We start from the raw sequence: 111,183 nt of genomic DNA, 5'->3' as shown, positions 1-111,183 counted from the left end.
CCCGACCTTCGGGCTGGACCAGAACGTCTCGATGATCCGCATCCAGGCGCAGGACGGCGAGGAAGCCGTGAGCCCCGAGGTGATCGAAGCGGTCGAGGCGGCACTGGCGGGCGTGGTGCCGGACATCCAGTTCGTCAGCGTGGAATCGGTGGGGCCCAAGGTCTCGGGCGAGCTGATCCAGACGGCAGTGATCGCGGTGCTTTTGGCCATCGGCGCGGTGCTGGTCTATATCTGGCTGCGCTTTGAATGGCAGTTCGCGCTGGGCGCGGTGGCCGCGCTGGTGCATGACGTTCTGCTGACCATCGGGATATTCAGCGAGCTGCAGATCCGGTTCGACCTCGCGATCATCGCGGCGCTTCTGACCATCGTGGGGTATTCGCTGAACGATACCGTGGTCGTTTTCGACCGCGTGCGGGAGAACCTGCGCAAATACAAGCAGATGCCGCTGAAAGAGGTGCTCAACATCTCGATCAACGAAACGCTGAGCCGGACGATGATGACCTCGGTCACCACGCTTCTGGCGCTGATCGCGCTGTTCGTGCTGGGCGGCGACGTGATCCGCGGCTTTGTCTTCGCGATGATCTGGGGCGTGATCGTGGGCACCTATTCGTCGATCTTCGTGGCCAGCGCGATCCTGCTGTGGCTGGGCGTGAAGCGCGACTGGTCGAAGCCGGATGCCAACGCGGGCACGCAATATGCCAACATAGATGCCTGAGATCGTCGCGGGCGCGCTGGCGCTTGCGGGCGTCTGGTGGCTTTTCGCGGCGGCCTTCGTGGCCGGGATCGTGCGGGGGTTTGCCGGCTTCGGCACGGCGATGATTTTCCTGCCGGTGGCGGCCCAGGTGGTCGAGCCGGTGTGGAGCATCATCATCCTGCTGGTGATGGATGTGATCGGGCCGCTGCCGATCATCCCGCGTGCGATCCGCGAGGGGCACCCGAAGGACCTGGCACGGCTGGTGGCGGGGATGCTCGTGGCGCTGCCCGTGGGGCTGGCGGTTCTGTTCTGGGTCGATCCGTCGGTGTTCAAGCTTGCCGTGTCGCTGCTGAGCCTGGTGCTGCTGGTCTTGCTGGTGGCGGGTGTGCGCTATCACGGGCCGATGCGGCCGCCGCTGATCTATGCCACGGGGGGGCTGGGCGGGTTCCTGGGGGGCGCGGTGGGCCTGCCGGGGCCGCCGGTGATCCTGCTTTACATGGCGAGCCCGCATCCCGCGACGGTGATCCGCGCCAACAACACCACCTTTCTCTATTTCTTCGATGTGGCGATGCTGGTGGTCTTTGCCGCGCTGGGGCGGCTCCTGGGGATGCCGCTGGTGCTGGGGCTGATGGCGGCGTTGCCCTACCTGGCGGGCAACGCGGTGGGCTGGTGGATTTTCCGGCCCGGCTATGAAAGGCTCTATCGCTGGGTGGCCTATGCCATCATCGCGGCCTCGGCGCTGTCGGGGCTGGCGGGCGTGCTGAACGGAGGCTGACGATGAAACTGACCGAAACGCAGTTCGGAGACGTGACCCCGATCGACGGCTATGGCCCGGGGTTTTTCCGCATCGGGGGCGAGGTCTGCGAGGGGCCGGTGCTGCTGACCCTGACCGGCGTACGCAGCTGGGGCGGCTACGAGGACCGCGAGGCGGTGCTGGCGCTGGCGGGCGAGATCGACGTGATCTTTTTCGGCACCGGCGCCGAGATCGCGCATATCGCGCCCGATCTGCGCGATGCGATCGAGGCGGCGGGCATGGGCGCGGAGGTGATGAACACGCCGGCCGCCTGCCGCACCTGGAACGTGCTGGCCGCCGAGGGTCGGCGCGTGGCAATGGCGGCCTACCCGGTGTGAATGGGGCAAGGGCCGCCGCCCCGGCGCGCCCACCCGCCCACCCCGCGCCTCGGCGGCGGCCCTGCGCCTGTACGGCAGGCGTGGGGCCTGCGGCCCGCGGCGGGCAGGCGAGTATTTAGTGCCAAGAAAGAGCAGGGTTTTTTCCCTTCGCGGCATGGGGTAAGGCAAGGCCATGGAATTGCGTGTGACCGATCTGGCCGTCGCCCGTGGCGGCATTCCCGTGCTGGAGGGGCTGAACTTTGCGGTGAAGCCCGGCCGCTCGCTGATTTTGCGCGGACCGAACGGGATCGGCAAGACGACGCTGTTGCGCACGGTGGCCGGGCTGCAGCCACCGCTGGCGGGCGAAATCGGGCTGGACCGCGAGGCGATGGCCTATGCCGCCCATGCCGACGGGTTGAAGGCGACGCTGAGCGTGGAGGAGAACCTGACCTTCTGGGCGGCGGTTTTCGGCACCGGGACGATCGAACCGGCGCTGGAGGGGTTTGCCCTGCGCGAGCTGCGTGACCGGCCCGCGGGCGCGCTCTCGGCGGGGCAGAAGCGGCGGCTGGGGCTGGCGCGGCTGCTGGTGACGGGGCGGCCTGTGTGGGTGCTGGACGAGCCGACGGTTTCGCTCGACGTGGACGCGGTGGCGATGTTCGGCGCGGCGATCCGCGCGCACCTGGCCGGGGGCGGCATGGCACTGATCGCGACGCATATCGACCTGGGTCTGGACGAGGCGGAGGTGCTGGATGTGGGGCCCTTCAAGGCGCGCGCGCCGAAGGACGAGCATTTCGACGAGGTGTTCCTGTGATCGCGCTGTTGATCCGCGATCTGCGGCTTGCGATGCGGGCGGGCGGGGGCTTTGGCCTGGGGCTTGCCTTTTTCCTGATCGTGGTGACGCTGGTGCCCTTTGGCGTTGGGCCTCAGACCGGGCTCTTGTCGAAGATCGCGCCGGGCATCCTGTGGCTGGGGGCGCTTCTGGCCTGCCTGTTGTCGCTGGACCGGATTTTCGCGCTGGACTGGGAGGATGGCAGTCTCGACCTGCTGGCGACATCGCCCCTGCCGCTGGAAGGGATCGTGACGATGAAGGCGCTGGCGCACTGGATCACCACCGGCCTGCCGCTGGTGATCGCGAGCCCGCTTTTCGGCGTGCTGATGAGCCTGCCGCAGGCGGGCTATGGTCCGCTGGTCCTGTCGCTGCTGCTGGGCACGCCGGCGCTGTCGGTGGTGGGCACCTTCGGCGCGGCGCTCACCGTGGGGTTGAAGCGCGGCGGGTTGCTGATGAGCCTTCTGGTGTTGCCGCTTTACGTGCCGACGCTGATTTTCGGCGCCGAGGTGGCGCGGCGCGGGGCGGAAGGGGCCGAGATCGCGACGCCGCTTCTGATGCTGGCGGGGATCAGCGCGGGGGTGATCGCGCTGTTGCCCTTTGCCAGCGCGGCGGTGTTGCGCGTGAACCTGCGCTGAGACGCGGGTGCACTGGCGGGAGCGAGGGGCGCTGCCCCTCGCGCTCCCCGAGATATTTTCGGTCAGATGAAGCAGGGGATCGGTCTGGAATTGCGGGCGCGCGCGCTTATCTTCTGGTCATGGGCAAATTGGCGCGATACTGGCACATGGCCGAGGATGGGCGGATCGTCTGCGATCTGTGCCCGCGGCTCTGTGCGCTGCGCGATGGTCAGCGCGGTATGTGCTTCGTGCGCATGCGCGAGGGCGACCATCTGGTGCTGGACACCTATGGTCGGTCGTCGGGGTTCTGCATCGATCCGATCGAGAAGAAACCGCTCAACCATTTTCTGCCGGGCACGCCGGTGCTGAGTTTCGGCACGGCAGGCTGCAACCTGGCCTGCAAGTTCTGCCAGAACCACGAGATGTCAAAGAGCCGTGACACGGATCTCCTGGCGCAGGAGGCGAGCCCGGAGACGATTGCGCGGGCGGCGCGGAACGCCGGCTGCCGGTCGGTCGCCTATACCTACAACGATCCGGTGATTTTCCTGGAATATGCCGTGGATATCGCGGAGGCCTGCCGCGCGCGGGGCGTGAAGAACGTGGGCGTGACCGCCGCCTATGTGACCGAAGAGGCGCGCGCGGAGTTCTTTGGCGCGATGGACGCGGTGAATATCGACCTCAAGGGCTTTACCGACCGGTTCTATCGCAGGCTGACGGGCGCGGAACTGGGCCCGGTGCTGGACAATATCGCCTATGCGGTGAACGAGGCGGGCTGCTGGGTGGAGCTGACCGTGCTGCTGATTCCGGGCGAGAACGATGCGGTGGGTGAGATCGAGGAGATGAGCCGCTGGATCGTGGAGACCTGCGGGCAGGACGTGCCGGTGCATTTCACCGCGTTCCGCCCCGATCACCGGATGATGGACCGCGATGCCACTCCGGTGGAGACGCTGTTGCGCGCGCGGGCGGTGGCGAAAGAGGCGGGTATTCGCCACGTCTATATCGGCAACGTCAATCACGACGAGGCGCAGTCGAGCTATTGCGCGGGCTGCGGGGCGCGCGTGATCGAGCGCGACTGGCACCTGATTTCGGACTGGAAGCTGGACGGGCAGGGGCGGTGCCTGGACTGCGGCACGCAGATGCCCGGTGTTTTCGACGGCCCGCCCGGCACATGGGGACGCAAACGCCAGCCGGTGCACCTGATCGGGGCATGATGCGGCAAAGGTGATGATTTTGTGAACCTTTCAGGCTGGAAATGCGCCGCGATTTAAGGCAGATCAAGGCGGGCCTGTCCGCGCCGCGGCATGAGGCGGGTCAAACAGGACGAAGGACCGTCACATCATGAACCTGAACGCGCTGTGGGAATATGCCAACCCGCTGAAATTCATGCGCACGACCGAGCGACTTCTGCCGTTCTTCGCGGTTGCGACGCTGATCTTTTTCGTGGGGGGGCTGATCTGGGGGTTCTTCTTCACGCCCAATGATTACCGCCAGGGTTCGACCGTGAAGATCATGTTCATCCACGTGCCCAGCGCGATGATGGCGATCAATATCTGGGTGATGATGCTGGTGACCTCGCTGGTGTGGATCGTGCGGCGCCACCATGTGAGCGCTCTGGCCGCGCGGGCGGCGGCGCCGATCGGCGCGGTGATGACGGTGATCGCGCTGGCCACCGGGGCGATCTGGGGCCAGCCGATGTGGGGCACCTGGTGGGCCTGGGATCCGCGGCTGACCTCGTTCCTGATCCTGTTCCTTTTTTACCTGGGCTACATGGCGCTGTGGGCGGCGATCGAGAACGATGACACGGCGGCCGACCTGACCAGCGTGCTGTGCCTTGTGGGTTCGGTGTTTGCGGTTCTGAGCCGCTATGCGGTGAAATTCTGGAACCAGGGGCTGCACCAGGATTCGACGATCATGAAGGTGGGTGAGAAAGATCCGCTGGACCCGTCCTATTACCTGCCGCTGGTGGTTTGTATCGCGGGGTTCGTCCTGTTCTTCGTGGTGCTGGTGATCATTCGCACCAATACCGAAATCCGCGCCCGCCGGATGCGGGCGCTTTTGGCACGGGAGCGCCTGGGATGAACTTGGAACTGGGAAAATATGCGGAAGCCGTGCTGTCGTCTTACGCGGTCTCTCTGGTGCTGATCTTCTCGCTGGTGTGGTTGAGCCTGCGGCGGTCGCGCAAGGTGAAGGCGCAGCTTGACGAGGTGGAAGTGCGGAGGAAGCAGAATGGCTAAGCTCAGCCCGATGATGGTGGCGCCGCCGCTGGTCTTTGCGGCGCTGGCGGCGTTGTTCTATTTCGGAATGAAGCGGGACAATCCCGACGAGTTGCCGTCGCAGTTGGTGGGCAAACAGGCGCCGCCGGTGGAACTGGCGCAACTGGGGGAAACGCCGCTTCTGACCGACGAGGTTCTGGCGCAGCCGACCGTGAAGCTGGTGAATTTCTGGGGCACTTGGTGCGTGGCCTGCCGGGCCGAGCATCCGACGCTGTTGTGGATGCGCGACAACCTGGATGTGCCGCTGCACGGGATCAATTTCGACGACACCACGGCGCGGGCGCTGGCCTATCTGGAAGAGGACGGCAATCCGTTTTCCCACCTGGGCGAGGCGAAGACCGCGCGCACCAAGATCGACTGGGGTGTCTATGGCGCGCCGGAGACCTTTATCATCGACGCCAACGGGCGGGTGGTGATGCGCTTTGCCGGTCCGATCACGCAGCGGGTGCTGAACGAGACGATCCTGCCGGCGATCGAGAAGGCCAAGGTCGGCGAAATGCCGTCGAGCTGACGCGGCTCATCGCATCAGGTTGGGACGGATACGCAGGCCGCGGCGCGATTCCTGTGGCAGGTGGCGATTGAGGTGGCGGTTGATCAGGCCGAACAGCCCGATGATCAAAAGCGAGAACAGGATGAAATAGCCCGCCAGGATCGGGTAGGGGATGAATGGGTTGAAGGTCTTGTCGGCGAAATAGCTGGCGTAGTAGAGCGCATCACCGCGCTGGCCCAGCGTCGGGAAGGCCGAGAAAAAGACCAGCGTGGTGGCGTGGAAGAGAAAGATCGCCTCGTTCGTGTAGGCGGGCCAGCCGAGCCGCATCATTGTCGGCCAGAGGATGCGGCGGAAACGCGGCCAGCCGGAGATGCCATAGGCATCTGCGGCCTCGACATCGCCGCGCGGGACCGCGCGTAGCGCGCCATAGAAGATTTCACCAGAGTAGGCGGCGGTATTGAGGATCAGAACCACCAGCGCGCCGGCCTGCGCCGAGGTCAGCCAGGGCATGTAGCCTGCCTTCTTGATCGACAGGAAGATGAAATAGGCAAAGAAGAACTGGATGAACAGGGGCGAGCCGCGGAAGATGAAGATGAACCATTCGCAGGGTTTGCGGATCCAGGCGGGGCCGGCATTCTTGCCCACCGCCACGGCCGAGGCGATGAAGAAGCCAATGAGCAGCGCCAGCACGGCGAAATAGATATTCCAGATCATCCCCGAGCCGATCAGGGTAAACTGCTGGCAGAGGGTGAAGTCACTCCTCGGCAGGAGGCGTTCGCCGATGCCGATCGACCGCAGGGCATAGTCCTGGATGGTTTGCAAGCAGCTCATGCCGTTGCCTTTCGCTGCGCATCGCCGCCAAGCGTGGCCTGCCCGTGGGACAGCCGCCGGGTGAGCCGGGCGATAAATTTTTCCGAGACCCAGGTGAAGGCGAGATAGAAGACCAGCAGCGCCAGGAAGTACCAGATACGCCAGTCGCCATGCGGGTAGTCGGTGAAGCGGGCGTGTTTGGTTTCGCCCAGGTCCTTGGCCCAGTAGACGATATCCTCGACCCCGAGAAGGAAGAGAAGGGGGGTGGCCTTGATCAGGATCATCCAGAGGTTGCCCAGGCCGGGGATCGCATAGACCCACATCTGCGGCACCAGCACGCGCCAGAAGGCCTGACGGCGCGACATGCCATAGGCCTCGGCGGTTTCCATCTGGGCGCGGGGCACGGCGCGCATGGCGCCGTAGAGCACGTTGGCGGTGAAGGCGCCGAAAACGATGGCGAAAGTCAGTACTGCGAGGAAGAAGCCGTAGGTTTCATGCACCCATTGCGGCGAGTTGCCCAGTGGCAGCTTGGCCTGGGTGCAGACGATGAAATCGTTGCCCTGGCGCACGGGCTCGGTCCAGTCGGGGCATTTGATCTTGTGCCGGGCATATTCGAACATCTGGTCCAGCGCGATCACGAAGAACATGAAGAAGGCGATGTCGGGCACGCCACGGGTGATGGCGATATAGCCCTTGCCGAGCCAGGACAGAGGCAGGATGCGCGAGCGCGCCGCCCGGGCACCGAAAAAGCCGAAGAGCAGCGCCGCGGGGGCGGTGATGGCCAGCAATACCAGCACGGTCAGAACCGACCAGTACATGCCCATATGCTTGCCCGTGGTCAGGTAGCAGGCAAACCACTGGAATGTGCCCAGCGTGTCGGGATCGGTGCAGAAATCGAACATGGATGTCCCGGAGAAAAGGGCCCCCGCGCGGTAACGCGGGGGCCGTCAGGGGCTTACCAGGTGGAAGCCACTTCCCATTTGACGATGAGCTCGTTGAGCGAGCCGTCATCCTTCATCGACTGGATGGCCGCGTTGAGCTTTTCCTTCAGCTCGGTGTCGCTTTCGCGCAGGCCGAGGCCGACGCCGCCACCGATCATCTCGGTGCGTTCGAGGACCACGAGGCCGTCCTGCCCTTCGAAGGGTTTGAGATAGGCTTCGTCAGCCAGAACCGCGTCGGCTTCGCCGTTGCGCACAGCGGCGACGGTTTCCTCGGCAGTGGCGAACTCGATGAGTTGCCATCCCTTTTCTGCAATGAAGGCGGCCTGAATCGTGGTGGATTGAGCTGCGATCACGGCTTTTTCGACATCGAGACCCTCGTCCAAGGAGATATAGATCGAAGGATCCGGCGGGGTGTAGGCCTGGGTGAAGTCGATCACCTCTTCGCGTTCGTCAGTGATCGACATGCCCGCGATGATCACGTCATAGTTGCCAGACACGAGGTTGGGAATGATCGAATCCCATTCATTGGTGACCCATTCGCAGGTCAGCTCGGCGCGCTTGCAGAGCTCGTCGCCCAGTTCGCGCTCGAAGCCGTCGACCTCGCCCTTGTCGTTGATGAAGTTCCAGGGCGCATAGGCCCCTTCGGTGCCAAGGCGCACGGTCTGGCCGTGGCTTCCGGCGAGCGCCATGCCGGCGGAAAGCGCCAGCGCGGCCGTGGTCAGGATCAGTTTTTTCATGGTTTGCTCCCTTAGTGGTTTGTCGAGTACTTTCAAAGATTTCCCGCATTCTTCTCAGGCATGAACGGTTGAGGAAAGAAAGCCCTTGAGCCGTTCGGATTGCGGATTTCCGAACATCTGATCGGGCGGGCCTTCTTCTTCGATTCGTCCGTCATGCAGAAAGATCACGTGGTCTGAGACGTCTTGCGCCAGTTTCATGTCGTGAGTGACGATCATCATCGTACGGCCTTCTGCGGCAAGGTCCTTGATGACTCTCACAACCTCTTGTTCCAGTTCGGGATCGAGCGCCGAGGTGGGTTCGTCGAATAGCAGCGCCTCGGGCTCCATTGCCAGGGCGCGGGCGATGGCGGCGCGCTGTTGCTGGCCACCCGACAGCTGTGCAGGCCAGGCATCTGCCTTTTCGCCGATGCCGACCTTTTCAAGATAGCGGCGGGCGGAGTCCTCGGCCTCGTGACGAGGGCGGCCCAGCACGGTGACGGGGGCCTCCATGACATTTTGCGCAACGGTCAGGTGCGACCAGAGATTGAACTGCTGGAACACCATGCTGAGGTTGGTGCGGATGCGCACCACCTGCTTGGGATCGGCCGGGTGGCGGTGGTGGCCCTCGCCCCTCCATTTCACGGGTTCGCCCTGGAACAGGATTTCGCCCTGCTGGCTGTTTTCAAGCAGGTTGATGCAGCGCAGGATGGTGGATTTGCCCGAGCCTGATGAGCCGATGAGCGTAATAACGTCGCCCTTGTGCGCGGTGATGCTGACGCCCTTGATCACTTCGAGCGAGCCGAAGGCCTTGAACAGGTTGCGGACTTCGATAACCGGGGGCGTGGTATCCTGGGCAGCGTCTTGGGGCACGGTTGTCCGTTCGTTAATTCGATGAGCGGTTTCAACGAGAGAGTAGGGCCCAAAAACGGGGCGGATGCAATGAGCAATGCCAAGGCTCGGCCCGGGAAAGCGGAATTGCCGCAGATTTGGGCGGCGTCAGGGGCGCGGCGGGGGCGGGTTCGGCACGTCGAGATAGGCGCGGGCCGGAATGGCGATGAGATCTCTGATATGCAGGAGGGGGCGATCCGCGTCGGAAAGATCGGCGATGGCCTGGCGCGTGGCGGCAAAGAGCGGCGCGGGATCGCGGGTTTTCGCAGTGATCAGCGGCAGGCCGGGCGTCGGCCGGGTGCGAGTGATTTCACGCAAGTTTGCGGCAAAGCTGTCATGCGCCTGGATCAGCGTCCATGTCACCGCGTCGAGCGCGGCGAAATCGGCCCGGCCCTCGGCCACGGCGCGCGCCGAGGCGCGGTGTGCGCCGGTCTTGATGAGCGGACCCGGTGCGAGGCCAAGCCCGGCCATGTGGGTGGCGGGCGCCGCCCAGCCGGATTGGGACAGCGCTTCGTTGTAGGCGAACCGGCGCCCGGAAAAGGCGTCAAGCGTGTCGACGGGATCATCAGCGCGGGCGACGAAGACGGAACAATAGTGGCCCGGCGGGCAGCCGGGCAGGCCATAATCGGGTGTACCGACCAGTGTGACCGCGCCGTGCAGGCGCGCGCGGTAGGGATAACCGCAGGTTTGCGCCAGTAACAGGTCGGGGTTTTGCCAGATGTCCCAGACATCCATGTCGCGGGTCAGGGCCTGGGGACCATGGCCCAGATGGGCGCGGATCGCCTGCCACAGCCGGTCATTCGCGGCGGCGGTTTCCGGCCTGTCATACATCGGCAGGGCGGCGATCATCCCCCGGCCCTTTGGCGGGCGACGGCGCTGTCGCGGTCGCTGATGCCCAGGAGGTTGGCCACCACGCGCAACAGCGTGTCCTCGTGCATGTCGCGGCTGCCATCGGCCAGCACCACCTGCCACAGCGCGGTGAGCACGGCTAGGCGGTCCTCGTGCGGCACTGCGTCCTTGATCGCGCGGGTAAAGCGCACAGTGTCGGGGGCCTCGGCCTCGAGCGTTTCGGCCTCTTGCCGGAGCGCGGCGGCCTCGAACGGCGAAAGGTCGTAGCGGGTGGAGAGGATGCGGTCGATGCGGTCGATCTCGACCTGGGCATAGTCGTGATCGGAACGGGCCACGCGGACGAGAAGCGCGGCCAGCGCAAGCCGGGCGTCTTCATCGCCAAGTTGGCCGGGTTGGGGTGCGGTGAGCCTGCGCAGGAAGTCGGCGAACATCGGTGTCAGCCTTCCTCGGCGGCGGCGCGGGCGGCGGCGTTGTCTTCGGGGCTGAGACCGAGCGCTTCGCGCACGGTGTCGATCACGCCGATCTCCTCGGGGCGCTCCAGCCCGTCGGCCAGCGTGACCTGCCAGAGCGCGCGCAGCTTCTCCAGCCGGCCCTCATGCGCAACGGTTTCGCGGATCAGCGCGGCGAAGCGTTCGGTTTCGGGCGCCTGCTTTTCGAGCTTTTCGCAGGTGGCGCGCATCTTGGCGGCCTCGACCGCATTCAGATCGTTCGCGGCCGCGAGGATGCGGTCGATCCGGGCGATTTCCTCGACCCGGTAGGTGGCGTCGGACTTGGCCACGCGGACAAGAAGCGCGCCCAGGGCGAGCCGCGCATCGGGCTCGGGCAGCGGCGCGGGCGCGTGGTGCGAGAAAACCGACAGGATGCGTTGAACGATGGGCATTTGATCAGCCGTCGTAGCCTTCGATGATGATGATGTCGCCGGTCGAGACCGGATCGCGCAGGGCCTTGGCGGCCTGGTAGCTTTCGGAGCTGTAGCAGTCGAGCGCGGCCTGGTAGGAGGGAAACTCGATCACGACATTGCGCGAGCGCGCGGTGCCTTCGGGGTTTTCGAACTGCCCGCCGCGCACCAGGAAGCGCGCACCGTATTCACCAAAGGGTTTTGCATTGGCTTCGACGTATTTCATGTAGGCGTCGATATCATCGACATCGACGCGCCCGATCCAGTAGCCCTTTGGCATGTTGCGTTCCTTCTGTTGCGTGTTGCCGGATGCTGCGATGCGCCCGGGGCAGGGTCAAGGGGTCAACCTGTCAAACGCGGGTCATCGAAGGCCAGATTGTCGATGGCGATGCCCTGGGGATCGGAGTTCAGGATGAGGATGCCGGCGATGTCGGGCTGGGCCGCGTTGCGCAGGAAGCCGTAACTTTCCTCAGCCAAGGGGCCAATGGAGAGCCGGGCGATCTCGCTGCCGTCGCGGCGCAGGAAGATGACCGTCGCGTGGCCCTGTTCGCCGCCCCGAAGATCGAAGGCCAGTGCGCCGTGGTCATGTTCGAACTCGATCGCGATCATGCCTTCGCCGGCGGCGGCGTCGCGGGGAAAGCCGCGCTGGCCCAGCCCGTGCAGCACCACGGTGCCGGGCAGGCGCATCGCACCGAGGCTTTGCCCCGGCGCGCCGGGCAGGGCGGTCAGTGGTGGACGGGCCAGACCTTCGACGCGGTCGTAATCGCCCTCGACCAGGAGCGCCTGGCCAGCAAATCGTTCGCCGAACCGCGCCCCCGGCCGGGCGAGCAGCGCGTCGATCGCGGTGCCGATGCCCATGGAATTGGGAATGTCCTCGAAATCGATCAGGTGGCTGAGGGCGAGGCTGTCGCGCGACACGAGACAGACTGGCGCATCGCAGGCGGCGTCGGCGCGGGCAAGCGGGGCAAGGGCTGTCATGGCGAGGGCCAGGAAAGGTGCAATGAGGCGAACCATGGCGTAGTATAATCCGGCACCGGGCCGATAGGACATAAAATCTGCGTCAGCCCAACGGCGGCAGGCGGGCATAAAGGATATCGTCGATGGCGATGCCGCCGGGATCGGTGTTGGTGATCAGCATCCCGGCAATGCCGGGCCCTGCAGCGGTTTGCGCATAGCCCAGTGCCGAGCGGCCGCGCGGCAGGGTGTGATCATGGATGGCGAGAAGCCGCCCGTCGCGGGTATAGAAGCGGACGCGGACGCCACCGCGCGGGCCACTGTCGGTGCCCAAGGGGGCGGGATAATCGGTATGCAGAACGAACCCCGTGGCCTGCTGATCATGGTCGAACAGGATCGCGATGGCGCCTTCGCCGCGCGCCTGAAGTGCGGGGAAACCCGCGGGACCCAGTGGAAAGAGCGCGTTAGAACCCAGGCCGCGGTGATAGGCGACCGAGAGGTTGCTGCCGGGTGGGCCGGGACGCGCGCGCAGCGGAGCCTGCGGTGGCCGGGCGCCTGCCGTGTCGAATCGCCCGCCACGCCGGTCGGTGAGGATCGCCGGGGCCATGCCTGCAAAATGCTGCGCAATGTTAACGCGGCCTTCGCGCAGCGGGGCATCGAGGTTGAAGCCCGGCTCGGCCCTCTGCGGCAGGATTTCAAAGCCCACGCGGCCATCCAGCTGTTTTTCCAGCTGGAAATAATCGACGCGCCCGATGGCCTGCGCGACAGCCGGAGACGAGAGTAAGGTTAATGCCATCCACACGTTGCAGGCGAGATTCCGTAGTGCTGTCACAATTGCTCCCAAGTTTGGGCCAGTTGAACCGGCAGATTGGCGCCAGTTTCAAGCTTACCTAGGGAACCCGAAAATGGCAGCCTTTGCCGATATTGACTGGAATGAGGCCGGCGAAGACGAGCAGCTGCGCGCGGTGCGCAAGGCCACGACCGCGCAGTTGAACCAGCTTTTGCGCAGCTATGACTGGTCGCTGTTCCACGAGAGTGTTCTGGGGTGGGCCATGGCGCAGAAGGGCCTGGATATGAGCGCGGCGCTGAGCGCGTTTTTCAACGGCGATCCGATGCGCTTCAACTATGTGCCGAATTCCGATGTGCCGGCCAGCCATCGCGGCATCTGCCGATTGCTCGATTCCATCGCGCAGCGGGTCAACGCGGGGTTCTACCTGCCCGGGACCATCGAGATGCGCCAGGACGGGCTGAGCAAGCTGCACGCCTGGATCTATTATCAGCAGGAAGACGTGGCCGACCGCCGCCGCGGCCGGTGGGTGTTCGACGAAGAAACGCTGGAGCCGATCCTGCACCCGCATCGTTCCGAACCGTCCGAGCCGCTTGAAGCCGAGCCAGAAGCGCGGTTTTCGCTTGGACAGATGGTCAGGCCGCTGCTCAACCCCTGATCAGACCAGTCGCGAGCTTTCGACCGCGGCGCGCACGAAATCCGCGAAGAGCGGGTGCGGCGCGAAGGGTTTCGACTTGAGCTCGGGGTGGAACTGCACGCCGATGAACCACGGGTGATCGGACCATTCGACGATTTCCGGCAGCCGTCCGTCGGGCGACATGCCCGAGAAGCTGAGCCCGCATTTTTCAAGCTTGTCGCGATACTTGATATCGACCTCGTAGCGGTGGCGGTGGCGTTCCTCGATCGCGGTGGTGCCATAGACCTGCGCCACTTTCGAGCCTTCGGCCAGTGTGGCATCATAGGCGCCGAGCCGCATGGTGCCACCCTTGTCGTCACTGGCCGAGCGCTTCACGGTGTAGTTGCCCTGCACCCATTCCTTGAGGTGATAGACGACAGGGGTGAAACGTTTCTTGCCGGCTTCGTGGTCGAATTCCTCGGAGCCGGCATCCTTGATGCCGGCGGCGTTGCGGGCGGCCTCGATCACCGCCATCTGCATGCCGAGACAAATGCCGAGATATGGCACCTTGCGTTCGCGGGCGAATTGCGCGGCCTTGATCTTGCCTTCGGTGCCGCGTTCGCCAAAGCCGCCTGGCACGAGGATGGCGTGATACCCTTCGAGGTAGGGCGCGGCGTCTTCCTTGTCGAAGACCTCGGCATCGACCCAGTTGACGTTGACCTTGACCCGGTTGGCCATACCGCCATGGGTCAGCGCCTCCTTGATGGATTTGTAGGCGTCTTCCAGCTGCGTATACTTGCCGACGATGGCGATGTTCACCTCGCCGTCGACGTGGTGGATGCGGTCATAGACATCTTCCCAGATCGACAGGTCGGGTTTCGGCGCCGGCGAGATCTGGAACGCATCCAGCACCGCCTGGTCGAGGCCGACGCGGTGATAGGCGAGCGGTGCCTCGTAGATCGAGCTGAGATCGTAGGCGGGGATCACCGCCTCGGGGCGGACGTTGCAGAAAAGCGCGATCTTGGCGCGTTCCTTTTCCGGGATCGGCTGCTCCGAGCGGCAGACCAGCACGTCAGGTTGCAGGCCGATTGAGCGCAGTTCCTTCACGCTGTGCTGGGTGGGCTTGGTTTTCAGCTCACCGCTGGCGGCAAGGTAGGGCAGCAGTGTGAGATGCATGAAAATGCACTGGCCGCGGGGCTTTTCCTGTGCGAACTGGCGGATCGCCTCGAAGAAGGGCAGGCCTTCGATATCGCCCACTGTGCCGCCGATTTCGCAGAGCATGAAATCGACCTCGTCATCGCCAATTTCGATGAAATCCTTGATCTCGTTGGTGACGTGGGGGATCACCTGGATGGTTTTGCCCAGGTAATCGCCGCGACGCTCTTTTTCCAGAACATTGGTGTAGATCCGGCCCGATGAGACGGAATCGGTTTTACGGGCGGGCACGCCGGTGAAGCGCTCGTAGTGGCCGAGGTCGAGATCGGTTTCGGCGCCGTCATCGGTGACGAACACTTCGCCATGCTCAAACGGCGACATGGTGCCGGGATCGACGTTGAGATAGGGATCGAGCTTGCGCAGGCGGACCGAGAAGCCGCGTGCCTGAAGCAGCGCGCCAAGTGCCGCAGAGGCGAGGCCCTTACCCAAGGACGACACAACCCCGCCGGTGATGAATACGTAACGCGCCATGTGGCCGATGACCCCCGTGAATGCGGCTGATGAAGCCTAGAAAATCCTGTCCCAGCGGCCGCGAAAGGCCGCCGCATCACGGGATTTGAGAGTTAGCAGATTCGCCCGGTATTGGCAACCTGACCGCAACATAATGTTGCGGTTATTTCACGCGCCTCAAGGGCTTGTGCGTCAATCTGCCCGAGGCACGAGCGGCGCGGTATCACCCTGGCTGGGCGGCAGCAGGCTGTCGCTGTCGAGCGTGGGCGCCTCAGGCGTGGTTTCCTCGGCCACCGGCGCGTTGCCGACCCGGTCGAGCACGGAACTCGACGAGGATTTCTCGGCCGCGATGATGGTGAGGGTGATTGAGGTGATGATGAAGCCGATCGCCAGCAGCCAGGTCACCTTGCCCAGGGCCGTGGCCGCCGCGCGTTGCGAAATCGCCCCGCCGCCCGATCCCATTCCGAGCCCGCCACCTTCGGAGCGCTGCAGAAGCACCACGCCAATGAGCGCGAGCGCGAGAAGAAGGTGGATGATGAGAACGACGTTTTCCATATACCGGGCTGCCCTGCGTTCGTGTCTGCGGCGCTATGTAGGGGAAAGGGGCAATGGGTGCAAGCGGTGGGTTACTCGTCGACGTCATCCATGTCGGCCTGGCCCGAGAGCTTGCGCCGGACATGGCTCCAGGAAAGCCCGATGCCCAGCACGACGGAGAGGGCGACAAGACCGATCCATGTATTCTGGGTGGTGTCTTCCAGCGTCAGCCAGCCCCAGTCGTACAGCACCCAGAGAAGCGCGGCGACCACCGCGATGACGAGGATCATGCCGAAGGTCCCGATCGAGCGCAGCGTGGCGCGCAGGTAGATGATGTAGCCCACCAGCAGGAGCAGGCCGAGGAGCACCGCCAGCGGCAGCTGATCGGAGAAATTGGCCTGGGCCCATTTCACGTAGTTCCATTCGGTCGGGTTGAAGGTGGCCGACAGCAGCAGGAAGGCAAAGAGCCAGCGGAGAAGGAAACCCATCTGAGACCTCGTACGGTTTGCAGGAGGCATTGATGCGCAGGTGGTGTGCGCTTGTCCAGACGCTGCGGCGAATTTGCGGTTTCGCGCGGGCGCGCGGGGCGATATACGGGCGCGGGTTTGATCCGGATAAAGAGGACCGTCATGGCCAATGTCGTCGTTGTCGGCGCCCAGTGGGGCGACGAGGGAAAAGGCAAGATCGTGGACTGGATGAGCGAGCGGGCGGATGTGATCTGCCGCTTCCAGGGCGGGCATAATGCCGGCCACACGCTGGTCATCGACGGCAAGGTCTACAAGCTGCACGCGCTGCCCAGCGGCGTGGTGCGGGGCGGCAAGCTGAGCGTGATCGGCAACGGCGTGGTGCTGGACCCCTGGAGCCTGCTTGCCGAGATCGAAACCGTGACGGCGCAGGGCGTGGATATATCGCCCGAGACCCTGATGATTGCTGAGAATACCTCGCTGATCCTGCCTTTTCACGGCGAGCTGGACCGGGCGCGCGAAGAGGCAGCGAGCAAGGGCACCAAGATTGGCACGACCGGCCGCGGGATCGGGCCGTGCTACGAGGACAAGGTGGGCCGCCGGGCGATCCGGGTGGCCGACCTGGCCGACGATGCCACGCTCGAGGCAAGGGTCGACCGCGCCTTGCAGCACCATGATCCGCTGCGCAAGGGGCTGGGGGTTGAGCCGATCGACCGCGACGCGCTGATCGCGCAGCTGAAAGAGATCGCGCCGAAGATCCTGAAATTCGCAGGCCCGGTTTGGAAAGCGCTGAACGAGAAGCGCAAGACCGGCAAGCGCATCCTTTTCGAGGGCGCGCAGGGCGCGCTGCTGGACGTGGATTTCGGCACCTATCCGTTCGTGACTTCGTCGAACGTGATCGCGGGGCAGGCGGCGACAGGCGTGGGGGTCGGGCCCGGCGCGATCGACTATGTGCTGGGCATCGTCAAGGCCTATACCACGCGCGTGGGCGAGGGGCCGTTCCCGACCGAGCTGTTTGACGGGGATGGCCAGAGGCTGGGCGAGCGCGGGCACGAGTTCGGCACCACCACGGGCCGCAAGCGGCGCTGCGGCTGGTTCGATGCGTGCCTCTTGCGCCAGACTTGTGCCACCAGCGGAGTGAACGGCATTGCCCTGACCAAGCTCGATGTGCTGGACGGGTTCGAGACGCTGAAGATCTGTGTCGGCTACGAGCTGGACGGCAAGCGGCTGGACTATCTGCCGACGGCGGCCGACGAACAGGCGCGCTGCACGCCGATCTACGAGGAACTGCCCGGCTGGAGCGAGTCCACGGAAGGCGCGCGAAGCTGGGCCGACCTGCCGGCCAACGCGATCAAATACGTCAAGCGCGTTGAGGAGCTGATCGAATGCCCGGTGGCGCTGCTATCAACGAGCCCGGAGCGCGACGACACTATCCTGGTTACCGATCCGTTCGCGGACTGACGCGCATGTGGGACCGGCTGTCATACAAGGCCCGCAAGCGGCTTTCGATCCTCGTGTTGATCGTCGGCATGCCACTTTATGTCGTGGTGGCGGTGACGCTGGTGAACCGGCTGGAACGTCCCTCGATCCTGGTGGAGCTGGCGATTTACGTGGGGCTTGGGATCATCTGGATCCTGCCTTTCAAGGGATTGTTCCGCGGTGTGGGCCAGCCCGACCCGGAAGATCGCGACGAGGGCTGACGCCGCCTCACGCCTGCGTGACACATACCTTCGGCGATTGCATGCGGCGGCGCTTGCCCCTAACCGTTCGTGCAACGCAATCGGAAAGGGGTGGGCATGAAACACGAAGCGGTTCAGGATTACTATGGCAAGGTCCTGCAGGGCAGCGACGACCTGCAGACCAATGCCTGCTGCACACCGGGAGACATGCCGGGCCACGTGAAGGCAGCGCTGTCGAATATCCATGACGAGGTTCTGACCCGCTATTACGGGTGCGGGCTGGTGATGCCCGAAGCGTTGGAGGGCGCGGTTGTTCTTGATCTGGGCTGCGGGGCGGGGCGCGATGTCTATGCGCTGGCGCAGATGGTCGGGGCCAAGGGCCGCGTGATCGGCGTGGACATGACACCCGAGCAACTGGCCGTGGCCGAGGCGCACAGGGCCTGGCATGCCGAGCGTTTCGGCTTTGACAATGTCGCGTTCCACGAGGGTTTCATCGAGTCGCTGGAAGAGCTGCCCATCGCGCCTGGCAGCGTGGACGTGATCGTGTCGAACTGCGTGATCAACCTGGCCACGGACAAGGCCGCCGTGTTGCGCGGGGCGCATCGGCTGCTGAAGGTCGGGGGCGAGATGTATTTCTCGGACGTCTACGCCGACCGTCGCATCCCGGCCGCCCTGGCCGCGGACGAGGTGCTGTACGGTGAATGCCTGTCCGGGGCGCTCTACTGGAACGATTTCCTGACGATCGCGCGCCAGACCGGGTTCGATGATCCGCGTCTGGTCGAGCATCGCCCGCTGACGATCGAGAACGCGGAACTGGAGGCGCGGGTTGCGCCGATCCGTTTCACTTCGGCCACTTATCGGCTGTTCAAGCTGGCCGGGCTGGAGAGCGCCTGCGAGGATTACGGGCAGGCGGTGATCTACAAGGGCACGATCGCGCATGCGCCGCATGCCTTCGCGCTGGACGATCACCACGTGATCGAGGCAGGTAAGGTGTTTCCGGTCTGCGGTAACACCTGGAAGATGCTGCATGACACGCGCTTGCGCCCGCATTTCGACTTTGTCGGCAATTTCGACACGCATTACGGCATTTTCGCGGGATGCGGTGGCGAAAGCCCGTTCGAACGCGACACGGCCGGGCCGGCCGCCGCCGGCGGATCGTGTTGCTGAGACTTGCGGGCGCAGGGGGCGGCTGATAAGGCTCTCGGGAAACCCGATGGTTTTCATCGGATTAGGACGAGGCGCCGCGTGACCAAACCGATCCCGAGGCTGGAGATTCGAAATCTGCGGCGCGTCTTTGACGGGCGCGCGGTTGTCGATGACGTGTCGCTGCGCGTGATGCCCGGACAGGTGACCTGCCTGCTGGGGCCGTCGGGCTGCGGCAAGTCGACGACGCTGCGGATGATCGCGGGCGTCGAGATGCAGGACACGGGCGAGATCTATGTCGATGGTAAGCTGATCTGCGACACGGTGTTCCGGGTGCCGCCCGAGCGGCGGCATATCGGGCTGATGTTCCAGGATTTCGCGCTGTTCCCGCATCTGAGCGTCGCCGAGAACGTGGCCTTCGGCCTGAAGGGTGGCAAGGACGAGAAGCGCGCGCGCGTCGAGGAACTGCTGGCCGAGGTGGGACTGAAACGGTTCATCGATTCCTACCCGCACGAATTGTCGGGCGGCGAACAGCAGCGGGTGGCGCTGGCGCGGGCCTTGGCGCCGCGGCCGCGGATCATGCTGATGGACGAGCCGTTTTCCGGCCTCGACAACCGGCTGCGCGACGACATCCGCGACCTGACACTGGACGTCCTGAAACAGGAGGATGCGGCCGTTCTGCTGGTCACGCACGAGCCGGAAGAGGCGATGCGCATGGCCGACGAGATCGCGCTGATGCGTTCGGGCCGGATCGTGCAGCAGGGCGCGCCCTATAACATCTACAACGCGCCGGTGGACAAGGCGGCGGTGGCGTTTTTCAGCGATATCAACGTGATCCGCGGCAAGGTCGAAGGCGCGCTGACCGACACGCCGTTTGGCCAGTTCCTGGCCCCGGGCGTGCCTGACGGGCAGGCGGTGGAGATCGTCATTCGCCCGCAGCACATCAAGATCGATTTCGACCGGGGCGGGCGAGGCCCGGACCCGACGCCGCAGGACGGGGTGCCGGCGCGCGGTGTGGTCGAACGGGCGCGCTTCATGGGTAGCGAAAGCCTGGTCGAGTTCCGGATGGACCATGACGGATCGATCCTGAAGGCGACGGTGCCGAACGTGTTCCTGCCGAGCCCGGGCAAGGCACTGTGGCTGACGATCCGCCGCGACCGGTGTTTCGTGTTCCCGGTTTCGGGATGATCAGCGGGCGCAGGCGTGGGGGCCAGCCCCCACACCCCCGGGATATTTGCAGCAAGATGAAGCGGGGGATTGTTTTGCCGGGGCCCGGCTCTGTAGGGTTCGGCCATGAGTGAAACGCGGGACTTGCGGCGCGGCTGGACGACGGGCGCCTGTGCCACGGCGGCCACCAAGGCGGCGGTGATGGCGCTGTGGGGCGAGGGGTTTCCCGCGCGCGTGCGGATCACCCTGCCGAGGGGCGAGCGGCCGGAATTCGCGATTGAATACAGCGACATGGGCGATGGCTGGGCCGAGGCGGGCGTGGTCAAGGATGCCGGCGATGACCCGGATGTGACCCATGGCGCCGAGATCCGGGTGCGCGTGGAACCCTCGGATGGGGGGGTGGTGTTTGCCGCGGGTGACGGCGTGGGCAAGGTGACCAAGCCGGGCCTGCCCATCGGTGTGGGAGAGCCGGCGATCAACCCGGTGCCACGCGAGATGATGCGCGGCGTGGTGGAGGAGATGGCCGCCCGGCTGGGACGGCGCCCGGATGTGAAGATCACGATATCGGTGCCCGGTGGGGCGGAGATCGCGGAAAAGACATGGAACCCGCGCCTTGGCATCAAGGGCGGGATTTCGATCCTGGGCACGACGGGTATCGTGCGGCCGTTTTCCTGCGCTGCCTGGATCGCTTCGATCCATCGCGGCATCGATGTGGCCCGCGCCGAGGGGTTGACCCATGTGGCGGGCTGCACCGGCGCCACGAGCGAGCGCGCGGTGCAGGCGCTTTACGGGCTGCCCGATGGCGCGATGCTGGACATGGGCGATTTCGTGGGCGGTATGCTCAAGTACCTTGCCACGCATCCCGTGCCCCGCGTGACCATCGGTGGCGGTATCGGAAAGATCACCAAACTGGCCCAGGGGGCGTGGGATCTGCACTCGAAACGCAGCCAGGTCGATTTCGCGGCCCTGGCGCAGAGTGTGGGCGACAGCCGTATCGAAACGGTTAACACCGCGCTCGAAGCCTATGAAATCGTCGGCGCGCCGCTGGCGGAGTGGGTGGCGCAGGCGGCTCTGGCCCGGGTCGACGAGCGGTTCGGGGGCGAGATGGCCTTCGATATCGTCGTGATCGACCGGGGTGGCGGGATCATCGCGAGGGTGGGAGCATGACCCTTTTGCTGCTGGCGGGCACGGGCGAGGCGCGGGCGATCGCCGCGGCGCTGGCGGAGATGCCGGGGCTGGCGGCGGTGGCTTCGCTTGCCGGGGCGACGCAGGCGCCCGAGTCGCTGGCTTTGCCCACGCGGGTGGGCGGCTTTGGCGGGGAGGCGGGGTTTCGCGCCTACCTGGCCGAAAACTGGATCGGCGCGGTGCTGGATGCGACGCACCCGTTTGCCCATCGGATCAGCCTGCGCACGGCGCGGATCTGCGCAGAACTGGGCCTGCCCTATTGTCAGTATCTGCGCCCGGGCTGGATGCCGGAGGCGGGCGATGACTGGACCTGGCTGGCCGATGAGGCGGAGGCGGCGCGGCATGTGCCCGAGGGCGCGGTTGTGTTCCTGGCGACGGGGCGATCGACGCTGGAGCGGTTTGCAAACCTGCAGGGTCGGCGGCTGATCTGTCGGCAGATCGACCCACCGAGTGAGCCGTTTCCCTTTGCCGATGGCGAATTCCTCGTGGGTCGGCCGCCTTTTACGGTGGCCGAGGAAGAGGCGCTTTTTCAACGGCTTGGAGTGGATTGGCTGATCGTGAAGAACGCGGGCGGCGCGGCATCGCGCAGCAAGTTGATCGCGGCGCGGAACCTTGGGATCCGCGTGGGCATGATCAAGCGGCCCGAGCAGCCGGAGGGCTGCCGGGTGGAGAGCGTGGCGGCGGCGCTGGACTGGGTGCGGGGGCTGGCATGAGCGTAGGGCGGATCATCTGCGGGCCGGATTGCGTGGCGGAGGGGGCGGCTTGGCTGGCGGCGAACGATGCGGGCATGGCGCGTGCGGTGGCGGCCGTGGGCGAGGTGCCGCTGCGTCTGCGCGCGGACGGGTTTGCCCAGCTTCTGAGCGCGATCGTCAGCCAGCAGGTGAGCGTGGCCAGTGCCAGCGCGATCTGGGGACGGATGGAAGCGGCGGGGCTGACTGTGCCCGACGCGGTGTCCCGCGCCAGTGACGACGCGCTGCGAGCGGTCGGGCTGAGCCGTCAGAAGATGCGCTATGCCAAGGCCCTGGCCGAAGCGAGTATCGATTATGACGCGCTGCGGGAGATGCCGGATGCAGAGGTGGTGCGTGAGCTGACAGCGGTGCCGGGGATCGGGGTGTGGACGGCCGAGATCTATGCGATGTTTTCGCTGGGCCGGGCCGATGTCTTTGCGCCGGGGGACCTGGCATTGCAGGAGGCGGCACGGATCCTGTACGGGCTGGAGGACCGGCCGAAGGAGCGCGCGCTGCGCGAGATGGCCGACGCGCGCTGGCGGCCCTGGCGGGCGGTTGCGGCGCGGGTGCTGTGGGCCTATTACCGGGTGGCCAAGGAGAGGGAAGGGATCAGATGACACGGGTATTGAATGCTGGCCGCAAGGGCCCGAAAACAGGGGATAAACCGCGCTCGGTGGTGGTGTTCCTGCATGGCTACGGGGCCAATGGGGCGGACCTGCTGGGGCTGGCGGATCCGCTGGGCGAGCATTTGCCGGATACGCTCTTTGTGGCGCCGGATGCGCCTGAGAACTGCGCCGGCGCACCGTTCGGATACCAGTGGTTCCCGATCCCGTGGATTGACGGCTCGTCCGAGGAAGAGGCCGAGCGGGGGATGCAGGCGGCGGTGGATGACCTGAATGCGTTTCTCGATGCGCTGCTGGTGGACGAGGACATGCTGCCCGAGCAGATGGTGCTGTTCGGGTTCAGCCAGGGCACCATGATGAGCCTGCATGTCGCCCCGCGGAGAGAGGATGAAGTGGCTGGTATCGTTGCCTTTTCCGGGCGTCTGCTGAGCCCGGATCTGCTGACGGACGAGGCGGTGAGCAAACCGCCGGTGCTGCTGGTGCATGGCGACATGGACGACGTGGTGCCGCCGCAATCGCTGCCGCAGGCGGCGGAGGCGTTGCAGGAGGCGGGGTTTACCGAGGTTTATGCCCATATCATGAAGGGCACGGGCCACGGGATCGCGCCGGACGGGCTCTCGGTGGCGCTGGCGTTCATGCGCGACAAGCTCGGGCTTTGAACGCCTCCGCACGGCAGGGTTAACGACGATTTTTCGGCGAAAAATCGGGGGTGATCTGCGTACACGGCCCGGCTGACATCCGGCTGCCGGGAAAATCTTTACCCAAGCTTAACGAAGGTGGTTAACGCGGCGGGCGCGGCGCCGGAATTAGGATTTTGTTAATTATACCGTACGGTTAGCCACCCCGGCGATTTGACCGGGCGCACGGTCTGCGCTAGGGATTCCGGCATGATGGAGGAGTTGGGCAAGCGGCCCCGGGAGCGATCCCGGCGGCCGTTTTTTCATGCGCTGACAGAGGGGCAGAGACAGACCGACAACCCACATGAGGCAGAACAGCAGACATGTCATCGGATGAAACCGAACGGAACAGCCGCCGCCTGACACGGGCGGTGGACGTTGTCGAAACCCAGTTGCGCGCGATGAAGGGCGACCTGGAACGCCTGCACCGGCAGATCAAGGCCGGGCAGGTGGACAGGATCACCGATTCCGCGCGCGCAACGCAAGAGATCCGCCAGTGGCTGCGGATCGCCATGGAACTGGAGGTGCAGCTTGCAAAAGAAAAGAGCCGACATGACGGGCGGGACGCCCCCCGCGCCATCAACCTTGACGACGCCCGATCTGAGATCGGGTGCCGCCTGGATCGCCTCAGAAGGACGTGCCGTGCAGGACGCGTTTCTGAATGAGTTGAGCGAAGCGGAGCTTCTGGCGCTGCCCTTCCTGTTCGAGTTCTGGGCGCTGGAGCACCAGTTACCGCCCGAAGGCGACTGGCGCACATGGGTGATCATGGGCGGGCGCGGCGCGGGCAAGACGCGCGCGGGCGCCGAATGGGTGCGCGCGCAGGTCGAAGGGCCAGGGCCGCGCGATCATGGCCGGTGCCGCCGGATCGCGCTGGTGGGCGAAACGATCGACCAGGTGCGCGAGGTGATGGTGTTCGGCGAAAGCGGCATCCTGGCCTGTTCGCCGCCCGACCGCCGGCCCGAGTGGCAGGCGGGGCGCAAGCGGCTCATCTGGCCCAACGGGGCGGTGGCGCAGGTGTTTTCCGCGCATGACCCCGAAGCGCTGCGCGGGCCGCAATTCGACGGGGCCTGGGTGGATGAGATGGGCTGTGGCGCGATCGACAAGGGCACCAACCAGCCCAACAAGTTTCTCGATCCCAAATCCTCGGAATCGGCGATTCCGTATTTCTCGGACGGGCGGCGGGATGAGTTCGTCCAGATGCAGTACCTGCGCGCGATGACCCGCTTCTGGTCGGATCCGGCCAACAACCCGGTCAGCCCCGAATATGGCGGGCCGATGGTCGACATGTCGCGGGCCCATGTCTGGGCGTGGGATGCGCGGCCTTATCCGTTCTTTCCCGGTAATGCCGATCTGTGGACCGATGCGGGCAACTATGCCCGCGGGCACTGGATCACCGGTCGGGCCTCGGCGCGGTCGCTCGCCTCGGTCGTGGCCGAGATCTGTGCACGGGCCGGCGTGACGCATTACGATGTCTCGGCGCTCTATGGCGTGGTGCGCGGCTATACCGTGGCCGAGGTGGGCGATGCCCGCAGCGCCCTGCAACCGCTGATGCTGCGCTATGGGTTCGACGCGGTCGAACGCGACGGCGTGTTGCGGTTTTCCATGCGCGACGGCATCGAGGACGGGTCACAGGCCGCGGACATGCTGGCCGAGAGTGGCGAGATCGACGGCACGGTCGAGCGCGTGCGCGCAGCCGAGGCCGAACTGGTCGGGCGTGTCCGGCTGCGTTTTGTCGAGGCGGACGGCAATTTCGAGATACTGTCCGAGGAAGCGGTGCTGCCCGATGAGGCCACCCATGCCGTGGCCAGCAGCGAATTCCCGCTGGCCATGACCCGCGGCGAGGGGCGGCAGGTGGTCGAGCGCTGGCTGTCGGAATCCCGTGTCGCCCGCGACACGCTGCGTTTTGCCCTGCCGCCGTCGCGGCTTGATGTGGGGCCGGGCGATGTGCTGCGACTGGATACCGGGGCAGGCACAGAGCTCGTGCGGATCGACCGGGTGGACCTGGGCGCGTCGCAACTGGTCGAGGCGGTCCGGATCGAGCCCGAAGCCTATGCGCCAGCCGAGATCGCGGATGACCGGACCAGGCTGGGCGAGTTCGTGGCGCCGGTCCCGGTGTCGCCCTTGTTTCTGGATCTGCCGCTGATGACGGGCGAGGAGGTGCCGCACGCACCGCACCTGGCGGTCACCGCCGATCCCTGGCCGGGTACGGTGGCGGTCTATGCCTCGGCCAGCGACGCAGATTACACGCTCAACCGCCTTGTCGGTGCGCGGGCCACGATGGGGATCACGCAGACGGTGCTGGGCGCAGCGCCGGCCGGCCTGATCGACCGGGGTGAGGGGCTGATCGTGGAACTGGCCGCAGGCGCGCTGTCCTCGGTCGATGACATGGCACTTCTGAACGGCGCCAACCTTGCCGCGATCGGCGATGGCACCTCGGCCAACTGGGAACTGTTCCAGTTCCGCGATGCCGAGTTGGTGGGCGAAAACCGCTATCTTCTGCGCCACCGGCTGCGCGGCCAGCTGGGAAGCGATGCCCGCCAGCCCGCGGCCTGGCCAGCCGGGTCGTACTTTGTGCGGCTGGATGGTGTGCCCGGGCAGATCGAGATGAACGCGGCGCAACGCAACCTAGCGCGGCATTACCGGATCGGTCCGGCGCAGCGGTCGCTTGACGATCCGACCTATCAGCACCTTGTTGAGGCGTTCGCGGGCATCGGGCTCAAACCGCTGAGCCCCTGTCATCTGCGCGTCGATACAGCGCCGGGCGGCGACCTGGTGTTCACCTGGATCCGACGTACGCGGATCGGCGTGGACAGCTGGGAGGGCCTTGACGTGCCCCTGGGCGAAGAGAGCGAGGCCTACCTGGTGCAGGTTTCGCAGGACGGTGCCGTGCTGCGCGAAGCGCAGGTCACGACGCCGGGCTGGACCTATCCGGCCGGCGCGCAGGCCTCCGATGGCGCCAGCGGTGCGATCGAACTGCGCGTGGCGCAGATCTCGGCCAGTTTCGGCGCGGGAGAGGCGGCGGTTCTACCTCTCACGCTTTAACCTGTGGCGCAGGAAATGCAGCGCGTGGCGGCGGGATCGAGCTCCAGCCGCCCGCGAGCGATTTCCTCGCCGCAATCCTCGCAATAGCCGTATTCACCCTCGTCCATGCGGGCGAGCGCCGCAGTCAGGCGCCTGGCCTCGGCATCGCGGCGGGCCTGCGTGGCCTTGGCCATCGCCTGGTTCTGCAGCGCGTCCATCCGGCTCAGCCGGCCCACCGACTGCTGGTCGAGCTGCACCACGCCCTGGCCGTCGCGGCCCAGGGCGTTTTCCTCGTCCAGTGCGGCAAGGCGCGCTTCGATCAGGCTTCGGAAGCGGTGCAGCTCGGACTCGTCCATGATCAATTTTCCCCGTTCACGGCTTTGCGTTTGGCCAAGCCCGCCTATCTGGTATAGGGTCACCCAATCAGAGGATGGATGCACATGGCTGAAACGCGCAGAAAACTCGCCGAGCTTGACCCGGTCTGGGCCCAGATCGTGAAAGAGGCCGAACAGGCCGTCAAGAACGAGCCGCTCCTCGGGGGGCATATTCACTCCAGCGTGCTGTATCACGGCTCGCTCGAACGGGCGCTTGCCTATCGTATCTCGCTCAAGCTCGAATCGGGCGAGATGTCGGCCCAGATCCTGCGCGAGATCTGCGACGAGGCCTATGAAAGCGATCCGTCGCTGGCCACCGATGCCCGTGCCGACATTGCTGCAGTCTATGATCGTGACCCGGCCTGCCACAGGTTCCTGCAGCCGCTTCTGTTCTTCAAGGGGTTCCTGGCGGTGCAGGCCTATCGCGTGGCCCATTGGCTGTGGAACGAAGGGCGCAAGGATCTTGCGCTGTTCTTCCAGATGCGCGTGTCCGAGGTGTTCTCGATCGACATTCACCCCGCCGCCCGGATCGGTAAGGGGATCATGATCGACCACGGCCATTCCATCGTCATCGGCGAAACCGCCGTGGTGGGCGACAATGTCTCGCTCCTGCATTCGGTCACGCTGGGCGGCACCGGCAAGGAAGACCAGGATCGTCACCCCAAGATCGGCAATGGCGTGCTGATCGGCGCAGGCGCCAAGGTGCTCGGCAATATCAAGGTGGGCGATTGCGCCCGGGTCGCAGCTGGCTCGGTGGTGCTGACCGAGGTTCCCCCGCGCAAGACCGTGGCCGGCGTGCCGGCCCGTGTCGTGGGCGAGGCAGGTTGCTCGCAGCCGGCGATCACCATGGACCAGATCCTCAAGAGTGGCGCATAAAGCACCGATTTTTCGCAGAAAAATCGCATTTCACCTCGGGCGTCTCAGGCCTTAAGGCCTGAGCCGGCCGTGCCCGGCCGCGGGTTCGCCGGCGTCACGCTGCCTTTCACGCGATCAGCGCCGCCAGCACCCGTGCCCAGGACCGCATGCCCTTGTGGAAACTCTCCATGTCGTATTTCTCGTTCGGCGAATGGATCTGGTCATCATCCTTGCCAAAGCCGATCAGCATCGAATCCATGCCGGTGATCGTCTTGAAATAGCCCGCGATCGGGATCGAGCCGCCACAGCCGATATAGGCCGCGGTGTCGGGCCATTCGTCGCTCAGCGCCTGGCGGGCCTTCTCAAAGGCAGGGTCCTCGATTGACATCTGCGACGCGGGCGCGCCCTTGTCGGTGCGGTATTCCACGGTAAAGCCCGGTGGCAGGTTGTCCTCGAGATAGGCGCGAAACGCCTTGCGGATCGCGTCGGGGTCCTGCGTGCCGACCAGGCGGAAACTGATCTTGGCACTGGCCTTGCTGGGCAGCACCGTCTTGAACCCCGCGCCGGTATAGCCGCCCCAGATCCCGTTCACGTCGCAAGTCGGCCGCGACCATATCATTTCCAGCGGCATACGGTCCTGTTCGCCGGCCGGCTCCTTCAGCCCCACGTCGCCCAGGAATTTCTCGTGATCGAAGCCCAGCCCCTGCCACTGGCTCAGGATCTCGTCGCTCATCTCGGGCACGCCATCGTAAAAGCCGGGCAGGGTGATGCGGCCGGTTTCGTCATGCAGGCCGGTGATGATCTTCGACAGCACCCGGATCGGGTTCATCGCAATGCCGCCGTACATGCCGGAATGCAGGTCGCGGCTGGGTCCGGTGATGGTGAAATCCTCGCCCAGCAGGCCGCGCAGCATGGTGGTGATCGCGGGCACCCGGCTCTCGAAAAGGCCGGTGTCGCAGATCAGCGCGATATCCGCTTTCAGTTCGTCGGCATTTGCCTTCATGAACGGCACCAGCGAGGGCGAGCCCGATTCCTCTTCCCCTTCCAGGAAGAAGGTGATCTTGCAGGGCAGGGAGCCGTGAACCGCCTTCCAGGCGCGGCAGGCCTCGATAAAGGTCATCAGCTGGCCCTTGTCGTCACTGGCGCCGCGGCCGCGGATCACCTGGCCCGCCTCCGTGTCCTCGATTGCCGGGTCGAACGGATCGCGATCCCAAAGCTCAATCGGATCAACGGGTTGCACATCGTAATGCCCATAGAAAAGAAGATGCGGGCCCGGCCCGTCGACATGGCCCACGACCATCGGATGGCCCGGCGTGGGGCGTTTCTCGGCCGAGACACCGATGCTTTCCAGGTCGGCCACCAGCCAGTCTGCGGCCCTGTCGCATTCCGCCTTGTAGGCCGGATCGGTCGAAACCGACTGGATTCGCAAAAGCGCCATCAACCGGTCGGTCGCGGCGGGCAGGTCGGAATCGAGTTTTTCCAGAACGGCATCAAGTGACATGTCTCAGGCTCCCCGAATTGGTGTCGGGCGAACTCTAACACCGCGATGGGCACTGTCCAGCAGGTCGCCGTGGCGGATCGGGTGTCGAAAAACTGCCCCCGCTTGATTAAGGTCAAGTTTTCCGGGGGCGGCAATTTGTAACCTGTTTCGAAAATACACCTCCCGCTATATAAACGGGACTGATGCGAACAGGGCCGCGGCCCGCACCGGCGAAAGACCTGCCGGAAAGACAGTAAAAGGGGATGTCGCGTGGACTATAATGCGCAGCTGGATCGGGCCTTGGGCCGTCTGCACGAAGAGGGCCGTTACCGGGTTTTCATCGATATCGAGCGTGAGAAGGGCAACTTCCCGCATGCCATCTGGTCAAAGCCCGATGGCACCACGCAGCCCGTGACCATCTGGTGCGGCAACGATTACCTCGGGATGGGCCAGCACCCGGCCGTCCTGGCCGCGATGCACGAGGCGCTGGATGCCACCGGCGCGGGCTCGGGCGGAACGCGCAACATTTCCGGCACCACCGTCTATCACAAGCGGCTCGAAGCCGAGCTGGCCGACCTGCATGGTAAGGAAGCGGCGCTGCTCTTCACATCGGCCTACATCGCCAACGATGCCACGCTGTCCACGCTGCCCAAGCTGTTCCCGGGCCTGATCATCTATTCCGATGAGCTCAACCACGCCAGCATGATCGAAGGCGTGCGCCGCAACGGCGGCGCCAAGCGCATCTTCCGCCACAACGATCTTGACCACCTGCGCGAACTGCTGGCCGCCGACGATCCGGACACGCCCAAGCTCATCGCCTTTGAATCCGTCTACTCGATGGATGGTGATTTCGGTCCGATCGAGGCGATCTGCGACCTGGCCGACGAATTCGGCGCGCTGACCTATATCGACGAAGTGCATGCCGTGGGCATGTACGGTCCGCGCGGGGCCGGCGTGTGCGAACGTGACCGCCTGATGCACCGCATCGACATCATCAACGGCACGCTGGCCAAGGCTTATGGCGTGATGGGCGGCTATATCGCCACCTCGGCCAAGATGGTCGATGCCATCCGCTCCTACGCGCCGGGCTTCATCTTCACCACCTCGCTGTCGCCGGCCATCGCCGCAGGCGCCGCCGCCTCGGTCGCTTTCCTTAAAACCGCCGAGGGTCAGAAGCTGCGTGACAAGCACCAGGAGCAGGCGAAAGTCCTGAAAACCCGGCTCAAGGCGCTGGGCCTGCCGCTGATCGACCATGGCAGCCATATCATTCCGGTGATCGTCGGCGATCCGGTCCATACCAAGCAGCTGTCGGACATGCTGCTCGATCAGTTCGGTATCTACGTGCAGCCGATCAACTTCCCGACCGTGCCCCGCGGCACCGAGCGTCTGCGCTTCACGCCCTCGCCGGTGCACGGCCCCGACGAGATGGACAAGCTGATCCATGCGCTCGATGAGCTCTGGGCGCATTGTGCGCTGAATCGTGCCGAACTCTCTGCCTGAACGCGTGCTGCGTGTGCAAAGCGCCTTGCGCTATGCTATGAATATGCCATGAAAACACGCGAGTCGCCGGGGCAGGTGACTCGATTCGGGTACCAGTTTGCTGTTGTAACGCTGTCAGGGGCAGGGACGTGATCGGGCGCAAATCCAGGCGAAACGCGCAGGACGATACCGCCGAACCTAAATGGTTCGACGACTACGATCTGCGTCTGGGTGACGTCATGCGCGGCGAACGGGCCACCATGGGCAAGTCGCTTCTCGACGTGCAGCGCGATTTGCGGATCAAGGCCTCCTACATCGCCGCCATTGAAAACAGCGACCCCACGGCTTTCGACACGCCCGGCTTCATTGCCGGTTACGTGCGCTCCTACGCCCGTTACCTGAACATGGATCCCGACAAGGCCTATGCCGCCTTCTGCGCCGAAAGCGGGTTCACCACCGCGCATGGCATGTCGGCCGCGGCCTCGACCATCCGCAAATCCGATGAGCCGGGCCGTGGCCCGGGCCTCCGCCACAGCAAGCTCGGGCGCAGCGATGCCGATCCGCTTCTGGGGTCGCGCGTGGCGCTCGCCCCGGTGGGTGACAGCGCGTTCTCGCGGATCGAACCGCGCGCCGTGGGCTCGATGCTGGTGCTGGTGGCGCTGATCGGTGCGCTGGGCTTTGGCGGTTGGACCGTCCTGAACGAGGTGCAGCGCGTGCAGGTCGCCCCGGTCGAACATACCCCCAACGTACTGGCCGATCTGGACCCGCTCGAAGGGGCGGCCCCGGTGGCGCCCGCCGCGGCCGATGATGTCGTCGCCTCCGCCGGCGCGGGCGTGTTCACCCCGCCGGCCGATGCGCTCGATCGTCTCTACCGCCCGCAGGCGCTGGACGTTCCGGTGATGGTGGCGCGCGATGCGCCGATCTCCACCCTCGATCCCGCAACCATCGGCACCTTCGCAGGCCGCGAAGTGGCCCAGTCCGCCACCCCCGGCGCGCCTGGCGCCGCGGCCCTTCCGGTCAGCAGCCCGCAGGTGATCGAGGAACCGGCGCAGGGTGTCATGATCTTTGCCGTGCGCCCGGCCTGGGTGCGGGTGCGCGCGGGCGATGGCTCGATCATCTTCGAAAAGATCCTCGAGGCCGGCGAAGAATACCAGCTGCCCCCGGATCTCGAGGCGCCGACGCTGCAGGCCGGCATGTCCGGTTCGCTCTATTTCGAAATCGATGGCGAATTGTTCGGCCCGGCCGGGCAGGGCACGGCCACTGTGCGCCAGTTGCCCATCGCTCGCGATGCGCTTCTGGCCTCGTATGAGCCCGCCGACCTTTCCCGCGATCCCGAACTGGCCAAGATCATCGCACTCGCCGATGCCCAGACTGTCCAGCAACCGCAGGAATAACGCGGACCCCGCATTGCAGCCCTGCGGCTGGCGGATTATCTAACCCCTGACACAACACCACCGGGAAGACCCATGTCACTCAACCACGTGCGCCCGTGGCGGAACATCTATCGCCGCAAAAGCCGCCAGATCCATGTGGGCAACGTGCCCATCGGCGGCGATGCCCCGATTGCCGTGCAGACGATGACGAACACGCCCACCACCGACGTTAAGGCGACGGTGGCGCAGGTGCAGGCCGCGGCCGAGGCCGGGGCCGATATCGTGCGCGTGTCGGTGCCCGACGAGGCCTCGTCGAAAGCGCTGAAAGAGATCGTCGCGGAAAGCCCGGTGCCGATCGTCGCCGACATCCATTTCCACTATCGCCGCGGGATCGAGTCGGCCGAGGCCGGTGCCGCCTGCCTGCGCATCAATCCGGGCAATATCGGCGATGAAAAACGCGTGCAGGAGGTGATTTCCGCCGCGCGCGATCATGGCTGCTCGATCCGCATTGGGGTGAACGCGGGCAGCCTTGAAAAGCACCTGCTGGAAAAATACGGCGAACCCTGCCCGGACGCGATGGTCGAATCCGCGCTCGAACATATCCGCATTCTCGAAGATCACGATTTCCGCGAATACAAGATCAGCGTGAAGGCGTCTGACGTGTTCATGTCGGTCGCGGCCTACCAGCAACTGGCCGAGGCCACGGACGCGCCGCTGCATCTCGGCATCACCGAGGCGGGCGGCTTCGTTTCCGGCACGATCAAGAGCGCGATCGGCCTTGGCAATCTCCTGTGGATGGGTATTGGCGATACGCTGCGCGTGTCGCTTTCGGCCGATCCGGTCGAAGAGGTGCGCGTGGGCTTCGAGATTCTCAAATCGCTCGGCCTGCGCCACCGCGGCGTCAATATCATTTCCTGCCCGTCCTGCGCGCGGCAGGGCTTTGACGTGATCAAGACGGTGGAAGAGCTCGAGAATCGGCTTGCGCATATCCACACCCCGATGAGCCTGTCGATCATCGGCTGCGTGGTGAACGGTCCGGGCGAGGCGCTGATGACCGATGTCGGGTTCACCGGCGGCGGGGCCGGGGCGGGCATGGTCTATTTGGCGGGCAAGCAGGATCACAAGATCGGCAATGACCAGATGATCGACCATATCGTCGAGTTGGTCGAGAAACGCGCCGCCGAAATCGAGGCCGCCGCCGGGGAGTGAGCGGCGCTTGCGCCCTGCGTGCGAGCACGGGCAGGGAGCCACCGCGCGCCGCGTTAATCAATTTTGTCTTAGCGAATGCCGCGTTGCGGCGGTGTACGCATGTCAGCCGGATGTCAGCCGGGGATCACCCCCGGGGTATTCCGGCATGCGGCGCTGTTAACCTTGCGGGACGGTGGGTCACTGGCGCGTCACTGACCTGTGCCATTTTCCAGGTAGCGGGTCAGGATGGGCGCGGGCATGTGCCCGCGCAGCATCATTTTCGGCATCACGTAGAACGGTACCTGGTCGACCTGAAGCGCCTCGGCCAGATCGGCGTTTTTGTCGATATTCAAAAGGGTTACGCGCAAATCATGATGTCCGGCAAGCATGCGCAACTCGGTCTCGGCGCGGCGGCAGTCCGGGCAATCGGCCTTGACCAACAACGCCAGTTTCGCGCGCGCTTCCTGCGGGCCGAAGCCCGGTGCCGACGGATCGAACAGCCGGTCTGCGAAGCGCTCGATAAGTGCATGATCTTTATCGATTTCTTCGGCGTATACGTCCCACGGCTCCGGCATGGGCCGGCTGCCGCGCGCCGGCGCGGCGATTTCCGGTGAGGCCTGAAGAACCGCTCGGATTTCCGCCCTTAGAATGGCGCGCTCCGCATCGCTCAAGGCGCGGAAATCAGTCTGCGTCCGCGCGGTTGCAGGGCTTGAAAGAAGTCCCGCAACTATCAGGTAAAAAAGGGATTTCATCGGCCTCACTGGGCGCGGATGTCGTCCACCAGCGCCAGCATGTTGGCCAGCGGTACATAGCCCCGCAGCATCTGGTCGCCCAGCACGAAAGTGGGCGTCCCATTGATCCGCAACCGCTGCGCCAGCGCGTGGTTGGCCTCGATCACCGCCGTGACCTCGTCACTGTCCATCTTCGCCAGGATCGCCCCCGCATCCAGCCCCATCGACTCCGCCAACCGCCGCAGCACCGCCTCTTCCGGGCTCGCCTTCAGTTTGATCAGCGCCTCGCTGACGGCTTTGTAGGCATCGTCGCCGGCCACTTGCAGCGTGGCGATAGCGAAGCGCGAAGAGGTCAGGGAATCTTCGCCAAGTATCGGGAATTCCTTGACAATCATGCGGATGTTTCCGTCGGTCTCCAGCAGTTGCTGCACCTCGTCATGTGCCTTGCGGCAATAGCCGCAGCGGTAATCGACGAACTCGACCATGATCACGTCGCCATCCAGGTTTCCACCCACCCACGAGGCCGGATCATCAAAGAGCGCCTCGGCGTTGACCTTGACCAGGTCCTTGTCGTTCTGCGCCTGCTGTTCGGCTTCGCGCTGCTCCAGAACGGCGACCGCCTCCATGATGACCTGCGGATTTTCAAGCAGATAGTTGCGGATTTCCGCGCGGAATGCCTCGCGCTCAGCGTCGCTCATGCTGGTGAGGTCGAACGCCGCGGCGGGGCCGGTAACGGCAAGCCCGGCAACAAGCGCAAGGGGAAGGTGGCGTTTCATCAATCTCTATCTCCGTTTCTTTTCCGCAGCTTCGGCCGCAGAAAGCACATCCTGTGCGCGTTGCCAACCTGCCGAGCCGCGCGGCAAAAGGTCCGTCGCACGCTTGGCGTTGATACCTGCATCCTTCATCCGGCCTTGCAGCGCATAGCGTTCCGCTGTGACCATGGCGGCCAGGCCGGTACGCCCCGTTTTCGCATAAGCTTGGGCCAAGTCCCGCATCACTCTTGTGTTATTGCGGTCGCGCGCCAGCGACCGTTCCAGCGCTGTCATCGCGCCGCCCATATCGCCCGTCAGCATCAGCGCCCGCCCGTAACCACCCTGTATCAGCGCGTCACGCGGGGCCAGGTTGACTGCGTTGCGATAGGCTTTGACGGCCGCGCCATAGCGTCGGCTTTCCAGCAGGATCTGGCCGAATAGCTCATGATAAAAAGGATCGCGCGGGCGGGCGGCGAGGAGTTGCTGCATCGTTGCCACGGCCTTCGGGGCGTTGGAGTCCCGGTGGTAAGCCACGGCAACGCGCATCAGGCGAATGTCCTCGGCGGCGCTGTCGCCCGCGCGGCTGCGGGTCCATTTCGGGGCCCGCAGAAAAGCTGTGAGCTTGCCCTTGGCGCGCGAGAACCAGTACTCGGTCGTGGGATCGGGTTTGGTCTTGCCTGCATAGGCCTCGGCCAGCGCCTTGGTGTGGCGCAAACGGTCACGCGACATCGGGTGCGACCTGGCATAGGGATCCTGGCGCGCGGCGGACACAAGCTCTTGTCCCGCGAAAAGCTCCATAAGAGTCACGAGGCCACCAGGGTCGGCACCGGCGCGCGCCATGTATCGCACGGCCGATTGATCGGCCGAGGATTCCTCGGCGCGGGTATGGCCCATGAAAACACGGTTTGCGGAACTCGAGATGCCAAGTCCGAGGACGGTCGAGGCCTGGTTGTTGCCGCTCGCTGCGGCTGCTGCGGCCAATGCCAGGCCGAGTCCTGCAATGTTTTTCGCCGTGCGCGCGTTCACCGTCCTTCGCGCGATGTGTCCGTTTGCAATATGCGCCGCTTCATGCGCGATGACAGCCTGCAATTCGGCGGCCGATTGCAGGCGCATGATCATTCCCGAGTGGATGAAGATATGCTGATTGTCGATCACGAAGGCGTTCAGGTTGCGGTCCTGCACGACCAGGATGCGGACCCGCGACGGCGCGAGCCCCGCGGCAGAAAGGACCGGCCGGGCGAGTTGATTGAGCGCGTGTTCGATATCCGGATCGCGCAACAACGTAACCGCAGCTGCGGGCAGGGACGTAACCAGATACACGCCAGCTGCCAGGACAAGACCGAGAATTCGCTGCATTGACGCTGCCCCCCGTTCCCTGTGAAAACCACTTGGCACAGTAAGGAAGATTCCATGCGAAACTCAAGACGCGGGCAGGTCGATCCCTTTATCGTGATGGACGTGATGGAAGCGGCCAGACGGGCCGAGGAGGCCGGACGGCATATCATTCACATGGAGGTAGGCCAGCCCGGCACACCTGCCCCTGCCGGGGCGCGCGATGCATTGGTGCACGCAATGCGGGAACAGCCGTTGGGCTATTCCGTGGCCCTCGGCCTGCCGGCTTTGCGCGCGCGGATCGCGCAGCTTTATGGCACGTGGTACGATGTCGATCTCGACCCGGGGCGGGTGATCGTCACCGCCGGTTCGTCCGGAGCTTTCATACTGGCATTTACCGCGCTTTTCGATGTGGGCGATCGTGTCGGAATAGGCGAGCCGGGCTATCCGTCCTACCGGCAGATCTTAAGGTCGCTCGATATCGAACCGGTTGGGATCGCGGCCAGCGCCGAGAACCGCCTGCAGCCGGTGCCGGACGATCTCGACGACCTGGATTTGCAGGGCCTAATGGTTGCTTCGCCGGCCAACCCGTCGGGCACCATGTTGTCCCGAGACGCGATGCAGGCCCTGATCGCGACATGCCAGGAGCGCGATATTTCCTTTATCAGCGACGAGATCTACCACGGGATCGAATACGAGGCGAAAGCCGTGACCGCGCTGGAACTGACAGACGACGCTTATGTGATCAATTCGTTTTCGAAGTACTTTTCGATGACGGGTTGGCGCGTCGGATGGATGGTGGTGCCCGAGCCGCATGTGCGGATCATCGAACGTTTGGCGCAGAACATGTTCATCTGCCCGTCGCACGCAGGGCAGGTGGCCGCACTGGCCGCTATGGATTGTGACGCCGAGCTGCAGGAAAACCTCGCGGTTTACCGCCTGAATCGCGCGCTCATGCTTCAGGGCCTGCCTGCGGCGGGATTCGACCGGATTGCACCGCCGGATGGTGCGTTCTATGTCTATGCGGACGTGTCGCACCTGACCGATGACAGTCGGGCCTTTGCGGCGGAAATCCTTGAAAAGGCCGGTGTGGCGGTCACGCCGGGGCTGGATTTCGATCCGCATCGCGGGGGCGGAACGCTGCGGTTTTCCTATGCACGCTCGACCGAGGATATTCGCGAAGGGCTGGAACGTCTGAAAACCTTCATGCAGTCGCGCCGATGATTTCCAATCTTCTTTTCGTCGGCTAGACTGCGCCCAAGAATCCCGGGAAGTTCAGGGGCGATGAGCAGGCTATTTGCATTTCTGGCCGGGCTGGCACTGTCGGTCGCTGCAATGTGCGTTGCAGCGCAGGACTACAGTGGTCTGGCGCGCGTTCTGCCCGATGACAGCACGCTGAGCGATCACCGGGGCGGAATAAAGATCGACCTGTCGCTGAGCCAGGGTGTTCCATATCGCCTGTTCACGCTGGAGGCGCCGGACCGGCTGGTACTGGATTTCAAGGAGGTCGACTGGACGGGGCTGAACGCGCTTGCCTTTGACCGGGCCGACGGTGCGAGTGCGGTGCGGTTTGGCGGGTTCAGGCCGGGCTGGTCGCGGATGGTGGTCGATCTTGCCGCACCGATGATCGTGGACGTGACCGACATGAGCGTGAACGAGACGACCGGGCAGGCGCGTCTGCAGGTGCTGCTGTCGCCAGCCACCCGGGCGCAGTTCGCGGCACTGTCGGTCGTGCCTGCGGATCCCGATTGGGGGGTGCCGCCCGATCCCGAACCGGCAAAACCGTCGCAGGATCGCATCGTGGTTGTGATCGACCCGGGCCATGGCGGCATCGATCCCGGGGCCGAGCGGGGGGGCGAGGTGGAGAAGGACCTGATGCTCAGTTTCGCGCTTGAAATCCGCGAGGCGCTGTTGCGCGTTGACGGAATGGACGTGGTGCTGACGCGGGATGAGGATGTGTTCGTGTCGCTGGAACGACGGGTTGCGATTGCCCATCAGGCCGGCGCGCATGTGTTCATATCTCTGCATGCCGACGCCCTTGCCGAGGGTCATGCGCGCGGGGCCACAGTGCATACGCTCTCGGAGAAGGCGAGCGATGCAGCCAGTGCGCTTCTGGCCGAGCGGCACAACCGGGCCGACATGCTGGCCGGGGTGGATCTGACAGGTTCGGACGACGTGATCGCCGACGTGCTTATGGATCTGGCGCGCACGGAAACCCGGCCAAGAACCCGACAACTTGCCAAGGCGCTGATCGACGCGTTGCGGCAGGCGGGTGCGCCTCTGAACCGGCGTGCGCACAGATCTGCCGCGTTTTCCGTTCTCAAAGCGCCCGATATCCCGTCGGTTCTCCTCGAAATCGGCTTCCTTTCCAGCGATCGCGACCGCAAGAACATCGCAAACCCCGGCTGGCGCCGCCAAATGGCCGAGGCGCTGCGCGACGGACTTCAGGCTTGGATCATTTCGGATGCCGCGCTGCGCGAACTGGTGCGACAATGAGCATAGGGATTCCGGCAAGAACCAGCGCATGTTTTGCCCGATTGTGTTTTGACCCTGAACAGGTCGCTGCCTATATAAGCGGGGCGAGCATCAGGGGGCCCATGTGCTGAGATTTTTCCTGTCTGCCCTTGGGGGGCTGTTCAGCCTTGTCACTTTGGGGCTGATGATGATGGCGCTGTCGGTGGGCGCCGTCTTCTGGATCTATGGGCGCGACCTGCCCAGCCATGAAAGCCTGGCGCAATACACGCCGCCGACGATCAGCCGCATCTACTCGGGGCAGGGCCGCATCATCGACGAGTTCTCGCATGAGCGGCGCCTGTTCGTGCCTGCGGAGGATATCCCCGATCTGGTCAAGCAGGCGTTCATCAGCGCGGAAGACAAGAATTTCTATACCCACAAGGGTTACGACATGCGCGGTATTGCGAGCGCCGCGTTAGACGCCGTGCGCTCAGGCGGGCGCAACGTCCGTGGTGCGTCGACGATTACCCAGCAGGTGATGAAGAACTTCCTGCTGTCCGGTGATCGCAGGGCCGAGCGGAAGATCAAGGAAATCATCCTTGCAACGCGGCTGGAAGAGACGCTTAGCAAGGATGAAATCCTCGAGCTCTATCTGAACGAGATATTCCTGGGCCAGAATTCATATGGCGTGGCGGCCGCGGCGCAGACCTATTTCAACAAGTCGCTGGACGAATTGGCGCCACACGAAGCAGCATTCCTGGCGTCGTTGCCCAAGGCCCCCAGCGATTATCACCCGGTGCGCCAGAAGGATCGTTTGATTGCGCGGCGGAATTTCGTGCTCGAAGAGATGCAGGAGAACGGTTACCTGACGCAGGCTGTCTTCGAGCAGGAGGTGGCACAGCCGCTGCGTTCGGTTCAGAACGGCGATTTCGAGAGCTACAAAGTGGCCTTGCCGCCGCGGGACTATTTCACCGATGAAATCCGCCGCCAGCTGTCGCAGGATTTCGGCGAAGACGAATTCTTTTCGGGTGGGATGACAGTGCGTGCGACCGTCGATCCGGAAATGCAGACCATCGCGGCCCACGCGCTTCAGTTGCAGCTGGAGCAGTATGACAGGGGCATTGGCCGTTGGCGCGGTACCGGAGAACGGATTCCCGAAGACCAACTGGAGAACTGGCAGGAAGCGCTGGCCAACGTCAACGTGCCGCGCGACATCACACTGGAATCGCCGTGGTTCCCGGCCGTCGTTCTGGGTGTTGAGGATCAGCAATTGCGCCTTGGCATCGAAGGCTGGAAGGTGGGAGACCCCGAGCCTGTGGTGCCGCGCAAGGACATTTCCTGGATCCGCGGCAATTTCCAGGATAATTTCAAACCGGGCGATGTCGTGCTTGTGCGCCGCATGACGTCTGGCAGCAATGGCGAGGGCGATTTCGTCCGCTGGACCTTGCGCCAGGTGCCGCAGGTGCAGGGCGGGTTCATGGCGATGGACGTGAATACCGGCCGGGTAATCGCGATGCAGGGCGGGTTTTCCTATCAGCATTCGGTTTTCAACCGGGCGACACAGGCGCGGCGGCAGCCGGGTTCGTCCTTCAAGCCTTTCGTCTATGCCTCGGCGCTTGATAGCGGGTACACGCCCGCCACCATCGTGGTTGACGCACCCATTGAAATCAACACACCGCAAGGCGTCTGGCGGCCTAAGAATGCGTCGAATCAATTCTACGGGCCAACCCCGCTGCGTACCGGCATCGAGCGTTCCCGGAACCTGATGACAATTCGTCTGGCGCAAGAGGTGGGGATGGACGTGGTCGCCGACTATGCCGAACGTTTCGGTGTCTACGACCGCATGGGGCAGTTTCTGGCGAACGCGCTCGGCTCGGAAGAGACGACGCTGTTCAAGATGGTCGCGGCATATGCGATGTTCGCGAATGGCGGCCAGCGCGTGGAACCCACGCTGGTTGACCGGGTCCAGGACCGGTATGGCAACACCGTCTATCGGCATGACACGCGCGAGTGCACGGAATGCGCCAACCCGGCGATCCCACGTGACCAAAGCCCTGAGATCATGTCGAATCGCCAGCGTGTCATGAATGCTGTCACGGCTTATCAGCTGACCTCGATGATGCGCGGTGTGGTCGAGCGCGGGACGGCGTCAGGTGCGGTGAAGCTGCCGGTGCCGGTTGCCGGCAAGACAGGCACGACCAATGATGCCAAGGATGTCTGGTTCATCGGGTTCACCTCGAACATCGTGGCAGGCTGTTACATCGGCTATGATAACCCGCGCAGCCTGGGGCGGGGAGCTTCGGGCGGCGGTATGTGCGGCCCCGTGTTCCAGCGCTTCATGAGCGAGGCGATCAAGAAATACGGCGGCGGCGCGTTCCGCGTGCCCGATGAATGCACCTTCATCAACATCGACCGCTTTACCGGGGCGCGCCTCGGCAGTGACGCATCAGGTGATCACGTTGTCGCCGAATGTTTCCGCCAAGGCGAAGAGCCGCTCTTTGGTGTGACCTTCGACGGCGGTTTCGCCATGGGGGAAAACCTGCCGCTGTTCGACGAAGTGCAGAGGGCCGGCGCCAAGCAGGTGACGACGTCGACGGGCAAGAAAGCTGTCGTGGGGCCCAAGGCCAGCTTCGGAACATTGAGTTCCGGAGGCCTTTACTGAGTGCGCTTGCCGCGGCGGGCAGGCTCGTCTATCACCCGTCTCTGAGCAAGCCTACGGAAAGACAATATGCGCGCCGAAACGCAAAACACTGTTGAAGAGATCAAGAAGTCGCTGAACCTTTTGCGGCAACGCATGGATTGGGACACGGCGCAGCACCGGCTTGAGGAATTCAATGCGCGCGTCGAAGATCCGAACCTCTGGGATGATACCGAAAAGGCGCAGAAACTCATGCGCGAGCGTCAGAGCCTTGTTGACGCGATGGAGACCTATGCGTCGATTGAGCGTGATCTGAATGACAATGTCGAACTGATTGAGTTGGGCGAGATGGAAGACGATGCCGAGGTGGTCAAGGACGCCGAGGCCGCACTGGAGGCTCTTGCCCGCAAAGCCGCCGAGAAAGAGCTGGAAGCGCTGCTGAACGGTGAGGCGGATGCCAATGACGCCTTTCTTGAAATCCACGCTGGCGCCGGCGGCACCGAAAGTTGTGACTGGGCTTCGATGCTGGCGCGGATGTATGTGCGCTGGGCCGAGAAGAAGGGCTATAAGGTTGAACTGCAGTCCGAAACGCCGGGCGATGAGGCGGGAATCAAATCGGCGACCTACAAGATTTCGGGCCACAATGCCTATGGCTGGCTGAAATCCGAAAGCGGTGTGCACCGCCTGGTCCGGATCTCGCCCTATGACAGCGCGGCCAAGCGGCATACGTCTTTTTCATCGGTCTGGGTGTACCCGGTCGTCGACGACAATATCGAGATTGAAGTTAACCCGGCCGATATCCGCATCGACACCTACCGCAGCTCTGGTGCGGGCGGACAGCACGTGAACACGACCGACTCGGCCGTGCGGATCACGCACAACCCGACGGGTATCGTGGTGACCAGCTCCGAGAAATCGCAGCACCAGAACCGGGATATCGCCATGAAGGCGCTCAAATCGCGCCTCTACCAGTTGGAACTGGACCGTCGGAACCAGGCCATCAACGAGGCGCACGAGGCCAAAGGCGAGGCGGGGTGGGGCAACCAGATCCGATCCTACGTTTTGCAGCCCTACCAGATGGTCAAGGACCTGCGCACAAATTTCGAGACCTCGGATACCAAGGGCGTGCTGGATGGCGATCTGGATGGCCTGATGGCGGCGACGCTGGCGCAGGACGTCAGCGGCAAGAGCAGGGCCGAGGCCCAGGGCGAGGCCTGAGAAACGCATTTTCGGCGTTGCAATAAGCCGCGCAGGTTCTAACCTGCCTCCTGCATAAACGGGGAGGCATGCGGTGAGCGATTTTCTTGATCAGGATGCTGTAGCGATCTCGGCATCAATAGAGGCCGGGGAAATCACCTGCGAAGAGTTCATGGCGGCCACGCTGGAGCGCATTTTGCAGGTGAATGGCGACGTGAACGCGATCGTATCTCTGCGTGATCCTGACGAGATCATGGAAGAAGCGCGCGCAGCGGACCGGTCTGAACGGCGCGGATGGATGCATGGTCTTCCGCTTGCGGTAAAGGACCTGGCGAACGCGAAAGGGCTGCCTACGACGATGGGATCGCCCATCTTCGAGGGGCAGATCGCCGAAAAGGACGATATCATGATCGCCCGGATGCGGGCAGCCGGTGCAATCATTATCGGCAAGACAAACACGCCGGAATTCGGCCTTGGCTCTCACACGTTCAACCCGGTCTTCGGCGCGACGCACAACCCCTATGATCTTTCCCGATCGGCGGGCGGTTCCTCGGGCGGGGCGGCGGCGGCACTGGCTTGCCGGATGCTGCCGGTGGCCGATGGATCGGACATGATGGGGAGCCTGCGCAATCCTGCGGCCTGGAACAACGTATACGGCTTCCGCCCCAGCTGGGGGCGGGTGCCGACCGAGCCGGTTGGCGATACGTTCCTGCACCAGTTGGCCACCAAGGGGCCGATGGGTCGCAGCCCGCGGGACATCGCGGCACTTCTGGATGTGCAATCAGGGCCAGACCGGCGCCAGCCGCATGGATGCCCGGCAGAGCCCACGCTGCCGTCGATCGAGGCCGACGTAAAGGGCCGCCGGATCGGTTGGTTGCGTGACTGGGGTGGGGCCTATCCTTTCGAGTCGGGCATTCTTGAGCTGTGTGAAACGGCCATTGGCAAGTTTGACGACCTGGGATGCAGGGTGGAAGAGGTTGCACCGCCGTTCGAGTCAGAGGAGATCTGGAAAAGCTGGACAACGCTGCGATCCTGGGCAGTCGCGGGCGGAAGTGCCGCGCTTTACGAAAACGCGGAAACCCGCGCCAAGCTGAAACCCGAGGCGATCTGGGAGATCGAGCGGGGGATGGGATTCTCGGCCCTCGAAGTGCACCGGGCGAGTGTTGTGCGATCGAACTGGTTCAAGCGTGCGGCTAAACTGTTCGAGGAGTATGACGCGCTTCTGTTACCTTCGGCGCAGGTCTGGCCATTCCCGGTTGAGTGGCGGCATCCGGAAGAAATTTCCGGGACGAAAATGGACACGTATCACCGCTGGATGGAGGTTGTCATCCCGATCGGGCTTCTGGGGCTGCCCTGCCTGAATATCCCGGCTGGGTTCTCGTCCGGCGGGTTGCCGATGGGGCTGCAGATGTTCGGGGCACGCGGTTCGGACGCGGCACTTTTGCAATTGGGTCATGCGTGGCACGCGGCAACGCAGCACACAGCGAGCCTGCCGGGGGTAATTGCAGCTTCTTGATTTGCGTCGAAAAAAACGGTCTGCTGACCATGACGCGCGGAAAATCGGGGAGGAGCCATGACTGACACGGCGGAAATGGGCGTGCCAGAGCTGCGCGATGTCGAAATTTCGATGCTGTTCACGGCGCTGAAGCGCGGTTGGTCGGACATGAAACGGGCGCCGGGCTTCGGCTTCGTTTTCGCCAGCGCCTATGTGATCGTCGGCATCGTGCTGGCCGCCATTACCTGGGTCACAGGCCAATCCTATTGGCTGATTTTCGCGGCTGTGGGTTTTCCCCTGGTCGGGCCGTTTGCTGCCGTCGGTCTTTACGAGGTATCGAGGCGGATCGCGCAGGGCAGGGCGCTGGACATCTACAAGATCTTCGGTGTCGTCGCCCAGCAGGGCCGCCGTCAACTGCCGTCGATCTGTGCGATCATCATCATGATTTTCCTGTTCTGGTTCTTCATCGCGCACATGATCTTCGCCCTGTTCCTGGGCCTCTCGACAATGACAAATGTGTCAAGCTCTTACGAGGTGTACCTGACGTCGAACGGGCTGATGATGCTGGGGGTTGGTTCGGCGATCGGGGCAGCTTTCGCGCTGATCCTCTACATGGTCACTGTGATTTCGATGCCGCTTCTGCTTGATCGCGAGGTGGATTTCGTGACGGCCATGATCACAAGTTTTCAGACGGTCACGACGAACCCTTTGCCTATGCTGCTATGGGCCGCCTTCATCGCCGTCGTCACCTTCGTTGCGATGCTGCCCGCCTTTCTGGGGCTGTACTTCGTTCTGCCCTTGCTGGGGCATGCGAGCTGGCACCTCTACGACCAAATCGTCGTGCGCGATGCGGTTTGAGGCTCAGCGGAACGGCATATCCAGTTGCAGCAGGCGGGCATGGAAGGGTGAGAGCTGATCGCGGCTGACGAATCCTGCTTGCCGGGCGGTCTCGAAGATCGCCTTGGTGTTTCCCTGAATGTGCTCATACACCATGCGCGCGGCACGGCGCCCGCTCAGGCTTTCGCGTACGGTGCGGGTAGCATAGCCTTCCCAGAAGTTGTTTTCATACGAGGTAACGCGCGACAGGAAATTAAAGCTGCAGGTCAAAGCGCCGTGCCGCGCAATCAATGCGGCCACCCCCTGTTCCTGGTGCATCAGCACTCCGCGAAACTCCCGGCTGCTGGCGGTGGTCGGCAGACCCTGCTGTCGCATTGCCTCTTTAGGTTCATATCCACGGATGAAAGCATAGCCGTCCTGACGGAAAACGCGCACCAGGCCGACGACAAACCGTTGATCATCTGTGAAACTGGGCCGGCTGAAGCGATAGAACCCATCGGGAAATTCCTTTTCGCTCAGCTCGACGGATCCGTTGCCAAGGAATGCCGAAACGACAGGGTGGTTCAGTAGCCCCCGGTTTCCATCGCGAATGTCATTCACAGGTTCAAGCAGGATGCGTGCGTCGACACCGAAGAAAACACAGATCCGGTGCAGTACGTCGGGCCGCGGAAAGCTTTCGCCGCCGAGGTAGCGATTGAACTGGGTTCTGTTGATGCCCAGCTCGCGGCACAATCCGGCGATCGATGCATAGCTGCTGGCCAGCAGACGCAAGTTGGCGCCGAAAATGCCGCGCAGTTCGGCGGGGTCGTTCTCGGCACTGGTATCGGGCTGGCTTTGTGACACGCCTTCTTGCTCCGGTTGTTATCTGCACGAGATGCAGAGACGGGCACCGCGTGATTCCATCATAGGTATAGTAGGACGCTTAGCGCCCCTGACGCAATAATGCGTCAAAGCTGACGTCAAAAAGCGTCAGGTGACGCTGTAACTGTCACAAATCAGAGCAGGCGAGTCACTGAATTGGATATGTCCAAAACCGTTCAGTTTTTTCACATTGAACAGGGAACACATCACCACTCACCGAGGACCTGGATGTACGGCGTAGTTTTGTGGAGCGACAGCGAGGAAAAAAAAGCCGTGATCTGGTGCGAAGACCATGGCGATCTGGCGTTCTACAACGCGGGGGAAAATAGCGCTTTCGATGGGCCGTCTCTGGATGCCGGGGATCTCGTGCATTTTCAGCTCAGTGAGGGCCGTGAGATGCGCTTTGCCCGAAATCCGCGCCTGGTTGCGGAGCAGCAATACCCGCTGCTGGCGCAGCAACTGAAGGCAAACGGATTCGCGGATACCACCGATGTCGCCCCCGACGCTCGCCAGTACACGGCGTCTGAAGCAGACAGCAATGTCGTACCGTTTCAGGCGCGCGGCGCCGGCATGAGCCTTGTCAGCTGAGCGCGGACCGCGACCGCTCTACTGACCCCGCGACAGTGCGGCAACGCCGGTCCGGGCAACCTCGGATAGACCCAAGGGGCGCATGAGGTCGGCGAATGCGTCGATCTTTTCCGGTGTGCCGGTGATTTCGAAGACGAAGCTTTCAAGCGTGCTGTCGACGACGTTGGCGCGAAAGATATCCGCCAGCCTCAGCGCTTCGACACGTTTGTCGCCGGTTCCGGTCACTTTCAGCAGGGCCAACTCGCGTTCGACGGCGGCGCCTTCGACGGTCAGGTCATGTACTTCATGTACGGGCACGATTCGGCCGAGTTGTGCCTTGATCTGTTCAATTACCTGCGGCGTGCCGGTTGTCACGATGGTGATCCGCGACCGATGACCTTCGTGGTCGATTTCGGCCACGGTCAGGCTGTCGATGTTGTAGCCCCGACCGGAAAACAGACCGATCACGCGGGCAAGCACGCCGGCCTCGTTGTCGACCACGACGGCCAAGGTGTGCGCTTCCATGACATCGCTGAAGGTTGGGCGCAGATTGTAGGCCGAATGCTTGGTCGAGCCCTTCTTGATCTTGAGTGCGGACATTTTCGTCACTCCTTTCCTACTTTACGATGTCAGACCATCACCGCGCCGGATGCGCCGATTGCGTCCTTGGTGCTTGCCTCACCCAACAGCATCTTGTTGTGCGGTTCGCCCGAGGGGATCATCGGGAAACAGTTTTCATGCTTCTCAACCAGGCAGTCGAGGATCACCGGGCCGTCATAGGCGATCATTTCCTTGATGGCTTCGTCCAGATCGGCCGGATCGTCCACCTTGATGCCCCTGCAGCCGAAGGCTTCGGCGAGCTTGACGAAGTCGGGCAGGGCCTCGGACCATGAGTGCGAGTAGCGTTCGCCATGCAGCAGTTCCTGCCACTGGCGCACCATGCCGAGACGTTCGTTGTTAAGGATGAATTGCTTGACCGGCAGGCGGAATTGCACCGCGGTGCCCATTTCCTGCATGTTCATCAGCCACGAGGCTTCGCCCGCGACATTGATGACGAGGCTGTCGGGATGCGCCATCTGAACACCGACCGAGGCAGGCAGGCCATAGCCCATCGTGCCCAGGCCGCCAGACGTCATCCAGCGGTTGGGATCGTCGAAGGTCAGGAATTGCGCGGCCCACATCTGGTGTTGTCCGACCTCGGTGCAGATATAGCGGTCATGATCGCGGGTCAGTTCTTCCAAGCGCTGGATGGCGTATTGCGGTTTGATCGATTTACCCGCCTGCTTGTAGGCAAGGCAGTCGACCTTCTTCCAGTCCTCGATCTTCGCCCACCAGCTTTGCAGGCTCTCCTTGTCCGTCTTGCGTCCGCGCGCCTTCCAGACTTTCAGTATGTCTTCCAGTACATGGGCGACATCACCGATGATCGGGATATCGACGTGGATGACCTTGTTGATCGACGACGGGTCGATATCGATATGCGCCTTCTTCGAGTTCGGTGAGAAAGCCGAGACAAGCCCGGTGATCCGGTCATCGAACCGAGCCCCGATATTGATCATCAGGTCGCAGTCGTGCATCGCCATGTTAGCCTCGTAGAGGCCATGCATTCCGAGCATCCCCAGCCAGTTCTTGCCCGTGCCCGGGTATGCCCCGAGGCCCATCAGAGTCGAAGTGATGGGGAAATTCGTGCTTTCGACCAGTTCGCGCAGAAGCTGGCTTGCCGCGGGGCCGGAGTTGATCACGCCGCCGCCGGTATAGAAGATGGGCTTCTTTGCCTTTTCCATCGCCTCGACTAGAGCGGTGATCGCCTCCATGTCGCCCTTAACTGGGGGCTGATAGTGGCTTGTTTTTGCCTTTTGCGGCGGTGTGTAGGTGGCCGAGGCGAATTGTACATCCTTCGGGATGTCGATCAGGACCGGGCCGGGGCGGCCGGTGGTGGCAACATGAAATGCCTCGTGGATCGTGCCCGAGAGCGACGCTGTATCCTTGACCAGCCAGTTGTGCTTGGTGCAGGCGCGGGTGATGCCAACGGTATCGGCTTCCTGGAAGGCGTCGTTGCCGATCATGAACGTGGGCACCTGGCCGGACAGGACAACGATCGGGATCGAGTCCATCAGCGCGTCGGTAATGCCCGTCACCGCGTTCGTGGCGCCGGGGCCGGAGGTGACGAGGACGACGCCGGGTTTGTTTGTGGCGCGGGCGTAGCCTTCGGCGGCGTGGACGGCGCCCTGTTCATGACGGACGAGAATGTGACGGATGTCGTTCTGCTGAAAAATCTCGTCATAGATGGGGAGCACGGCCCCCCCGGGATAGCCGAACACGACCTCCACGCCCTGATCCTTGAGGGCCTGGACGATCATTTTGGCTCCGGTCATCTGACGTGTCATCACACTTCTCCGTCTAACGTCATGTTTTCGCGCATAAAAAAGCCCCCGATCCGGCGGGGGCGCATGGGGGAAACCGAGGGTTCCGTTACCGGCCCATGCGCGTCTTTCCTACGAGTACTACGAGCGTTGCCACAACGAGGCTCCTTTCATGCGTGGGCGCGACATTAGGTCTGCCGCTGCGCAGCGTCAACCGCGAATTGGGTGAATATTATGTCGCAGGGGTCATTTTCCGCGAACATTTCTTTCGGATCACGCACCCGCGGGCGCATGATCCGCAAATTTGAGGGCCATGTGACGCCGGGCGGAGGCGGACTCAGCCGCCTGACAGGCACATATGCGGCCCCGGAATAGATTAACGGCACCGTACGGTGGGCAAGAGAGGGCTGACACGCGTGCATCCCACGGCTGACATTCGGCTGCCGGGAAAACGGGATCCGGTTAACAGCACGTTAGGTTAATGGGGCGTGCGGTGGCGGTGGGCGGGAACCGGACCTTCGCTGAAATCGATATCAAGGTCCGCTGTGCAGACGAAGCTGACATTCGATTTCCGGTGACACAAACTTCTGGTTTCTTGGCCATTCCCAATTCAGATCGTGCCGATAATAGCATTGAAATTTACTTTTAAGTTCTTCAGGGCGGAATTGTTTGCAGGGAATGTGACGTCGCAGTTTTCGTCTTTCCCGGCGATCGACGTGTTCTTTAAGATTTTACTAGACCGAGACTTTTTCCAGCAGGGATTGCCGGGTCAAGTCAGACTTTGCGCCTGAGAGGATGACCTCGCCGCGTCGTAAAACTGTAAACCGGTCCGCGAGATCGTAGGCAAAATCAAAATACTGTTCGACCAGAACGATGGCCATGCGGCCTTCGTCGCGCAGCGTGCGGATCACGTCGCCGATCATCTGGATGATGTTGGGCTGGATACCCTCGGTCGGTTCGTCCATGAGCAACAGCTTTGGCCGCGTGATAAGCGCCCGGGCGATGGCCAGTTGTTGCTGTTGTCCGCCCGACAAATCGCCGCCACGGCGGTGCTGCATTTCTTTCAGCACGGGGAAAAGCTCGAACATTTCTTCCGGCACGGCGCGGTCGCCTTTCGGCAAGGTCGAAAATCCCGTTTCCAGATTCTCACGTACGGTAAGAAGCGGGAAAATCTCGCGTCCCTGGGGCACCAGAGCAATCCCCTTTCGGGCAAGCTGATGTGGTGCAAGGCGCGGAAGCGTTTCGCCGTCCAGCAGAATGTCGCCGCCCGAACGCAAATGTCGCCCCGAAATCGCGCGAATGAGAGAGGTCTTGCCAACCCCATTCGTCCCCATGACACAAGTCACCTCGCCGGCGCTGGCGGCAAGATCCACCCCGTGGAGGATCTGGGAATGGCCGTAGTGCAATGTCAGGCCTCGCACCTCGAGCATGGCGTTACCTGCCGAGATAGACATCGATGACCTCCTTGTTCGCGGTAACATGATCGAGCGAGCCTTCGGCGAGCACCGATCCTTCGTGCAGAACCGTGACCCTGCAATCGAGGCGCCGGATAAACTCCATGTCATGTTCGACGACAACCACGGCGCGCGTTTTTGCGGCCTCGACCAGAAGCCGCGTTGTGTGTTCACGCTCTGCCGGCGTCATGCCCGCCGCCGGCTCGTCGACCAGCAATAAACGAGGTTCCTGGGCGAGCAACATTCCGATCTCGAGCCATTGCTTCTGCCCATGGCTCAACTCACCGGACTTCCGCTTCAATGCATCTACGAGTCCAATCTCAGTGGCAATTTCTTCCACGCGCTCGAAATCCGTTTGTCCAGGCCGCCAGAACAGTACCGCAAAGGGATTCCGGTCGTTTTCCAGTGCCATCAACAGGTTTTCCTGTACGGTCTGATCTTCGAAGACAGTGGGTTTCTGAAATTTGCGTCCCACGCCCGCACGTGCGATCTGTGCCTCCGTCATCTTAAGAAGCGAGCGCGATTTCTCACCCCAGAGAACCGTGCCACTATCGGGCCTGGTTTTCCCCGTGATGATATCCATGAACGTTGTTTTTCCGGCGCCGTTTGGGCCGATGATAGCGCGCAGCTCTGCCTGCCCGATGGCAAAGGAGAGGTTATTGATCGCCTTGAAACCGTCAAAGGAAACGGAAACGCCCGAGACTTCGAGGAGCGTGCTCATTCGTTGGCCTCCTTTTCGCGCAAGGCGCCCTGATCGGGACCCAGATCGGCACCATGGCGCTCAGGTGCGCGGCGCCCGGCCCAGAGATCGAACAGCCCGCCCATGCCCTTGGGCGCGAAAAGGGTGACCGCAACGAAGGACAGCCCCAACAAGATCGTCCACCAGTCCACCCAGGAGATGGTGTAGAACCCCAGGTTCACATCCGGCGCCTGCCCGCCCGTGAACCATGTTGAAACAAGTGAGACGAAAATCGCCCCTATGACAGCCCCGTAGAGCCGTCCGCGTCCCCCGATGGCCACCCAGACCGCGAGATAGATCGACGCGATGGGCGCGATCTCGGCCGGGTTCACGATACCGGCCTGCGGATAGTACAGCGCCCCTGCGATACCTGACATCATCGCCGTCGTCGTGAAAAGCAGCAGCTTGTAACCCTCGACGGAATACCCAAGAAAACGTACGCGCGCCTCGTTGTCGCGAATACCCCGAATGACCGATCCGAATTTGCCCGACACGATCCAGGCCGAGAAAAGATACCCCAGAGCCAGAGCCAGCGCAGAGGCCCAGAGGAACCAGACCGACAAGACCGATTGGGGCACGTGATCGAGATGCGGAATATTCTGTAGCCCGGACAGCCCGTTATTGCCGCGTAGGCCGCTGTCATTCTGGAACAGGTAAAGCGACAGCGCCAGTGTCATCGCCTGCGTCAGGATCGACAGGTAGACACCGGTCACCCGTGACCGGAAGGCCAGCCAACCAAAGACGAGCGCCAGCACCCCGGGAATTGCGACGATCAAAACAAGCTGGATGATCAGACTGTCAGCGAAGGTCCAGATTGCCGGGAACTCGGAAGAGCCCACAACGCCGAAGATCTGGGTGCCGATCGCATCGACAATCTCTTGATCCGTAGGTGGAATGGGCGCATTGGCCATCGAGTCGACAACGATCTGCCGTGTCCGCTCGTACATCAGCCACATGCCGATCATGTAGCCGCCCAGCCCGAAAAAGGCGAAGTGGCCCAGGCTCAGAATACCCGCATAGCCCCAGACCAGGTCCATCGCCACGGCGATCAGCGCCAGAACAAGCGTCTTGCCCAGCGTCTTGACGAACGACGTTGAAATCAGGCCAAGGCCCAACCCCTCCGATGCAACGGTGACTGCCAACGTGAACATCCCCAGAATGCCGAGAAAAATCAGCACCGACGGGTTTTGGGCGAGAAAGCTCTTCCGCATGCCTCAATCCCCCGCCGCGCGGCCCTTGAGGGCGATGATCCCCCGCGGGCGAAACTGGATGAAGATGATAATGAAGATGATCATGTAGGTCTGCGCCGCCAGTGTGTTGGAGGGGTTCAGCCACTCGATGCCCTTTTGCAAAGATCCGATGAGCCCCGCGCCCAGAAGCGTACCCCAGATGTTGCCGACGCCGCCGACGACGACCGTCATGAAACTTTGCACGATGTAATCCTGCCCCAGTTCCGAGGTCACCTTGGCAAACAGGCCGATGGCCACGCCCGCAATACCGGCGATCCCCGAACCCAGCCCGAATGTCAGCATGTTCACGCGGCCCGGATTGATGCCCATTGCCCCCGCCATGCCGGGATTCTGGGTGACCGCGCGCGTTTCCAGGCCAAGGCGTGTGCGCTTCATGATGAACAGGAAAAGCATAAGGAACAGCAGGGCCAGCCCAAAGATGGCAATGCGGATATACGAAATCGACACCACGTCGTTCAGGACCCACGCGCCGCCTAGCCAATCGGGCGATGTCAAAGGCCGCGCCTGTGTGCCGAAAATGTTCTTTGCCAGCTGTTGCAGCGCAATCGAGATACCGAAAGTCGCCAGCAGGGTTTCAAGCGGCCGGTTGTAGAGCCAGCGGATAACCAGCCGCTCAAGCGCGACGCCGGCGCCGAACGTCACCGCAAAGGCCAGCGGTATCGCCACGATGATCGAAACCGTATGGTTTGGGATCATTTGCTGCACGACATAGCCCGTATAGGCCCCCATCATGATGAATTCGCCATGCGCCATATTGATCACCCCCATGACTCCGAAGGTGATGGCGAGACCGATGGCCGCCAGGAAATAGATCGACGCCAGGCTGAGCGCGTCGAGCACTAGATCCAGCGTCTGGTTCATGCCAACCCGTGTTGCAATCCGTCCGAGCGCGGCTACCGCAGCGTTGGTGACCGCTGGTGATGGCTCGGCATAGATCTCTGCGAAGCTGTGGGTTGAGAGCGCTTCGTCGATTTCTGCTTCGGTCAGATACGGTGCAGCCCGCCCTTCCGCTGCCAGTGCCGTGTAGGCTTCGACGCGTTTGGCCGGGTCCGACAATTGATGCACGGGCACCCCGGCAACACGACCATCCTCGATATTCTCGGCCAATGCCGTGCGGATTGCATCGCTGGTTATACGTTCAGGCGCGAGACCGGCATCGGACAGCAGTGTATAGGCTGAGTCGCGTGAAAAATCGTCTTTTCCCGGGCGAAGAATGCGGACCACGTTCAGACCATCGGGCGGATCGCCTGGAAAAATTTTGAGTGTCGTCGCAACCAGCGGATTGAGCGCTGCGCGAACGTCAACCCCTAGATCGCTGGACATTTCCTCGATAGCGGCGATGCGCGCGGCTTCTTCCGGGTCATATGAAATTGTCAGCAGCCGCTCGAGCCGGCGCTTGCGCGCTTGAAGCTCCGGGTCTTTTTCCGACGCGATTGACGCTCTGAGAGGTTCGAGCAGCGTTTTATCGGCATCGCGCTCCAGAGATGCCAAAGCATCTGCGCGCCGTGCGGGATCGGGATCGTTCAGCTGGAATTTCACAAGCGCCGTACCGATCAGAGCTCGGATTCCAGAATTCGGCTTAATCTGCTTCAAATCGCGCTTGTCAGCCTCGGCCACTGCGTCACCGCTATCGAAATCGATCAATCGGTACGTCTTGCTGTCGATTTTCTCGGCTTTGAAGAATAGCCCGTCGGACTCGCGCTGCCACATATCCTTGGCCTGCCAGGCTTCCAGAACGGATTGTGCTTGGGGAAGGCCCGACCCAGCAACTGCATCAATCGCTGGGGCAATCGTCTTTCGGGAGCTTTTTACGATTATTTTGGCGTGCTGCTGGAGGATCCCCTGCATCGGCCCGGCTGCATCCTGCGCAAACATCGGCATGGCGAACGCCAGCGCGGCGATCAGACCGAAGATTACCCTTTTCAACATTGTGCTCCGCCTTGGAAATGGCGGCGGGGCCTGGGCCCCGCCGCTGGTCCACGATCAGTAGTTGGATTTGATCTGCACGCAGGTCTTGGTCTCGGTGTTGTACATCCCGCATTCCAGATCCTTCCAATCCGACTTGAGCACCGCCGACTCGGGCAGGTAGTCGGTCCAGGCATCGCCGGGCACGGGCTCGGTCTGGCTGATGATGTCGAACTGGCCATCTTCCTGGATCTCGCCAATCACTACAGGTTTGGCGAGGTGGTGATTGGTGCCCATCACGGCCATGCCGCCGGTCAGGTTCGGGAATTCCTGCCCCCACATCGCACTGCGCACGGCATCGACATCCGTGGTGCCGGCCTCGGTGGCGGCGTTCACCCACATGTTAAAGCCGATATAGTGCGCTTCCATCGGGTCGTTGGTCACGCGCGCTTCGTCTCCGATAAAGGCATGCCAGGTCTTGATGAATTCGGCATTGGCCTCGGTATCGGCCGACATGAAATAGTTCCACGCGGCGAGGTGGCCAACGAGGTTCGACGTATCCAGGCCCGACAGCTCTTCCTCACCGACTGAGAAAGCCACGACGGGAATGTCTTCGGCCGAGATGCCGGCCGCGGCGAGCTCTTTGTAGAAGCCGATATTGGCGTCACCATTGATCGTCGAGACCACGCCCACCTTTTTGCCATCAGCGCCAAGCGCGACGACGTCCGCCACGATTTTCGACCAATCCGAATGACCGAAGGGCGTATAATTGACAAAAATATCCCCTTGGGCGACGCCCTTTTGCTTGAGGTAACTTTCAAGAATGTTGTTGGTCGTGCGCGGGTAAACGTAGTCGGTCCCCAGCAGCGCAAACTTTTCGACGCCCAGCTCTTCAAGATAATAGTCAACGGCCGGGATCGCCTGCTGGTTTGGTGCAGCACCCGTGTAGAACACGTTTTTCGAACTCTCTTCTCCCTCGTATTGCACAGGATAGAAGAGCAGACCGTTCAGTTCTTCGATCACCGGCAGGACCGACTTGCGGCTCACGCTGGTCCAGTTGCCAAAGATCACGTCGACGTCGTGAACCGTCAGCAGCTCACGCGCCTTTTCGGCAAACAGGGGCCAGTCGGATGCCGGGTCGACGACAACCGCTTCAAGGTCACACCCGAGAAGGCCGCCTTTCTTGTTCTGGGCGTCCACCAGCATCAGCATCGTGTCTTTGAGCGTTGTTTCGGAAATGGCCATCGTACCCGAGAGCGAGTGCAAGACGCCCACTTTGATCGGGCAATCGGCGGCGTAAGCGCCATAACTCATCGCGGCAAGGGCCGCGGTTCCGGCAAGAAGGGTTTTCAAGGATTTCATCTGTCTCTCCCGTGCGGAGACCGGGCCCGCTTGCCTAGGATGGCGTTTTCAGGCACGTTTCATCCGCAACTTTTTTGTTGCAACCGTGTGGCGGCCCGACCGAGTGGCAATTCGAAAGGCCGTCACACACCTTAATTGTTCTGGGTGATCCGAACATGTAGGTGAGCAAAAGGTTTCCAAGTCCTTTCACCGTGACAAGACGTTCCCATCAGCAGCTTCCGCCCAAAACGCCAATGCCTTCTTTTTAGGCTGATGCGGCCCCTTCTGCGCAAAAAAACAACGTGCCAATGCTGCGGCGCAGCAATCACGGCATGTGAACGCACCTTGCACTGCTTGAAAAGCTGTTGGAACCTCACCCTCAGAAAAGGAACGCGTTGTGGTACACGGTGGATTTGGACCGCGCTTCTCCGGCGCCTGTTAAGGATACTGCAAATTGATACAATGTCCGGATTGGGCTCAAAGCGGACTACTGCGCTGCAGCGACGCCTGTTTGTTCGTTCGTGCACGAAGCGGTCGTTGGTTTCGGGAGTAGGATACGCGCGTCGGCACGGTGCCGATGCCTGGTGCGGGAGGGCTGGATGGCGACCTCATCATGTCCAAAATCCAGCTCCCAGAAACGAGACCCGTACGTCCGCCATGGAAGAAGGGCCGACTGATCGGCCAGAAGCGTCCTCTCCTGCCCAGGCACGATTGGGCCATTCGAGCGAGGCTCGAACTTGCAGATAACCTGCGGGACTTGGCGCTGTTCAACCTGGCAATCGACAGCAAGCTGCGCGGTTGTGATCTCGTTCGTCTGCGCGTCAGTGACCTCGTCGTTGGCGGCTCAGTCCGCGACCGCGTGTCGGTCATCCAGAGCAAGACTGGCAGACCGGTACAGTTCGAAGTGTCAGAGAACACGCGAAGATCGGTTCTTGAATGTGTCGCGTCACCCTCGATGGTCGGCAGCGGGTTCCTGTTCCCGAGCAGGTTCCATAGCTCGCCCCATCTTTCGACAAGGCAATACGCCCGTCTCGTCCGCGATTGGGTATCGGCGATCGGCCTCGACCCAAACGCCTATGGGACGCACTCCCTTCGGCGGACAAAGGCCGCGTTGATCTACAGGAATACTGGCAACCTGCGTGCGGTTTAGCTCCTGCTCGGCCATACCAAAGTTGACAGCACTGTCAGATGCCTTGGCGTCGAACTCGACGACGCGCTGAGCATTTCAGAGAAGATCGACTTATGAAGTCTTGGCGGCCGGCAGCAGTCGTCCGCCATCTAAAACCAGACGTCGCTCACCTCTGACTGCAGCGACGGCTTCGAGCCCAACGCAGACGTTCCTTCATTCCAGAAATTCCCGTTGTTCATGAACTACTCCAGACCTGCGGCAGCCAGTCGTTCGACGAAGGAGCGGTTGGATGCGTCATCTTTGAAGCTGAACCGGTAGCCTTGGCGCAAATAAGCGGCGAGGGGGATGTTCGGAAAATCTTCCTTCAACCGATTAACCGTTTCCTGCGCGTCATTCTCCCGACCCAACGCCATCTGCGATGCGGCCAGATAGGCGTAGCCTGCGAAGGTCGGTTCATTGACCTTATTCATGGTCGCAATAGCAGCTTCGTATTCGCCATTCGTGTATTGTGCCAAAGCAGCAATTTCCCAATAGAACTCCGGGAAAAATGGATTAAGTTTCATAGCCCGTTCCCGAAGCGCATCGGCTCGCTGGCGACGTCCCATAAAACTATGATGTTCGGCAGCTTTGATCGCGACAAGGGCGTCGTTGGGATTCAGCTCCAGCGCGCGTTCTATGTGATGGTCGGCCTTGTCGAACTCCTGCAAAAGTCGATAGATCGCGCCGGCGATGCGGTGCGCTTCCGCTTCGCCGGGGTCGAGTTCCAATGCTCGTAGAACGTCGTAGAAGCAGGCCTTTGCTCGGTCCGGCTCCGCGGGAAAACCCCACGTGCGGGAGCGTGAGCACGCCCTCCAGGCATAGGCGCGTGCAAAACCGGGGTCCTTTTCGATGGCTTCGTCGAAGGCGGCAACTGACCGTTCAGCGCGTTCCAGAGAGACGTCGCCACTTTTGTGCAGGTCTAGTCCGCGCAGAAGGCATTCGTAAGCCGACAGGTTGTCAGTCTTTTTGGCTTTGGCGCGCTCGGTATCGATCTTCTGAACCCGACCAGCAAGGGTCGAGGCAACGATTTCGGATATCTCATCCTGGATCGAAAAAATGTCCGCGATCGAACGGTCATAGCGTTCGGCCCAAACCTGGGTCCTGTTCTCTGTCGCGCTTAGAGCAACGCTGATGCGAATCTGCTCACCTGCGCGCCGGACACTACCCGTTAGCAAGTAATCGGCGCTAAGCGTCTGGCCAATATGGGGGAGGTCAGGGTCAGGATCGCGAAACCGGAAGGCGGACATTCGAGAGATCACCCGGATCGAGCCAAAACGCGACAATTCTGTAGTAATATCTTCGGAAATACCCTCGGCGAAGAAGTCATCAGTTTCTGATGAAAGGTTTGCAAAAGGAAGGACTGCAACAGACGGAGAAGCGCCAGTGGTCTTAACCAGGTCGTCGGCAGAGATTGGCGTGGGCGAGGTCGTATTGTCGTGCACAGTTACATCATGGACGAAGCGAAAGCCCCTGCGAGGGACGGTCTTGATGAATCTTTGACTCTTCGCGCTGTCCCCGAAAGCCTTTCTCGCGGAGAACAGGCGGCTCGACAAGGTCGCGTCAGAAACGATGCGCCCTTGCCAGACGCTGTCTACTAGCTCGTCCTTGGTCACCAAGCGGCCACGGTTCTCGACAAGGTACAAGATAAACTCGAAGACTTGTGGCTCAATCTCGCACGGTGCGCCGCCGTCGCTGAGCTCGCCTTTTTTCTTATCGAGTCTGAAATTGCCGATCTCGTAAATCATGCCACGCACTCCTACAATAAGGATACGCGCAAGCGGGGAGCCGGGCAATCTACCCTTGTCCCGTGGCCGCGCCACCTGCAGGATACTAAGAGCGAGTGTCAATTTGGTTCGCTAGATTCCCCCTATGGTCGCATAAAAAGCTATGTCGATGATCAGCAAGTTGTCGGCAGTATGCTTAAACCAACTTGGTCCGGCAGTTTCTTGCAGGAAACGTCATGACCCCGCCACACCGTCGGGGTCATCACATTTCTGGACCATCACTCGGCGTTACCGGACTGCCGTTTCGGGGTTTACCTGTGAGACGTTTGGACGAGTGCGACGTAATTGCGGCGTTCGCATCGGCTCGCGACCAGGGGCTTTCGACATTGGTTTCGCCTCGTATGAAGCTCCGCGCTCGAACATTGTCGCGATGGCTTTCAGCATTTTGCCAATGGTGCCGATGTTGCGCCAGGCGTCCTGGCTCCGGATTTCCCGGGCGCGGCGGTCATAGTGGGCGTAGTCGATCGAGCCGTTGGCGATAGTGTTGTATTCGGGCTGGGTGGTCATCTTTTGTCTCCTCGTTGTTCGATGCATTCACCTTGCCCGACTCGAAAAATGCGCGCTTGAAGAAGTCCTTTAGAAGTCTTTGTGATTTCCTTGATTTGCCTGAAGAAACGGTTGATCCTGACTTGGAAATCGCAGGGAACGGCCGAATAATGCGTTATTTCTTTGCAAATTGCGAGCTAGACACGGCAAGCCACACGTTATTACGAGATGGCGAAAGGGTGCCGATTGAGCCGCAGGTATTCGACCTTCTGCAGCTCTTGGCTGAGCGGGCCGGACAGCTTGTGACCAAGGATGACCTGATTGACGTGGTCTGGAATGGTCGCATTGTGTCTGACGCGACAATCAGTGCACGCATCAATGCTGCTCGCACAGCAGTCGCTGACAATGGGAAAGATCAGCGCGTGATCCGTACGATTTCGCGCCGTGGTTTTGAAATGGCGGTGAAGGTGTCCGACGAGGAGGCTGGGTCCGGGGTAGCTCCCCCTGAGATGACCCAGACAGTACGCTACGCGTGTGCACCAGATGGGACACAGATTGCCTATGCCGTGTCGGGAACCGGACCGCCGCTTATGCGCGCCGGCCACTTCCTGACCCATCTTGAGAAAGACTGGCAAAGCTCCGTATATCGGCCTGCGATAGAAGCTTTTAGTGAGAACTATACACTTATTCGGTACGACCAACGCGGTACCGGGCTTTCTCAAACCGACGTCGACGAGTTGTCGATTGAAGCCTACTCGAACGATCTGTTAGCGGTGGCGGATTCTGCTGGACTCGAAAAATTCCCGATTTTCGCAACCTCTCAAGGGGTACCTATTTCGATTCATTTCGCCGCAACCCACCCTGATAGGGTAAGCCGGCTGGTCCTATGCGGGGGGTTCGCTCAGGGTCGTTTGGTCCGCGATGACAACTATTCCCGCAATGAGGCAGAGGCCCTCATGACGCTAGTCAGGATGGGATGGGGGAAACCCGACAGTGCCTTTATGTCGGCCTTTATTTCCATGTTCTGCCCGGATGCGTCACGCGAGGAAAAGCTAAGCCTCGTGGAAAGCCAAATCGCATCGGCCACGCCTGAGATGGCAGCACGCATTCGTTTGACAATCGATCAATTCGACGTTGCCGACAGCCTTCCTGGCGTTCAGGCGCCAACTTTGGTCATTCATGCCAGTGGCGATGCGCTACATCCGGTTTCACAGGGTAGGCTTCTGGCCGCGAAGATTCCAAACGCCGAGTTCAAGTTGGTCGAGAGCAACAATCACATATTCCTGAAATCAACACCAGCTTGGGACGAGATCATGTCAGCGACGCTTGAGTTTCTTGGAAGGGACGCATCCTAGTTTGGTCACTAGGGATAAAATATTGAAGACGCGAATGGCGGCTTTGTCCGCGTAGCGGTCGTACGCTCAAATTGCAGTATTTGTCAATTTGGGCTCTTAGCCACCGTTCGCCGCGCAATGCCTGGATGTCGGCTATGGGCCTAAAACTGCCGTCACAGTTTCAATAATCGGCCTCATTAGCACTGTACGCTCTGGGGTTTGAACACGCGCGAATAGCGGCGCTTGCGCCGCCGCGCGATCGTCATGCTGAAAGCATGCCTTTGGCATGACCCGCCCCCCGGGGTGGCGATTTGGGGAGGGGGCGCGGAACAGTGAGGTTGGGAGTGTTTGGCCGGGAAAAAGTGCGTTGCTGGGATGTTGGATCGCCACCCCGCGGGTCGGCGACCGAGCGCCCTCGGGGACGGTAGCGATGCTCTGCCGCGCGCTATGGGGTTTGGCCGCGACCGCGCCAATGGCGGCTTTGGGACATCGGCATTCGCGGTGGTTGTCCCCTGAGGCAGAAGCGTATGAGGTTGGACCTACTTGCGCACGACGGTGGCGGGTTACAGACCATGTGCTAGTCTTGGATGCGAAAGCTTCGAAAGGGGGGCGGAATGGCCATTTATCGAGATGTGTTTCCTGACATTAACGCCGATCTGCTATTGGCTTACGTCGGCATGGAAACCGACCTGATTTTCAATCGTGGAGTGGACCTGCCCGGATTTGCTTCATACCCCCTTCTGGAAACGGCCGAGGGCCGCGATCTCCTCGAAGGGTATCTGAAAGACATGATTTCGCTGGGCAGGGACACAGGTGCTGGTGTGATCCTTGAAAGCCCGACCTGGGTCGCGAACCGGGACCGAGGCGAAGCGCTCGGCTATTCGCCCGATGCGCTGAAACAGCTCAACCGGCAGGCCGTGGCCTTGATGGCGGATGTGCGTGCAGCCAATGGAGACATCCCCACAGTGATCAGCGCCAACCTCGGGCCGCGTGATGATGCCTATGCACCCGAAGCGCAAATGACCCCGGACGAGGCGGAACGGTATCATTCCGAGCAGATTTCGGCGCTTGCGGATACCGAGGTCGATGTCATCAGTGGATACACACTTGCCTATCCCGCCGAGGCGATTGGCATTATCCGGGCGGCGCGCCGTTTCGGATTGCCCGTCGTGATATCCTTTACGGTCGAAACGGATGGCAGACTTCCAACCGGCAGCACGCTGGAGGATGCGATATCAGAAGTGGATGCCGCAACCGACGGATACGCGGCCTATTTCATGGTCAACTGCGCGCACCCCGATCACTTCAATGCGGTGCTTAATGGTGAGCCCTGGATGCAGCGCATCAAGGGGATTGTCGCCAATGCTTCACGGTGTAGTCACGCAGAGCTCGATGAAGCTGAGGAGCTTGATGATGGCGACCCAAGCGAGTTGGCGGAACAACTGGCCGATATCCGGCAGAGATTCCCACATATTCGAGTCTTGGGCGGATGTTGCGGCACGGACATGCGACACATGGCAAAGATCGCTGCGGCGGCGAACGCAACCTCAGTCTGACCTGGGTGGCAAGGCTTTTCGGGAAACGGTGAGTTTTGGCAGATGCATCGCATGGTCGAAATCGCTGACAGAATTCGGATTGCAAACCGTTAGCAATATTCCGTCCGGTTTTGGTGCTGTGTCGACCGGCCCCGCCGCTTTAGACATGTCCCGGGACATGCAGCATCCGGAACTGAGGGGCTTGTCCCCCCGCGCTTGGAGGGCCGCGCGTGCGTGACGTTCCGTCAATCCCCTTGCCTTGGCCCCCGGGGCGTGGAAACTGGCGCGAAACCGGGGAGGGGCGACAATGACCGAGCATAATCCGATCCTGTGGGAGCCGAGCCAGGCGCGCGCCGAGTCCTCGCGCCTGGGGCAGTATATCCGCTGGCTGGAGGCCGAGCGGGGGCTGACATTCTCCGATTATCACGCGCTCTGGGAATGGTCGGTGAGCGATCTGGAGGGGTTCTGGACCTCGATCATCGATTTCTTCGACCTGCCGATCGACGGCTGGAGCGAGGTTTTGCCCGAGCGGAAGATGCCCGGGGCGGACTGGTTTCCCGGGGCGATGACCAATTTCGCCGGGCAGATGCTGCGCCATGCGGATACGAAGCCCGAGGCGACGGCGATCGTGCAGCAATCGGAGACCTTCGGGCGGCACGAGCTGAGCTGGGCCGAGCTGCGCGGGCGCGTGGGCGCGGTGCAGGCGAGCCTGCGCGAGATGGGGGTGGAGAAGGGCGACCGGGTGGTCGCGGTTCTTCCCAACAGCCCCGAGGCGCTGGTCTCGTTCCTGGCGGTGGTGGGGATGGGGGCGATCTGGTCGCTTTGTGCGCCGGATATGGGCCATGTGGCGATCCTCGACCGGTTCGGGCAGATCGAGCCGAAGGTTCTGATCGCGCAGGACGGATACACCCACGGCGGCAAGGAGATCGACCGACGCGCGCTGCTCGACGAGATCGCGGGGGAATTGCCGACGGTTCAGCACAAGGTGATGGTGCCGGTGCTGGGCGATGCGCCCGAAGGCTGGCTGCCCTGGGCCGAGGTGCAGGGGGCCCCGCGTGCGCCGGAGATCGTAGCGGTGGAGTTCTCGCATCCTTTGTGGATCGTCTATTCCTCGGGCACGACGGGCAATCCGAAGCCTATCGTGCATGGCCATGGCGGGGTGCTTCTGGAAGGCGCCAAGCAGAGCCTGCACCAGGATATCGGGGCCGAGGACCGGTTCTGCTGGCTCACCTCCTCGGGGTGGATCATGTGGAACGCGCAATGGGCGGCGCTGGGCCAGGGGGCGATGGTGGCGCTGCATGACGGGGCGCCGAATTACCCCGATATGCTGGAGGTCTGGCGCATGGTAGCGCGCGAGCGGATCACCTATTTCGGCGCGGGGGCTGCGTTTTTCGATGGGTGCCGCAAGGCCGATGTGCGCCCGGGCGAGGTGCTGGATTTGTCGGCGCTGCGCTCGCTGGGCTCGACCGGGTCGCCACTGAGCCAGGAGGGGTATGACTGGATTTACGCGCATGTGAAGGCGGATGTCTGGCTGGCGCCGATCAGCGGGGGGACGGATTTGGCCGGGGCTTTCGTGCTGGGCAACCCGATGATGGCTGTCCGCGCGGGCGAGATGCAGTGCCGGGCGCTAGGCAACGCGGTCAGGGCGTTCGACGAGGCGGGAAACGAGGTGATCGGCGAGGTGGGCGAGCTGGTCTGCACCGAGCCGCTGCCCTCGATGCCGCTGAAGTTCTGGGGCGACGAGGATGGATCGCGCCTGCATGAAAGCTATTTCGACACCTATCCGGGCATCTGGCGGCATGGTGACTGGATCATGTTCACCGAAGACGGTGGTTCGATCATCTACGGGCGGTCGGATGCGACGATCAACCGGCGCGGGCTACGGCTGGGCAGTTCCGAGATCTACCGGGCGGTCGAGGGGCTGGACGAGGTGATGGACAGCCTCGTGGTGGACCTGGAGTTCCTGGGGCGCGAAAGCTTCATGCCGCTGTTCGTAGTGATGAAGGAAGGCCACGTGCTGGATGACGCGATGCGCGACAGGATCCGCGCGGCGATCCGCGCGCAGGTCTCGGCGCGGTTCCTGCCCGACGAGATCGTGGAGATTGCCGAGGTGCCGAGGACGCTGTCGGGCAAGAAGCTGGAAGTGCCGGTGAAAAAGCTGCTCCTGGTGGGCGATCCGGAGAAGGTGGTGAACCGGGATTCGATGGCCAATCCGGGCAGTTTCGATGCCTTCGTGGCCTATGCCCGGGCGCGGATGGCCTAGGCGCCGTAGCGTGCGAGCATATCAATGAGCGAAGCCTCGATCTGGCCTGCGCAGTAGCGCGGCTCGCGCGTCTCCCATGCGGTGTTGAGCGCGGCGATGGCCGGAGTGGCGGCGATGCGGTCGGTGACCCCCGCGACAGTGGGGGCATGGGCCTCGAGCATCGGACGCAGGGCGGGCAGGTGGGTTGTCATCGTGTGCCAGAGGGTCGTGAGCGCCAGATCGGCGAGCGAGGGGGTGTCTGCACCGAACATGAACCCCCTGTCGCGCATCACCCCGGTGCGCGACGCCAATGCCTCGTGCAGCTGCATCCAGCGGGGCAGGCGGTGGGCGGTGAAGGTGCGCCAGCTGGCCTCGTCCCACATCCGGTCGCCGTGATGGCAGGTGATCTCGAAAAGAACGTCGGAGGCATCGCAGAAGAGGCGCATTGTCTGCGCCTCGTCCGTGATCAGGTCATGCGCGCGGCCGAGATGGAGCGCGATCGCGGGCATCTGGCTGATCCAGACATCCCGGCGGTGATCATGCAGCAGGGGCGGGGCCATGAACGGGTAGGGCTGATCGGCGGGCGACGTGGCCCTGAGGTCTTCGACCGCGTCGATATCGGCCTCGTCCCATCGCGCACCGACATGGGCGAGGATGTGGCGGATGAAATGGCCGCGAAATGGGATAGGCCAGTAGTAGAGGGTGTAATCAGAACTCATGCCGGCAGGATAGGCGGGATGGGAGCGCTTGGCAAAACCCGTCGCGTTTACCGGCGAATGTCGGGCAGCGAGATATTGGCGACCTGTTCGGCGATCGGATCGGTCGAGAGCGGGTGGGTGTCGGCCTCGAAATCGGCCGGGTCGCGCATTGGGCGCCATTCGCCCTGCTGATAGACCTCGAGCCCCGAGAACTTGGCCTTGTAGCCCATTTTGGGCGAGCCGGGCACCCAGTAGCCGAGATACACGTAGGGCAGGCCGGCCTCGCGCGCGATGTCGATATGATCGAGAATGATATAGGTGCCGAGGCTGTCGCGCGTGCGGTCGGGATCGAAGAAGGAATAGACCATGCTGAGCCCGTCATCGAGCACGTCGGTCAGGCATACGGCGGACAGGCTTTCGGTGTTGCGGTCGGTATACTCGATCACGCGAGAGCGGATCGGGGTTTCCTCGATCATCGCGGCAAACTCGAACACGTCCATGTCGGCCATGCCGCCATCGGCGTGCCGGCTGTCGAGATAGCGGCGGAAAAGCGCGTATTGGTCTTCGGTGGCCCAGGGGCTGGTCGCGCGCCGTTCTAGCGCGCGATTGCGACGCAGGACACGCTTCTGGCTCTTCGACGGGTCGAAGGCGTCGACGCGGATGCGGGCCGAGAGACAGGCCGCGCAATCCGCGCAGGAGGGACGGTAGAGCACGTTCTGCGAGCGCCGGAAGCCCTGTTTCGACAGGGCATCGTTAAGCCGCTCGGCATTTTCGCCTTGCAGCGCGGTGAACAGTTTCCGTTCCATCCGGCCCGCGAGATAGGGGCAGGGCTGGGGGGCGGTGACATAGAACTGTGGTGCGAGCGGTAATGTATGGCGCATGGTCAAATAGATATCGGGTTTCGATGCGACGATAGCAATGGCGCGCGCGTTGTCCAAGCTTTGATTAAAGTTAGACTTAACGGTCCCGTGGCGTGTCAGGCCCCGGCGCGGCGGTTGAGCGCGACGGTGCCGAGCACCTTGTCGGTGAGGCCCTGGGCGCGCGGGTCGGTCAGCATAAACACGATCGAGATGATCTGAAGCGGGAAGAACGAAAACGACAGCATGAAGCCGAGGCTGTGCTGGAAGGCCAGGGCGCGGTCGAACCGCTGGCCCTGCGCATCGCGGAATTCCAGCGCGACGAGGCGCATGCCGAGCGTAGCGGAGCCGTTGGTGAGCGTCACCGTGCGGTAGGCAAGGTTCAGAAGCCACCAGAGCGGCAGGATGAAGACGAGCGCGAGGCCGAAACTGAGCAGCGCGGCCAGGACCGCGATGATCAGCAGTACGACCGTGTCGATTACGAAGGCGATCAGGCGCTTGAGCGGCACGTCGGCGTAGAATTCGGGCTGGGAATGCGGATCAGGCAGGTGCCAGCCGGGATGCGGATATGTCATGACACTTCAGATAGGCGAGAAGGCGGGCAGGAAAAAGGCCCCGCCCCGGGGAAGGGCAGGGCCGCGGGGACGCGCGGATGGGGGTTACGCGTCCTGGCGTTCGGGGATGTCGGCCTCATCGCGGTCGGGGCGGGCGGCCTCCTTGGCGCGCTCGTCCATGAACTGGTCGAACTCGGCCTTGTCCTTGGCTTCGCGCAGGCGCTGCAGGAACTCTTCGAACTGTTGCTGTTCATCTTCCAGCCGGCGCAGGGTTTCTTCCTTGTAGCTGTCGAACGCGCTGTTGCCCGAGCTGCGGAAGGCAGCGTGGCGGTGGCTGTGGTGGTGACGGCGGCGTGCACAGGATCCGTTGAACATGGGGGTGCTCCAGCGATGGGTGTAGGTGATGTAGAAGACGAGGAAGAGGCCGATCGGCCAGAAGAAGATGAAGCCCAGCACCATGGCGGCGATCCAGGCGCCCTTGCCCTTGCTGTCGAGCCAGGCCTCGGCGCGGCGCAGCCATGCCATCGGGCCCGAGGCCGGACTGTGGGCGGTTGCGGTATGCGTGGCGGTTGTCATGTCTCTCTCCGTTTCCAATGAACCAGTGTCGGCGGGAATGTTAATGCCTTTCACATCCCTAATGTCGGGAGTGAAGCGGGTTTTGGCAAGAGCCAATGTGAATGTTTTTTACATTATTTTCGAAAGTCCATAGAATACAAACACTTGCGTTCGTATTCTCTGTGAGACTTCTTGCGCTCAGGCGGTGAAATCGGCCTGTTGCGCGCCGGACATCCCGAGCAGGTCCTGCGGGGAGACGGAGAACACGTGCCGGGGCGTGCCGGCTGCGGCCCAGACGATATCGAAGTCGAGAAGCCGCGGATCGAGGAAGGCGCGAATCGGGTTGAGATGGCCGATGGGCGCCACCCCGCCGATGGCAAACCCGGTCTGGGCACGAATGAGCGCGGCATCGGCCTTGCCCAGGGCCTCGCCCGCCAGGGCGGTGGCCTTGGCGTGATCGACCTGGTTGCCGCCGGCGGTGATGAAGAGCACGGCCTCGCCCGAACTGTCGCCGCGAAAGATGATCGACTTGGCGATCTGGTCGACATGACAGCCCACCGCATCGGCGGCCATCTGGGCGGTGCGGGCCTCGCCGGGCTCAAAGATCTCGGCCTTGTGGCCTTCGAGGGCGGCGCGGACGCGTTTGAGCGATTTCGACATGGTCATTCCCGGCAGGAAAAGATGTTGAAGGCACCCTAAGGCGTGAGGCCCGGAATGCAATGGCGGGTTGCGTAGGGCATTTGCGGTAAGTCATTGACCTTGCAAGGCGGTGAGGCAAATGATGCCGGCATGAGTTTCGCATCCCGCATCACCCGCCTGCCCATTGCCTTTGACCCCGAGCGCGGAGCGGAAGCCCGCGCGGCGCTGCCGATGTTCGAGGGCGACCTGGCGCGGCTGATCGAAGGCACCGGCGGGTGCAGCCCCTACCTGAGCGGGTTGATGACCAAGGAGGTGGAGTGGCTGCCCGGGGCGATGGATGACCCGGAGGGCGCGATGGAGGCCGAGGCGGCGCGGCTGCGCGCAGTGGCGGCCGGAGAGCTGGGCACCGAGCTGCGCCGGGCTAAGCGGCGGGTGGCACTGCTGACGGCGCTGGCCGATCTGGGTGGCGTCTGGGCGCTCGAGGAGGTGACCGGCGCGCTGACCGATTTCGCCGATCTGAGCGTGGAGCTGGCGATGCGCGCGGCGCTGGAGCCGGAAATCCGCCGCGGCAAGCTGCCCGGCGCGCGCGAGGAGGACCTGGAAACCTGCGCCGGCTGGGTGGCGCTGGCGATGGGCAAGATGGGGGCGGGAGAGCTGAACTACAGCTCGGATATCGACCTGATCTGCCTGTTTGACGAATCCCGGTTCGAGCCGGACGAGTACATGGAGGCGCGCGCCAGTTTCGTGCGTGCCACCCGCAAGATGGCGGCGATGCTGAGCGACATGACTGGCGAGGGCTATGTGTTTCGCACCGACCTGCGGCTGCGCCCCGATCCGAGCGTCACCCCGGTGTGCATCGCGATGGCGGCGGCCGAGACCTATTACGAGAGCCTCGGCCGGACATGGGAGCGGGCGGCCTATATCAAGGCGCGGCCTTGTGCCGGCGATCGCGCGGCGGGCGCGCGTTTCCTGGAGACGCTGACGCCGTTCGTCTGGCGCAAGCACCTGGATTTCGCGGCGATCCAGGACGCCCATGACATGCGCCTTCGCATCCGCGAGCATAAGGGGCTGGGCGGGGCGATATCGCTGCCCGGGCATGACATGAAGCTGGGCCGGGGCGGCATTCGCGAGATCGAGTTCTTTACCCAGACACGGCAGATCATCGCCGGGGGGCGTGATCCGGAGTTGCGGGTGCGTGGCACGGTCGAGGGGTTGGGCGTGCTGGCCGATAAGGGCTGGGTGCCCAGCGATGCGGCCGAGGTTCTGGCCGCCGATTACCGCAGCCATCGCGAGGTCGAGCACCGCATCCAGATGGTGAACGACGCCCAGACCCATCGCCTGCCCAAGAGCGAGGAGGGCATTGCCCGGATCGCGGCGATGATGGGCGAAGAGCGTGACGCCTTCGAGGCGGCGCTGAAGGCGCGGCTGGAAGAGGTGCACGGCCTGACCGAGGGGTTTTTCGCGCCCGAAGAGAGCGAGGAGGTTGCCGAAAGCGCGTTCGATCACGAATTGCTGGCGCGCTGGCCAAGCTATCCGGCGCTACGCTCGGAACGGGCGGTGAAGATCTTCAACCGGCTGCGGCCGGAGATTTTGAAGAAGCTGCACGCCACCGCTCATCCCGAAGAAGCGCTGATTGCCTTTGACGGGTTCCTGGCGGGCTTGCCGGCGGGGGTGCAGTTGTTCTCGCTCTTCGAGGCCAATCCGCAACTGATCGACCTGCTGGTGGATATCGTTGGCACCGCGCCTGCGCTGGCGCGGCACCTGTCGCGCAATGCGGGTGTGTTCGACGCGGTGATCGGCGGGGATTTCTTCAGCCCCTGGCCGGGCGCCGAGGCGCTGCGCGAGGAGTTGTCGGCCCGGCTGGCGGACGAGGGTGACTATGAGCGCAAGCTGGACCTGGCACGGCGCTGGGCGAAGGAATGGCATTTCCGGGTGGGGGTGCACCACCTGCGCGGGCTGATCGATGCCGAGGACGCCGGCAGGCAATATGCCGACCTGGCCGATGCCGCGGTGGGCGCGATCTGGCCTGAAGTGGTGGCGCAGTTTGCCGAGAAGCACGGGCCCCCGCCGGGACGTGGGGCCTGTGTGCTGGGCATGGGGAGCCTGGGTGCCCAGCGTTTGAATGCGGCTTCGGACCTGGACCTGATCGTGATCTACGACCCTGAAGGCGCGGAGATGTCGGACGGGCGCCGACCATTGGCTACGCGGCCCTATTACGCAAGGCTGACCCAGGCGCTGATCACCGCGGTGACGGCGCAGATGGCCGAAGGCCGGCTTTACGAGGTGGATATGCGGCTGCGGCCCTCGGGCAACCAGGGGCCGGTGGCGACGAGCTGGCAATCATTCCGGGACTATCAGCGCGACGAGGCCTGGGTGTGGGAACACCTGGCGCTGACACGGGCGCGGGTGGTGGTTGGTAACGGCGGGCTGGGCGGCGATATCGAGGGTTTCCGTTGCGCGTTGCTGGCCGAAAAGGGTGGTGATCGCGCGACGATCCTGAAGGAACTGGCCGAGATGCGCGCGCGGATCGCGGCGGCGAAGTCGCCCAGCGGCCCGTGGGAGGCCAAGATCGGCCCGGGACGGATGCAGGACATCGAAATGATGGCGCAGGCCGGGGCGCTGATGGGCGGTGTCGCGGGCCGGTCGGTGGGCGAGGGATTGCAGGCCTGTGTCGCGATCGGCTGGTTGAGTGACGCGGATTGTGCAGCGTTGCAGGAGGCTTATGCGCTTTGCTGGCAGGTGCAGGCGGTGTCGAAGCTGTTGAGTGAGAAGCCGCTTGATCCCGAAGGTTTGGGCGGTGGAGGCGCCGCGATGCTGATGCGAGAGACGGGGTTGGAGACGCTGGACGAACTGACCGGGCGGCTGGAGACGCTGAGCGCGCGGGCCAAGGGCGTGATCGATGCAGCGCTGGTGCGCGTGCCGGGGGATGCGGGATGAAGGGCGATACCCATGACCCCAAGGCCCTGATCCGCGAGGCCTATCGCATCGAGGGGATCGGGCTGGCCGAGTGCCGGTCGGTTTTCCTGGACTGGGCGCTGAGCCTGCCCGACGGGATGGACAGCCGCGCGGCGGTCGCGGTGTTGTTGGAGCGCTACGGCGCGGAAGAAGACCACCCGATGACGCAGGTGCTGCGCGAGGGCGCCGAGAGAGCGGCCAGCCCCGCGCGGCGCGGCGGGCGCCGCGGGCGCGCGCGGACCTGAGGGCTCAGCCGTTCAGGGCGGCTGCTGTCGCGGCGAGAGTTTCGACCTGGGTCCAGTCCCCGGTGGCGACTGCATCGGCGGGCGCGACCCAGCTGCCGCCAACGCAGACCACATTCGGCAAGGCGAGGTAATCCGGCGCATTGGCGGGGGACACGCCGCCGGTGGGGCAGAAGGTGATCTGTGGCAGGGGGGCGCCAATCGCGCGGAGCGCGCGGGCGCCGCCCGCGGCCTCGGCCGGGAAGAATTTCTGCACGCTGTAGCCGCGTTCAAGGAGGCGCATCGCCTCGCTTGCCGTGGCGGCGCCGGGCAGAAGGGGCAGGCCGGCCTCTTCGCAGGCGTCAAGCAACCGGTCGGTGGCTCCGGGGGAAACGGCAAAGCGCGCGCCGGCCGCTTTCGCCGCCGCGACATCTTCGGGGGTGAGCACGGTGCCTGCGCCCACGATACCGCCTGCGACGGTGGCCATTTCGCGGATCACGTCAAGGGCTGCCGGTGTGCGCAGGGTGACCTCGAGCACGGGCAGGCCACCGCGCACCAGCGCCTGCGCCAGCGGCGCGGCCCGGGCCGCGTCTTCGACCACGAGAACGGGAATGACCGGGGCGCGGTGGCAGAGATCGCGCGTGATCTGGCTGGCCTCCTGGGGGGTCATGCGGCATCTCCATCTGGAAAAAGCGGGCTGGCGCCCGAGGTAGCGGGACCGGCATTGGCGCGGAACAGTTCGAAGAGTTCGCGGCCGGTGCCGTGGTGGCCGGCGGCGAGATCGAGGGTTTCGGGGGAGCGTCCCGCGAAATCGGCGGCGAGGTTTTCGAGCGTGCCGGCCTCGGCATCGAGGCGGATCACATCGCCGTCGCGCACGCGGGCGAGCGGGCCGCCCGTGGCGCTTTCGGGCGAGAGGTGGATGGCGGCAGGGATCTTGCCCGAAGCGCCGGACATGCGGCCATCGGTGACAAGCGCGAGTTTGTGACCGCGATCCTGGAGCACCGAAAGGGTGGGCGTCAGGCCGTGGACCTCGGGCATGCCGTTGGCGCGCGGGCCGTGGAAGCGCAGGACGACAACCGTGTCGCGATCAAGCTCGCCCGCGCGGAAGGCAGCGATCACCGCCTCCTGGGTTTCGAAAACGCGGGCGGGGGCCTCGATCAGGCGGTGTTCGGGGGCGACGGCGGAGAGCTTGATAATGCCTTCGCCGAGATTGCCCTTGAGATGCTTGAGCCCGCCGGTGGACTGGAACGGGTCGGAGTGCGGGCGCAGGATCTTGTCGTTTTCGCTTTGCGCGGGGCCGGGGCGCCAGGTGAGCGTGTCGCCGGTTAGGATCGGCTCTTCGCTGTAACTGGCAAGGCCGGGGCCGGCGACGGTTTGCACGTCACCGTGCAGAAGGCCCGCATCGAGCAGTTGCGCGATGAGCCAGGGCATCCCGCCTGCGGCATGGAAATGGTTCACGTCCGCAAGCCCGTTGGGATAAACCCGCGCCAGCAGCGGGGTGATGGCCGAAAGATCTGAAAAATCCTGTAATGTCAGGGTGATACCTGCTGCGTGCGCCATTGCCGGCAGGTGCAGGACGAGGTTGGTTGAGCCGCCCGTGGCCATGAGGCCCACGATGCCGTTGACGAAGGCGCGTTCGTCGAGAATGTCGCAAAGCGGCAGGTACTGCCCGGCCAGCGCCGTATTCTGAAGGATTCGGGCCGTGCCCGCGCGGGTCAGCGCATCGCGCAGGGGCGTGCCGGGGTTGACGAAGGCCGCGCCGGGCAGGTGCAGGCCCATGATTTCCATCAGCATCTGGTTGGAATTGGCGGTGCCGTAGAAGGTGCAGGTGCCGGGGCCGTGATAGGCATCCATTTCCGCCTGCATCAGCGCGGCGCGGTCGATCTTGCCGGCGGCGAACTCCTTGCGCACCCGGGCCTTTTCATCGTTGCCGAGGCCGGATGTCATCGGCCCGCCGGGCAGGAAAATCGACGGCAGGTGGCCGAAGGTGGCGGCAGCGATCACGAGGCCCGGCACGATCTTGTCACAAGTGCCGAGGAAGACGGCGGCATCGAAGGTGTTGTGCGAGAGCGCGATACCCGCCGCCATGGCGATCACGTCGCGCGAAAAGAGTGACAGCTCCATCCCGTCCTGGCCCTGGGTCACGCCATCGCACATCGCCGGCACACCGCCGGCGATCTGGGCCGTAGCGCCGGCCGCGCGCGCGGTGTCCTTGATGATGTCGGGAAAAGCGCCGAAGGGCTGATGCGCCGAGAGCATGTCATTGTAGGCGGTGACGATCCCGATATTGGGCGCGCGGGTGGTGGCCAGCCTGTCCTGGTCGGCGCCCATCGCGGCATAGGCATGGGCCTGGTTCGAGCAGCTGAGATGGGCGCGCGCGGGGCCGTCCTCGCCCGCGGCCCGCATCCGCGCGAGATAGCTCTCGCGGGTGGTGCGGGAACGATCGATGATCCGGTCTGTGACGTCGCGGACCGTGGTGTTGAGCGTCATCGGGCAGCCTTTTTCGCGGGTTTTGGGCTTTCTCTAGCAGACGGTTTTAGCGCTAACAAGCGGGCTGCCCTGTTGCGCAAAAGACTCAGAATCCCTGCAAATCCATGCTTTGCCCCGCGAAAACCCCCTGTTTGGCCCGTAATCGCCCCAAATTCGTCTCAATTGCCACCGATCCTCGGGCGGTCTGAAAACAGGGCAAAAGCCCGAGGAGGAAGAACATGAAACGTGTTCGCATGGTTGCACTGATCGTCATGGGCATGGCCGTTACCGGCTGTTCGAGCATGGATGTCGCATCGCGCAACGCACCGTTCGAGGCCCCGAGCGCCGCGGCCACCGCCCCGGCAATGAAAGTTGAATCCTACCAGGTTCGCGTGCCGCAAAGCCTGCGCGTGTCGGAGGCCAACCTGTATTACCCGTCGGCTGACATCGTATGGCGCGGCGAGCCGCTGGGCGACCGTCATACACAGGTACAGAAGATTTTCGAGGAAAGCCTGGCCGCTGGTGCCCAGGGCAGCCACGGCAACGTGCCGGTTCTGCTGGATATCGAGGTAAAGCGCTTTCACGCGTTGACCGAGAAGGCGCGCTATACCGTTGGCGGACGTCACGAGATCGAATTCGTGGTGAATTTCCTGAACCCCGAGACCCGCCAGCCGGTGGCCGAACCGCGCAAGATCGACGCGACGTTCAAGGCCTTTGGCGGCGCGCGGGCCGTGCATGCCGAGCAGAACGGCATCACCCAGAAAGACCGCATCGTCAATCACCTGGCCGGTGTGTTCCAGCACGAGCTGGGCATTGCGGCCCGGAAGACCGACGCGCCGGTGCAACCCATCCCGGTGGTGTCGCAGAACGCGAGCCCGTTGAGCATGGGCGATCCGACGAACAGCCTGTTCTGAGCCCTTTCAAAGCGGTATTTAAGCATGTAAGGGGACGGCATGACGCCGTCCCCTTTGCCTGTTGTCCGCCTGAAGCCGAAAACCGATGCGCGTAAGCTGCGCCACGGCAGCCCGTGGGTGTTTGCCAACGAGGTCGTGACCGACCGGCGCACCAAGAAGATCGCGCCCGGCGCGATTGCCCTGTTGCAGGATGCCGGGCAGGCGCCGTTGGGCGTGGTGGCGGTGAACCCCAATTCCAAAATCTTCTGCCGGATGCTGGACCGCGACCCCGAGGCGCAGATCGACGAGGCCTGGCTGCGGGCGCGGATCGCCCGGGCGCTCGCGTTGCGCGCGCGTCTTTATGACCAGCCGTTCTATCGCCTGGTGCATGCCGAGGCCGACGGGCTGCCCGGTGTGGTGATCGACCGGTTCGGCGACGTCGCCGTGATCCAGCCCAACGCGGCATGGGCCGAGACCCTGATCGGGCCGCTTTGCGCGGCGGTGATCGCGGAAACCGGTGTGTCCTGCGTGATCAAGAATGCCACCGGGCGCGCCCGCGCTCTGGAGGGGCTGGACGAAGGGCTGGACGTGCTGGCCGGGACCGCACCGGATGGGCCTGTGTCGGTGGGAATGAACGGCGCGACCTATATGGCCGACCTGATGGGCGGGCAGAAGACCGGACTGTTCTTCGATCAGCGCGACAATCACGGGTTCGCCGCCAGGCTGGCCCGGGGCGCGCGGGTACTGGACGTGTTTTCGCATGTGGGCGGCTTTGGCCTGGCCTGCCTGGCGGGCGGGGCCGAGAGCGCGCTCGCGGTGGACGGATCGGAGCCCGCGCTGGCGCTGGCCGAGGCCGGGGCGCGCGAAAGCGGGATGGCGGAGCGCTTTGCCACGCGGCGCGGCGATGCATTCGAGGTGATGGAGGCGCTGGCCGGCGAGGGCGCGCAATTCGACGTGGTGATCTGCGATCCGCCGGCTTTTGCCCCGTCGAAACAGGCGCTGGACGCGGGTCTGCGCGCCTATGAGAAGGTGGCGCGGCTGGCCGCGCCGCTGGTGGCGGAAGGCGGTTACCTGGGCCTGTGTTCGTGTTCGCATGCGGCGGACCTGAACCGCTTTCGCGTGGCCTGCACGCGGGGTATCGGGCGGGCCGGGCGGCAGGGGCAGCTGATCCATACCGGCTTTGCCGGGCCGGACCATCCGCTGTTGCCGCAGCTGGCCGAAAGCGGATACCTCAAGGCATTGTTTTTCAGGCTGTGAAGGCGGTTCTGGATAGCTGCGTGATCTTTCCGACGGTCATGCGCGAGGTCCTGCTGGGCGTGGCCCAAATCGGCGCTTACATGCCGTTGTGGTCGGACCGCATTCTGGAGGAATGGGCGCGCGCGGCGGCCAAGCTGGGCCCCGAGGCCGAGGCGCAGGCGCGTGGCGAGGCGGCGATGCTGAGTGCGAAATGGCCCGGGGCGCGGGTGGACTGGCCCGAGGCCCTGGAAGAGCGGCTGTGGCTGCCGGACCGCGCCGATGTGCATGTTCTGGCCGCGGCGATCGCCGCGGGGGCAGAGGTAATCGTGACGGCGAATGCCGGGGATTTCCCGCGCCGCATCCTGGCCGAGGAGGGCGTGAGCCGGGCCGATCCGGATGCCTTCCTGCTGGGCTTCTGGCAGGCGGACCGCGCGGGTGTGGAGGCGGTGGTGCAGCGCGTGCTGAACGAGGCGCGGCGCCTGTCGGGCGAAGCCTGGACCGCGCGCGGGTTGCTGAAGAAGGCGCGGCTGCCGCGCCTGGGCAAGGCGGTGGCAGAGAACCTGGATTGATCTCAGATCGTTGTCGGCGTGGCGGGGCCGGTGTGGGGGCCATCCCCCAAGGTGCAAAATGCCAGGGCATTTTGCACCATCCCCCCGAGGTATTTTCGGTCAGATGAAGGGGCGGATCAGCGCCACTTCGCCTCGAGCGACTCAATCGCCTTGATCCGCTCGCCCGTCTTGGGATGCGAGAGAAGCCAGGCCGGGGCGGCGCCCATGTTGGTCTGGGTCAGCTTTTCCAGCTTCTCGAAGAGCGATTTCTGCGGCGCCGTGCCGATGCCCGCCTTGGTCAGAAGCGCAGCGGCGTATTCATCGGCCTCGTATTCGTCCGAGCGCGACAGGCGCGCAGCCAGCAGCGTAGTGAGCATGTTGGCGATCCAGACGCCGATGCCGGGCAGCAGGCGCGAGAGCACCATGGCAAGGGCCGTGCGCAGCGCGTTCTGGCCGGAAAAATCGATCATCCGGCGGCGCGAATGGCCCAGGGCGACATGGCCCAGTTCATGCGCGATGACCGAGGCAAGCTCGTCGCCTGTAACCTCGCCGGCGCGATACTTGTCATAGAAGCCCCGGGTGATGAAAATCCGCCCGTCGGGTGCGGCCAGGCCGTTCACGGGCGCGATTTCGTAAAGGTGCACGCGGATGCGCGGCAGATCGAGCGCGCGGGCCATCTTGTCGAAGAGCGGCTTGAGGCTGGGATCGGCCAGTTCGGTTGATTTCGCATCGAGTTCGCGTGCAGTGCGCCAGGCCGAGAAGCGGTAAAGCGCGACGGCATAGAGAATGGCGAGAAAGATCGGCGTGAACTTCAGCATGGGGCTGATATGGGGCAGGGCGCGCGGGTGGGCAAGGGCCTAGGCCTGCCATTCCACGGGCATTGCGGTGGGGCCGCGGAAGGCCCAGCCGGTGAAAGGCACCTCGCCCGCGATCCGCAGGTCCGGGAGCGTGTCGAAGAGCATGGGCAGTGCCACCTCGGCAATCAGGGCGCGGGCCACCGCGGCGCCGCCGCAAAAATGCGGACCCGCGCCAAAGGGGATGGACGGGCCATTGTCGCGGGTGATGTCGAAAATATGCGGGTTTTCAAAGTGCTGTTCGTCATGGCCGGCCGAGGAGAACATGAAGAACACGCGGTCTTCGGGCACGAAATCGACGCCGCAGACGGTATCGGGGCGTGCCACGCGACGCGGCGACATGCCGATCGGAGAAATCCAGCGGGCATATTCCTCGAACGCCTGCGCATAGGTGGCGCGGCCCTCGCGGATCATGCCATGCTGGTCGGGATGGGTGATGAGCGCCCAGGCGGCGCCGGCGATGGCGTCGCGCGGTTCGTTCTGGCCGCCGGAAATGATGAGCTTGATATTGGCGCGGGTCGCGGCCTCGTCCAGCCCGGCCTGCATCTGCACCGAAAGTGCGGACATGTTCGGATCGGCGTGCAACCGCGGCATCATCGCGGTGATATGCGCGTCGATCGAGCCGGTGCAGTCGTGGCAATTGGCCTCGATCGCGGGATCGCCCGCGTAATTGGCGCAGCCGTCGATCATGCCCTGGCTGACGCGATCCAGTTCCTCGGCCGCCATGTTGGTAAGGCCGGTCACGAGCTTCAGGGCCTCGGCCGAAACGGGCATGGCATAGTCGCGCACCAGGTCGCATTTTCCCCGCGGTTTCAACGCGTTGAGAATGTTTGAAGCCTTTGCCTGGAAGAGCGGTGTCCAGACGTCGCGCACGGTGCGGGGGCTGAGCGCGGGGAAGAGGATCTTGCGCTCACGGGCATGGGCCTCGCCATCCTTGCGCATCATGTTTTCGCCCATGAGGAGGGTCATGAGGCCCTGTGGTTGCCAGGACGAAAAGGTCTCGACACGCTTTTCCTGTTCGAAAATTTCATCGCGGCGGGTGAACAGCGTCGCACCCAGTTCCGGTACGAAGGTGACTGGCGCATCGCGCCGCATCCGGGCCAGCGTCGGATAGGGATCGGCCGCAAAGGCCGCTGGATCGATATGGGTGACGGGGGCGTTGGACATGGGGATCATCCTTGCTGTTTGCGGGTTTCGTGCAGGGCATGACGCAGCCACAGGCCCGAGCCCAGCATGACCGCCAGGCCGGCGAGTATGCCGCTGATATCGCTGGCAAACTCGGCGACGGCTGCGAGGTTTTCGGAGAACGCGAATCCAAGCCCGACATAGAGCGCGACCCAGACCAGCTCGCCACTGGCGCCCCAGAGGGCGAAACGGGGCCAGCGCAGGGCGGCGGCGCCTGCGGCGAAGTTCACGTAGGGGCCCAGCGGGCTGACCAGCCAGCGGCTGAAGAACACGCCGGGGCCGCCGTGGCGGCGCAGGAATCCGACCGCGCGGGCGAGAAGGGCGGCCCGTTTGGGATGAGCGTCGATATAGGTGGCCAGCCGGGATTGTCCTGTGCTGCCAATAAAATAGCCGATCTGGTCACCAATCACGGCGCCTGTGAATGCGGCCAATACAGTGGGCAGCAAGGACAGTTCGCCGGTGGCCGAAAATGCCCCGGCCGTCAGCATGACCAGCGAACTGGGCACGGGCAGGGCCAGGCAACTGAGCAGGGTGGCGAGAAAAACCAGCGGCAGGCCGTAACTGACCAGGAGAGGCAGTAGCCAATCGTTCATTCCGAGGGCCTCGCGGGCAGCAAGGCCTTGATTTCGTTGATGATCGCTTCCACGGGAACGCCGCGCTCGCGGGCGATCTCCTGCAGGGTGGGGCGGCTGCCGGGAGTAACGCCCAGGGCACGGGCCAGGTCCTCGGGCGGCAGGCCCCAGGAATGGGCGATATACCCCGGCGTCATCCACGGCTCGGGGGCGAGATCGCTATGGCTGGGATCGGCCCAGTAGAGCGTGAAAACCGTCAGCCTTACCAGGAAGCCGAGCGTCACCAGGCAGGCCCCGAGAAAGGCAATGAAAACAAGACGGTGGTGGGTCCAGAGATGGCGGATGGCTGACATTGGGCGGGCCTTTCCCGGGCATGGTGCAGCCGAATGCGGGCCGCTGCAAGCCTGCTCTCTTGGCATGGGACGAAAGTTGCGCCAGGGTGCCGGACAGGAGGGACGGCATGGCACTGAAATACGCGTTGGATCAGGGGTTTGGCGGGCAGGCGCGATTGGGCCTGATCGTGCTGTCGACCGACGAAACGCTTGAAAACGAGGCGCGCAACCTGCTCGCGGGCCGACCGGTCAGCCTCTTGCACAGCCGCATTCCGGCGCAGCCGGACGTGACGCCCAAGTCATTGGCAACAATGGAAAATCACATGACGGCGACAGCCGCTCTGCTGCCCGCGGGGCTCGACGTTGTGGGCTATGGCTGTACCTCGGGCGCCACGGTGATCGGACCCGAGCGGGTGGCGGCGCTGGTGCGAAAGGCGCAACCCGAAGCCAGGGTGACGAACCCGCTGACGGGGGTGGTCGAGGCACTCAAGGCGTTGAACGCAAGGAAGATTTCCCTGATCACGCCCTATGTCGACACGGTCAATGCACCGCTGATCGCGGCGCTGGCCGCGCATGGGATCGAGGTTGTGGCGCGCGACTCGTTCCTGCAGGAGAATGACTGGACGGTGGCGCGCATCACCGAATCCGACACCCTGCAGGCGGCAAAAGATATCGCAAAATCAAAGACCTGCGATGCGATCTTTGCCAGTTGCACGAACCTGCGCTGCTTCGGCATCCTGGAGCAGGCCGAGGCGGAAACCGGCGTGCCGATGATTTCGTCGAACCTCGCGTTCCTGTGGCACATGCTGAAACTCGCGGGCCTCGATGCGCGCGGCTGGGGTCCGGGGCGTCTCTTCCAGAACTAGCCGTTCGGTGGGGTTAACGCCGGTTTCTGTGCATCCGAGCAGGGGGTGATTTGCGTGCACCGCCCGGCTGACATCCGGCTGCCGGGCAAACTCCGCCGCATCGCGTGCCAAAACCTGTTAACGCGGCGCACGTTGCTTCATCTTGCCGGAAATATCCTGGGGGGAGGTCACAAAACCCGCGGTTTTGTGATCTGGGGGGCAACGCCCCCCATCCATCAAACCTGCGTGCGTCAGCACATATTTCGGCAACGGCAGGGTCAGCGCGACAGCTCTTTCATGCCCTCTTCGATGCCCTTGAGGGTCATCGGCACCATGCGATCCTCGAAGATCTCGCGGATCATGCCGATCGAATGGGTGTAACCCCAGTATTTTTCCGGCACCGGGTTGATCCACATGTGGTTGGGCCATTGCTCGCGTGCGCGCTGCAGCCAGACCTGGCCGGCCTCGGCGTTCCAGTGCTCGTTCGCGCCGCCGGGGTAGGCGATTTCGTAAGGCGACATGCTGGCATCGCCGACGAAGATGCACTTGTAGTCGGGCCCGTAGGTATGTAGCACGTCCCAGGTGGGGGTCTGCGCATCCCAGCGGCGGCGGTTGTCGCGCCAGACGCCTTCGTAAAGGCAGTTGTGGAAATAGTAGTATTCCAGGTGCTTGAACTCGGTCTTGGCCGCCGAGAAGAGCTCTTCCACCACCTTGATATGCGGGTCCATCGAGCCGCCGACGTCGAGAAACAAGAGCACCTTGACGGCGTTACGCCGCTCGGGGCGGGTTTTCACGTCGAGGTATCCGTGCTCGGCGGTGGCGCGGATCGTGCCGTCGAGGTCGAGCTCGTCCTCGGCGCCGTCGCGCGCCCAGCGGCGGAGGCGCTTGAGCGCCACCTTGATGTTGCGCGTGCCCAGTTCGACATCGCCGTCGAGGTTCTTGAACTCGCGCTTGTCCCAGACCTTGACCGCGCGCTGGTGGCGGCTTTCCTTCTGGCCGATGCGCACGCCTTCGGGGTTGTAGCCATAGGCGCCGAAGGGCGAGGTGCCCGCCGTGCCGATCCATTTGTTGCCGCCCTGGTGGCGGTCTTTCTGTTCCTCAAGCCGCTGTTTCAGCGTTTCCATCAGCTTGTCGAAACCGCCGAGCGACTTGATCTCGTTCATCTCCTCTTGCGACAGATGCTTTTCGGCCAGTTTTTCCAGCCAGTCGCCGGGGATGTCGACCGCCTCTAACACATCGGAGAGCGAGATGTTCTCGACGCCCGAGAAGGTGGCGGCGAAGGCGCGGTCGAACTTGTCGAGATTGCGTTCGTCTTTGACCATCGCGGCGCGCGACAAGTAGTAGAACCCGTCGATGTCATAGGTGACGAGGCCCGCGGTCATGCCTTCGAGGAAGGTCAGATATTCGCGCAAAGAGACCGGGATCGCGTGTTTGCGCAGGTTCTCGAAGAAGGGCAGGAACATGGGCCTACCCCATCGTCATGCGGACGATCACGATGTTGATGATCAGCGCCACGATGGCGAAGGCGATGCCATAGGCCGCCCCGTACTGGGCATAGTCCAGCCCCTTGCCCTGGCGTTTCCTGGCCTGGAAGATGCCGAATGCCACCCCCAGAAGCGCCCCGATCCAGACGATCATGTGATTTGCCCGCTTATCCGCGTTTCCCTTTAAGCGGGTTGAGCGCGGTGATTTCGCGCATTTTCGCGCGCACGGCCCAATCCGCGCCGAATCCGTAACGTGCCCAGCCCAGACTGTCCAGCCGGACATGGGCGGCCTCGGAGGCCCGACCGGTGATTTCGAGCGCTTCGGCGCGCAGGAGCATCAGCGTGGACAGGAGCGCTGCGTTTTCATGCTGCGCGGCGACGGGGATCGAGCGGTTGACCAGGGCCAGTGCGCCGTTCCCGTTGCCTTGGCTGAGCGCGTGGGCCGCGAGCTGGCTGGCGACGTAGGCACGGTGCAGGGCGGTCCCGGGGGAGGCGGCATAGAAGCGGTCGGCGGCCTGGAAGTGGCCCATGGCGGCCTCGGGGTCGGAGGCGGCGGTGAGCCGGCCCATGGCGTAATGGGCGAAGGCGCGGCGATGATCCTGCCAGCCGAGGCTTTGGGCGATGCCCACGGCGCGGCGCGCGGCGGCGCGGCGTTCGCCATGGCCGGCGCCCGGGCCGAGCGCGGTCTGGATCGCGTTGATCCAGCTGCGCGGGGTGGGGGCCGGGCGCTGGGCCTGGGCCATTTCGCCCGCGGGGTTGAGACGGGCGAGGATGCCCGGCAGGCGCTGCGCCACCTGGCGGCGGGTCATGCCGTTCATCAGTTCCGGCGCGTAATAGGCGCGCAGGATCAGCATGTCGAAGCCGGTGAGCACGGTATGCACGTTGTCGTCGTTGAACACCGAATCCGGCAGGCGGTAGAGATCGTTCAGCGGGCCGATCGCCTGGGCCAGTTCCTCGTGCAGGCAATCGCGCACTTCCTGCGGCGAGGCATCATTGGGCACGAAGACGGCCATCTTCTCGCGCTTGCGCAGGAGGCCCCAGTTGGCCTTGGTCGTGCGGCGCGCCGAGCGGTATTCGGAGATGTCGTCGATATTGGGCACCACGAAACAGGCCGCGTGCGGCAGGTTGCGGCGGATCTGGGCGCGGGTGACGGCCTGAACGGTGATGTTGGCCGCGGGCGAGGTGGTCAGAGACACGCGCAGGCCGGCCTCGGTGTTGAGGCGGTAAACCAGCTTGGTCAGGTCGGGCATCAGCGTGGCCGGCGCCTGCCCGGTGACGCGGATGGTGATCGGCTGTTCGAAGCGGGTGAAGACCGGCAGTTCGCGGCCCGATTCCAGGTTGAAGGCCAGTTCCAGGAAATCGCGGGCGATATCGGCGTTCGAGCGCTGCGGGCGCGACGGCGTGGGCGTGGTGAATGTTTTCAGCGGCGGCAGCGCGGACATGGCCGCGGGCTGGGCCGCGCGGCTGGCGGTGTCGGGGGCGGCGCCGGGCATGCAGCCCACCAGCAGCAGGCAGATCGGAAGCAGGTGATTGCGCATCAGACCCTCCCCAGCCAGGCGATCACGCTGGTGCGCCGGCCTGAGCCGTCGCGTGTGGAAATCACGAGCAGCCGGGGAGCCGGTTTTGCGTTTTCTGTCTGCCCATCGGGGGCATCTGCCGCGCGCACACCGCGCACCCAAAGTCCGGCGTTCGGGTCCATGTCCTGCCTCGGTTGTTCTTCGTTGGCCGGACTGTCGCCGACCTTGTGGTCGTCCTTAAGGAGCAAATAAGGCGAAAAAGTGGCCATGTTCCCGGGCCGGTCGGCGGGTATGGCGAAACGGCCTTATTTTCAGGGAAAACAGGGGGTTGGGATGAGTCTTTCGCGCAACAGTCGATCGCGAAACCAACGGTGCGGGCGGTCAGGTGGGTTTCACGAGGGTTTCGCGATACCAGACGTAAATACCCGCCCCGGCGATGATCGCGGCGCCCAGGATGGTGAGCGCATCGGGCCAGTCGCCGAAGATGGTGGCGCCGTAGAAGCTGGAAAACACCAGCCCGAAATAGGCAAACGGCGCCAGCATGCCGGCCTCGCCCGCCATCAGCGCGCGGATTAGCGAGAGCTGGCCCAGCGTACCGCAGAGCGCGATGCCGAGCATGATCAGCAGGTCGGTGCCACCCAGCGGGTGCCAGAAGAACGGCACGGCGGCCGAGAGGACGACGGCGCCGAAGAGCGCGGTGTAGAAGAGCGACGTCCAGGCGTCTTCGTCGCGGCCGACGAAACGGGTGGTGAGCGCATAGGCCGAGTAGCAGATCGCCGCGCCCAGTGGCAGGAGCGAGAAGGGGGTGAACACATCCGCCCCCGGGCGGATCACCAGGAAGGCGCCGATGCAGGCGGCCGCGATCGCCATGGCGCGGCGGATGCCGAAGCGTTCGCCGAGGAACACCGCGGCGCCCAGCGTGATGAACAGCGGGTTGGTCGACATGATCGCGGCGGCCTCGGCCAGGCCGATATTGGAGATGCCGAAGAAAAACAGGATCGTGGCGCACATGAGGTAGACCGAACGCGCCAGCTGCAGCCGGGGATAGCGGGTGCGCAGCACGCGGCGCAGGCGCGGCAGCACCAGGATGAACACCACTAGTGTCTGGCCCAGGTAGCGCGCCCAGAGCGTGGGCATGGTGCCGATCCGGCCCGAGAGCAGCTTGGCCAGGGCATCCATCGAGGAAAACATGAAGATGGCGGCGATCATCAGCAGGATCGCCGTGGTTTTCACGGAAAATTTCGGCATCAGGGGGTCCGGGGCAGCCCCGTGCCGATCATGCTGTCACGGGTCACCAGCTGGGCGAGCTCCTGCTCGCTCATCCCGTCGGTGCCTTCGGGGCGCGCAGGCAGCACGATATAGCGCATGTCGGCGGTGCTGTCGTGCACGCGGATCTGCGTGCTGTCGGGCAGGGAAACGCCGAATTCTTCCAGCACCTTGCGCGGCTCCTTGACGGTGCGCGAGCGGTAGGCGCGGGTCTTGTACCAGTCGGGCGGCAGGCCCAGAAGGTTGCGCGGGTAGCACGAACAAAGCGTGCAGACGATGACGTTATGCACGTCATCGGAGTTTTCCACCGCGATGAGGTGCAGCGCGCCGATGTCGAAGCCCATTTCGCGGCTGGCAGCCGAGGCATCTTCGAGCAGGCGCTGTTTGAACGCGGGGTCCACCCAGGCGCGGGCCACGACGGCGGCGCCATTGGCGGGGCTGCGCGCGTCCATCGCCTCGATCTGGGCGGCGATTTCGGCGGGCGTGGTGTGGCCCTTTTCGATCAGAAGCTCGCGCACGGCGATTTCCATGGTCTGCCAATAGCTGAGCGGCTCGTCATTGTCGGCGCGGTAGGGGTGGCCCGAGGGGCTCATCCCCTCGTGGTGGAAATGGTCGTGATCGTGATGGTCATGCGGCATGGTCGATCATCCTTGGTCCAGCGGTTCGAGCCAATGGCCGTAAATCTCGGCGTCGATCGTATCGGTCGGGCGTTCGGCGGCGTCGCCCCAGATCTCGGCCATGGTGAAGCGGACGCGGTAGAGCGGCTGTTTCGGGCCGTCGAGATGGCCATAGGCCAGGAGTTCGGGGTTGCCGAATTCGCCCAGGCGGCGCTCGATCACGCCGGTCTTGCCGCGCAGGTAGGCGGGGGCCCGCACATGCCCCGGGGGCATCATCGTCTTGACACGCACCTTATCCACCGGCGGCCTCACCGTAGGTGTCGCCGCGCTTGCGGACCTCGTCCATCTTCGCGCCAAGTTCTTCCAACGTGTAGAGCCCGGCCTCGATCAGGTTCTGGTTCACCGCGGCGATCCAGCGTTCGTAATAGGAATACTTCTCGTAGGCGTCTTCGCCCATGTCCTCGAGCGCGCGGCGCAGACCGTCGACGGTGAAATGGCCCTTGCCGCTCATCAGCACCTGCAGGGCATCGACGCGTTTTTCCCAAAGGGCGAAATCATGCTCTTCGGGGGTGACGGGGCCGGCGGGCTGGCCGCCCATGTCGTGCCAGCGGCGGCCGTCGAATGGTGTGTTCTCGCTCATGCCGCCCACGTTAGGCACGGCGCGCGGGGCTGTCCAGAGGATCGCGGCGTCAGTCCTCGTCTTCCTCGTCCTCGTCCGAAAGAAGGGTGATTTCGCCCGCGACCTGCAGGTCGCGGATGGCGGCAACGACCTCGGTCATCGCGGCTTCGCCGTCTTTCGGTTTGATCTTGCCGGCTTCGCCGATTTCCTCGCGCAGGGCTTCGGCCATGCGTTTGGAGATATTGGAGAGGATGAATTCGGCCGCCGGGGCCAGATCGCCGCCCGCGGCCTGGGCATGGGCCAGCGCCACGACCAGGCGCTCCTGCGCCACATCGCGGGTGATTTTCGGCACATCGACCGGGTTCAGGCGGGCAGGGATATGAACGAAGGTGAAGATCGCCTTGCGCACTTTCCGCGAGAACTCGGCATCGTCTTCGTCGAGCCCGGTCAGCACCTCGTCGCGGGTGCCGGCCGGAGAGATGTTGAGAATTGCGCCCAGCCGGTCGACGGGATCGTCGTCGAAGGCGCGGATGGGCTTCATCTCGAACTCGGAAGCCAGCGACAGGCCGATGCGATCGACCGCGTCCGGCGTGACCGCGCCCGTGAGCGAGATAGCATAGGTGATGCGCCGGGCGCGGTCGCCGGGCAGGCGGCCCAGGAGTTCGGCCGCCTTGGGCACCGGGAGTTTCGACATCAGCACGGCGGCGACCTCGGTGCTTTCGCGCTCGACGATGGGCAGGAGCGCGTCGATCTCCTGTTCGCGGATGAGCGCCCAGGGATCACCGATCTGGCGCACGCCGGCCTCCTTGCGCAGGCGCGCGGCGGTCTGCGGTGAAATCCGGCCTTCAAGCGCGGTGAGCGCGCCGGAGAGCCCCTGCGGGAAGGTCAGGCCCATGCGGTCGAGCTCGTCCGCGAATTCGGCGACGACGGCGGCCAGCGTGTCGCGATCGACATAGCGCATGGCGCCCATCTGCTGTGTCAGGCTGGATTGCAGGTCATCGGGCAGCTCGGCGATCGGCACCTCGGCGCCTTCGTTCAGAAGAAAGCGGACGATGATCGCCGCCTTCTGGCGGGTGTCGAGCCGCGCCTTGCCCGGCGTGCGCGCAGACGTAGCGCCGCGGGCAACAGGTGTAAGATTCGCCATTCCGGTCCCCAAGCTGAGATTTGCGCCAGATTAGGGGGAAAGCGGTAAATGAATGCTGAAACGCCTCCCGATCCGGGAGGCGCGATCAAGAGCGTTCAAACCCCGCGTGGCAGGGTTTGCCGACAGTTTTAACGAAGCCGGATCGGTCAGCTGGTGGTTTGGGGCACGCAGCTGCTGGTTTCGGCGTCGTAGGTGGTGCCTTCGGCGCAGGTCATCGCCTGTTCGTGGTCGCGCGAGCACATGGCCGAGGCGAGGCCCGGCGCCAGCATCAGGGCGATCACGGCGAGGGTGAGTTTCTTCTGCATGACATGTCCTTTCGGATTGGAACACCAAAAGGCTAGCACAGGCAGAGCATGAAGGCGATCACGAAAGGGTGAAGCGGCGCCGGGTGGCGCCCCTGCTGTCCTGGCGCGATCAGGCCGGCGTGTCGCCGAAGACGCGTTTGAAGATCGTATCGACATGCTTGGTGTGGTAGCCGAGGTCGAATTTCTCTTCGATTTCGGCCTCGGAGAGGGCAGCGCGCACCTCGTCATCCTTCAGCAGCTCTTCCTTGAAGTCGGCGCCGTGTTCCCAGACCTTCATCGCGTTGCGCTGCACCAGGCGGTAGGCGTCTTCGCGGCTGACGCCGGCCTGGGTGAGCGCCAGGAGCACGCGCTGGGACATCACCAGGCCTTTGAACTTGTTCATGTTGGCGAGCATGTTGTCGGGGTAGATGACCAGTTTCTCGACCACGCCGGCAAGGCGGTTGAGGGCGAAATCGAGCGTCACCGTGGCGTCGGGCGCGATGCCGCGTTCGACCGAGGAATGCGAGATGTCGCGTTCATGCCAGAGCGCCACGTTTTCCATCGCCGGGATCACCGCCATGCGCACGAGGCGGGCGAGGCCGGTGAGGTTCTCGGTCAGCACCGGGTTGCGCTTGTGCGGCATGGCCGAGCTGCCTTTCTGGCCCTTGGAGAAGAACTCTTCTGCCTCGAGCACCTCGGTGCGCTGCATGTGGCGGATCTCGATGGCGACGTTTTCGATCGAGGAGGCGATGACTCCGAGGGTTGCGAAGAACATCGCGTGGCGGTCGCGCGGGATGACCTGGGTCGAGATCGGCTCGGGGCGCAGGCCGAGTTTGGCGCAGACATGTTCCTCGACCGCCGGGTCGATATTGGCAAAGGTGCCGACCGCGCCCGAGATGGCGCCGGTGGCGACCTCCCAGCGGGCCTTTTCAAGCCGGTTCTTGTTGCGGTCCATCTCGGCGTAGAAGCGCGCGAAGGTCAGGCCCATGGTGGTGGGCTCGGCGTGGATGCCGTGGCTGCGGCCGATGCGCACCGTGTCCTTGTGCTCGAACGCGCGGGTTTTCAGCGCGGCGAGCAGTTTGTCCATGTCGGCGAGCAGGATGTCGGCGGCGCGCACCAGCTGGATGTTGAGTGTGGTGTCGAGCACGTCGGAACTGGTCATGCCCTGGTGGACGAAGCGGGCCTCCTCGGCGCCCACGTGTTCGGCCAGGTGCGTCAGGAAAGCGATCACGTCATGCTTGGTCACCGCTTCGATCTCGTCGATGCGGGCGACATCGAATTCCACATCCTTGGCCTTCCACACGGCTTCGGCATTCTCGCGCGGGATCACGCCCAGATCGGCCATGGCGTCGCAGGCATGGGCCTCGATCTCGTACCAGATGCGGAACTTGGTGGCTGGGTCCCAGATGGCGGTCATTTCGGGGCGGGCGTAGCGGGGGATCATGCGGAAAGCTTTCCTTGGTGGTTCCGGTTGGCTGGGTCATAGACGCTTGGCCCCTGCGCGGCAAGGGCGGGGCGCGGGGCAGATTGTCCCGATCATGCTGCGCTGCAGCTTTGCGCTTGCGCGCGGGATTTTGCTGGTGCAGAAATTCGCGCGAAACAGGCAATCCGACACGGAGGACAAGAGATTGAGCATTGCAGTTGAACGCCCGGTTCTGATCGAGGCGCTGGGGCAGACCCGCGGAAAGGCTGGTGTGGCGAAAGACATGGCGCTGGTGGCGCTGGGCATCGCGGCGCTGGTGCTGGCGTCGAAGATCCGGGTGCCGATGTGGCCAGTGCCGGTGACGATGCAGACCTTTGCCGTTCTGGTGATCGGCGCGGGCTTTGGCCTGCGGCTGGGCCTGATGTCGGTGCTGGGCTACCTGGCGCTGGGCGCGGCAGGATGGGCCGTGTTCGCAGGCGAAAGCGCGGGGTTGGCCTATATGGCGGGGCCGACGGGCGGTTACCTGGCCGGGTTCATCGCGGCGGCGGCGTTGATGGCGACGCTGGCGCGGCGCGGCTGGGACCGGTCGGTGGCGCACATGGCGGGCGCCATGGTGCTGGGCAACACGGTGATCTATGGGCTGGGTCTGGCCTGGATGAGCTGGCTTTTCGCCGCCGAGAAGGGCCTGGGCTGGGTGTTGCAGTATGGCATGGTGAACTTCCTGCCCGGCGACGCGCTGAAACTGGCGCTGGCGGCGATGGTGATGCCGCTGGCGTGGAAGGCGATCAAGCGCTGAGCCATTCGGCTATGTCGCTTGGGAGCGCCCGGCCAGATGGCCGGGCGTTTTTCTGTGCGCGACGCCGCTGCCCCAGTAAGCCGGGCTTAAGCCCGGCCTACGTGGTGGACGCGCGCACCGCGCATTCCCAGCCGTCATAGGTGCCGACGGCCCCGGTGATAGCGGAGACGATCATATCGGTGACGAGGTCGATGCCCAGGGGCGCGTCTTCGCGCCAGAACTGGACCTGCGCCGCGCCGTCCTTGTCGGTGATCGCTTCGGTTTTGAAGCCCTCGGCCGCCGCCGCTTCGGCAAAGGCCTGCGCCGCGTCATGTCCGGGGAAGGTGGCGAAGTGGTCAATGCGGCGGCGCTGGTCAAGCCGGTCGCCGGCCTGTTGCAGCGACAGAAGCATGGCGCGGTTCTTCATCTGCTGGAAGGCGGCCGGGGCGGGGTAGAGGTAGCCGCGGTAGACTTCCCATTCGAGATCGGTGCGCGCGCCGATTTCCATGGCATAGCCGGGATGCGCCCGCTGGAAGCCCTGCAGCGTGGGTTTGGCCGCGCCGCCATCGCGGAAATAGCCGAAGAAATCACGCTTGCCGTCATGGGTGACGCGGCCGGCATAGAGGCCGCCCTGATCGGTGATCAGGCGCGCAAGGTCATCTTCCAGCGTGGCGAGGGCGTCGTATTCCTCTTTACTGGAAAGCCCGTTCGGTTTGGGCGTTTTCATCTTCACCGAGACATAGACGCAATCGGTGAACCCCTGCACGGGCGCGCGTTCGGCCAGTGACAGGTTGACGAAGGTCGCGGACGGGTGGCCATCGACCCGTCCGAACCAGAAATCCCAGCTGTCCTGTTGATCTGTCATGCGGCGTTTCTAACCGGGTGCAGGGGCCAAGGGAATGGCGCCTTTGCCGCAGGCCGGGGTGGGCAGAATGCCCACCCTACGGGTTATTCGGCGGCTTGCGCCTGCGTTTCGGCGAGGTGGGTGACGATCTGGCTGGAGCGTTCCAGGGTGCGGTGCACCGGACAGCGGTCGGCGATTTCCAGAAGGCGTGCGCGCTGATCCTCGGACAGATCGCCGGTGAGGGTGATCTCGCGACGGAACGCGTCGATCTTTTCCTTCGAGCCGGCGGCGGCGTCCTGGGCGTGGACCTTGGCGTGGGAGACATCGACCGAGACGTGATCTAGCGGCCAGCCCTTGCGCCGCGCGTACATGCGGATGGTCATCGAGGTGCAGGCGCCGAGCCCGGCCGCGACGAAGCCGTAGGGCGACATGCCGCGATTGGTGCCGCCGTAGGATTCAGGCTCGTCGGCGACGGCGTGATGATAAGGGCCCGAGGCGATGTCCTGGAGGAAGCCCTTGGGGTCGGCCTCGGAGACGCGGGTGATGCCTTCGGGCGCGCCGGGGGGCGGGGCGGGGGACTTGAGATCGAGGTAGCGCGTCGCCCATGCGGCGATGACGCCGGCGGCATATTCGGCGTCGTCGGGGTTGGAGATCAGGTGATCGGCGTCGTCGAGGGTGACGAAGCTTTTGGGGTGCCTAGCGGCCTGGAAGATGTCGGCGGCGTTGTCGATGCCGACGATCGTGTCGCGGGGCGCATGCAGCACGAGAAGCGCGCGGTGCAGGTTGGGCACGGCCTCTTCGAGGTGCTGGGCGGCGATATCCTCGATGAACTGACGCTTGATGGTGAAGGGCCGGGCGCCGATTTCGACCTGCGCCTCGCCTTCGCGGCAGATGGTTTCGACATCCTCGGAGAAATGCCGGGTGACATGGGCGGGATCGAAGGGCGCGCCGATGGTCACGACGGCACGGGCGCTGGGGATGTCGGCAGCGGCCTTGAGCACGGCGGCGCCGCCCAGGCTGTGGCCGATCAGCATGTCGGCCGGCATGCCGTGATCGACCAGCCAACCGGCCGCTGCGCGCAGATCCTGCAGGTTGGTGGCGAAGGAGGTGTTGGCGAATTCGCCCTCGGAATGGCCGAGCCCGGTGAAATCGAAGCGCAGCACGGCGATGCCAGCGGCGGCGAGCCGCTGGGCGATGCGTTTGGCCGCGGGAATGTCCTTGGAGCAGGTGAAGCAATGGGCAAAGAGCGCGGTGGCCAGGTGCGGGCCCGAGGGGCGATCCAGCCGGGCGGCCAGCTCAAGCCCGTCATGGCCGGTGAAGGTGATTTTCTCGGTGGGCATGTCTGCTGCTTCTTACGTTGGCGTTGCCGCGAGAGTGGAGAGCGGCGTGGCGAATGGCAAGCGATGTGTCACCCGCGTCACGCGGCTGTGAGAGATCGTGTTGCGCACAAGAACACGCCGCCCGGGGTTGAGACCCCGGACGGCGCGAACCCTGCCGGACTGGCTTATTTCTGAAGCGATTCCAGGTAGTAGACCACGGAAAGCACACGACCGCGCGCGGCGTAGATGCCGCTCAGGTCGCCTTCCATCGAGGGGGCGTCGGTGAATTCCATGCCCCAGATCGGCATTTCGCTGCCATGGCCGCGCAGGCGCACGCCGGTGCGCCCGTCGATGATATGGGCGATCTCGAGGGTGGGGAACACGCCATCATTGCGCTGGGCGATGGTGGTGAGGTCGGGAACGTGGACACTCATGAATTCGGCCATGTCACCATCGCCGACGCCGGTTGCGCCGTGGCAGCTGGCGCAGTTTTCCATGTAGAGTTGCTTGCCGGCGTCATCGGCCACCGCCATCGTGGAGGCGCCTGCGAAAACGAGTGCGCAAAGCGCGGAACCGATACGTGTTGTCATGTGTCTTCTCCCTTTGAATTCGGACTATGAATGATGGAGAGGAATACCAATACCCGTTCACTGCTCCCCTCTGGCATCCTTAGATACACGAAAATCCTAGCGCCTTCAGTCGTAAAAGACGTTGAGATATATCAATCAGGTAAGGTCGGGATCAGTTTTCGCCCATCAAGGCCGGATCGAAGGGGTATTTCGTCAGGTTTTCGTGGCCATCCTCGGTGATCAGCACCTGGTCTTCGAGCTTGATCGAGAACTCGCCGCCTTCCTCGCCCACCAGCGCCTCGACGCACAGGACCATGCCGGGTTCGAGCGCATAATCATAGGCGCCCTCGACCGCCTTGTCGGGATAGGCCACGAGCGGCCACTCATCACAGAGCCCCACGCCATGCATCAGGCAGCCGTATTTCTGGTGCTGGAACTTGTCGTCGAGCTTGTGGGTATTGGCGGTGAGCTCGGGGATCGTCACGCCGGGTTTGAGCATTTCCATGTTGGTCATGATGTGTTCATGCGCGTGGCGCATGGCGTAGATCATCGCGTTCGTGGGCTTCCGGTCGCCGATCCAGATGGTGCGCGAGATATCGGTGCAGATGCCATAGGGGCCGATCAGGTCGGTGTCGTAGGCGACGATTTCGTTGTTCTGCACGATTCGGGGGCCGCATTCCTGGAACCAGGGGTTGGTGCGCGGACCCGAGGCGAGCAGGCGGGTTTCGATCCATTCGCCGCCGCGGCGGATATTGGAGGCGTGCAGTTCGGCCCAGATGGCATCCTCGGAGACGTTGCCGAAGGGCACGTTTTCACGGGCGAAGGTCTCCATCTCGGCCATGGACATTTCGCAGGACAGCACCGAGCAGCGCATCGCCTTGATCTCGTCCGGGCCCTTGATGGCGCGGGTTTTCTCGGTGACTTCCTCGCCCTCCATGATCTTGAAGCCCTGCGCTTCGAGCGCGCGCAGCCCGTGCAGCATGAGCTTGTCCGCGGCGAGCCGCATGTTGCCGCCGCCATGCTCTTCAATCAGGAGCCGCACCTCGTTTGAGAAGGCATCGGCGGCGACATCGACCTTGTCGCCGCGGTCGAAATAGAAGAGATCCGCGCCCGAGCGCTGTTCGCGCACCAGCGGGTTGAAGGTGGAGAGAAAGGGCGAGTTCTTGTAATCCCAGATCACCATGTAGCCATCGGCGCACAGAAGCACCGCGCGGAACGGGTTGTGGGTGTTCCACAGCTGCATGTTGGTGGAATCGGTGGCGTAGCGGATGTTGAGCGGATCGAACATCAGAAGGCCGCCATAGCCGCGATCGACGATCGCCTGGGTCAGGCGCTTCCAGCGAAAATCGCGCATCGCCTGGAGATTCGGCAATTCGAGCCCGGCCGCGGCCCATTCCGAATAGGCCAACTGGGTCGGGCCGATTTCGATCCTGTCCATGTCGTTGGGGGTGTTGTCGCCCAGCCGGTCACCCCGGGTCGGGTCGATCTTGCGGATGTCGCGGTAGTGCTGAAGCATGGCGGGGCTCCTTCTCGTTGTGAAAACCCTGACCTGAGCCCCGGCGCGAGGCTTGATCGTTTGCGACCTGCGGCATGTCTTGCAGCGACCAGCGGTGAAAAGGGGCGGGCGCGATCCGCAATCGAGCGCGGGGCCGGGACGGGCGAGCGCCTTCGGCGAGAGTATTTGGGGCAAGATGAAGCAGGGGCTTGGAGCGCGCGGCAATGCGCGCTAGGGAGTCGGCATGATCCTGCAAAAACGCCTGCCTTATGATCCGCTGTCACCGCGTCCCTTGCCGGGAATCGCGCCGCTGGATGTGGCGGACTGGATTCGCATCGACGAGGCCTATGCCGGGCAGATGAAAGAGCGCGAGCGGCTGATTGCCGAAAAGCGCGATGCGGTGATCGCGTTGGACGAAAGCGCGCGGGCGGCGGCCGAAGAATTGCTGGACACGGTGCTGGCGGCGGTGCTGGAAAAGCCGGGTTTCGCGCAGGAGGCGGGCGTGGTGATGCGGCCCGACGGCGGCGCGGTAAAGATCGACCGCGCGGACCCGCTGGGCACGGTGGGGCGGCTGGTGCAGGAGGATTTCTGCCTTCTGGACAAGCGCGGCGACGAACATGTGCTGGTGGGCGCGGTGCTGTGTTTCCCGGCGAGCTGGTCGCTGGAGGAAAAATTCATGCGGCCGCTGGTGGGGATTCACATCCCCGTTCTGAGCTATGACGAGAACATCGCCAAACGCGTGCAGCGGCTGTTCGACGGGGTCCAGGCGGGCCGGCCGCTGTGGCGGTTCAACGCGCTGTGGTATGCCGACCCGGGCCTGCACCAGCCCCGGCGCGAGAATGACCGGCGCGAGGAGCGGCACGAGACGCGCGCCGATTTCCTGCGCTCGGAGTTGCAGACGGTGCGGCGGCTGCCGGTGACGGGGGCGGTGGTGTTCAGCATTCACACCTATGTGCTGGCGCGGGCGGATGTGGAGGGCGCGGCGCCCGAATGAGCGCCGGCCCGTGTTTCAGGCCGCGAAGAGCGCGAGATGCGGGGTGCCGTCCGAGGTTTTCTCGGCCGTCACGCCCTGGCTGTTGATCGCACAGCGGACCTGGCTGCGGAAATTCGAGAAATGGCGCGAGGTGACGACATCGACCGGCGCATCGAACTGCAGCGTCAGGCGCCAGAAGCCGCCCGTGCCTTCGCTGGCGGATTTGATCCGGCCGGTGAAGGGCTGATTGAGGTAGCGGCCGCGCACGGCCTGGCCGACCTGCCAGCGGGGCGGGTTTTCCCATCGCGCGGCGGCGCTGGCGGTGTTCCAGTCGCGATGGCCGTGCTGGCGGGCGATCGCCTCGAGCGCGGCGGACTGGGAGATGGGGGTTCCGGCCTCGTGCATGGCCGTGCGCAGGCGGCGGGCCTGCTGTTTCAGCGACGCGATGGCGGGGGTGTTCTGTTTCATGGGTCTCATCCCGGGGTCACGTGGGGTGACGGGGTCCGCGTTGCCGCCGCTCGTGACCGTCAGGTCAGAGAGGAGAGGGTGCATGCAGGGCTTCACCATGGCCAGGGGCCTGCGGACGGCGGGGGCCTGCGCCCGGACCCGGCAGATAGGGGCCGGGCCTGTCAAGCGCGGGGCGTGTCAGCCGTCGATCCGTGCGCCCATGATGGACAGTGATTCCTGGTAGACCGAGGCGGCGTTCCATTCCTTCAGCACGCGGTAGTTGTGTGTGCCCTTGGAATAGGGCTGGCCGGGTTTCCAGCCCTTGGAGCGCAGGTAATTGGCGGTCGAGGCCATGGCATCGGCCTGGTTGTAGAAATCGACACGCCCGTCGCCATTGCCGTCGACGCCGTATTTCAGCGCGTTGCCGGGCAGGAACTGGGTATGGCCGAGCTCACCATGCTTGGCGCCCTTGGTGGCCGGCGAGATCGAGCCGCGATCGACGAGTTTCAGTGCGCCGATGGCGTGCGGGCGGAAAAAATCGGAGCGGCGGCAATCATAGGTCAGCGTGACGATGGCCGAGACCACGTTCGAATCGCCCATGAAACGGCCGAAGCCGGTTTCCATGCCGTGGATCGCGATCAGCACGCCGGAGGGCACGCCGTAGATGCGCTCGAGCGACTGGTAGAAGGCCGCATTCTGCGCCTTGCGCTTGCGGCCTTGGGCGATGATCGTGTTTGCGCCGCGGATCTTCATGAACTTTTCGAGGCTGTACTTGAAGCTTTTCTGGTTGCGGTCGGCGGCGATGGTGGCCTTGGCATAGCGGGTGGCGGCAAGGGCCTGCAGCCCGCGCTGGCCGACGCCGGCGCGCTGGGCCTCGGCGGCGAAACCGGCCTTCCACGCCTCGAACCCGTTGGCGTTGTTGCCGCAGCCGGCGGCGTGCAGCGGGGCCGCGGCAATCACGCCCAATAGCGCGAGGGGGGCGAGGCGGGACAGGAAATCAAAAGCCATCAAACATTCTCCGACAAAAACAGGATGCGCTCGATCCTAGCGTGACCGGGCGGTATGGCAACAGGGGAATGCGCATCCATCCCGCGGCACGGATACGGCGCGCCGGCGGGGATGGCTGTCGGGCGGAAATCAGCCTAGTTCAGCATCAATCCAAGCAGGAAATAGGTGCCGCCTACGGCATGGAGCACCGACAGCCCGGCGGTAGCGGCCAGCACATGGGTGGTGGCGCGGAAATCGCCGCCGCGGTTGAGGTTGAAGGCAAAGACGATCCAGGCCAGCGGCACCGAGAAAACCGCGAGCAGGGCGGTCATGATCCAGGCGCTCAGCCGCAGGGGAAGCGAGGTTTCGTGCGTGACGGCGGCGTGCAGTATCTCTTCGGTCTCGCGGAGCTGGCGCAGCTTGTGCGACAGGTCGAGGCCGATATTGGGCATGCGCACGCGGCCTTCGGGGCGTTGGGTGACGGTGCGTTTGGAGCGCACGCGGCGCGGCTGAATCGGGAAGTCGCTTATCTCGGGCAGGGTGAAGTCACCCGGCTCGGGGCGGATGGTGCGGGGCGTTGTCGCCCCGGTCGAGCGCACGCGGCGGGGGGCCACCGGTGTCGCGGCCTGGATGAAATCGGCCGCGGGCAGGCTGACATCCTTGCTGAGCCAGTTGACCGTGTCGGCATCGAACGCGCGGGCAAGCTCGGCCAGCACGCAGGCGAGCACGGCTTTGGCGTTTTCGGGGGCGATCTCGGCTTCGTCTGAGCCGGGGGTGCCCAGCGGTTGCAGGGTGAGGCGGACGCGCGGACCGGCATATTCGCGGGTTTCAAGGTTGAGCCAGATCAGCAGGCGATCGGCCACGACCTGCACACCGACGGCACCGATGGCCGAAACCTGGCGCACGGGATGCCCAAGCGCTTCAAGCGCGGGAGCGAGGACGGATTTGATCCGGTCGGGATCTATGTTCGGGGCAACCTTGAATACTAGTCCGGCGGTATACACGGAAAGCTCAACAGACATGAGTTCCCCTCCGGTTATGATTTGTTAACTATCGTGCTATGGTTGCATGGAAATCCTTGGGCTTGAATGAGACGGAAATGTGACCGCAAGCCGTTCTTGGGAAACAGGCTGTTTCGAATTCCGGGATACCCGCAGAAATTGTGGTGAAATCGGCCCGGGTCGCAGGCCATCGGGGAGCAAACGGCGTGATCATCGGCGGCAAGCTGCCGACAATCGCGGCGAATGCACGGCGCGGCACAGCGTCCGGTTGCGGGACCGGGGCCTTGACGCCGGGGCGCGCGCGGGGCCTAGGTGAAGCATATTGAAGAAAGGACCGGGGAGGTGCGCATGGGACATATCGGGGCGGAGGTGGTGCTGGACGATCCGGCGGTGGTGCATGATTCAGCGCAGCTTTATGGCAAGGTCTATGTCGGGCCCGGGGCGTCGATCTGGCCCAACGTGGTGACGCGGGCCGAGATGTATGAAATCCGTATCGGGGCGCGCAGCAATATCCAGGATTTCGTGATGATCCACGTTGGATCGTTCACGCCGACCATCGTGGGCGAGGATTGTTCGATCACCCATCACGTCACCCTGCATGGCTGCGAGATCGGCGATCGCTGCCTGATCGGGATCAATGCGACGATCATGGACGGCGCGAAGATCGGCGCGAATTCGATCGTGGCGGGACACTCGATCGTGACCGAGAATGCCGAGTTTCCGGAAAACTCGATCATTGCCGGGGTGCCGGCGAAACTGGTGGCGACGCGCGATTGCGGGGCGAAGAACCTGGGCAATGCGCGGTTCTACGAGATGAACGCGCGCAACTATGCCGAGGGGCGCGACCGGCTGAGCGAGGATCAACTGGCGGAGTTGAAGGAGATGTTCGGCGGCTGAGCCGGTCAGACCTCGAAGACCTGCAGATCTTCGGCGATGGCGGCGTCGGGGCCGAACCCGGAATGCAGCGCGGCAAGCGCGGCGGCGTGCGCGTCGGGCGTGTCCATGTGCACGCGGAAATGGGTGAGCAGCAGGCGCGAGACGCCGGCGGACCTGGCGTTGGCCGCGATTTCCGACGGGGTGGGCGTGAGCGGCGCCATCATCGGGTGCGCGGGTTCGCCATCGAGGCGATAGCACCAGTGCAGCAGCAGGTCGGCCCCCTGCATCAGCGCGTCAAGCGCATCGCAGGGCCCGGCATCGCCGGAATAGACGAATTTGCGCCCGCCGCTTTCGAGCGAGAAGGCAAGGCACATCAGGTGCGGCTGGGCATGGGGCACCTCGCAGGAGGCGAGCTGCCAGCCGTCGCCCGACAACTGGAACCCCGGTTCGATTTCGGTGACCTGCGGGGCGGGCCAGGGGCGGGGCAGGGTGCCGCCGCGGGCCTTCCACACCTCCTGGCTGGGCAGGAATTCGGTGCGGGCGCGCAGATCATGCGCCAGCACGCCATCAGGGCCGAAATAGCCGCGCGTGATCGCGGCGATGGGGGCGGGGCCAAAGACCCTGAGCGGCGCGCCGCCTTCGTCCCAGGCGGCATGGACCAGCTGGGCGTAGTCCATCATGTGATCGGAATGCAGGTGGGTGAAGACCAGATGCGTGATGTCCGAGGGTTTGCGCCCCGAGCGCAGCAGGTTGTCGACGACGCCACCGCCACAATCGAAGAGGATCACATCCTTGCCAACTTCGAGCAGGTAGCCGGAGGAGGCGCGGCGGGCATAAGCCTCGGGCGAGCCGGAGCCCAGAATGGTGAGTTTCATGTCGTGACCTTTGGTGGGGGGGTGGCGGCGGGCGCGCCGAGTTTGAGCGCCTTTTCGCGGCCGCCGTAGCGTTCGATCAGCGCGGCCTGGTCGGCAAAGGCCTGTGCGTTGGCCGCTTCGGGATCGAGTTGCGCGCGCAGTTCGGCCTGCATCACCGCCAGCGTATCGGCATGGGCGGGATCGGCGGCGAGATCGGTCAGTTCCTCGGGGTCGTTCTGCAGGTCGAACAGCTCGGGGCGGAAGCCGATGTAATGGTTCAGTTTCCAGCGCCCCTTGCGCAGCATGAACGCGCCCGAAACGGCGCCGACGGCGTGGTATTCTGAGAGAATGGCGCGGTCGGGATCGGCGGGGTGTGCGGCGATTTCAGGGAGCGGCTGGCCCGCGCCCCGGAACGGCACGCCGAAATGCGCGGGGATCGTAGCCGAGAGATCCAGCAGCGACACGGGCGTATCGCAGGTGCCGGCTGCCACGTCGGGGCCGGCCATGATCAGCGGGATCGAGACGCTTTCCTGATAGAGGTTCGATTTGCCCCAGAGCCCGCGCGCGCCCACGTTATCGCCGTGATCGGAGGTATAGACGATGGTGGTGTCCTGCCCGAAGCCCGCGGCATCGAGCGCGGCGAGGATCTGCCCGACATTGTGGTCGAGCCAGGTGCAGAGGCCGTAATAGGCCGCCATGGCGCTGAGCCGTTCGGCTTCATCGCGGAACTGCGCCTCGCTATCGGCCATGCTGTTCTGTTTTTCCACCCACGGGTGGCGCGGATGGCCGTCGCGCGGGTGCAGTTTGACCGGTGGCAGGCTGTCGAGCGGGTAGAGGTCGAAATAGTCCTGCGGCACGACCAGCGGGAAATGCGGGGCGACGAGGCCGACATAGAGGCACCAGGGCCGGGTATCGCCCGAGGCGGCGCGGTCGGCGAACCATTGCGCGGTGCGGTCGGTCACTGCGCTGTCATACTCGGTGTACTTGCTGTCGCCAGGGCCGATATAGTCGCCCAGCATGCGGCCGGGCAGGTCGATGCGTTCCTCTTCCTTGCGGATCGAGGCCCAGACCATGCCGACGCCGCCGGCGACCTGCATCGGGATATGTTCGACATCGAAACCGGCGGGGTCTTCGTCGCTGCGGTAGTGCAGCTTGCCGATGGATTCGACCGGCACGCCGGCCCCCTGCAGCGCATGGCCCCAGCCCCTGGGTTCACCCGTGTAGGGCATGGCGTTGTCCCACAGGCGGGTGACATGCACCGGCTGACCGGCGGCAAAGGCCGCGCGGGCGGGCACGCAGATGGGCGAGGGGGTGTAGGCATCGGTAAAGCGCAGACCGCGCGCCGCCAACGCATCGAGATTCGGGGTTTGCACGAAAGGGTGGCCGGCGCAGCCCATGGCGCGTGCCTGATGTTCGTCGGACATGATGACGAGGAGGTTTGACGGGGGCATGTGTTCTATTCCTCGGCGGCGATTTCCAGGTGATCAAGCACGCGGCGGAAACTCTCGAGTTCTGTTTCGCTGAGGCCGTCGCGCAGCCGTTTCTGACGGGCCTGCATGATGGGCAGGGTGCGTTCGTAGATGTCCTGCCCCGTGCGGGTGAGTTGCAGGATCTGCGCCCGGTGGTCGCTGTCATCGGTGCGGGTGCTGACGAGGCCGTCGCCGATCAGCGTCTTTAAGTTGCGCGAGACGAGGCCCTTGTCGAGGGCGGCTTCGCGCGCCAGCGCCGAAAGCCGGGTTTGACCGGCGGCGCCGATGAGCGCGATCACGCGCCACTGGGCCAGCGTGATGCCGCTGGTGTCGCGCAGGAGGCGCGTGGCCTGGGCATTGAGCTTGGCCTGCACCCGCGAGAGCCGGTAGGTCAGGAACTGGTGCAGCGGCAGCGGGCCGGCGGGGTGCGCGTCGCTGTCGGGCTGTGTTTGTGGATGGGGCATTTCCGTTTCCATGGGGCCAGCATTCCTGCGAATGGTTGATAGGTCAACAAATTAATTGACCCGTCAACGAAACTGTGGCTGACTGCCGGGAAAGACAGGGAGGATGACCATGAAACAATTTCTGAAGGCGGCGGCCACGGCGCTGGGCCTGGCCGCGTTTGCCACATCCGCGATCGCATCGGACTGGACCCCGCCGGGGCCGATTAAGATGATGATCGCCTTTACCGCAGGCGGGGGCGCCGATACGCAGGCGCGCCTGGTGGCCGAGGATATCGAGGCCAAGCTGGGCTGGCAGTTCATTCCCGAGCAGGTGACCGGCAAGGGCGGCATGAACCTGGCGATGGCGATCAAGGATCAGCCCAATGACGGCACCGTGATCGGCATGGTGGTGACCGAAACGCTGGGATACAACATGCGCGCCGCCAATGCCGGGGTGGAGCCATCGGATTTCACCGCGATCAGCACCACGGCGGGCTTTCAGATGGGGATCGTCAGCCAGAGTTCGAAGGGCTGGAAAACCTTTGCCGATGTGGTCGAGGCCGCGAAGGGCGGGCAGGAGATCCGCTTTGGCGTGATGAGCCCGAAACTGGCGGACCTGGCCTATCTGTTGGGCAAGGCGCAGGGCGTGGAGTTCAACATCATCCAGGTGAAGGGCGGCAAGGCCGTGATGAACGGGGTGATGGCCGGCGACATGGACCTGGGTTTCATGGCCGGCATTCAGGCCAAGGGCGTGGCCGCGGGTGACCTGGTGAACCTGGCCTCGGGCCTGTCGGAGCCGCTGAAGCAGACGCCGGAGGCGCCGACGCTGGCCGACCTGGGCGTGCAGTACAATTCCGATGGCTATTTCGCCTTCATCGGCCCGGCCGGCATGCCCGCCGAGGCGCGTGACGCCATCGCGACGGCGATTGCAGACGCGATTTCGACCGAAGGAAATAAATCTAACGGCATGATCACCAAGGCCTTTGGCGGGCCGGTGGTGATTGCCGGTGACGCCTTCCAGGTCATGGCCGAGAAGGATTTCGCGGCCGCGGGCGAGCTTATGAGCGCGGCCTCGGAATAACCGCGCGATGGCAGGCCCCGCCCGGGATGGCGGGGCCTTTTTCATGTCCGGAGAGATCTGATGCGTCCCCCTGAAACCGGATCGCGGGCGAACCTGTATCTTGCGCTGGGTGCGATCGGGGTTGCGCTGGTCCTGGCGCTGGTCTGGGTGCCGCTGGACAGCGGCAGCGGCCTGATCGTGAAAGTGCGCCGGCAGGTGACGATTGGCGATGCGCTGGCGCCGACGCTGGCCGCCGGGATGATCGCGATCGGGGGGCTGTTGCTGCTTTTTCAGCGCGGGGCCGAGGGGCAGGGCGGGCTGAGCCGCGCCAACCTGGCATTTCTGCTGCGTTTCCTGCTGCTGTGCGCGGCAGGCTTTGCGATCATGCGCTGGGCCGGGCCGCTGGCGGTGGCAGGCGCCAACCTGGTGAGCGACGAGACGCTGAGCTATCGCACGCTGCGCGATACGGCGCCATGGAAGTATATCGGCTTTTTCCTGGGCGGCACGTTCCTGATTGCCGGGATGATCGTACAGATCGAGGGGCGGCTGAGCCGGCGCGCGGTGGTGATCGCGGTGCTGGCCGTCGCGGCGCTGATCGCGCTTTACGACCTGCCGTTCGATGACCTGCTGTTGCCGCCCAACGGGGACGTGTGATGGGGGTGGGCGACTATATCTGGATGGGCATCCTGGCCGTGTTCCAGGGCCCGGAGGCGTTTTCGCTGTTCGGGATCGGCATTTCGATCACCGTGCTGATGGTGCTGGCGGGGTTTCTGCTGGGCATCATCGTGGGGGCGACGCCGGGGCTGGCCGGGCCGATGGCGATGGCGATTTCGCTGCCGATCCTGATTTCGGCCTTCGGGTTTTCGCCCGATGCGCTGTTGCCGGTGATGGGCTTCCTGATCGGGGTGATGAAGGGGGCCACGGTGGGCGGTGCGGTACCGGCGATCCTGTTCAACACGCCCGGCACGCCCGATGCCTATATGACGACGCTGGACGGCTATCCGATGACGCGGGCCGGGCAGGCGCGCAAGGCGTTGAAGCTGGCGCATGTCAGCTCGGCCTCGGGGGATACGTTCTCGGATATCGTGCTGATCCTGTGCGCGCCGTTCTTGGCGGTGCTGGTTGAGGCCTACCTGGACCTGCCGGAAAAGACCGCACTGCTGATCCTGTCGCTGGCGTTCATTTCGTCGGTGATCGGCGGGTCGGTGGGCAAGGGGCTCATTTCGATGGGGTTGGGCTTGCTGGCGGTCTATATCGGCACCGGCGAGGAGTTCTATCCGCGGCTGAGTTTCGGCACGCAGGCGCTGGCGCAGGGCTTTCCGGTGGCGACGGCCGTTCTGGGCGTGCTGATCCTGGGCGAGGTGTTCCGCGCGCTGGAAGACCTGTGGCACGAGCGGCGTGCCACTGCCGCGGCGGCCGAACCCGCGCAAACGGGCGATCAGCACCTGCACTGGGCCGACATTCGCCGGATTGCGCCCTATATCGCGCGCTCGGCGGTGATCGGCACGGTGATCGGCGCGCTGCCCGGGATCGGATCGACCCTGGCGGCGACGCTGGGCTATTCCTCGGGGGCGCGGCGGCATGCGCGCAAGCGCCCGCAAGCGGTGCAGTTCGGAGAGGGCGCGCCCGAGGGCATCGCCGCGACCGAGGCGGCGAATTCATCGGTGTCGGGCGCGAACCTGATCCCGGTGCTGTCGCTGGGCATTCCCGGCAACGCGGCGGCGGTTTTCCTGATCCTGGCGGCCGAGAGCATCGGCGGCTTCAACCCGGGGCCGGGGGTGTTCAAGTTCACCGCCGAGACGGTGAACCCCGAGCTGGTGGCGGCCTTTGGCCTTTTCACCATGATGATGCTGGCCAACGCGATGAACTGGACCATCGGCGGCGCGTTCATGCGAATGGCGGGCGTGATGGTGCGCGTGCCCAAGCCGATCCTGCTGCCCGCTGTCCTGCTTCTGACGCTGACCGCGATCTACGTGCAGGAGGGGCGGATGCTGGCGATCTGGTTTGCCATCGGCTTCGGCGTCCTGGGGTACCTGATGCGGCGCGTCGGCATGTCGCCGCTGCCTTTCGTCATCGCTTTCATCCTGGGTGGCAAGCTTGAGGATACCGCGCGGCAGGCCTTTGCCGCGACGGGGGGCGATGCGTGGTTCCTGTTCACCCATCCGATCGCAGCGCTGTTCATGGCGTTGGCGGTCCTGTTCGTGGCGCTGTCGCTGCGCAAACCAAGCGAGGCCCAAAGATGAAACGCCCCAATATCCTGCTGATTTCCGCCGACCAGTTGCGCGCCGATTGCCTGGGCTTCATGGGGCGCAAGATCAAGACGCCGCACCTGGACCAGATGGCCGCGGATGGCACGCATTTCACCGCCTGCATCACCCCGTCGGTGGTGTGCCAGCCGGCGCGCGCGTCGATCCTGACCGGGCAGCTGTGCCGCACGCACGGGGTGCATGACAACGGCATCGACCTTGATCCGGCGGTGGGCGAGAAGGGTTTCGCCGGGGCGCTGGCTGTCGCAGGCTACCAGACCGCGTTTTTCGGCAAGGCGCATTTTTCGACCTATCACACCTTTGAACCCACCGGCACGCCGGAATGCCTGCGATCGTCCGCGAACTACGGGGCGGACTGGTTCGGGCCCTATATGGGGTTCGAGCATGTCGAGATGATGCTGGTGGGCCATAACTGGTGGGCGCCCGAGAAACCGCCGGCGGGCCAGCATTACGAGCGGTTCTATCACATGGACGGGCGCGGCGACGAAAAGACCCGGCTGATGTGGGAGAACGCGGGCGATACCAAGGGCGCGGCGCAGACCTGGCATTCGCGCCTGCCGGTGGCCTGGCACAATTCGCCCTGGACCGCCGACCGCGCCATCGAGTGGCTGCGCCACGGGCGCGATGCAGACCAGCCGTTCTGCGCCTGGGTCAGCTTTCCCGATCCGCATCACCCGTTCGATTGCCCCGAGCCGTGGTCGTGGCTGCACAAACCCGAGGAGGTGGACCTGCCCAAGCATCGCACCCGCAGTTACGAGGGCAAACCCTGGTGGCACGAAGCAGCGCTGGAAGGCGAACCGGCCGACCCGGTCAACGCCGAGGTGCGCAAGCAATACAGCCGCATCGCGCCGCAGAGCGACGCGCAGCTGCGCGAGATCATTGCCAACACCTATGGCCAGATCGCGCTGATCGACCACCAGGTTGGACGGCTGATGATCGCGCTGGAAGAGGCCGGGCTGCGCGAGGACACGCTGGTGATCTTCATCTCGGATCATGGCGACTGGCTGGGCGATCACGGGCTGATCCTGAAGGGGCCGATGCATTACGAGGGCCTGTTGCGGGTGCCGATGATCGTGCAGGGGCCCGGGGTGCCCGCGGGCAAGGTGGTGGCCGAGCCGGTTTCGACGCTGGACCTGGGGCCGACCTTCTTTGACTACGGGGGCGCCCAGGCGCTGCAGACGCAGCACGGGGCCAGCCTGAAGCCGCTGATCGAAGGCGACGCGACCCGCAAGTTTGCACTGAACGAGTGGGGGCTGGGCCCGGGGCGCGTGGGCGTAGCGCTGGAGCTGCGCACGGTCCGCACGCGGACGCATAAATTGACGGTCGACCTGAATTCCGGGGCAGGGGAGCTCTATGATCTGGAGGCCGATCCCCATGAATGCGAAAATCTGTTCGACCGGCCCGAAGCGCAGGCCATTCGCGCCGAGTTGGAAGCCCACATCGCCGCGCGCCCGAAAGACGAGAGCCCGCTGCGCGAGCCCGTGGGCACGGCCTGACGGCGGCATATCAGGAAACGTCCGGGCAATCGCGCGGCCGCCACGCATCGCGGGGGACGGCGCGCGCCGACCGGGTGCCGGAAAACCATCTGTAGGTAAGTGAAAAGCCACGATTGATCCTGGCTTTGGCGGGCGTTGATCTGTGTCAATGCACCGCCGCAGTTGGCAGGGGAGCATTGTGCCAGGTCGTGTCACTCCGAGCGGCCGCTCACATCACGGGAGGGAATGTGATGTTCAAGTCACTTATAACAGTAGGAGTTATCGCGAGTTTCGCAGCAACCGCAGCCGTGGCCGAGGAGAAAACCGGCCGGGAGGAATACATGAATGCCTGTGCCGGCTGCCACGGGGCATCGGGCAAGGGGGATGGGCCGCTGGCCGATCTGCTGAAAAGCCCACCGACCGACCTGACCCGGCTGAAGGCCGAGAAGGGAGAAGGTGAATTTCCGTTCGAATACGTGCTCTGGATGGTCGATGGCCGCAACATGATCCGGTTCCATGGTGGCGAAATGCCGGTGTGGGGCGATCGCTTCATGATGGATGCGGCAAGCGAGGAGGCCGAGAGCGAGGCCCCGGAGATACGCGAGCTGATCGTGCGGGGGCGGGTGCTGTCGCTGGTCTATTACCTGGGGTCGATCCAGCAGTGAGACGAACCGATCGCGGTTCAAAAGAAAAGGGCGCCCCGCGAGGCGCCCTTTCCCGTACTGTCCCTCAGCCTTAGCAGCTGTAGTACATCCCGAATTCCACCGGGTGCGGAGTGTGTTCGAAGAGCTCGACTTCTTCCATCTTGAGGTCGATGTAGCCTTCGATCTGGTCCTTGGTGAACACGTCGCCTGCGAGCAGGAAGTCGTGATCGTTGGCCAGGCAATCGAGTGCTTCGCGCAGCGAACCGCAGACCGTCGGAATGCCGGCCAGTTCTTCGGCGGGCAGGTCGTAGAGGTTCTTGTCCATGGCTTCGCCCGGATCGATCTTGTTCTTGATGCCGTCGAGACCGGCCATCAGGAGCGCGGCAAAGCACAGGTAGGGGTTTGCCGACGGATCGGGGAAACGGGCCTCGACGCGTTTTGCCTTGGGCGATTCGGTCCACGGGATCCGGACGCAGCCCGAGCGGTTGCGAGCCGAGTAGGCGCGCAGCACGGGGGCCTCGAAACCGGGGATCAGGCGCTTGTAGCTGTTGGTCGAGGGGTTGGTGAAGGCATTGAGCGTTTTGGCGTGCTTCAGGATGCCACCGATGAAGTAGAGCGCTTCCTGGCTCAGGTCGGCGTATTTGTCGCCGGCAAAGAGCGGCTTGCCGTCTTTCCAGATCGACATGTTGCAGTGCATGCCGGTGCCGTTGTCGCCGTAGATCGGTTTCGGCATGAAGGTGGCCGATTTGCCGTAGGCGGCAGCGACGTTGTGGATGACGTATTTGTATTTCTGAAGCTCATCGGCCTGTTTGGTCAGGCTGCCGAAGATCAGGCCCAGCTCGTGCTGGCAGGAGGCCACTTCGTGGTGGTGCTTGTCGACCTTCATGCCGATGCGCTTCATCGTCGAGAGCATTTCCGAACGGATGTCCTGCGCGTCGTCGGTCGGGTTCACGGGGAAATAGCCGCCCTTGATGCCGGGACGGTGCCCCGAGTTGCCCATCTCGTACTCGGTGTCGCTGTTCCAGGAGGCGTCGATCGCGTCGACCTCGTAGGAGACCTTGTTGATCGAGTTCGAGAAGCGCACGTCGTCGAAGAGGAAGAATTCGGCTTCGGGGCCCCAGTAGGAAATGTCGCCGATGCCGCTCGATTTCAGGTAGGCCTCGGCCTTCTGCGCGGTGCCGCGGGGGTCACGCTCGTAGGGTTCGCCGGTGTCGGGCTCGACCACCGAGCAGTGGATGCAGAGGGTTTTCTCGGCATAGAACGGATCGACATAGCAGCTGTCCTGGTCGGGCATCAGTTTCATGTCGGAGGCTTCGATCGATTTCCAGCCGGCGATCGAGGAACCGTCGAACATGAAGCCTTCTTCGAGGAAGTCTTCGTCGACCTGGTCGGCCATCACCGTCACGTGCTGCAGCTTGCCGCGCGGGTCGGTGAAGCGAATGTCGACATATTCGACATCTTCTTCTTTCATCATGGTGAGAACAGCGTTGCTCATACCGTTTTCGTCCTTCTGCTGAGTGATTTCGTTGAGTTCGGTTTGCGGCGCCCGGGGCCCGGGAGCCGGGTGAGGGTCAGAGTGCGTCCGATCCGGTTTCGCCGGTGCGGATGCGGATGGCCTGTTCGACCGGGCTGACGAAAATCTTGCCGTCGCCGATCTTGTCGGTCTTGGCAGCGTCGATGATCGCTTCGACGGCGGCGTCGACCTGATCGTCGTCGAGCACGACTTCGAGTTTCACCTTGGGCAGAAAATCGACCACGTATTCCGCGCCGCGGTAGAGCTCGGTATGGCCTTTCTGGCGCCCGAAGCCCTTGACCTCGATCACGGAAAGGCCCTGAACGCCCACATCCTGAAGCGCTTCTTTGACTTCATCGAGCTTGAAGGGCTTGATGATGGCTTCGATCTTTTTCATGGGGCCTCTCCCTCGGCAATTCAGTTGGAGGTGTCTCAGCACTTCCCCCGGGGGCACACAATTGGATAGGGTCGGGGCAAGGGGTGGCGCAGGGGCGAAAACAGGCGAATGCCTATTTTTTGTGCAAAACGCCCGAGATGTGGGCGAAAGTGAATCGAAGCGGTGGAAAAATGACCGAATTGCTGACCGCGGCGCAGATGCGGGCGATCGAAAAAGCGGCGATCGACAGCGGCAAGGTGACGGGGCTGGAACTGATGGAACGCGCCGGCCGTGGCGTGGTTGAAGCGGTATTCGAGGAATGGCCGGAACTGGCCCGGGCACCGCACCGGACGGTGGTGCTGTGCGGACCGGGCAACAACGGCGGTGACGGGTTCGTCGTGGCGCGGCTTTTGAAAGAGCGGGGGTGGAACGTGGAGGTGTTTCTCTACGGCGACCCCGACAAGCTGCCGCCGGATGCGAAGGTGAATTACGAGCGTCTGCCCGATGGTGTAGCGTTGCACCGGCTGTCGGCTCCGGTTCCCACGAGTGATGAAATCGATGCGTTCCAGGAGGCGGCATCGCACGTGCCCGACGTGGCAGCGGCCCCGTCTGGCGAAGTGCTGCCTCCGTTTCTTGTTGTTGATGCATTGTTCGGGATCGGTTTAACGCGGCCTCTGAGTGGTATTGATGAGTTGGTCTGGCATTGGGATTACCTGGCCGCATACCCGGATTTGAATGATGCCCGGATCGTCGCGGTGGATTTGCCCAGCGGGATCGACGGGGATAGTGGCGACATTGTCTATGGTGATGACATTGCCGGAACAGGGGTGTTGCCCGCCTGTCTTACGGTAACGTTTCACAAGTTGAAATCCGGTCATCGCATGGCGTCGAACCCAAATCTGATGGGGCGTGTGATCGTGAAGGATATTGGATTGGCGCCATGGGATCGCGAAGGGGAGGCGATGGATGTTTCGTGAGCCTCGGGTTCTGACTGGTAGCGCAGAACGCATCAACACGTTGAAAAAAGTGAATGGACACAAGTACAGCTATGGCCACGCGCTGATCCTTTCGGGCGGGCCGGGCCACACCGGCGCGGCGCGGCTGGCAGCGCGGGCGGCGCTGCGCATCGGCGCGGGGCTGGTGACGCTGGGGGTTCCGGGATCGGCGCAGATGGAGGTGGCGAGCCAGATCACGGCGGTGATGCTGAAACGGGCAGGGAAACCCGAGGAACTGGTGGCGGTGCTTGAGGATGGGCGGATCAACGCGCTCTGCCTTGGGCCGGGGTTGGGGACGAGACGGGCGCGCGCGTTGGTTGAGGTGGCCGCGCGTGCCGAGCGCGCACCCACCCTGGTACTCGACGCGGATGCGCTGACCGCATTCGAGGCGGAGCCGGAGGCGCTCTTCTCTCTTTGTAGAGAGACTCGCGTGGTGATGACACCGCATGCGGGGGAGTTCGGGCGTCTGTTTCCAGATATCGCCGAGCGGCTGGCGTCGCCCGCCGCCAAGTGCCCGGCCTATTCCAAGGTGGACGCCACGCGGGACGCCGCCAAGCGCGCGGGATGCGTGGTTCTCTACAAGGGGCCGGATACGGTGATTGCAGACCCGGAGGGCCGGTGCAGCCTCAACTCGGCGGCCTACGACCGCGCTGCGCCGTGGTTGGCGACGGCGGGGTCGGGCGACGTGCTGGCGGGGTTCATCACCGGGCTTCTGGCGCGGGGCGTTGATCCGATGCAGGCGGCGGAGACGGCGGCCTGGCTGCATGTGGAATGCGCGCGCTCGTTTGGCCCGGGGCTGATTGCCGAGGATCTGCCGGAAGAATTGCCGAAGGTGTTCCGGGCGATCGGGGTCTAGCGGGGATCACGCGGCGCGGCGGAGCGCCTCACCCGGTTCGCAGGCCAGTTCAAGCCCGTCTACATAGAGGATATGCGGGCCATCGAAGGACAGGTCGAAGAGCGTCATGTCGCGCATGCCGGCGAGGCGGACGAATTCGCCATCGGCAAGATCGCGGGCGGGGACCAGTGCCTGGGGCTGGCCGAAAAGCGCCTGGGCGCGCCAGTCGCGCACGAGGACCTTGTGATCGGCGGGGATAAGCGTGTCGTCGTCCGGGCAGGTGTGGCCCAGCGAGCCGCCGATGATCGACACGGTTTCGACCCGCGCGCGGCGCGAGGTCACATCGCCCAGCAACACCATGCCGCGATCGCGGGTGATGATGCGATCGCCGGGGGCCAGGTGTTCGACCGGCAGCGCGCCGTCAAGCGTGAGGATGATGCTGCCCAGAGGGAAGCCGTTGGATGTATATGCGGACACCCCGACGCGTCGAAGCCCCCCTTGCGGGACATTTTCATTGGGCAAACCTGCTCTTTCTGCCTCGTTATTTTGGGTCAGTTTATGCCAAGATCGGGTTAATGTCGCCTGTTTTTCGCGTGCGCGGGTGGGATTTGCTCTCGCCTTGGGCGGGGCGCTTTGCTAGATAGCGCCGGCGTGCGGGTGTGGCGGAACTGGTAGACGCACCAGATTTAGGTTCTGGCGCCGCGAGGCGTGGGGGTTCGAGTCCCTTCACCCGCACCAAATCAACCCCGGAGGAGAACGCCGCCCAACCGACCGGGGCCCAACGATTCAGGGTTGATCCCCCCCGGTGGCCAGATTAGGAAGGCGCAAATTTCATCAGGCCGCCGCACGGGCGGCCTGCTCAGCTTATGCGAGGATGGACATGCAAGTCACCGAAACCCTGAACGAAGGCCTCAAGCGCGCCTATCAACTGATGATCACGGCGCAGGAACTGGACGACAAGGTCAACCAGAAGCTGGCCGAAGCCCAGCCCGAAGTCGAAATGAAGGGCTTTCGCAAGGGCAAGGTGCCGATGGCGCTGCTGAAAAAGCAGTTCGGCGACCGCATCATGGGCGAAGCGATGCAGGAATCGATCGACGAGGCCATGGGCAAGCATTTCGAGGAAAGCGGCGACCGCCCGGCGCTGCAGCCGCAGATCCAGATGGTCGATGGCGAGAACTGGAAACAGGGCGACGATGTCACCCTGGAGATGAGCTATGAGGCGCTGCCGGAGATTCCCGAAGTCGAGCTGAAGAAGATCAAGCTGGAAAAGATGATCGTGAAGGCCGGCGATGACGAGATCAACGAGGCGCTGGACAGCCTGGCCGAGACCGCGCAGGAGTTCGAGCCGCGCAAGAAGGGATCGAAGGCCAAGGATGGCGACCAGGTTGTGATCGATTTCGTCGGCAAGGTCGACGGCGAGGCCTTTGAGGGCGGCGCGGCCGAGGATTACCCGCTGGTGCTGGGCTCGGGCTCGTTCATTCCGGGCTTCGAAGAGCAGCTGGTCGGCGTGAAGGTCGGCGAGGAAAAGGACGTGACCGTGTCCTTCCCCGAGGCCTACCAGGCCGAGCACCTGGCCGGTAAAGAGGCTGTCTTCTCCTGCACCGTGAAAGAGGTGAAGGAACCGAAGAAGGCCGAGATCAACGATGAACTGGCGCAGAAATTCGGTGCCGAGGACCTGGCCGCGCTGAAGGCACAGGTCGCCGAGCGTCTGGAGGCTGAATATGCCGGCGCGGCTCGCGCGGTGATGAAGCGCGCGCTGCTTGATGAGCTGGACAAGGCGGTGAAATTCGACCTGCCGCCGAGCCTGGTGGAAGCCGAGGCCAAGCAGATCGCGCACCAGCTGTGGCACGAGGAGCACCCGGAGGTGCACGACCACGACCACGGTGAAATCGAGGCCACCGACGAGCACAACAAGCTGGCCGAGCGCCGGGTGAAGCTGGGCCTGTTGCTGGCCGAGCTGGGCCAGAAAGCCGAGGTCGAGGTGAGCGATGCGGAGATGACCCAGGCGATCATGAACCAGGCCCGCCAGTACCCGGGCCAGGAGCGCCAGTTCTTCGAATTCGTGCAGCAGAACGCCGAAATGCAGCAACAGCTGCGCGCGCCGATCTTCGAGGACAAGGTCGTGGATTACGCGTTCGAGCTGGCCACAGTGAAGGACAAGGACGTCAGCAAGGACGACCTGCAGAAGGCTGTCGAGGCGCTCGACGAGGAATAAGCCGGGTTATCATCCCGTTGCTGCGAAGGCCGCCCCGAACCGGGGCGGCCTTTTTTCTTGTCTGGTTTTCCGAGAATGGCGTCCCCGGGTTGTTCGGGGTCGGAGGACGGATTTGTCAGAGCCGTTCCAGGGCGCGCGTGAGACCTGCCGTCAGCTGGGCGGTGGGTTCGATACCGAAAGAAAGCCGCAGGAAACCGCCGGGCACATCGTCGCCCCAGCGGGCGCGGCGATCGCCCGAGCTGTGCAACCCGCCGAAGCTGGTTGTGGGGGCAAAGCCCGCGAGGGACAGGAAGCGGTCTGCGGTGGGCGTGTCGGCGAAGGTGGCACCGACGAGAAAGCCCTGGTCGGCCGCCTGCGGGTGCGGCCGGGGATAGGTGACATCGGCCACCTTGTCAGAATTCTGCAGCAGTGGCAGGGC

Annotated in this window: 115 protein-coding genes, 1 tRNA gene and 1 pseudogene (2 of these 117 cut by a window edge); 53 read left to right on the top strand and 64 right to left on the bottom strand. The window is 63.9% G+C overall.

The features are described 5' to 3' along the window. The 9 genes from secF to E0501_RS14215 form a co-directional block, all read left to right on the top strand. Positions 1–715: the 3' portion of a protein translocase subunit SecF gene (secF, locus tag E0501_RS14255; protein WP_137702052.1), read on the top strand. The gene continues 254 nt to the left of window position 1, outside the view; only the last 715 of its 969 coding nucleotides appear in the window; the start codon falls outside the window, past its left edge; the stop codon is at positions 713–715. Then, complete coding sequence (locus E0501_RS14250; RefSeq protein WP_137702051.1) at positions 708–1,469, top strand: sulfite exporter TauE/SafE family protein; 762 nt, start codon at positions 708–710, stop codon at positions 1,467–1,469. Before secF ends, E0501_RS14250 begins: the two co-directional genes overlap by 8 nt. Before the next feature lie 2 nt (positions 1,470–1,471). Continuing rightward, entirely contained in the window at positions 1,472–1,825 is a 354-nt protein-coding gene (locus E0501_RS14245) for an Mth938-like domain-containing protein (protein WP_137702050.1), read from the top strand. Positions 1,826–1,997: 172 nt separating this feature from the next. Continuing rightward, a complete protein-coding gene (gene ccmA / locus E0501_RS14240; protein WP_137702049.1) occupies positions 1,998–2,615 on the top strand; it encodes a heme ABC exporter ATP-binding protein CcmA in 618 nt (205 codons plus the stop codon). Beyond that, positions 2,612–3,268, top strand: coding sequence for a heme exporter protein CcmB (gene ccmB / locus E0501_RS14235; RefSeq protein ID WP_137702048.1), 657 nt, complete (start codon positions 2,612–2,614; stop codon positions 3,266–3,268). Before ccmA ends, ccmB begins: the two co-directional genes overlap by 4 nt. 119 nt (positions 3,269–3,387) lie before the next feature. Continuing rightward, complete coding sequence (amrS, locus tag E0501_RS14230) at positions 3,388–4,458, top strand: AmmeMemoRadiSam system radical SAM enzyme (RefSeq protein ID WP_137702047.1); 1,071 nt, start codon at positions 3,388–3,390, stop codon at positions 4,456–4,458. A 127-nt stretch (positions 4,459–4,585) separates the two neighbouring features. Next, positions 4,586–5,326 carry a heme ABC transporter permease gene (locus E0501_RS14225; RefSeq protein ID WP_137702046.1) on the top strand — a complete coding sequence of 247 codons (741 nt, stop codon included), beginning with the start codon at positions 4,586–4,588 and terminating at the stop codon, positions 5,324–5,326. Then, on the top strand, positions 5,323–5,481 hold the full coding sequence (gene ccmD, locus E0501_RS14220; RefSeq protein WP_137702045.1) for a heme exporter protein CcmD: 159 nt from the start codon (positions 5,323–5,325) through the stop codon (positions 5,479–5,481). The genes E0501_RS14225 and ccmD overlap by 4 nt, the downstream gene beginning before the upstream one ends. Continuing rightward, positions 5,474–6,031: a DsbE family thiol:disulfide interchange protein gene (locus E0501_RS14215; RefSeq protein ID WP_137702044.1), complete on the top strand. Its 558-nt coding sequence runs from the start codon at positions 5,474–5,476 to the stop codon at positions 6,029–6,031. Before ccmD ends, E0501_RS14215 begins: the two co-directional genes overlap by 8 nt. Positions 6,032–6,037: 6 nt before the next feature. Here E0501_RS14215 and E0501_RS14210 read toward each other — a convergent pair whose 3' ends face one another. From E0501_RS14210 to E0501_RS14165, 10 genes are all read right to left on the bottom strand, one after another. Continuing rightward, on the bottom strand, positions 6,038–6,841 hold the full coding sequence (locus tag E0501_RS14210; protein WP_137702043.1) for an ABC transporter permease: 804 nt from the start codon (positions 6,839–6,841) through the stop codon (positions 6,038–6,040). Next, entirely contained in the window at positions 6,838–7,722 is an 885-nt protein-coding gene (locus tag E0501_RS14205) for an ABC transporter permease (protein WP_137702042.1), read from the bottom strand. Before E0501_RS14205 ends, E0501_RS14210 begins: the two co-directional genes overlap by 4 nt. A 53-nt stretch (positions 7,723–7,775) precedes the next feature. After that, positions 7,776–8,498 (bottom strand): transporter substrate-binding domain-containing protein, encoded by a 723-nt coding sequence (locus tag E0501_RS14200; protein ID WP_137702041.1) that lies wholly within the window; start codon positions 8,496–8,498, stop codon positions 7,776–7,778. A gap of 54 nt (positions 8,499–8,552) precedes the next feature. Continuing rightward, positions 8,553–9,347, bottom strand: coding sequence for an ABC transporter ATP-binding protein (locus tag E0501_RS14195; protein WP_137702040.1), 795 nt, complete (start codon positions 9,345–9,347; stop codon positions 8,553–8,555). Positions 9,348–9,473: 126 nt separating this feature from the next. Next, positions 9,474–10,214, bottom strand: a complete 741-nt coding sequence (locus E0501_RS14190; RefSeq protein ID WP_137702039.1) for a phosphate/phosphite/phosphonate ABC transporter substrate-binding protein — start codon at positions 10,212–10,214, stop codon at positions 9,474–9,476. Continuing rightward, on the bottom strand, positions 10,211–10,645 hold the full coding sequence (locus E0501_RS14185; protein ID WP_137702038.1) for a tellurite resistance TerB family protein: 435 nt from the start codon (positions 10,643–10,645) through the stop codon (positions 10,211–10,213). The genes E0501_RS14190 and E0501_RS14185 overlap by 4 nt, the downstream gene beginning before the upstream one ends. 5 nt (positions 10,646–10,650) lie before the next feature. Continuing rightward, positions 10,651–11,094, bottom strand: coding sequence for a tellurite resistance TerB family protein (locus tag E0501_RS14180; protein WP_137702037.1), 444 nt, complete (start codon positions 11,092–11,094; stop codon positions 10,651–10,653). 4 nt (positions 11,095–11,098) lie between these two features. After that, positions 11,099–11,392, bottom strand: a complete 294-nt coding sequence (locus E0501_RS14175; protein WP_137702036.1) for a DUF1330 domain-containing protein — start codon at positions 11,390–11,392, stop codon at positions 11,099–11,101. 62 nt (positions 11,393–11,454) lie between these two features. Beyond that, on the bottom strand, positions 11,455–12,090 hold the full coding sequence (locus E0501_RS14170; RefSeq protein ID WP_137702035.1) for a hypothetical protein: 636 nt from the start codon (positions 12,088–12,090) through the stop codon (positions 11,455–11,457). Positions 12,091–12,172: 82 nt separating this feature from the next. Then, positions 12,173–12,862, bottom strand: a complete 690-nt coding sequence (locus E0501_RS14165; protein ID WP_137702034.1) for a hypothetical protein — start codon at positions 12,860–12,862, stop codon at positions 12,173–12,175. Between the two features lie 109 nt (positions 12,863–12,971). Between E0501_RS14165 and E0501_RS14160 the strand changes: the two genes are divergently transcribed. Further along, the gene (locus E0501_RS14160) at positions 12,972–13,511 is read left to right on the top strand and encodes a hypothetical protein (RefSeq protein WP_137702033.1); all 540 of its coding nucleotides are present in this window, start codon (positions 12,972–12,974) and stop codon (positions 13,509–13,511) included. Here E0501_RS14160 and E0501_RS14155 read toward each other — a convergent pair whose 3' ends face one another. From E0501_RS14155 to E0501_RS14145, 3 genes are all read right to left on the bottom strand, one after another. Then, positions 13,512–15,155 carry a CTP synthase gene (locus E0501_RS14155; RefSeq protein ID WP_137702032.1) on the bottom strand — a complete coding sequence of 548 codons (1,644 nt, stop codon included), beginning with the start codon at positions 15,153–15,155 and terminating at the stop codon, positions 13,512–13,514. It abuts the gene before it with no gap. A gap of 171 nt (positions 15,156–15,326) precedes the next feature. Next, the gene (gene secG, locus E0501_RS14150; protein ID WP_137702031.1) at positions 15,327–15,689 is read right to left on the bottom strand and encodes a preprotein translocase subunit SecG; all 363 of its coding nucleotides are present in this window, start codon (positions 15,687–15,689) and stop codon (positions 15,327–15,329) included. Positions 15,690–15,760: 71 nt separating this feature from the next. Beyond that, complete coding sequence (locus E0501_RS14145) at positions 15,761–16,156, bottom strand: DUF6524 family protein (RefSeq protein ID WP_137702030.1); 396 nt, start codon at positions 16,154–16,156, stop codon at positions 15,761–15,763. 141 nt (positions 16,157–16,297) lie between these two features. Between E0501_RS14145 and E0501_RS14140 the strand changes: the two genes are divergently transcribed. The 10 genes from E0501_RS14140 to E0501_RS14095 all read left to right on the top strand — a co-directional run bounded on the left by E0501_RS14140 (position 16,298) and on the right by E0501_RS14095 (position 26,376). After that, positions 16,298–17,593, top strand: coding sequence for an adenylosuccinate synthase (locus E0501_RS14140; protein WP_137702029.1), 1,296 nt, complete (start codon positions 16,298–16,300; stop codon positions 17,591–17,593). A gap of 5 nt (positions 17,594–17,598) precedes the next feature. After that, positions 17,599–17,832 carry a DUF2842 domain-containing protein gene (locus E0501_RS14135; protein ID WP_137702028.1) on the top strand — a complete coding sequence of 78 codons (234 nt, stop codon included), beginning with the start codon at positions 17,599–17,601 and terminating at the stop codon, positions 17,830–17,832. A 96-nt stretch (positions 17,833–17,928) separates the two neighbouring features. Then, on the top strand, positions 17,929–18,978 hold the full coding sequence (locus E0501_RS14130; RefSeq protein ID WP_137702027.1) for a methyltransferase domain-containing protein: 1,050 nt from the start codon (positions 17,929–17,931) through the stop codon (positions 18,976–18,978). Between the two features lie 78 nt (positions 18,979–19,056). After that, the gene (locus tag E0501_RS14125) at positions 19,057–20,142 is read left to right on the top strand and encodes an ABC transporter ATP-binding protein (protein WP_193555902.1); all 1,086 of its coding nucleotides are present in this window, start codon (positions 19,057–19,059) and stop codon (positions 20,140–20,142) included. A gap of 105 nt (positions 20,143–20,247) precedes the next feature. Then, positions 20,248–21,288: a cobalt-precorrin-5B (C(1))-methyltransferase gene (locus tag E0501_RS14120; protein WP_137702026.1), complete on the top strand. Its 1,041-nt coding sequence runs from the start codon at positions 20,248–20,250 to the stop codon at positions 21,286–21,288. Continuing rightward, positions 21,285–22,019, top strand: a complete 735-nt coding sequence (locus E0501_RS14115; RefSeq protein WP_137702025.1) for a cobalt-precorrin-6A reductase — start codon at positions 21,285–21,287, stop codon at positions 22,017–22,019. Before E0501_RS14120 ends, E0501_RS14115 begins: the two co-directional genes overlap by 4 nt. Further along, entirely contained in the window at positions 22,016–22,651 is a 636-nt protein-coding gene (locus E0501_RS14110; RefSeq protein ID WP_137702024.1) for a DNA-3-methyladenine glycosylase family protein, read from the top strand. The genes E0501_RS14115 and E0501_RS14110 overlap by 4 nt, the downstream gene beginning before the upstream one ends. Further along, positions 22,648–23,316 carry an alpha/beta hydrolase gene (locus tag E0501_RS14105; protein WP_137702023.1) on the top strand — a complete coding sequence of 223 codons (669 nt, stop codon included), beginning with the start codon at positions 22,648–22,650 and terminating at the stop codon, positions 23,314–23,316. Before E0501_RS14110 ends, E0501_RS14105 begins: the two co-directional genes overlap by 4 nt. A gap of 341 nt (positions 23,317–23,657) precedes the next feature. Continuing rightward, the gene (locus tag E0501_RS21165) at positions 23,658–23,999 is read left to right on the top strand and encodes a hypothetical protein (protein ID WP_161594625.1); all 342 of its coding nucleotides are present in this window, start codon (positions 23,658–23,660) and stop codon (positions 23,997–23,999) included. After that, a complete protein-coding gene (locus E0501_RS14095; protein ID WP_193555906.1) occupies positions 23,887–26,376 on the top strand; it encodes a baseplate multidomain protein megatron in 2,490 nt (829 codons plus the stop codon). Before E0501_RS21165 ends, E0501_RS14095 begins: the two co-directional genes overlap by 113 nt. Here the strand turns inward: E0501_RS14095 and E0501_RS14090 are convergent. Further along, positions 26,373–26,711: a TraR/DksA family transcriptional regulator gene (locus tag E0501_RS14090; protein ID WP_137702020.1), complete on the bottom strand. Its 339-nt coding sequence runs from the start codon at positions 26,709–26,711 to the stop codon at positions 26,373–26,375. The genes E0501_RS14095 and E0501_RS14090 overlap by 4 nt on opposite strands. 84 nt (positions 26,712–26,795) lie before the next feature. Here E0501_RS14090 and cysE point away from each other — a divergent pair, with 84 nt between their 5' ends. Next, the gene (cysE, locus tag E0501_RS14085; RefSeq protein ID WP_137702019.1) at positions 26,796–27,605 is read left to right on the top strand and encodes a serine O-acetyltransferase; all 810 of its coding nucleotides are present in this window, start codon (positions 26,796–26,798) and stop codon (positions 27,603–27,605) included. Positions 27,606–27,711: 106 nt separating this feature from the next. On the opposite strand, the gene E0501_RS14080 is transcribed toward cysE, so the two are convergent. Then, positions 27,712–29,085, bottom strand: coding sequence for a M20/M25/M40 family metallo-hydrolase (locus E0501_RS14080; RefSeq protein ID WP_137702018.1), 1,374 nt, complete (start codon positions 29,083–29,085; stop codon positions 27,712–27,714). A gap of 249 nt (positions 29,086–29,334) precedes the next feature. Here E0501_RS14080 and hemA point away from each other — a divergent pair, with 249 nt between their 5' ends. The 3 genes from hemA (at position 29,335) to ispG (ending at position 33,125) form a co-directional block, all read left to right on the top strand. Continuing rightward, on the top strand, positions 29,335–30,564 hold the full coding sequence (hemA, locus tag E0501_RS14075) for a 5-aminolevulinate synthase (RefSeq protein WP_137702017.1): 1,230 nt from the start codon (positions 29,335–29,337) through the stop codon (positions 30,562–30,564). A gap of 128 nt (positions 30,565–30,692) precedes the next feature. Next, positions 30,693–31,937: a helix-turn-helix domain-containing protein gene (locus E0501_RS14070; RefSeq protein ID WP_137702016.1), complete on the top strand. Its 1,245-nt coding sequence runs from the start codon at positions 30,693–30,695 to the stop codon at positions 31,935–31,937. A gap of 72 nt (positions 31,938–32,009) precedes the next feature. Beyond that, complete coding sequence (gene ispG / locus E0501_RS14065; protein WP_137702015.1) at positions 32,010–33,125, top strand: flavodoxin-dependent (E)-4-hydroxy-3-methylbut-2-enyl-diphosphate synthase; 1,116 nt, start codon at positions 32,010–32,012, stop codon at positions 33,123–33,125. 188 nt (positions 33,126–33,313) lie between these two features. Here ispG and E0501_RS14060 read toward each other — a convergent pair whose 3' ends face one another. From E0501_RS14060 to E0501_RS14050, 3 genes are read right to left on the bottom strand one after another with little or no spacing between them, the layout of a single operon-like run. Continuing rightward, positions 33,314–33,865 carry a glutaredoxin family protein gene (locus tag E0501_RS14060; RefSeq protein ID WP_137702014.1) on the bottom strand — a complete coding sequence of 184 codons (552 nt, stop codon included), beginning with the start codon at positions 33,863–33,865 and terminating at the stop codon, positions 33,314–33,316. Beyond that, positions 33,862–34,611 carry a DsbA family protein gene (locus E0501_RS14055; RefSeq protein WP_137702013.1) on the bottom strand — a complete coding sequence of 250 codons (750 nt, stop codon included), beginning with the start codon at positions 34,609–34,611 and terminating at the stop codon, positions 33,862–33,864. Before E0501_RS14055 ends, E0501_RS14060 begins: the two co-directional genes overlap by 4 nt. A 6-nt stretch (positions 34,612–34,617) precedes the next feature. Then, complete coding sequence (locus E0501_RS14050; RefSeq protein WP_137702012.1) at positions 34,618–35,943, bottom strand: M48 family metalloprotease; 1,326 nt, start codon at positions 35,941–35,943, stop codon at positions 34,618–34,620. 54 nt (positions 35,944–35,997) lie between these two features. On the opposite strand from E0501_RS14050, the gene E0501_RS14045 reads away from it, so the two are divergent. The 6 genes from E0501_RS14045 to E0501_RS14020 all read left to right on the top strand — a co-directional run bounded on the left by E0501_RS14045 (position 35,998) and on the right by E0501_RS14020 (position 44,561). Further along, positions 35,998–37,143, top strand: a complete 1,146-nt coding sequence (locus E0501_RS14045) for a pyridoxal phosphate-dependent aminotransferase (protein WP_137702011.1) — start codon at positions 35,998–36,000, stop codon at positions 37,141–37,143. 60 nt (positions 37,144–37,203) lie between these two features. Further along, positions 37,204–38,415: an N-acetylmuramoyl-L-alanine amidase gene (locus E0501_RS14040; protein ID WP_137702010.1), complete on the top strand. Its 1,212-nt coding sequence runs from the start codon at positions 37,204–37,206 to the stop codon at positions 38,413–38,415. A gap of 103 nt (positions 38,416–38,518) precedes the next feature. Next, entirely contained in the window at positions 38,519–41,035 is a 2,517-nt protein-coding gene (locus tag E0501_RS14035) for a penicillin-binding protein 1A (protein WP_137702009.1), read from the top strand. A gap of 66 nt (positions 41,036–41,101) precedes the next feature. Then, complete coding sequence (gene prfB / locus E0501_RS14030) at positions 41,102–42,229, top strand: peptide chain release factor 2 (protein WP_137702008.1); 1,128 nt, start codon at positions 41,102–41,104, stop codon at positions 42,227–42,229. Between the two features lie 73 nt (positions 42,230–42,302). Continuing rightward, entirely contained in the window at positions 42,303–43,724 is a 1,422-nt protein-coding gene (locus E0501_RS14025) for an amidase (RefSeq protein WP_137702007.1), read from the top strand. A gap of 57 nt (positions 43,725–43,781) precedes the next feature. Then, the gene (locus E0501_RS14020) at positions 43,782–44,561 is read left to right on the top strand and encodes a DUF2189 domain-containing protein (RefSeq protein WP_137702006.1); all 780 of its coding nucleotides are present in this window, start codon (positions 43,782–43,784) and stop codon (positions 44,559–44,561) included. A gap of 3 nt (positions 44,562–44,564) precedes the next feature. Here the strand turns inward: E0501_RS14020 and E0501_RS14015 are convergent, their stop codons facing one another. Beyond that, positions 44,565–45,383 carry a helix-turn-helix domain-containing protein gene (locus tag E0501_RS14015; protein ID WP_137702005.1) on the bottom strand — a complete coding sequence of 273 codons (819 nt, stop codon included), beginning with the start codon at positions 45,381–45,383 and terminating at the stop codon, positions 44,565–44,567. 180 nt (positions 45,384–45,563) lie between these two features. On the opposite strand from E0501_RS14015, the gene E0501_RS14010 reads away from it, so the two are divergent. Beyond that, positions 45,564–45,989 (top strand): hypothetical protein, encoded by a 426-nt coding sequence (locus E0501_RS14010; protein ID WP_235857862.1) that lies wholly within the window; start codon positions 45,564–45,566, stop codon positions 45,987–45,989. 18 nt (positions 45,990–46,007) lie between these two features. Here E0501_RS14010 and ilvN read toward each other — a convergent pair whose 3' ends face one another. The 7 genes from ilvN to urtA form a co-directional block, all read right to left on the bottom strand. Next, the gene (gene ilvN / locus E0501_RS14005) at positions 46,008–46,568 is read right to left on the bottom strand and encodes an acetolactate synthase small subunit (protein ID WP_137702004.1); all 561 of its coding nucleotides are present in this window, start codon (positions 46,566–46,568) and stop codon (positions 46,008–46,010) included. Positions 46,569–46,597: 29 nt separating this feature from the next. Continuing rightward, a complete protein-coding gene (locus tag E0501_RS14000) occupies positions 46,598–48,352 on the bottom strand; it encodes an acetolactate synthase 3 large subunit (RefSeq protein ID WP_137702003.1) in 1,755 nt (584 codons plus the stop codon). Between the two features lie 710 nt (positions 48,353–49,062). Continuing rightward, positions 49,063–49,758, bottom strand: a complete 696-nt coding sequence (gene urtE / locus E0501_RS13995; RefSeq protein WP_137702347.1) for an urea ABC transporter ATP-binding subunit UrtE — start codon at positions 49,756–49,758, stop codon at positions 49,063–49,065. A 4-nt stretch (positions 49,759–49,762) separates the two neighbouring features. Beyond that, complete coding sequence (urtD, locus tag E0501_RS13990; RefSeq protein WP_137702002.1) at positions 49,763–50,503, bottom strand: urea ABC transporter ATP-binding protein UrtD; 741 nt, start codon at positions 50,501–50,503, stop codon at positions 49,763–49,765. Further along, on the bottom strand, positions 50,500–51,732 hold the full coding sequence (locus tag E0501_RS13985) for an ABC transporter permease subunit (protein WP_137702001.1): 1,233 nt from the start codon (positions 51,730–51,732) through the stop codon (positions 50,500–50,502). The genes urtD and E0501_RS13985 overlap by 4 nt, the downstream gene beginning before the upstream one ends. A 3-nt stretch (positions 51,733–51,735) precedes the next feature. Further along, positions 51,736–53,700 (bottom strand): urea ABC transporter permease subunit UrtB, encoded by a 1,965-nt coding sequence (gene urtB, locus E0501_RS13980; protein WP_137702000.1) that lies wholly within the window; start codon positions 53,698–53,700, stop codon positions 51,736–51,738. Positions 53,701–53,754: 54 nt separating this feature from the next. Further along, positions 53,755–55,038 (bottom strand): urea ABC transporter substrate-binding protein, encoded by a 1,284-nt coding sequence (urtA, locus tag E0501_RS13975; protein ID WP_137701999.1) that lies wholly within the window; start codon positions 55,036–55,038, stop codon positions 53,755–53,757. A gap of 592 nt (positions 55,039–55,630) precedes the next feature. Between urtA and E0501_RS13970 the strand changes: the two are divergent. Then, positions 55,631–56,263, top strand: a pseudogene (locus E0501_RS13970) (tyrosine-type recombinase/integrase). Positions 56,264–56,388: 125 nt separating this feature from the next. On the opposite strand, the gene E0501_RS13965 reads toward E0501_RS13970, so the two are convergent. Together E0501_RS13965 and E0501_RS13960 are read right to left on the bottom strand one after the other, a co-directional pair. Continuing rightward, positions 56,389–57,930 carry a winged helix-turn-helix domain-containing tetratricopeptide repeat protein gene (locus E0501_RS13965; protein WP_137701998.1) on the bottom strand — a complete coding sequence of 514 codons (1,542 nt, stop codon included), beginning with the start codon at positions 57,928–57,930 and terminating at the stop codon, positions 56,389–56,391. A 267-nt stretch (positions 57,931–58,197) separates the two neighbouring features. Then, positions 58,198–58,476, bottom strand: coding sequence for a hypothetical protein (locus E0501_RS13960; protein WP_137701997.1), 279 nt, complete (start codon positions 58,474–58,476; stop codon positions 58,198–58,200). Positions 58,477–58,490: 14 nt separating this feature from the next. On the opposite strand from E0501_RS13960, the gene E0501_RS13955 reads away from it, so the two are divergent. The 3 genes from E0501_RS13955 to E0501_RS13945 all read left to right on the top strand — a co-directional run bounded on the left by E0501_RS13955 (position 58,491) and on the right by E0501_RS13945 (position 63,587). Continuing rightward, on the top strand, positions 58,491–59,810 hold the full coding sequence (locus tag E0501_RS13955; RefSeq protein WP_137701996.1) for an alpha/beta fold hydrolase: 1,320 nt from the start codon (positions 58,491–58,493) through the stop codon (positions 59,808–59,810). A gap of 593 nt (positions 59,811–60,403) precedes the next feature. Beyond that, the gene (locus tag E0501_RS13950; RefSeq protein WP_137701995.1) at positions 60,404–61,345 is read left to right on the top strand and encodes a homocysteine S-methyltransferase family protein; all 942 of its coding nucleotides are present in this window, start codon (positions 60,404–60,406) and stop codon (positions 61,343–61,345) included. A 286-nt stretch (positions 61,346–61,631) separates the two neighbouring features. Then, positions 61,632–63,587, top strand: coding sequence for an acetoacetate--CoA ligase (locus E0501_RS13945; RefSeq protein WP_137701994.1), 1,956 nt, complete (start codon positions 61,632–61,634; stop codon positions 63,585–63,587). Here the strand turns inward: E0501_RS13945 and E0501_RS13940 are convergent. From E0501_RS13940 to E0501_RS13920, 5 genes are all read right to left on the bottom strand, one after another. Beyond that, on the bottom strand, positions 63,584–64,285 hold the full coding sequence (locus tag E0501_RS13940) for a glutathione S-transferase (RefSeq protein WP_161594623.1): 702 nt from the start codon (positions 64,283–64,285) through the stop codon (positions 63,584–63,586). The genes E0501_RS13945 and E0501_RS13940 overlap by 4 nt on opposite strands. A 47-nt stretch (positions 64,286–64,332) precedes the next feature. Next, positions 64,333–65,145 (bottom strand): arginyltransferase, encoded by an 813-nt coding sequence (locus tag E0501_RS13935; RefSeq protein WP_137702346.1) that lies wholly within the window; start codon positions 65,143–65,145, stop codon positions 64,333–64,335. A 95-nt stretch (positions 65,146–65,240) separates the two neighbouring features. After that, the gene (locus E0501_RS13930) at positions 65,241–65,696 is read right to left on the bottom strand and encodes an RDD family protein (RefSeq protein WP_137701992.1); all 456 of its coding nucleotides are present in this window, start codon (positions 65,694–65,696) and stop codon (positions 65,241–65,243) included. An 84-nt stretch (positions 65,697–65,780) separates the two neighbouring features. Beyond that, complete coding sequence (locus E0501_RS13925; RefSeq protein WP_137701991.1) at positions 65,781–66,251, bottom strand: DUF2852 domain-containing protein; 471 nt, start codon at positions 66,249–66,251, stop codon at positions 65,781–65,783. A gap of 177 nt (positions 66,252–66,428) precedes the next feature. Continuing rightward, entirely contained in the window at positions 66,429–66,890 is a 462-nt protein-coding gene (locus E0501_RS13920) for a YbaK/EbsC family protein (RefSeq protein ID WP_137702345.1), read from the bottom strand. Between the two features lie 129 nt (positions 66,891–67,019). Here E0501_RS13920 and E0501_RS13915 point away from each other — a divergent pair, with 129 nt between their 5' ends. Together E0501_RS13915 and E0501_RS13910 are read left to right on the top strand one after the other, a co-directional pair. Beyond that, positions 67,020–69,806, top strand: a complete 2,787-nt coding sequence (locus E0501_RS13915; RefSeq protein ID WP_137701990.1) for a [protein-PII] uridylyltransferase family protein — start codon at positions 67,020–67,022, stop codon at positions 69,804–69,806. Further along, complete coding sequence (locus E0501_RS13910) at positions 69,803–70,069, top strand: hypothetical protein (protein WP_137701989.1); 267 nt, start codon at positions 69,803–69,805, stop codon at positions 70,067–70,069. Before E0501_RS13915 ends, E0501_RS13910 begins: the two co-directional genes overlap by 4 nt. Before the next feature lie 4 nt (positions 70,070–70,073). On the opposite strand, the gene eda is transcribed toward E0501_RS13910, so the two are convergent. Then, entirely contained in the window at positions 70,074–70,715 is a 642-nt protein-coding gene (gene eda, locus E0501_RS13905; RefSeq protein WP_137701988.1) for a bifunctional 4-hydroxy-2-oxoglutarate aldolase/2-dehydro-3-deoxy-phosphogluconate aldolase, read from the bottom strand. After that, positions 70,712–72,535, bottom strand: a complete 1,824-nt coding sequence (gene edd, locus E0501_RS13900) for a phosphogluconate dehydratase (protein WP_137701987.1) — start codon at positions 72,533–72,535, stop codon at positions 70,712–70,714. Before edd ends, eda begins: the two co-directional genes overlap by 4 nt. Before the next feature lie 218 nt (positions 72,536–72,753). Between edd and E0501_RS13895 the strand changes: the two genes are divergently transcribed. Genes E0501_RS13895 through E0501_RS13885 form a run of 3 tightly spaced genes read left to right on the top strand, consistent with a single transcriptional unit; the run spans position 72,754 to position 75,212 of the window. Continuing rightward, positions 72,754–73,428 carry a DUF6778 family protein gene (locus E0501_RS13895; RefSeq protein WP_193555901.1) on the top strand — a complete coding sequence of 225 codons (675 nt, stop codon included), beginning with the start codon at positions 72,754–72,756 and terminating at the stop codon, positions 73,426–73,428. Between the two features lie 39 nt (positions 73,429–73,467). After that, positions 73,468–74,664 carry an RSP_2647 family RNA methyltransferase gene (locus E0501_RS13890; RefSeq protein ID WP_137701986.1) on the top strand — a complete coding sequence of 399 codons (1,197 nt, stop codon included), beginning with the start codon at positions 73,468–73,470 and terminating at the stop codon, positions 74,662–74,664. Beyond that, entirely contained in the window at positions 74,661–75,212 is a 552-nt protein-coding gene (locus E0501_RS13885; RefSeq protein ID WP_137701985.1) for an RSP_2648 family PIN domain-containing protein, read from the top strand. Before E0501_RS13890 ends, E0501_RS13885 begins: the two co-directional genes overlap by 4 nt. 116 nt (positions 75,213–75,328) lie before the next feature. Here E0501_RS13885 and E0501_RS13880 read toward each other — a convergent pair whose 3' ends face one another. Genes E0501_RS13880 through E0501_RS13865 form a run of 4 tightly spaced genes read right to left on the bottom strand, consistent with a single transcriptional unit; the run spans position 75,329 to position 78,155 of the window. Continuing rightward, entirely contained in the window at positions 75,329–76,009 is a 681-nt protein-coding gene (locus tag E0501_RS13880) for a M48 family metallopeptidase (protein ID WP_137701984.1), read from the bottom strand. 39 nt (positions 76,010–76,048) lie between these two features. Further along, the gene (locus E0501_RS13875; protein ID WP_137701983.1) at positions 76,049–77,212 is read right to left on the bottom strand and encodes a cytochrome P450; all 1,164 of its coding nucleotides are present in this window, start codon (positions 77,210–77,212) and stop codon (positions 76,049–76,051) included. Positions 77,213–77,217: 5 nt separating this feature from the next. Next, positions 77,218–77,823 carry a DedA family protein gene (locus tag E0501_RS13870; protein WP_137701982.1) on the bottom strand — a complete coding sequence of 202 codons (606 nt, stop codon included), beginning with the start codon at positions 77,821–77,823 and terminating at the stop codon, positions 77,218–77,220. Beyond that, complete coding sequence (locus E0501_RS13865) at positions 77,820–78,155, bottom strand: hypothetical protein (protein ID WP_137701981.1); 336 nt, start codon at positions 78,153–78,155, stop codon at positions 77,820–77,822. The genes E0501_RS13870 and E0501_RS13865 overlap by 4 nt, the downstream gene beginning before the upstream one ends. Before the next feature lie 107 nt (positions 78,156–78,262). Between E0501_RS13865 and E0501_RS13860 the strand changes: the two genes are divergently transcribed. Beyond that, entirely contained in the window at positions 78,263–79,000 is a 738-nt protein-coding gene (locus E0501_RS13860; protein WP_235857861.1) for a maleate cis-trans isomerase family protein, read from the top strand. A 257-nt stretch (positions 79,001–79,257) separates the two neighbouring features. Here the strand turns inward: E0501_RS13860 and E0501_RS13855 are convergent, their stop codons facing one another. The 11 genes from E0501_RS13855 to purB form a co-directional block, all read right to left on the bottom strand. Beyond that, entirely contained in the window at positions 79,258–80,442 is a 1,185-nt protein-coding gene (locus E0501_RS13855; protein WP_137701980.1) for a vWA domain-containing protein, read from the bottom strand. 4 nt (positions 80,443–80,446) lie between these two features. After that, positions 80,447–80,617: a hypothetical protein gene (locus E0501_RS21290; RefSeq protein WP_170222783.1), complete on the bottom strand. Its 171-nt coding sequence runs from the start codon at positions 80,615–80,617 to the stop codon at positions 80,447–80,449. A 13-nt stretch (positions 80,618–80,630) separates the two neighbouring features. Continuing rightward, the gene (locus E0501_RS13850; RefSeq protein ID WP_137701979.1) at positions 80,631–82,001 is read right to left on the bottom strand and encodes a DUF2927 domain-containing protein; all 1,371 of its coding nucleotides are present in this window, start codon (positions 81,999–82,001) and stop codon (positions 80,631–80,633) included. Next, complete coding sequence (locus E0501_RS13845; RefSeq protein ID WP_137701978.1) at positions 82,001–82,249, bottom strand: hypothetical protein; 249 nt, start codon at positions 82,247–82,249, stop codon at positions 82,001–82,003. Before E0501_RS13845 ends, E0501_RS13850 begins: the two co-directional genes overlap by 1 nt. 112 nt (positions 82,250–82,361) lie before the next feature. Continuing rightward, entirely contained in the window at positions 82,362–83,228 is an 867-nt protein-coding gene (locus tag E0501_RS13840; RefSeq protein WP_205123502.1) for a DMT family transporter, read from the bottom strand. Continuing rightward, complete coding sequence (nthA, locus tag E0501_RS13835) at positions 83,228–83,884, bottom strand: nitrile hydratase subunit alpha (protein ID WP_137701977.1); 657 nt, start codon at positions 83,882–83,884, stop codon at positions 83,228–83,230. Before nthA ends, E0501_RS13840 begins: the two co-directional genes overlap by 1 nt. Before the next feature lie 6 nt (positions 83,885–83,890). Next, positions 83,891–84,139, bottom strand: a complete 249-nt coding sequence (locus E0501_RS21695) for an SH3-like domain-containing protein (protein ID WP_268888894.1) — start codon at positions 84,137–84,139, stop codon at positions 83,891–83,893. A 16-nt stretch (positions 84,140–84,155) separates the two neighbouring features. Further along, the gene (locus E0501_RS21690; protein ID WP_268888891.1) at positions 84,156–84,503 is read right to left on the bottom strand and encodes an SH3-like domain-containing protein; all 348 of its coding nucleotides are present in this window, start codon (positions 84,501–84,503) and stop codon (positions 84,156–84,158) included. 49 nt (positions 84,504–84,552) lie between these two features. Next, positions 84,553–85,626, bottom strand: a complete 1,074-nt coding sequence (locus tag E0501_RS13820; RefSeq protein ID WP_137701975.1) for a flagellar motor switch protein FliG — start codon at positions 85,624–85,626, stop codon at positions 84,553–84,555. Positions 85,627–85,772: 146 nt separating this feature from the next. Then, complete coding sequence (locus E0501_RS21160) at positions 85,773–85,931, bottom strand: carbohydrate-binding module family 14 protein (RefSeq protein ID WP_161594622.1); 159 nt, start codon at positions 85,929–85,931, stop codon at positions 85,773–85,775. A gap of 109 nt (positions 85,932–86,040) precedes the next feature. Further along, the gene (gene purB, locus E0501_RS13815) at positions 86,041–87,354 is read right to left on the bottom strand and encodes an adenylosuccinate lyase (protein WP_137701974.1); all 1,314 of its coding nucleotides are present in this window, start codon (positions 87,352–87,354) and stop codon (positions 86,041–86,043) included. Between the two features lie 184 nt (positions 87,355–87,538). Between purB and E0501_RS13810 the strand changes: the two genes are divergently transcribed. After that, the gene (locus E0501_RS13810; RefSeq protein ID WP_235857860.1) at positions 87,539–88,129 is read left to right on the top strand and encodes a biotin transporter BioY; all 591 of its coding nucleotides are present in this window, start codon (positions 87,539–87,541) and stop codon (positions 88,127–88,129) included. Between the two features lie 97 nt (positions 88,130–88,226). Here the strand turns inward: E0501_RS13810 and E0501_RS13805 are convergent, their stop codons facing one another. From E0501_RS13805 to dddP, 4 genes are all read right to left on the bottom strand, one after another. Beyond that, positions 88,227–88,973 carry a DUF695 domain-containing protein gene (locus tag E0501_RS13805; RefSeq protein WP_137701972.1) on the bottom strand — a complete coding sequence of 249 codons (747 nt, stop codon included), beginning with the start codon at positions 88,971–88,973 and terminating at the stop codon, positions 88,227–88,229. Positions 88,974–89,056: 83 nt separating this feature from the next. After that, positions 89,057–90,292 carry a bifunctional alpha/beta hydrolase/OsmC family protein gene (locus E0501_RS13800; RefSeq protein WP_137701971.1) on the bottom strand — a complete coding sequence of 412 codons (1,236 nt, stop codon included), beginning with the start codon at positions 90,290–90,292 and terminating at the stop codon, positions 89,057–89,059. A gap of 164 nt (positions 90,293–90,456) precedes the next feature. Continuing rightward, positions 90,457–90,861 carry a c-type cytochrome gene (locus tag E0501_RS13795; protein WP_137701970.1) on the bottom strand — a complete coding sequence of 135 codons (405 nt, stop codon included), beginning with the start codon at positions 90,859–90,861 and terminating at the stop codon, positions 90,457–90,459. Between the two features lie 151 nt (positions 90,862–91,012). Then, a complete protein-coding gene (dddP, locus tag E0501_RS13790) occupies positions 91,013–92,356 on the bottom strand; it encodes a dimethylsulfonioproprionate lyase DddP (RefSeq protein ID WP_137701969.1) in 1,344 nt (447 codons plus the stop codon). A 223-nt stretch (positions 92,357–92,579) separates the two neighbouring features. Between dddP and E0501_RS13785 the strand changes: the two genes are divergently transcribed. Further along, a complete protein-coding gene (locus tag E0501_RS13785) occupies positions 92,580–93,329 on the top strand; it encodes a heme-dependent oxidative N-demethylase family protein (RefSeq protein ID WP_137701968.1) in 750 nt (249 codons plus the stop codon). A 15-nt stretch (positions 93,330–93,344) separates the two neighbouring features. On the opposite strand, the gene E0501_RS13780 is transcribed toward E0501_RS13785, so the two are convergent. The 3 genes from E0501_RS13780 to E0501_RS13770 all read right to left on the bottom strand — a co-directional run bounded on the left by E0501_RS13780 (position 93,345) and on the right by E0501_RS13770 (position 95,764). Further along, positions 93,345–93,776, bottom strand: a complete 432-nt coding sequence (locus E0501_RS13780; protein ID WP_137701967.1) for a glyoxalase superfamily protein — start codon at positions 93,774–93,776, stop codon at positions 93,345–93,347. A gap of 177 nt (positions 93,777–93,953) precedes the next feature. Then, entirely contained in the window at positions 93,954–94,763 is an 810-nt protein-coding gene (locus E0501_RS13775; RefSeq protein WP_137701966.1) for a lytic murein transglycosylase, read from the bottom strand. 134 nt (positions 94,764–94,897) lie between these two features. Next, positions 94,898–95,764, bottom strand: coding sequence for a hypothetical protein (locus tag E0501_RS13770; protein WP_137701965.1), 867 nt, complete (start codon positions 95,762–95,764; stop codon positions 94,898–94,900). A 327-nt stretch (positions 95,765–96,091) separates the two neighbouring features. Between E0501_RS13770 and E0501_RS13765 the strand changes: the two genes are divergently transcribed. Next, a complete protein-coding gene (locus E0501_RS13765) occupies positions 96,092–96,640 on the top strand; it encodes a gamma carbonic anhydrase family protein (RefSeq protein ID WP_137701964.1) in 549 nt (182 codons plus the stop codon). Between the two features lie 5 nt (positions 96,641–96,645). On the opposite strand, the gene E0501_RS13760 is transcribed toward E0501_RS13765, so the two are convergent. Genes E0501_RS13760 through E0501_RS13750 form a run of 3 tightly spaced genes read right to left on the bottom strand, consistent with a single transcriptional unit; the run spans position 96,646 to position 99,406 of the window. Next, positions 96,646–97,494 carry an MBL fold metallo-hydrolase gene (locus E0501_RS13760; protein WP_137701963.1) on the bottom strand — a complete coding sequence of 283 codons (849 nt, stop codon included), beginning with the start codon at positions 97,492–97,494 and terminating at the stop codon, positions 96,646–96,648. After that, positions 97,491–98,924, bottom strand: a complete 1,434-nt coding sequence (locus tag E0501_RS13755) for a sulfatase-like hydrolase/transferase (RefSeq protein ID WP_137701962.1) — start codon at positions 98,922–98,924, stop codon at positions 97,491–97,493. Before E0501_RS13755 ends, E0501_RS13760 begins: the two co-directional genes overlap by 4 nt. 5 nt (positions 98,925–98,929) lie before the next feature. After that, positions 98,930–99,406 carry a MarR family winged helix-turn-helix transcriptional regulator gene (locus E0501_RS13750; RefSeq protein WP_161594621.1) on the bottom strand — a complete coding sequence of 159 codons (477 nt, stop codon included), beginning with the start codon at positions 99,404–99,406 and terminating at the stop codon, positions 98,930–98,932. A 109-nt stretch (positions 99,407–99,515) separates the two neighbouring features. On the opposite strand from E0501_RS13750, the gene E0501_RS13745 reads away from it, so the two are divergent. The 5 genes from E0501_RS13745 to E0501_RS13725 all read left to right on the top strand — a co-directional run bounded on the left by E0501_RS13745 (position 99,516) and on the right by E0501_RS13725 (position 104,852). Next, positions 99,516–100,466, top strand: a complete 951-nt coding sequence (locus tag E0501_RS13745; protein ID WP_161594620.1) for a tripartite tricarboxylate transporter substrate-binding protein — start codon at positions 99,516–99,518, stop codon at positions 100,464–100,466. Between the two features lie 60 nt (positions 100,467–100,526). Next, the gene (locus E0501_RS13740; RefSeq protein WP_137701959.1) at positions 100,527–101,099 is read left to right on the top strand and encodes a hypothetical protein; all 573 of its coding nucleotides are present in this window, start codon (positions 100,527–100,529) and stop codon (positions 101,097–101,099) included. Then, positions 101,099–102,688, top strand: a complete 1,590-nt coding sequence (locus E0501_RS13735) for a tripartite tricarboxylate transporter permease (RefSeq protein ID WP_137701958.1) — start codon at positions 101,099–101,101, stop codon at positions 102,686–102,688. Before E0501_RS13740 ends, E0501_RS13735 begins: the two co-directional genes overlap by 1 nt. Continuing rightward, the gene (locus tag E0501_RS13730) at positions 102,685–104,208 is read left to right on the top strand and encodes a sulfatase-like hydrolase/transferase (RefSeq protein WP_137701957.1); all 1,524 of its coding nucleotides are present in this window, start codon (positions 102,685–102,687) and stop codon (positions 104,206–104,208) included. The genes E0501_RS13735 and E0501_RS13730 overlap by 4 nt, the downstream gene beginning before the upstream one ends. Before the next feature lie 230 nt (positions 104,209–104,438). Next, positions 104,439–104,852 carry a c-type cytochrome gene (locus E0501_RS13725; protein ID WP_137701956.1) on the top strand — a complete coding sequence of 138 codons (414 nt, stop codon included), beginning with the start codon at positions 104,439–104,441 and terminating at the stop codon, positions 104,850–104,852. A 70-nt stretch (positions 104,853–104,922) separates the two neighbouring features. On the opposite strand, the gene glnA is transcribed toward E0501_RS13725, so the two are convergent. Next, positions 104,923–106,326 carry a type I glutamate--ammonia ligase gene (gene glnA / locus E0501_RS13720; RefSeq protein ID WP_137701955.1) on the bottom strand — a complete coding sequence of 468 codons (1,404 nt, stop codon included), beginning with the start codon at positions 106,324–106,326 and terminating at the stop codon, positions 104,923–104,925. Between the two features lie 76 nt (positions 106,327–106,402). Further along, positions 106,403–106,741 carry a P-II family nitrogen regulator gene (locus E0501_RS13715; RefSeq protein WP_137701954.1) on the bottom strand — a complete coding sequence of 113 codons (339 nt, stop codon included), beginning with the start codon at positions 106,739–106,741 and terminating at the stop codon, positions 106,403–106,405. A gap of 83 nt (positions 106,742–106,824) precedes the next feature. Here E0501_RS13715 and E0501_RS21765 point away from each other — a divergent pair, with 83 nt between their 5' ends. Both E0501_RS21765 and E0501_RS21760 read left to right on the top strand, forming a co-directional pair. Continuing rightward, positions 106,825–107,697 carry an NAD(P)H-hydrate epimerase gene (locus E0501_RS21765; RefSeq protein WP_328591479.1) on the top strand — a complete coding sequence of 291 codons (873 nt, stop codon included), beginning with the start codon at positions 106,825–106,827 and terminating at the stop codon, positions 107,695–107,697. Further along, positions 107,687–108,571, top strand: a complete 885-nt coding sequence (locus tag E0501_RS21760) for an NAD(P)H-hydrate dehydratase (RefSeq protein ID WP_328591478.1) — start codon at positions 107,687–107,689, stop codon at positions 108,569–108,571. The genes E0501_RS21765 and E0501_RS21760 overlap by 11 nt, the downstream gene beginning before the upstream one ends. A gap of 6 nt (positions 108,572–108,577) precedes the next feature. Here the strand turns inward: E0501_RS21760 and E0501_RS13705 are convergent, their stop codons facing one another. Next, complete coding sequence (locus E0501_RS13705; protein ID WP_137701953.1) at positions 108,578–109,027, bottom strand: Hint domain-containing protein; 450 nt, start codon at positions 109,025–109,027, stop codon at positions 108,578–108,580. Between the two features lie 176 nt (positions 109,028–109,203). Here E0501_RS13705 and E0501_RS13700 point away from each other — a divergent pair. Beyond that, positions 109,204–109,288 (top strand) — tRNA-Leu (locus E0501_RS13700). 142 nt (positions 109,289–109,430) lie between these two features. Beyond that, positions 109,431–110,765 carry a trigger factor gene (tig, locus tag E0501_RS13695; protein ID WP_137701952.1) on the top strand — a complete coding sequence of 445 codons (1,335 nt, stop codon included), beginning with the start codon at positions 109,431–109,433 and terminating at the stop codon, positions 110,763–110,765. A 115-nt stretch (positions 110,766–110,880) separates the two neighbouring features. On the opposite strand, the gene E0501_RS13690 is transcribed toward tig, so the two are convergent. Further along, positions 110,881–111,183, bottom strand: the 3' portion of a protein-coding gene (locus tag E0501_RS13690; RefSeq protein ID WP_137701951.1) for a PLP-dependent transferase. The gene runs 744 nt beyond the window's last position; only the last 303 of its 1,047 coding nucleotides appear in the window; its start codon lies beyond the right edge, outside the window — the gene reads right to left on this strand; its stop codon occupies positions 110,881–110,883.

Source organism: Marimonas lutisalis (genome assembly GCF_005434965.1).
GTDB classification, from domain to species: Bacteria; Pseudomonadota; Alphaproteobacteria; order Rhodobacterales; family Rhodobacteraceae; genus Marimonas_A; species Marimonas_A lutisalis.
This window is presented reverse-complemented; position numbering and strand designations above follow the sequence as displayed.

Bases quoted from the DNA above. Each gene is read 5' to 3' on its own strand.
- E0501_RS14250 (WP_137702051.1), top strand. From the start codon at position 708: ATGCCTGAGATCGTCGCGGGCGCGCTGGCGCTTGCGGGCGTCTGGTGG.
- E0501_RS14245 (WP_137702050.1), top strand. From the start codon at position 1,472: ATGAAACTGACCGAAACGCAGTTCGGAGACGTGACCCCGATCGACGGC.
- ccmA (WP_137702049.1), top strand. From the start codon at position 1,998: ATGGAATTGCGTGTGACCGATCTGGCCGTCGCCCGTGGCGGCATTCCC.
- amrS (WP_137702047.1), top strand. From the start codon at position 3,388: ATGGGCAAATTGGCGCGATACTGGCACATGGCCGAGGATGGGCGGATC.
- E0501_RS14225 (WP_137702046.1), top strand. From the start codon at position 4,586: ATGAACCTGAACGCGCTGTGGGAATATGCCAACCCGCTGAAATTCATG.
- ccmD (WP_137702045.1), top strand. From the start codon at position 5,323: ATGAACTTGGAACTGGGAAAATATGCGGAAGCCGTGCTGTCGTCTTAC.
- E0501_RS14215 (WP_137702044.1), top strand. From the start codon at position 5,474: ATGGCTAAGCTCAGCCCGATGATGGTGGCGCCGCCGCTGGTCTTTGCG.
- E0501_RS14210 (WP_137702043.1), bottom strand. From the start codon at position 6,841: ATGAGCTGCTTGCAAACCATCCAGGACTATGCCCTGCGGTCGATCGGC.
- E0501_RS14205 (WP_137702042.1), bottom strand. From the start codon at position 7,722: ATGTTCGATTTCTGCACCGATCCCGACACGCTGGGCACATTCCAGTGG.
- E0501_RS14200 (WP_137702041.1), bottom strand. From the start codon at position 8,498: ATGAAAAAACTGATCCTGACCACGGCCGCGCTGGCGCTTTCCGCCGGC.
- E0501_RS14190 (WP_137702039.1), bottom strand. From the start codon at position 10,214: ATGATCGCCGCCCTGCCGATGTATGACAGGCCGGAAACCGCCGCCGCG.
- E0501_RS14185 (WP_137702038.1), bottom strand. From the start codon at position 10,645: ATGTTCGCCGACTTCCTGCGCAGGCTCACCGCACCCCAACCCGGCCAA.
- E0501_RS14180 (WP_137702037.1), bottom strand. From the start codon at position 11,094: ATGCCCATCGTTCAACGCATCCTGTCGGTTTTCTCGCACCACGCGCCC.
- E0501_RS14175 (WP_137702036.1), bottom strand. From the start codon at position 11,392: ATGCCAAAGGGCTACTGGATCGGGCGCGTCGATGTCGATGATATCGAC.
- E0501_RS14170 (WP_137702035.1), bottom strand. From the start codon at position 12,090: ATGACAGCCCTTGCCCCGCTTGCCCGCGCCGACGCCGCCTGCGATGCG.
- E0501_RS14165 (WP_137702034.1), bottom strand. From the start codon at position 12,862: ATGGCATTAACCTTACTCTCGTCTCCGGCTGTCGCGCAGGCCATCGGG.
- E0501_RS14160 (WP_137702033.1), top strand. From the start codon at position 12,972: ATGGCAGCCTTTGCCGATATTGACTGGAATGAGGCCGGCGAAGACGAG.
- E0501_RS14155 (WP_137702032.1), bottom strand. From the start codon at position 15,155: ATGGCGCGTTACGTATTCATCACCGGCGGGGTTGTGTCGTCCTTGGGT.
- secG (WP_137702031.1), bottom strand. From the start codon at position 15,689: ATGGAAAACGTCGTTCTCATCATCCACCTTCTTCTCGCGCTCGCGCTC.
- E0501_RS14145 (WP_137702030.1), bottom strand. From the start codon at position 16,156: ATGGGTTTCCTTCTCCGCTGGCTCTTTGCCTTCCTGCTGCTGTCGGCC.
- E0501_RS14140 (WP_137702029.1), top strand. From the start codon at position 16,298: ATGGCCAATGTCGTCGTTGTCGGCGCCCAGTGGGGCGACGAGGGAAAA.
- E0501_RS14135 (WP_137702028.1), top strand. From the start codon at position 17,599: ATGTGGGACCGGCTGTCATACAAGGCCCGCAAGCGGCTTTCGATCCTC.
- E0501_RS14130 (WP_137702027.1), top strand. From the start codon at position 17,929: ATGAAACACGAAGCGGTTCAGGATTACTATGGCAAGGTCCTGCAGGGC.
- E0501_RS14120 (WP_137702026.1), top strand. From the start codon at position 20,248: ATGAGTGAAACGCGGGACTTGCGGCGCGGCTGGACGACGGGCGCCTGT.
- E0501_RS14115 (WP_137702025.1), top strand. From the start codon at position 21,285: ATGACCCTTTTGCTGCTGGCGGGCACGGGCGAGGCGCGGGCGATCGCC.
- E0501_RS14110 (WP_137702024.1), top strand. From the start codon at position 22,016: ATGAGCGTAGGGCGGATCATCTGCGGGCCGGATTGCGTGGCGGAGGGG.
- E0501_RS14105 (WP_137702023.1), top strand. From the start codon at position 22,648: ATGACACGGGTATTGAATGCTGGCCGCAAGGGCCCGAAAACAGGGGAT.
- E0501_RS21165 (WP_161594625.1), top strand. From the start codon at position 23,658: ATGTCATCGGATGAAACCGAACGGAACAGCCGCCGCCTGACACGGGCG.
- E0501_RS14095 (WP_193555906.1), top strand. From the start codon at position 23,887: ATGACGGGCGGGACGCCCCCCGCGCCATCAACCTTGACGACGCCCGAT.
- E0501_RS14090 (WP_137702020.1), bottom strand. From the start codon at position 26,711: ATGGACGAGTCCGAGCTGCACCGCTTCCGAAGCCTGATCGAAGCGCGC.
- cysE (WP_137702019.1), top strand. From the start codon at position 26,796: ATGGCTGAAACGCGCAGAAAACTCGCCGAGCTTGACCCGGTCTGGGCC.
- E0501_RS14080 (WP_137702018.1), bottom strand. From the start codon at position 29,085: ATGTCACTTGATGCCGTTCTGGAAAAACTCGATTCCGACCTGCCCGCC.
- ispG (WP_137702015.1), top strand. From the start codon at position 32,010: ATGTCACTCAACCACGTGCGCCCGTGGCGGAACATCTATCGCCGCAAA.
- E0501_RS14055 (WP_137702013.1), bottom strand. From the start codon at position 34,611: ATGAAACGCCACCTTCCCCTTGCGCTTGTTGCCGGGCTTGCCGTTACC.
- E0501_RS14050 (WP_137702012.1), bottom strand. From the start codon at position 35,943: ATGCAGCGAATTCTCGGTCTTGTCCTGGCAGCTGGCGTGTATCTGGTT.
- E0501_RS14045 (WP_137702011.1), top strand. From the start codon at position 35,998: ATGCGAAACTCAAGACGCGGGCAGGTCGATCCCTTTATCGTGATGGAC.
- E0501_RS14040 (WP_137702010.1), top strand. From the start codon at position 37,204: ATGAGCAGGCTATTTGCATTTCTGGCCGGGCTGGCACTGTCGGTCGCT.
- prfB (WP_137702008.1), top strand. From the start codon at position 41,102: ATGCGCGCCGAAACGCAAAACACTGTTGAAGAGATCAAGAAGTCGCTG.
- E0501_RS14020 (WP_137702006.1), top strand. From the start codon at position 43,782: ATGACTGACACGGCGGAAATGGGCGTGCCAGAGCTGCGCGATGTCGAA.
- E0501_RS14010 (WP_235857862.1), top strand. From the start codon at position 45,564: ATGTCCAAAACCGTTCAGTTTTTTCACATTGAACAGGGAACACATCAC.
- ilvN (WP_137702004.1), bottom strand. From the start codon at position 46,568: ATGTCCGCACTCAAGATCAAGAAGGGCTCGACCAAGCATTCGGCCTAC.
- E0501_RS14000 (WP_137702003.1), bottom strand. From the start codon at position 48,352: ATGACACGTCAGATGACCGGAGCCAAAATGATCGTCCAGGCCCTCAAG.
- urtE (WP_137702347.1), bottom strand. From the start codon at position 49,758: ATGCTCGAGGTGCGAGGCCTGACATTGCACTACGGCCATTCCCAGATC.
- urtD (WP_137702002.1), bottom strand. From the start codon at position 50,503: ATGAGCACGCTCCTCGAAGTCTCGGGCGTTTCCGTTTCCTTTGACGGT.
- E0501_RS13985 (WP_137702001.1), bottom strand. From the start codon at position 51,732: ATGCGGAAGAGCTTTCTCGCCCAAAACCCGTCGGTGCTGATTTTTCTC.
- urtB (WP_137702000.1), bottom strand. From the start codon at position 53,700: ATGTTGAAAAGGGTAATCTTCGGTCTGATCGCCGCGCTGGCGTTCGCC.
- urtA (WP_137701999.1), bottom strand. From the start codon at position 55,038: ATGAAATCCTTGAAAACCCTTCTTGCCGGAACCGCGGCCCTTGCCGCG.
- E0501_RS13965 (WP_137701998.1), bottom strand. From the start codon at position 57,930: ATGATTTACGAGATCGGCAATTTCAGACTCGATAAGAAAAAAGGCGAG.
- E0501_RS13960 (WP_137701997.1), bottom strand. From the start codon at position 58,476: ATGACCACCCAGCCCGAATACAACACTATCGCCAACGGCTCGATCGAC.
- E0501_RS13950 (WP_137701995.1), top strand. From the start codon at position 60,404: ATGGCCATTTATCGAGATGTGTTTCCTGACATTAACGCCGATCTGCTA.
- E0501_RS13945 (WP_137701994.1), top strand. From the start codon at position 61,632: ATGACCGAGCATAATCCGATCCTGTGGGAGCCGAGCCAGGCGCGCGCC.
- E0501_RS13940 (WP_161594623.1), bottom strand. From the start codon at position 64,285: ATGAGTTCTGATTACACCCTCTACTACTGGCCTATCCCATTTCGCGGC.
- E0501_RS13935 (WP_137702346.1), bottom strand. From the start codon at position 65,145: ATGCGCCATACATTACCGCTCGCACCACAGTTCTATGTCACCGCCCCC.
- E0501_RS13930 (WP_137701992.1), bottom strand. From the start codon at position 65,696: ATGACATATCCGCATCCCGGCTGGCACCTGCCTGATCCGCATTCCCAG.
- E0501_RS13925 (WP_137701991.1), bottom strand. From the start codon at position 66,251: ATGACAACCGCCACGCATACCGCAACCGCCCACAGTCCGGCCTCGGGC.
- E0501_RS13920 (WP_137702345.1), bottom strand. From the start codon at position 66,890: ATGTCGAAATCGCTCAAACGCGTCCGCGCCGCCCTCGAAGGCCACAAG.
- E0501_RS13915 (WP_137701990.1), top strand. From the start codon at position 67,020: ATGAGTTTCGCATCCCGCATCACCCGCCTGCCCATTGCCTTTGACCCC.
- E0501_RS13910 (WP_137701989.1), top strand. From the start codon at position 69,803: ATGAAGGGCGATACCCATGACCCCAAGGCCCTGATCCGCGAGGCCTAT.
- eda (WP_137701988.1), bottom strand. From the start codon at position 70,715: ATGACCCCCCAGGAGGCCAGCCAGATCACGCGCGATCTCTGCCACCGC.
- edd (WP_137701987.1), bottom strand. From the start codon at position 72,535: ATGACGCTCAACACCACGGTCCGCGACGTCACAGACCGGATCATCGAT.
- E0501_RS13895 (WP_193555901.1), top strand. From the start codon at position 72,754: ATGAAACGTGTTCGCATGGTTGCACTGATCGTCATGGGCATGGCCGTT.
- E0501_RS13890 (WP_137701986.1), top strand. From the start codon at position 73,468: ATGACGCCGTCCCCTTTGCCTGTTGTCCGCCTGAAGCCGAAAACCGAT.
- E0501_RS13880 (WP_137701984.1), bottom strand. From the start codon at position 76,009: ATGCTGAAGTTCACGCCGATCTTTCTCGCCATTCTCTATGCCGTCGCG.
- E0501_RS13875 (WP_137701983.1), bottom strand. From the start codon at position 77,212: ATGTCCAACGCCCCCGTCACCCATATCGATCCAGCGGCCTTTGCGGCC.
- E0501_RS13870 (WP_137701982.1), bottom strand. From the start codon at position 77,823: ATGAACGATTGGCTACTGCCTCTCCTGGTCAGTTACGGCCTGCCGCTG.
- E0501_RS13865 (WP_137701981.1), bottom strand. From the start codon at position 78,155: ATGTCAGCCATCCGCCATCTCTGGACCCACCACCGTCTTGTTTTCATT.
- E0501_RS13860 (WP_235857861.1), top strand. From the start codon at position 78,263: ATGGCACTGAAATACGCGTTGGATCAGGGGTTTGGCGGGCAGGCGCGA.
- E0501_RS13855 (WP_137701980.1), bottom strand. From the start codon at position 80,442: ATGTTCCTGCCCTTCTTCGAGAACCTGCGCAAACACGCGATCCCGGTC.
- E0501_RS21290 (WP_170222783.1), bottom strand. From the start codon at position 80,617: ATGATCGTCTGGATCGGGGCGCTTCTGGGGGTGGCATTCGGCATCTTC.
- E0501_RS13850 (WP_137701979.1), bottom strand. From the start codon at position 82,001: ATGCGCAATCACCTGCTTCCGATCTGCCTGCTGCTGGTGGGCTGCATG.
- E0501_RS13845 (WP_137701978.1), bottom strand. From the start codon at position 82,249: ATGGCCACTTTTTCGCCTTATTTGCTCCTTAAGGACGACCACAAGGTC.
- E0501_RS13840 (WP_205123502.1), bottom strand. From the start codon at position 83,228: ATGCCGAAATTTTCCGTGAAAACCACGGCGATCCTGCTGATGATCGCC.
- nthA (WP_137701977.1), bottom strand. From the start codon at position 83,884: ATGCCGCATGACCATCACGATCACGACCATTTCCACCACGAGGGGATG.
- E0501_RS21695 (WP_268888894.1), bottom strand. From the start codon at position 84,139: ATGATGCCCCCGGGGCATGTGCGGGCCCCCGCCTACCTGCGCGGCAAG.
- E0501_RS21690 (WP_268888891.1), bottom strand. From the start codon at position 84,503: ATGAGCGAGAACACACCATTCGACGGCCGCCGCTGGCACGACATGGGC.
- E0501_RS13820 (WP_137701975.1), bottom strand. From the start codon at position 85,626: ATGGCGAATCTTACACCTGTTGCCCGCGGCGCTACGTCTGCGCGCACG.
- E0501_RS21160 (WP_161594622.1), bottom strand. From the start codon at position 85,931: ATGCAGAAGAAACTCACCCTCGCCGTGATCGCCCTGATGCTGGCGCCG.
- purB (WP_137701974.1), bottom strand. From the start codon at position 87,354: ATGATCCCCCGCTACGCCCGCCCCGAAATGACCGCCATCTGGGACCCA.
- E0501_RS13805 (WP_137701972.1), bottom strand. From the start codon at position 88,973: ATGACAGATCAACAGGACAGCTGGGATTTCTGGTTCGGACGGGTCGAT.
- E0501_RS13800 (WP_137701971.1), bottom strand. From the start codon at position 90,292: ATGCCCACCGAGAAAATCACCTTCACCGGCCATGACGGGCTTGAGCTG.
- E0501_RS13795 (WP_137701970.1), bottom strand. From the start codon at position 90,861: ATGACAACACGTATCGGTTCCGCGCTTTGCGCACTCGTTTTCGCAGGC.
- dddP (WP_137701969.1), bottom strand. From the start codon at position 92,356: ATGCTTCAGCACTACCGCGACATCCGCAAGATCGACCCGACCCGGGGT.
- E0501_RS13785 (WP_137701968.1), top strand. From the start codon at position 92,580: ATGATCCTGCAAAAACGCCTGCCTTATGATCCGCTGTCACCGCGTCCC.
- E0501_RS13780 (WP_137701967.1), bottom strand. From the start codon at position 93,776: ATGAAACAGAACACCCCCGCCATCGCGTCGCTGAAACAGCAGGCCCGC.
- E0501_RS13775 (WP_137701966.1), bottom strand. From the start codon at position 94,763: ATGGCTTTTGATTTCCTGTCCCGCCTCGCCCCCCTCGCGCTATTGGGC.
- E0501_RS13770 (WP_137701965.1), bottom strand. From the start codon at position 95,764: ATGTCTGTTGAGCTTTCCGTGTATACCGCCGGACTAGTATTCAAGGTT.
- E0501_RS13765 (WP_137701964.1), top strand. From the start codon at position 96,092: ATGGGACATATCGGGGCGGAGGTGGTGCTGGACGATCCGGCGGTGGTG.
- E0501_RS13760 (WP_137701963.1), bottom strand. From the start codon at position 97,494: ATGAAACTCACCATTCTGGGCTCCGGCTCGCCCGAGGCTTATGCCCGC.
- E0501_RS13755 (WP_137701962.1), bottom strand. From the start codon at position 98,924: ATGCCCCCGTCAAACCTCCTCGTCATCATGTCCGACGAACATCAGGCA.
- E0501_RS13750 (WP_161594621.1), bottom strand. From the start codon at position 99,406: ATGCCCCATCCACAAACACAGCCCGACAGCGACGCGCACCCCGCCGGC.
- E0501_RS13745 (WP_161594620.1), top strand. From the start codon at position 99,516: ATGAAACAATTTCTGAAGGCGGCGGCCACGGCGCTGGGCCTGGCCGCG.
- E0501_RS13740 (WP_137701959.1), top strand. From the start codon at position 100,527: ATGCGTCCCCCTGAAACCGGATCGCGGGCGAACCTGTATCTTGCGCTG.
- E0501_RS13735 (WP_137701958.1), top strand. From the start codon at position 101,099: ATGGGGGTGGGCGACTATATCTGGATGGGCATCCTGGCCGTGTTCCAG.
- E0501_RS13730 (WP_137701957.1), top strand. From the start codon at position 102,685: ATGAAACGCCCCAATATCCTGCTGATTTCCGCCGACCAGTTGCGCGCC.
- E0501_RS13725 (WP_137701956.1), top strand. From the start codon at position 104,439: ATGTTCAAGTCACTTATAACAGTAGGAGTTATCGCGAGTTTCGCAGCA.
- glnA (WP_137701955.1), bottom strand. From the start codon at position 106,326: ATGAGCAACGCTGTTCTCACCATGATGAAAGAAGAAGATGTCGAATAT.
- E0501_RS13715 (WP_137701954.1), bottom strand. From the start codon at position 106,741: ATGAAAAAGATCGAAGCCATCATCAAGCCCTTCAAGCTCGATGAAGTC.
- E0501_RS21760 (WP_328591478.1), top strand. From the start codon at position 107,687: ATGTTTCGTGAGCCTCGGGTTCTGACTGGTAGCGCAGAACGCATCAAC.
- tig (WP_137701952.1), top strand. From the start codon at position 109,431: ATGCAAGTCACCGAAACCCTGAACGAAGGCCTCAAGCGCGCCTATCAA.